The 115,343-nt window shown below is 56.0% G+C and carries 111 protein-coding genes and 1 pseudogene (2 of these 112 running past the window's edge); 66 read left to right on the top strand and 46 right to left on the bottom strand.

Going from position 1 to position 115,343, the window contains the following annotated elements; all coding sequences use genetic code 11:
• A protein-coding gene (locus tag KSF73_05830; GenBank protein ID MBV1775230.1) for a DNA translocase FtsK 4TM domain-containing protein crosses the window boundary here: on the bottom strand, nucleotides 1-1,711 show its 5' portion. 833 nt of this gene lie to the left of the window's left edge; only the first 1,711 of its 2,544 coding nucleotides appear in the window; its start codon is at nucleotides 1,709-1,711; the stop codon falls past the left edge of the window.
• Nucleotides 1,712-1,891: 180 nt separating this feature from the next.
• On the opposite strand from KSF73_05830, the gene dacB reads away from it, so the two are divergent.
• Genes dacB through KSF73_05815 form a run of 3 tightly spaced genes read left to right on the top strand, consistent with a single transcriptional unit; the run spans nucleotide 1,892 to nucleotide 4,474 of the window.
• Nucleotides 1,892-3,346, top strand: a complete 1,455-nt coding sequence (gene dacB / locus KSF73_05825; protein ID MBV1775229.1) for a D-alanyl-D-alanine carboxypeptidase/D-alanyl-D-alanine-endopeptidase — start codon at nucleotides 1,892-1,894, stop codon at nucleotides 3,344-3,346.
• Entirely contained in the window at nucleotides 3,318-3,869 is a 552-nt protein-coding gene (gene msrA, locus KSF73_05820) for a peptide-methionine (S)-S-oxide reductase MsrA (GenBank protein ID MBV1775228.1), read from the top strand. Before dacB ends, msrA begins: the two co-directional genes overlap by 29 nt.
• Entirely contained in the window at nucleotides 3,866-4,474 is a 609-nt protein-coding gene (locus KSF73_05815; protein ID MBV1775227.1) for a GNAT family N-acetyltransferase, read from the top strand. Before msrA ends, KSF73_05815 begins: the two co-directional genes overlap by 4 nt.
• Nucleotides 4,475-4,545: 71 nt before the next feature.
• Here KSF73_05815 and KSF73_05810 read toward each other — a convergent pair.
• Nucleotides 4,546-5,028 (bottom strand): annotated as a pseudogene (locus KSF73_05810) (winged helix-turn-helix transcriptional regulator).
• Nucleotides 5,029-5,156: 128 nt separating this feature from the next.
• Between KSF73_05810 and KSF73_05805 the strand changes: the two are divergent.
• The 3 genes from KSF73_05805 (at nucleotide 5,157) to KSF73_05795 (ending at nucleotide 8,603) form a co-directional block, all read left to right on the top strand.
• Entirely contained in the window at nucleotides 5,157-6,449 is a 1,293-nt protein-coding gene (locus KSF73_05805; GenBank protein ID MBV1775226.1) for a D-amino acid dehydrogenase, read from the top strand.
• A 129-nt stretch (nucleotides 6,450-6,578) separates the two neighbouring features.
• On the top strand, nucleotides 6,579-7,646 hold the full coding sequence (alr, locus tag KSF73_05800; protein MBV1775225.1) for an alanine racemase: 1,068 nt from the start codon (nucleotides 6,579-6,581) through the stop codon (nucleotides 7,644-7,646).
• A gap of 153 nt (nucleotides 7,647-7,799) precedes the next feature.
• Complete coding sequence (locus tag KSF73_05795; GenBank protein MBV1775224.1) at nucleotides 7,800-8,603, top strand: transporter substrate-binding domain-containing protein; 804 nt, start codon at nucleotides 7,800-7,802, stop codon at nucleotides 8,601-8,603.
• 4 nt (nucleotides 8,604-8,607) lie between these two features.
• Here the strand turns inward: KSF73_05795 and KSF73_05790 are convergent, their stop codons facing one another.
• The gene (locus KSF73_05790) at nucleotides 8,608-9,117 is read right to left on the bottom strand and encodes a C40 family peptidase (GenBank protein MBV1775223.1); all 510 of its coding nucleotides are present in this window, start codon (nucleotides 9,115-9,117) and stop codon (nucleotides 8,608-8,610) included.
• A gap of 162 nt (nucleotides 9,118-9,279) precedes the next feature.
• On the opposite strand from KSF73_05790, the gene KSF73_05785 reads away from it, so the two are divergent.
• Nucleotides 9,280-10,914 carry a bifunctional metallophosphatase/5'-nucleotidase gene (locus KSF73_05785; GenBank protein MBV1775222.1) on the top strand — a complete coding sequence of 545 codons (1,635 nt, stop codon included), beginning with the start codon at nucleotides 9,280-9,282 and terminating at the stop codon, nucleotides 10,912-10,914.
• A gap of 153 nt (nucleotides 10,915-11,067) precedes the next feature.
• A complete protein-coding gene (locus tag KSF73_05780) occupies nucleotides 11,068-11,694 on the top strand; it encodes a hypothetical protein (protein ID MBV1775221.1) in 627 nt (208 codons plus the stop codon).
• A 62-nt stretch (nucleotides 11,695-11,756) separates the two neighbouring features.
• Here KSF73_05780 and fahA read toward each other — a convergent pair whose 3' ends face one another.
• Genes fahA through hppD form a run of 3 tightly spaced genes read right to left on the bottom strand, consistent with a single transcriptional unit; the run spans nucleotide 11,757 to nucleotide 14,700 of the window.
• On the bottom strand, nucleotides 11,757-13,076 hold the full coding sequence (gene fahA / locus KSF73_05775) for a fumarylacetoacetase (GenBank protein MBV1775220.1): 1,320 nt from the start codon (nucleotides 13,074-13,076) through the stop codon (nucleotides 11,757-11,759).
• Nucleotides 13,073-13,615, bottom strand: coding sequence for a VOC family protein (locus KSF73_05770; protein ID MBV1775219.1), 543 nt, complete (start codon nucleotides 13,613-13,615; stop codon nucleotides 13,073-13,075). Before KSF73_05770 ends, fahA begins: the two co-directional genes overlap by 4 nt.
• Nucleotides 13,612-14,700 (bottom strand): 4-hydroxyphenylpyruvate dioxygenase, encoded by a 1,089-nt coding sequence (hppD, locus tag KSF73_05765; GenBank protein ID MBV1775218.1) that lies wholly within the window; start codon nucleotides 14,698-14,700, stop codon nucleotides 13,612-13,614. Before hppD ends, KSF73_05770 begins: the two co-directional genes overlap by 4 nt.
• A gap of 155 nt (nucleotides 14,701-14,855) precedes the next feature.
• Here hppD and KSF73_05760 point away from each other — a divergent pair, with 155 nt between their 5' ends.
• Together KSF73_05760 and KSF73_05755 are read left to right on the top strand one after the other, a co-directional pair.
• The gene (locus tag KSF73_05760; protein ID MBV1775217.1) at nucleotides 14,856-15,749 is read left to right on the top strand and encodes a LysR family transcriptional regulator; all 894 of its coding nucleotides are present in this window, start codon (nucleotides 14,856-14,858) and stop codon (nucleotides 15,747-15,749) included.
• Between the two features lie 55 nt (nucleotides 15,750-15,804).
• On the top strand, nucleotides 15,805-17,424 hold the full coding sequence (locus KSF73_05755) for a methyl-accepting chemotaxis protein (protein ID MBV1775216.1): 1,620 nt from the start codon (nucleotides 15,805-15,807) through the stop codon (nucleotides 17,422-17,424).
• A gap of 113 nt (nucleotides 17,425-17,537) precedes the next feature.
• Here the strand turns inward: KSF73_05755 and KSF73_05750 are convergent, their stop codons facing one another.
• On the bottom strand, nucleotides 17,538-19,274 hold the full coding sequence (locus KSF73_05750; GenBank protein MBV1775215.1) for a methyl-accepting chemotaxis protein: 1,737 nt from the start codon (nucleotides 19,272-19,274) through the stop codon (nucleotides 17,538-17,540).
• A gap of 147 nt (nucleotides 19,275-19,421) precedes the next feature.
• Between KSF73_05750 and KSF73_05745 the strand changes: the two genes are divergently transcribed.
• Both KSF73_05745 and KSF73_05740 read left to right on the top strand, forming a co-directional pair.
• Entirely contained in the window at nucleotides 19,422-21,608 is a 2,187-nt protein-coding gene (locus KSF73_05745) for a bifunctional (p)ppGpp synthetase/guanosine-3',5'-bis(diphosphate) 3'-pyrophosphohydrolase (GenBank protein ID MBV1775214.1), read from the top strand.
• 72 nt (nucleotides 21,609-21,680) lie between these two features.
• A complete protein-coding gene (locus KSF73_05740) occupies nucleotides 21,681-22,748 on the top strand; it encodes a tetratricopeptide repeat protein (protein ID MBV1775213.1) in 1,068 nt (355 codons plus the stop codon).
• Here the strand turns inward: KSF73_05740 and nadC are convergent.
• The 4 genes from nadC to KSF73_05720 all read right to left on the bottom strand — a co-directional run bounded on the left by nadC (nucleotide 22,745) and on the right by KSF73_05720 (nucleotide 26,370).
• Nucleotides 22,745-23,593, bottom strand: coding sequence for a carboxylating nicotinate-nucleotide diphosphorylase (nadC, locus tag KSF73_05735; GenBank protein MBV1775212.1), 849 nt, complete (start codon nucleotides 23,591-23,593; stop codon nucleotides 22,745-22,747). The genes KSF73_05740 and nadC overlap by 4 nt on opposite strands.
• A gap of 63 nt (nucleotides 23,594-23,656) precedes the next feature.
• Complete coding sequence (gene pstS, locus KSF73_05730; protein ID MBV1775211.1) at nucleotides 23,657-24,685, bottom strand: phosphate ABC transporter substrate-binding protein PstS; 1,029 nt, start codon at nucleotides 24,683-24,685, stop codon at nucleotides 23,657-23,659.
• A gap of 195 nt (nucleotides 24,686-24,880) precedes the next feature.
• A complete protein-coding gene (gene pstS / locus KSF73_05725) occupies nucleotides 24,881-25,915 on the bottom strand; it encodes a phosphate ABC transporter substrate-binding protein PstS (protein ID MBV1775210.1) in 1,035 nt (344 codons plus the stop codon).
• Between the two features lie 86 nt (nucleotides 25,916-26,001).
• Nucleotides 26,002-26,370 carry an Mth938-like domain-containing protein gene (locus tag KSF73_05720; GenBank protein ID MBV1775209.1) on the bottom strand — a complete coding sequence of 123 codons (369 nt, stop codon included), beginning with the start codon at nucleotides 26,368-26,370 and terminating at the stop codon, nucleotides 26,002-26,004.
• A gap of 174 nt (nucleotides 26,371-26,544) precedes the next feature.
• On the opposite strand from KSF73_05720, the gene KSF73_05715 reads away from it, so the two are divergent.
• From KSF73_05715 to thrC, 3 genes are all read left to right on the top strand, one after another.
• Entirely contained in the window at nucleotides 26,545-27,771 is a 1,227-nt protein-coding gene (locus tag KSF73_05715) for a pyridoxal phosphate-dependent aminotransferase (protein MBV1775208.1), read from the top strand.
• 216 nt (nucleotides 27,772-27,987) lie between these two features.
• Nucleotides 27,988-29,301: a homoserine dehydrogenase gene (locus KSF73_05710; protein ID MBV1775207.1), complete on the top strand. Its 1,314-nt coding sequence runs from the start codon at nucleotides 27,988-27,990 to the stop codon at nucleotides 29,299-29,301.
• 9 nt (nucleotides 29,302-29,310) lie between these two features.
• Entirely contained in the window at nucleotides 29,311-30,729 is a 1,419-nt protein-coding gene (thrC, locus tag KSF73_05705) for a threonine synthase (protein ID MBV1775206.1), read from the top strand.
• Nucleotides 30,730-30,763: 34 nt separating this feature from the next.
• Here thrC and KSF73_05700 read toward each other — a convergent pair whose 3' ends face one another.
• The 4 genes from KSF73_05700 to ald all read right to left on the bottom strand — a co-directional run bounded on the left by KSF73_05700 (nucleotide 30,764) and on the right by ald (nucleotide 36,554).
• Nucleotides 30,764-32,632 (bottom strand): diguanylate cyclase, encoded by a 1,869-nt coding sequence (locus KSF73_05700; protein MBV1775205.1) that lies wholly within the window; start codon nucleotides 32,630-32,632, stop codon nucleotides 30,764-30,766.
• Nucleotides 32,633-33,079: 447 nt separating this feature from the next.
• The gene (locus tag KSF73_05695) at nucleotides 33,080-34,498 is read right to left on the bottom strand and encodes an aspartate aminotransferase family protein (protein MBV1775204.1); all 1,419 of its coding nucleotides are present in this window, start codon (nucleotides 34,496-34,498) and stop codon (nucleotides 33,080-33,082) included.
• Between the two features lie 54 nt (nucleotides 34,499-34,552).
• On the bottom strand, nucleotides 34,553-35,302 hold the full coding sequence (locus KSF73_05690) for a gamma-glutamyl-gamma-aminobutyrate hydrolase family protein (GenBank protein ID MBV1775203.1): 750 nt from the start codon (nucleotides 35,300-35,302) through the stop codon (nucleotides 34,553-34,555).
• Between the two features lie 139 nt (nucleotides 35,303-35,441).
• On the bottom strand, nucleotides 35,442-36,554 hold the full coding sequence (gene ald / locus KSF73_05685) for an alanine dehydrogenase (GenBank protein MBV1775202.1): 1,113 nt from the start codon (nucleotides 36,552-36,554) through the stop codon (nucleotides 35,442-35,444).
• Between the two features lie 351 nt (nucleotides 36,555-36,905).
• Between ald and KSF73_05680 the strand changes: the two genes are divergently transcribed.
• The 3 genes from KSF73_05680 (at nucleotide 36,906) to KSF73_05670 (ending at nucleotide 39,080) form a co-directional block, all read left to right on the top strand.
• Nucleotides 36,906-37,460 carry a cupin domain-containing protein gene (locus KSF73_05680; GenBank protein MBV1775201.1) on the top strand — a complete coding sequence of 185 codons (555 nt, stop codon included), beginning with the start codon at nucleotides 36,906-36,908 and terminating at the stop codon, nucleotides 37,458-37,460.
• Nucleotides 37,461-37,706: 246 nt separating this feature from the next.
• A complete protein-coding gene (locus KSF73_05675) occupies nucleotides 37,707-37,910 on the top strand; it encodes a cold-shock protein (protein ID MBV1775200.1) in 204 nt (67 codons plus the stop codon).
• Nucleotides 37,911-38,027: 117 nt separating this feature from the next.
• On the top strand, nucleotides 38,028-39,080 hold the full coding sequence (locus tag KSF73_05670) for a hypothetical protein (protein ID MBV1775199.1): 1,053 nt from the start codon (nucleotides 38,028-38,030) through the stop codon (nucleotides 39,078-39,080).
• Nucleotides 39,081-39,097: 17 nt separating this feature from the next.
• Here KSF73_05670 and KSF73_05665 read toward each other — a convergent pair whose 3' ends face one another.
• Nucleotides 39,098-39,502, bottom strand: coding sequence for a DUF2721 domain-containing protein (locus tag KSF73_05665; protein MBV1775198.1), 405 nt, complete (start codon nucleotides 39,500-39,502; stop codon nucleotides 39,098-39,100).
• Between the two features lie 254 nt (nucleotides 39,503-39,756).
• On the opposite strand from KSF73_05665, the gene KSF73_05660 reads away from it, so the two are divergent.
• The 8 genes from KSF73_05660 (at nucleotide 39,757) to KSF73_05625 (ending at nucleotide 45,511) form a co-directional block, all read left to right on the top strand.
• Nucleotides 39,757-41,019 carry a porin gene (locus KSF73_05660; protein ID MBV1775197.1) on the top strand — a complete coding sequence of 421 codons (1,263 nt, stop codon included), beginning with the start codon at nucleotides 39,757-39,759 and terminating at the stop codon, nucleotides 41,017-41,019.
• 13 nt (nucleotides 41,020-41,032) lie between these two features.
• The gene (locus KSF73_05655; protein MBV1775196.1) at nucleotides 41,033-41,446 is read left to right on the top strand and encodes a hypothetical protein; all 414 of its coding nucleotides are present in this window, start codon (nucleotides 41,033-41,035) and stop codon (nucleotides 41,444-41,446) included.
• A gap of 128 nt (nucleotides 41,447-41,574) precedes the next feature.
• Complete coding sequence (locus tag KSF73_05650) at nucleotides 41,575-42,669, top strand: hypothetical protein (protein MBV1775195.1); 1,095 nt, start codon at nucleotides 41,575-41,577, stop codon at nucleotides 42,667-42,669.
• 8 nt (nucleotides 42,670-42,677) lie between these two features.
• A complete protein-coding gene (locus KSF73_05645; GenBank protein MBV1775194.1) occupies nucleotides 42,678-42,998 on the top strand; it encodes a (2Fe-2S) ferredoxin domain-containing protein in 321 nt (106 codons plus the stop codon).
• A gap of 29 nt (nucleotides 42,999-43,027) precedes the next feature.
• Complete coding sequence (locus tag KSF73_05640) at nucleotides 43,028-43,636, top strand: alpha/beta fold hydrolase (protein MBV1775193.1); 609 nt, start codon at nucleotides 43,028-43,030, stop codon at nucleotides 43,634-43,636.
• An 83-nt stretch (nucleotides 43,637-43,719) separates the two neighbouring features.
• Nucleotides 43,720-44,385 carry an energy-coupling factor ABC transporter permease gene (locus KSF73_05635; protein ID MBV1775192.1) on the top strand — a complete coding sequence of 222 codons (666 nt, stop codon included), beginning with the start codon at nucleotides 43,720-43,722 and terminating at the stop codon, nucleotides 44,383-44,385.
• Entirely contained in the window at nucleotides 44,366-45,118 is a 753-nt protein-coding gene (locus KSF73_05630; GenBank protein ID MBV1775191.1) for a hypothetical protein, read from the top strand. Before KSF73_05635 ends, KSF73_05630 begins: the two co-directional genes overlap by 20 nt.
• Nucleotides 45,119-45,142: 24 nt before the next feature.
• Nucleotides 45,143-45,511 (top strand): hypothetical protein, encoded by a 369-nt coding sequence (locus KSF73_05625; protein MBV1775190.1) that lies wholly within the window; start codon nucleotides 45,143-45,145, stop codon nucleotides 45,509-45,511.
• Between the two features lie 3 nt (nucleotides 45,512-45,514).
• Here KSF73_05625 and KSF73_05620 read toward each other — a convergent pair whose 3' ends face one another.
• The 7 genes from KSF73_05620 to phaR form a co-directional block, all read right to left on the bottom strand.
• Complete coding sequence (locus tag KSF73_05620) at nucleotides 45,515-46,207, bottom strand: response regulator (GenBank protein MBV1775189.1); 693 nt, start codon at nucleotides 46,205-46,207, stop codon at nucleotides 45,515-45,517.
• On the bottom strand, nucleotides 46,198-48,870 hold the full coding sequence (locus KSF73_05615) for a DUF4118 domain-containing protein (GenBank protein ID MBV1775188.1): 2,673 nt from the start codon (nucleotides 48,868-48,870) through the stop codon (nucleotides 46,198-46,200). Before KSF73_05615 ends, KSF73_05620 begins: the two co-directional genes overlap by 10 nt.
• Before the next feature lie 116 nt (nucleotides 48,871-48,986).
• Entirely contained in the window at nucleotides 48,987-49,583 is a 597-nt protein-coding gene (gene kdpC / locus KSF73_05610; GenBank protein MBV1775187.1) for a potassium-transporting ATPase subunit KdpC, read from the bottom strand.
• A 24-nt stretch (nucleotides 49,584-49,607) separates the two neighbouring features.
• Nucleotides 49,608-51,653, bottom strand: coding sequence for a potassium-transporting ATPase subunit KdpB (gene kdpB, locus KSF73_05605; GenBank protein MBV1775186.1), 2,046 nt, complete (start codon nucleotides 51,651-51,653; stop codon nucleotides 49,608-49,610).
• A 36-nt stretch (nucleotides 51,654-51,689) separates the two neighbouring features.
• On the bottom strand, nucleotides 51,690-53,495 hold the full coding sequence (kdpA, locus tag KSF73_05600) for a potassium-transporting ATPase subunit KdpA (GenBank protein ID MBV1775185.1): 1,806 nt from the start codon (nucleotides 53,493-53,495) through the stop codon (nucleotides 51,690-51,692).
• 1 nt (nucleotide 53,496) lies between these two features.
• Nucleotides 53,497-53,589, bottom strand: coding sequence for a K(+)-transporting ATPase subunit F (gene kdpF / locus KSF73_05595; GenBank protein MBV1775184.1), 93 nt, complete (start codon nucleotides 53,587-53,589; stop codon nucleotides 53,497-53,499).
• Between the two features lie 230 nt (nucleotides 53,590-53,819).
• The gene (phaR, locus tag KSF73_05590) at nucleotides 53,820-54,386 is read right to left on the bottom strand and encodes a polyhydroxyalkanoate synthesis repressor PhaR (GenBank protein ID MBV1775183.1); all 567 of its coding nucleotides are present in this window, start codon (nucleotides 54,384-54,386) and stop codon (nucleotides 53,820-53,822) included.
• Between the two features lie 214 nt (nucleotides 54,387-54,600).
• On the opposite strand from phaR, the gene KSF73_05585 reads away from it, so the two are divergent.
• Both KSF73_05585 and KSF73_05580 read left to right on the top strand, forming a co-directional pair.
• Nucleotides 54,601-55,146, top strand: a complete 546-nt coding sequence (locus KSF73_05585) for a phasin family protein (GenBank protein MBV1775182.1) — start codon at nucleotides 54,601-54,603, stop codon at nucleotides 55,144-55,146.
• 95 nt (nucleotides 55,147-55,241) lie between these two features.
• Nucleotides 55,242-56,681, top strand: a complete 1,440-nt coding sequence (locus tag KSF73_05580; protein ID MBV1775181.1) for a DEAD/DEAH box helicase — start codon at nucleotides 55,242-55,244, stop codon at nucleotides 56,679-56,681.
• A gap of 5 nt (nucleotides 56,682-56,686) precedes the next feature.
• Here the strand turns inward: KSF73_05580 and KSF73_05575 are convergent, their stop codons facing one another.
• From KSF73_05575 to KSF73_05560, 4 genes are read right to left on the bottom strand one after another with little or no spacing between them, the layout of a single operon-like run.
• Entirely contained in the window at nucleotides 56,687-56,884 is a 198-nt protein-coding gene (locus tag KSF73_05575) for a hypothetical protein (GenBank protein MBV1775180.1), read from the bottom strand.
• Nucleotides 56,881-57,693, bottom strand: coding sequence for a formate dehydrogenase accessory sulfurtransferase FdhD (gene fdhD, locus KSF73_05570; protein MBV1775179.1), 813 nt, complete (start codon nucleotides 57,691-57,693; stop codon nucleotides 56,881-56,883). Before fdhD ends, KSF73_05575 begins: the two co-directional genes overlap by 4 nt.
• Nucleotides 57,686-57,883: a helix-turn-helix domain-containing protein gene (locus KSF73_05565; protein ID MBV1775178.1), complete on the bottom strand. Its 198-nt coding sequence runs from the start codon at nucleotides 57,881-57,883 to the stop codon at nucleotides 57,686-57,688. The genes fdhD and KSF73_05565 overlap by 8 nt, the downstream gene beginning before the upstream one ends.
• A gap of 4 nt (nucleotides 57,884-57,887) precedes the next feature.
• Nucleotides 57,888-60,206 (bottom strand): FdhF/YdeP family oxidoreductase, encoded by a 2,319-nt coding sequence (locus KSF73_05560; protein ID MBV1775177.1) that lies wholly within the window; start codon nucleotides 60,204-60,206, stop codon nucleotides 57,888-57,890.
• A 148-nt stretch (nucleotides 60,207-60,354) separates the two neighbouring features.
• On the opposite strand from KSF73_05560, the gene KSF73_05555 reads away from it, so the two are divergent.
• A complete protein-coding gene (locus tag KSF73_05555) occupies nucleotides 60,355-60,846 on the top strand; it encodes a GAF domain-containing protein (protein ID MBV1775176.1) in 492 nt (163 codons plus the stop codon).
• Between the two features lie 64 nt (nucleotides 60,847-60,910).
• On the opposite strand, the gene KSF73_05550 is transcribed toward KSF73_05555, so the two are convergent.
• From KSF73_05550 to gloB, 5 genes are all read right to left on the bottom strand, one after another.
• Nucleotides 60,911-61,213: a DUF1311 domain-containing protein gene (locus KSF73_05550; GenBank protein ID MBV1775175.1), complete on the bottom strand. Its 303-nt coding sequence runs from the start codon at nucleotides 61,211-61,213 to the stop codon at nucleotides 60,911-60,913.
• Nucleotides 61,214-61,381: 168 nt separating this feature from the next.
• Nucleotides 61,382-61,795, bottom strand: a complete 414-nt coding sequence (locus tag KSF73_05545; GenBank protein ID MBV1775174.1) for a hypothetical protein — start codon at nucleotides 61,793-61,795, stop codon at nucleotides 61,382-61,384.
• 93 nt (nucleotides 61,796-61,888) lie between these two features.
• Complete coding sequence (locus KSF73_05540) at nucleotides 61,889-63,370, bottom strand: transglycosylase SLT domain-containing protein (GenBank protein ID MBV1775173.1); 1,482 nt, start codon at nucleotides 63,368-63,370, stop codon at nucleotides 61,889-61,891.
• A gap of 54 nt (nucleotides 63,371-63,424) precedes the next feature.
• Nucleotides 63,425-63,826, bottom strand: coding sequence for a hypothetical protein (locus KSF73_05535; GenBank protein ID MBV1775172.1), 402 nt, complete (start codon nucleotides 63,824-63,826; stop codon nucleotides 63,425-63,427).
• A gap of 84 nt (nucleotides 63,827-63,910) precedes the next feature.
• On the bottom strand, nucleotides 63,911-64,666 hold the full coding sequence (gene gloB / locus KSF73_05530; GenBank protein ID MBV1775171.1) for a hydroxyacylglutathione hydrolase: 756 nt from the start codon (nucleotides 64,664-64,666) through the stop codon (nucleotides 63,911-63,913).
• Nucleotides 64,667-64,715: 49 nt separating this feature from the next.
• Here gloB and KSF73_05525 point away from each other — a divergent pair, with 49 nt between their 5' ends.
• The 5 genes from KSF73_05525 (at nucleotide 64,716) to KSF73_05505 (ending at nucleotide 68,372) form a co-directional block, all read left to right on the top strand.
• On the top strand, nucleotides 64,716-65,456 hold the full coding sequence (locus KSF73_05525; GenBank protein ID MBV1775170.1) for a class I SAM-dependent methyltransferase: 741 nt from the start codon (nucleotides 64,716-64,718) through the stop codon (nucleotides 65,454-65,456).
• A gap of 135 nt (nucleotides 65,457-65,591) precedes the next feature.
• Entirely contained in the window at nucleotides 65,592-65,924 is a 333-nt protein-coding gene (locus tag KSF73_05520; GenBank protein ID MBV1775169.1) for a cytochrome c, read from the top strand.
• A 10-nt stretch (nucleotides 65,925-65,934) separates the two neighbouring features.
• Complete coding sequence (locus tag KSF73_05515) at nucleotides 65,935-66,258, top strand: cytochrome c (protein MBV1775168.1); 324 nt, start codon at nucleotides 65,935-65,937, stop codon at nucleotides 66,256-66,258.
• Nucleotides 66,259-66,505: 247 nt separating this feature from the next.
• Nucleotides 66,506-67,099: a GNAT family N-acetyltransferase gene (locus KSF73_05510; protein MBV1775167.1), complete on the top strand. Its 594-nt coding sequence runs from the start codon at nucleotides 66,506-66,508 to the stop codon at nucleotides 67,097-67,099.
• Nucleotides 67,100-67,163: 64 nt separating this feature from the next.
• Complete coding sequence (locus KSF73_05505) at nucleotides 67,164-68,372, top strand: MFS transporter (protein ID MBV1775166.1); 1,209 nt, start codon at nucleotides 67,164-67,166, stop codon at nucleotides 68,370-68,372.
• A gap of 38 nt (nucleotides 68,373-68,410) precedes the next feature.
• Here KSF73_05505 and KSF73_05500 read toward each other — a convergent pair whose 3' ends face one another.
• A complete protein-coding gene (locus KSF73_05500) occupies nucleotides 68,411-68,836 on the bottom strand; it encodes an Lrp/AsnC family transcriptional regulator (GenBank protein ID MBV1775165.1) in 426 nt (141 codons plus the stop codon).
• Nucleotides 68,837-68,985: 149 nt separating this feature from the next.
• Between KSF73_05500 and KSF73_05495 the strand changes: the two genes are divergently transcribed.
• The 5 genes from KSF73_05495 to KSF73_05475 all read left to right on the top strand — a co-directional run bounded on the left by KSF73_05495 (nucleotide 68,986) and on the right by KSF73_05475 (nucleotide 71,394).
• Nucleotides 68,986-69,333, top strand: a complete 348-nt coding sequence (locus tag KSF73_05495) for an NIPSNAP family protein (GenBank protein ID MBV1775164.1) — start codon at nucleotides 68,986-68,988, stop codon at nucleotides 69,331-69,333.
• Nucleotides 69,330-69,812: a hypothetical protein gene (locus KSF73_05490; protein ID MBV1775163.1), complete on the top strand. Its 483-nt coding sequence runs from the start codon at nucleotides 69,330-69,332 to the stop codon at nucleotides 69,810-69,812. The genes KSF73_05495 and KSF73_05490 overlap by 4 nt, the downstream gene beginning before the upstream one ends.
• A 129-nt stretch (nucleotides 69,813-69,941) precedes the next feature.
• Entirely contained in the window at nucleotides 69,942-70,427 is a 486-nt protein-coding gene (locus KSF73_05485; protein ID MBV1775162.1) for a YajQ family cyclic di-GMP-binding protein, read from the top strand.
• A gap of 60 nt (nucleotides 70,428-70,487) precedes the next feature.
• Nucleotides 70,488-70,700 carry a PspC domain-containing protein gene (locus tag KSF73_05480; GenBank protein ID MBV1775161.1) on the top strand — a complete coding sequence of 71 codons (213 nt, stop codon included), beginning with the start codon at nucleotides 70,488-70,490 and terminating at the stop codon, nucleotides 70,698-70,700.
• 130 nt (nucleotides 70,701-70,830) lie between these two features.
• Nucleotides 70,831-71,394, top strand: a complete 564-nt coding sequence (locus KSF73_05475) for a 1-acyl-sn-glycerol-3-phosphate acyltransferase (GenBank protein ID MBV1775160.1) — start codon at nucleotides 70,831-70,833, stop codon at nucleotides 71,392-71,394.
• Between the two features lie 3 nt (nucleotides 71,395-71,397).
• On the opposite strand, the gene waaF is transcribed toward KSF73_05475, so the two are convergent.
• Together waaF and KSF73_05465 are read right to left on the bottom strand one after the other, a co-directional pair.
• Nucleotides 71,398-72,408: a lipopolysaccharide heptosyltransferase II gene (gene waaF / locus KSF73_05470; GenBank protein MBV1775159.1), complete on the bottom strand. Its 1,011-nt coding sequence runs from the start codon at nucleotides 72,406-72,408 to the stop codon at nucleotides 71,398-71,400.
• Nucleotides 72,409-72,488: 80 nt separating this feature from the next.
• Entirely contained in the window at nucleotides 72,489-72,692 is a 204-nt protein-coding gene (locus KSF73_05465) for a zinc-finger domain-containing protein (GenBank protein MBV1775158.1), read from the bottom strand.
• 181 nt (nucleotides 72,693-72,873) lie between these two features.
• On the opposite strand from KSF73_05465, the gene KSF73_05460 reads away from it, so the two are divergent.
• The 8 genes from KSF73_05460 to glgB all read left to right on the top strand — a co-directional run bounded on the left by KSF73_05460 (nucleotide 72,874) and on the right by glgB (nucleotide 80,538).
• A complete protein-coding gene (locus KSF73_05460; GenBank protein ID MBV1775157.1) occupies nucleotides 72,874-73,251 on the top strand; it encodes an MAPEG family protein in 378 nt (125 codons plus the stop codon).
• A 46-nt stretch (nucleotides 73,252-73,297) separates the two neighbouring features.
• Nucleotides 73,298-74,194: a hypothetical protein gene (locus KSF73_05455; protein ID MBV1775156.1), complete on the top strand. Its 897-nt coding sequence runs from the start codon at nucleotides 73,298-73,300 to the stop codon at nucleotides 74,192-74,194.
• Nucleotides 74,195-74,196: 2 nt separating this feature from the next.
• Nucleotides 74,197-75,009, top strand: a complete 813-nt coding sequence (locus KSF73_05450; GenBank protein MBV1775155.1) for a LuxR family transcriptional regulator — start codon at nucleotides 74,197-74,199, stop codon at nucleotides 75,007-75,009.
• Nucleotides 75,010-75,142: 133 nt separating this feature from the next.
• Nucleotides 75,143-75,670 (top strand): glycine zipper 2TM domain-containing protein, encoded by a 528-nt coding sequence (locus KSF73_05445; protein MBV1775154.1) that lies wholly within the window; start codon nucleotides 75,143-75,145, stop codon nucleotides 75,668-75,670.
• 50 nt (nucleotides 75,671-75,720) lie between these two features.
• Nucleotides 75,721-76,020, top strand: a complete 300-nt coding sequence (locus tag KSF73_05440; protein ID MBV1775153.1) for a PepSY domain-containing protein — start codon at nucleotides 75,721-75,723, stop codon at nucleotides 76,018-76,020.
• A complete protein-coding gene (locus tag KSF73_05435; protein MBV1775152.1) occupies nucleotides 76,001-76,681 on the top strand; it encodes a response regulator transcription factor in 681 nt (226 codons plus the stop codon). Before KSF73_05440 ends, KSF73_05435 begins: the two co-directional genes overlap by 20 nt.
• Nucleotides 76,682-76,701: 20 nt before the next feature.
• Nucleotides 76,702-78,078, top strand: coding sequence for a histidine kinase (locus tag KSF73_05430; GenBank protein ID MBV1775151.1), 1,377 nt, complete (start codon nucleotides 76,702-76,704; stop codon nucleotides 78,076-78,078).
• A 270-nt stretch (nucleotides 78,079-78,348) separates the two neighbouring features.
• A complete protein-coding gene (glgB, locus tag KSF73_05425; GenBank protein MBV1775150.1) occupies nucleotides 78,349-80,538 on the top strand; it encodes a 1,4-alpha-glucan branching enzyme in 2,190 nt (729 codons plus the stop codon).
• Here glgB and KSF73_05420 read toward each other — a convergent pair.
• The gene (locus KSF73_05420; GenBank protein ID MBV1775149.1) at nucleotides 80,511-80,888 is read right to left on the bottom strand and encodes a dihydroneopterin aldolase; all 378 of its coding nucleotides are present in this window, start codon (nucleotides 80,886-80,888) and stop codon (nucleotides 80,511-80,513) included. The genes glgB and KSF73_05420 overlap by 28 nt on opposite strands.
• Before the next feature lie 154 nt (nucleotides 80,889-81,042).
• Between KSF73_05420 and plsY the strand changes: the two genes are divergently transcribed.
• From plsY to KSF73_05405, 3 genes are all read left to right on the top strand, one after another.
• On the top strand, nucleotides 81,043-81,666 hold the full coding sequence (gene plsY, locus KSF73_05415; protein ID MBV1775148.1) for a glycerol-3-phosphate 1-O-acyltransferase PlsY: 624 nt from the start codon (nucleotides 81,043-81,045) through the stop codon (nucleotides 81,664-81,666).
• 148 nt (nucleotides 81,667-81,814) lie between these two features.
• Entirely contained in the window at nucleotides 81,815-82,000 is a 186-nt protein-coding gene (locus KSF73_05410; protein ID MBV1775147.1) for a hypothetical protein, read from the top strand.
• A gap of 101 nt (nucleotides 82,001-82,101) precedes the next feature.
• A complete protein-coding gene (locus KSF73_05405) occupies nucleotides 82,102-82,944 on the top strand; it encodes a MoxR family ATPase (protein MBV1775146.1) in 843 nt (280 codons plus the stop codon).
• On the opposite strand, the gene KSF73_05400 is transcribed toward KSF73_05405, so the two are convergent.
• Nucleotides 82,919-83,623 carry a hypothetical protein gene (locus KSF73_05400; GenBank protein MBV1775145.1) on the bottom strand — a complete coding sequence of 235 codons (705 nt, stop codon included), beginning with the start codon at nucleotides 83,621-83,623 and terminating at the stop codon, nucleotides 82,919-82,921. The genes KSF73_05405 and KSF73_05400 overlap by 26 nt on opposite strands.
• A 202-nt stretch (nucleotides 83,624-83,825) precedes the next feature.
• Here KSF73_05400 and KSF73_05395 point away from each other — a divergent pair, with 202 nt between their 5' ends.
• The 3 genes from KSF73_05395 to KSF73_05385 all read left to right on the top strand — a co-directional run bounded on the left by KSF73_05395 (nucleotide 83,826) and on the right by KSF73_05385 (nucleotide 85,997).
• Entirely contained in the window at nucleotides 83,826-84,137 is a 312-nt protein-coding gene (locus KSF73_05395; GenBank protein MBV1775144.1) for a high-potential iron-sulfur protein, read from the top strand.
• A 422-nt stretch (nucleotides 84,138-84,559) separates the two neighbouring features.
• Nucleotides 84,560-85,342 (top strand): TorF family putative porin, encoded by a 783-nt coding sequence (locus tag KSF73_05390; protein ID MBV1775143.1) that lies wholly within the window; start codon nucleotides 84,560-84,562, stop codon nucleotides 85,340-85,342.
• Nucleotides 85,343-85,457: 115 nt separating this feature from the next.
• Nucleotides 85,458-85,997, top strand: coding sequence for a hypothetical protein (locus KSF73_05385; GenBank protein ID MBV1775142.1), 540 nt, complete (start codon nucleotides 85,458-85,460; stop codon nucleotides 85,995-85,997).
• On the opposite strand, the gene KSF73_05380 is transcribed toward KSF73_05385, so the two are convergent.
• Nucleotides 85,965-86,807, bottom strand: coding sequence for a cytochrome c (locus KSF73_05380; protein ID MBV1775141.1), 843 nt, complete (start codon nucleotides 86,805-86,807; stop codon nucleotides 85,965-85,967). The two genes, KSF73_05385 and KSF73_05380, sit on opposite strands and share 33 nt — an antisense overlap.
• Nucleotides 86,808-86,903: 96 nt before the next feature.
• Between KSF73_05380 and KSF73_05375 the strand changes: the two genes are divergently transcribed.
• The 8 genes from KSF73_05375 to hemN all read left to right on the top strand — a co-directional run bounded on the left by KSF73_05375 (nucleotide 86,904) and on the right by hemN (nucleotide 98,912).
• The gene (locus tag KSF73_05375) at nucleotides 86,904-87,440 is read left to right on the top strand and encodes a flavodoxin domain-containing protein (GenBank protein MBV1775140.1); all 537 of its coding nucleotides are present in this window, start codon (nucleotides 86,904-86,906) and stop codon (nucleotides 87,438-87,440) included.
• A 202-nt stretch (nucleotides 87,441-87,642) separates the two neighbouring features.
• Nucleotides 87,643-89,604 carry a PKD domain-containing protein gene (locus KSF73_05370; GenBank protein ID MBV1775139.1) on the top strand — a complete coding sequence of 654 codons (1,962 nt, stop codon included), beginning with the start codon at nucleotides 87,643-87,645 and terminating at the stop codon, nucleotides 89,602-89,604.
• A 386-nt stretch (nucleotides 89,605-89,990) separates the two neighbouring features.
• Nucleotides 89,991-90,896 carry a 4-hydroxy-tetrahydrodipicolinate synthase gene (gene dapA / locus KSF73_05365; protein MBV1775138.1) on the top strand — a complete coding sequence of 302 codons (906 nt, stop codon included), beginning with the start codon at nucleotides 89,991-89,993 and terminating at the stop codon, nucleotides 90,894-90,896.
• Nucleotides 90,897-91,026: 130 nt separating this feature from the next.
• Entirely contained in the window at nucleotides 91,027-91,410 is a 384-nt protein-coding gene (locus KSF73_05360) for a BlaI/MecI/CopY family transcriptional regulator (GenBank protein MBV1775137.1), read from the top strand.
• A gap of 3 nt (nucleotides 91,411-91,413) precedes the next feature.
• Nucleotides 91,414-93,180, top strand: coding sequence for a serine hydrolase (locus KSF73_05355; GenBank protein MBV1775136.1), 1,767 nt, complete (start codon nucleotides 91,414-91,416; stop codon nucleotides 93,178-93,180).
• Between the two features lie 266 nt (nucleotides 93,181-93,446).
• Entirely contained in the window at nucleotides 93,447-94,679 is a 1,233-nt protein-coding gene (locus tag KSF73_05350; protein MBV1775135.1) for a hybrid sensor histidine kinase/response regulator, read from the top strand.
• Between the two features lie 3 nt (nucleotides 94,680-94,682).
• The gene (locus KSF73_05345; GenBank protein ID MBV1775134.1) at nucleotides 94,683-97,391 is read left to right on the top strand and encodes a response regulator; all 2,709 of its coding nucleotides are present in this window, start codon (nucleotides 94,683-94,685) and stop codon (nucleotides 97,389-97,391) included.
• Between the two features lie 111 nt (nucleotides 97,392-97,502).
• Complete coding sequence (gene hemN / locus KSF73_05340; GenBank protein ID MBV1775133.1) at nucleotides 97,503-98,912, top strand: oxygen-independent coproporphyrinogen III oxidase; 1,410 nt, start codon at nucleotides 97,503-97,505, stop codon at nucleotides 98,910-98,912.
• Between the two features lie 76 nt (nucleotides 98,913-98,988).
• Here hemN and serC read toward each other — a convergent pair whose 3' ends face one another.
• From serC to gyrA, 4 genes are all read right to left on the bottom strand, one after another.
• Nucleotides 98,989-100,074, bottom strand: coding sequence for a 3-phosphoserine/phosphohydroxythreonine transaminase (gene serC, locus KSF73_05335; protein MBV1775132.1), 1,086 nt, complete (start codon nucleotides 100,072-100,074; stop codon nucleotides 98,989-98,991).
• A 64-nt stretch (nucleotides 100,075-100,138) separates the two neighbouring features.
• Nucleotides 100,139-100,570, bottom strand: coding sequence for a PaaI family thioesterase (locus KSF73_05330; GenBank protein ID MBV1775131.1), 432 nt, complete (start codon nucleotides 100,568-100,570; stop codon nucleotides 100,139-100,141).
• Between the two features lie 2 nt (nucleotides 100,571-100,572).
• Nucleotides 100,573-101,058 (bottom strand): PaaI family thioesterase, encoded by a 486-nt coding sequence (locus KSF73_05325; GenBank protein MBV1775130.1) that lies wholly within the window; start codon nucleotides 101,056-101,058, stop codon nucleotides 100,573-100,575.
• A gap of 151 nt (nucleotides 101,059-101,209) precedes the next feature.
• Complete coding sequence (gyrA, locus tag KSF73_05320; protein ID MBV1775129.1) at nucleotides 101,210-103,819, bottom strand: DNA gyrase subunit A; 2,610 nt, start codon at nucleotides 103,817-103,819, stop codon at nucleotides 101,210-101,212.
• 201 nt (nucleotides 103,820-104,020) lie between these two features.
• Here gyrA and KSF73_05315 point away from each other — a divergent pair, with 201 nt between their 5' ends.
• Complete coding sequence (locus KSF73_05315; GenBank protein MBV1775128.1) at nucleotides 104,021-104,719, top strand: OmpA family protein; 699 nt, start codon at nucleotides 104,021-104,023, stop codon at nucleotides 104,717-104,719.
• Nucleotides 104,720-104,778: 59 nt separating this feature from the next.
• Nucleotides 104,779-105,039: a hypothetical protein gene (locus KSF73_05310; GenBank protein ID MBV1775127.1), complete on the top strand. Its 261-nt coding sequence runs from the start codon at nucleotides 104,779-104,781 to the stop codon at nucleotides 105,037-105,039.
• A gap of 7 nt (nucleotides 105,040-105,046) precedes the next feature.
• On the opposite strand, the gene KSF73_05305 is transcribed toward KSF73_05310, so the two are convergent.
• A complete protein-coding gene (locus KSF73_05305) occupies nucleotides 105,047-106,270 on the bottom strand; it encodes a multidrug effflux MFS transporter (protein ID MBV1775126.1) in 1,224 nt (407 codons plus the stop codon).
• A 160-nt stretch (nucleotides 106,271-106,430) separates the two neighbouring features.
• Nucleotides 106,431-109,544, bottom strand: coding sequence for a bifunctional proline dehydrogenase/L-glutamate gamma-semialdehyde dehydrogenase PutA (gene putA / locus KSF73_05300; GenBank protein ID MBV1775125.1), 3,114 nt, complete (start codon nucleotides 109,542-109,544; stop codon nucleotides 106,431-106,433).
• A gap of 122 nt (nucleotides 109,545-109,666) precedes the next feature.
• Between putA and lrp the strand changes: the two genes are divergently transcribed.
• The 3 genes from lrp to KSF73_05285 all read left to right on the top strand — a co-directional run bounded on the left by lrp (nucleotide 109,667) and on the right by KSF73_05285 (nucleotide 112,711).
• A complete protein-coding gene (lrp, locus tag KSF73_05295) occupies nucleotides 109,667-110,137 on the top strand; it encodes a leucine-responsive transcriptional regulator Lrp (GenBank protein ID MBV1775124.1) in 471 nt (156 codons plus the stop codon).
• A 110-nt stretch (nucleotides 110,138-110,247) separates the two neighbouring features.
• Nucleotides 110,248-111,231, top strand: a complete 984-nt coding sequence (locus tag KSF73_05290; protein MBV1775123.1) for a thymidylate synthase — start codon at nucleotides 110,248-110,250, stop codon at nucleotides 111,229-111,231.
• Nucleotides 111,232-111,454: 223 nt separating this feature from the next.
• Nucleotides 111,455-112,711, top strand: coding sequence for a hypothetical protein (locus KSF73_05285; protein MBV1775122.1), 1,257 nt, complete (start codon nucleotides 111,455-111,457; stop codon nucleotides 112,709-112,711).
• A gap of 371 nt (nucleotides 112,712-113,082) precedes the next feature.
• Here KSF73_05285 and KSF73_05280 read toward each other — a convergent pair whose 3' ends face one another.
• Together KSF73_05280 and KSF73_05275 are read right to left on the bottom strand one after the other, a co-directional pair.
• Nucleotides 113,083-114,438, bottom strand: a complete 1,356-nt coding sequence (locus KSF73_05280) for a peptide MFS transporter (protein ID MBV1775121.1) — start codon at nucleotides 114,436-114,438, stop codon at nucleotides 113,083-113,085.
• A 260-nt stretch (nucleotides 114,439-114,698) separates the two neighbouring features.
• A protein-coding gene (locus tag KSF73_05275; protein ID MBV1775120.1) for a tetratricopeptide repeat protein crosses the window boundary here: on the bottom strand, nucleotides 114,699-115,343 show its 3' end. Its footprint extends 741 nt past the window's final position; 645 of the gene's 1,386 nt are visible here — the last part of the coding sequence; the start codon falls outside the window, past its right edge; its stop codon occupies nucleotides 114,699-114,701.

Below are 115,343 nucleotides of genomic sequence, written 5' to 3'. Positions count from 1 at the left end.
AGTTGAGCGCGTTGGCGGCATGCTTCATATCGGTCACAACCGGCGCCAGAAGATGTGGAATACCCTCGTAGATACTCAGCTCCAGCATCTTCGGATCAATCATGATCAGCCGGACTTCATCCGCGGTTGCCTTGTACAGCATCGACAGAATAATCGCATTCATGGCGACTGATTTGCCGGAACCCGTGGTACCTGCCACCAGCATATGCGGGGCCTTTGCCAGGTCCGACACAACCGGCTTACCGGAAATATCCTTGCCAAAGGCCATGGTCAGCAGCGAGCTGGAATCATGATAAGGCTGTGAGCCTATAATCTCCGAAAGCCGAACGATCTGGCGCTTCGGATTGGGCAGTTCCAGACCCATATAAGTCTTGCCCGGAATGGTCTCGACTACGCGAATGCTAATCAGACTCAGCGCGCGCGCCAGATCCTTCATGAGATTAACGATCTGCGAACCCTTTACCCCTGTTGCAGGCTCGATTTCGTAGCGGGTAATCACCGGGCCCGGATACGCAGCCACCACCTTCACTTCCACTCCAAACTCAGCCAGTTTGCGCTCGATCAGACGTGAGGTGTATTCGATGGTTTCGTGACTCACCAGCTCCTGTGATGGGGGAGGAGGTGCCAGCAAGGTAATGTCCGGCAACTCAGGACGACCATGCTTGATGAGCGGCGGCGTCTTTTTGACCACGGTCTTATGCGGAATAGCCGGAGCGGCCACGGGTGCAACGGGTACTGCCGGTACGGGTTCTCGGATCGGCGCGACATCGGATTCGAATGTGTCGATCTCGGGCAGGTCCAGTGCTGCCGGTGCTGCGGGAAGATCAGGCTCGCCGGGTTCTTCCCATGGCGGTAATGCCGCCTCCTCAAACAAGCTCGCCTGCGCAGCTTGCGCGGCCGCCTTTTCACGTGCCCGGATTTCTCTGGGAGACTCCTCCGGCGGCTGCTCCGGCAATGGATCCTGAATAACGATTGCAGGTGCATCCTCGAAACGCTGGCGTTCGACTTTCACCTTATCGGCGCGTGCAGTCGCTGCACGCTCGCCAGCCCGGCGATCCTGAAAGGCCTCGACGCGTTCGAATACGCTCAATACGCGCGTTTCGACCCACGTCCCCAACTTTTCCATCATGCCCAGCCAGGACACGCCCACAAACAGGGACATACCAATGGAAAACGAGGCCAGCAGGGCTAATGTTGCGCCGATAAAGCCTAAGGCGTGGAACAATAATCCACCCAGCGCAAGCCCGATAATCCCCCCGGGCGCATCGGGTAAAGGCCAGGTGAGCGAATGGAGACGCAATGCCTCAAGGCTGCTGCTACTCAGCAAAATCATCATGAAACCGACCACGGCTACGATGACCAGACGCTGATCTTCATTGACCTTTTCGAGTCGCCGGTATCCCCACCAGATGGCCGACATGCAGAATGCCACCAGCCACCAGGCAGAATAGCCGAATACAGACAGCAGTACGTCGGCGCACCATGCGCCAAACGCGCCACCCTTGTTGCGGATGAGCGTCTGTGGGGACACGTGTGACCAGCCGGGATCGCCCGGACTATACGATGCCAGGATGATCACCAGATAGATAGCGGCAACCACCGCAGCCAGCCACCATGATTCACGCAATATGGCGGCTACTGGTGCGGGCAAGGGATTGGAGTCGGCTCTCGAAACTCGAGCCTGATTACCTTTGCGGCGAAAAAACTGCATGCGTCTGACATCTCCTGGATAGGATGGGCATTATACCGGCGCATGCCCCTGTACTTATAGCGCGACTTATGACGGTTGCAAATCAGCTACGCCTATCCGATATCACAGTGTCCAGTACAAAGGGACAGACGGCAGCAAGCAAGATACACTGCACACCAAAACAAAACCATGGATTGATCCGTGTTACGACTCTTGCCAATGATGTTTTTCCTGCTGTCTGCACACTGCATGGCGGCATTACCGACCAGTCTGGCAACCCCTTTGCGCGCAGCAGGCATTCGCGACGCAGAAGTATCTGTCCTGATTGCGCGACAAGGCGACGCCACGCCACTCATTAGCCATCGTCCCGGTGCTGCCATGAATCCGGCGTCAACGATGAAGGTGATGACGACAGCCGCGGCACTGGATCTACTCGGCCCGGCCTGGCATTGGCAGACCACCATTCTGACCGATGGCGCAATCGAACAGGGCTCGCTGAAAGGAAATCTGATTATCAGGGGTCAAGGTGATCCGCACCTGACGCTTGAACAGGTGTGGCTCATGCTGCGCGCCATCCGGGCAAAAGGCATTCGTCAGATAGAAGGCGACCTGATTCTGGACAACAGCTATTTTCGCGGCATGCGCAGTGACGACCCTGCGGCCTTCGACAATAGCCCCGAAAGTGCATACAACGTCGTGCCAGACGCACTGTTGATGAACTTCAAGGTGATTCACCTCAATCTGCAATCGGACGACGACCGACTCACTGCCGAAGCTGATCCTGCCCTCCCCGGACTAAGGTTCAGCAGCCAGATGAAATTAACTACCGATCACTGCGAGCGCTGGCGTGCCGGCTGGCAGACACCTGACATGCAAATGGAGGGAGGCGGACTGAATGTTGTCCTGAAAGGTCAGTTTCCCCGGCAATGCACCGCTAATCGATTTCTGAGCGTCTTCGACCCCGTCACATTTGCGGGAAAATTGATCTCCAGCTTATGGGGAACAATGGGTGGTTCGATCAGTGGCAGCTATCGGCAAGGCATCACACCCGTATCGGCCAGACTCCTGCTCGCCTGGCCTTCTGACGATCTCGCAACACTCATCCGCCAGACGAACAAGTTCTCCAACAATGCGATGGCGCGCATGATTTACCTGACGCTGGGGAGTGAGCTGGGTGATCACGCGCTAGACAGCCAGACCGCATCAGCCGCAGTTATCCGCCACTGGCTAGACATCAATCAGTTCAGTGCGGAGGCCGTCGTGACCGAAAACGGAGCAGGATTATCCCGCACCGAGCGATTATCTGCGCAGACACTGGTCGACATCGTCCAGTATATGCTGAATGGCAAATATGCCGCAGAATTCATCTCTAGCCTGCCCCTCAATGGAATGGATGGCACCATGCAGCACCGACAGGGGACGCTGGCCGGATTTGCGCATTTCAAAACCGGTACGCTGGATGATGTTCGCGCGCTGACAGGAACCATGCTGACACGTCAGGGTGATAAACTGGTCGTGGCGATCATGGTGAATTCTCCACAAGCCGGGCGAGCCAATAAAATTATCGACACATGGCTGGCAGGTGTATGGGAAAACGGCCTGAGTCCAACCGAAATGGAGCCGCATAATGCCTCACCTCAATTCGCCAAGCCATGATGTCATTACCCTCGGCGGAGGATGCTTCTGGTGCCTGGAGGCGGTTTTTAGTCATCTTCGCGGCGTAGAAAGTTGCGTATCCGGCTATATGGGCGGGACGGTAGATGGCCCTGACTATGAGGCGGTGTGTGCAGGCACAACGGGGCATGCCGAGGTCGTTCAGCTCAAATTCAACCCGACCTTGGTCGATCTACGCACACTGCTGGATATATTTTTTACGATTCACGACCCAACCACGCTGAACCGCCAGGGCAATGATGTCGGGACACAATACCGTAGCGCCATTTTCTGGCATCACGATGCGCAACACAACATCATTCAGCATTACTTATCAGAACTGATCGAGCGTCGTGATTTTGCCGACCCAATTGTCACTGAAATCACGCCCGCCGTGACATTCTGGCCTGCGGAGCGGTACCATCAGCACTATTTTGCACAACATCCGGAACAGCCGTACTGCCAATATGTCGTAGCCAGCAAGGTACGCAAGGCGGTGCAACACTTCCCGGATCTTTTCTCATGAGCGACGACATACATATACGCCCCGCCACGCCCGACGATGCGCCAAGCCTCTCGGCCATTTGCCTGTCCACCGCTGACGCAGGTCAACCGCTGGACATTCTGACAACCGCAAGCGAATTACCCGGCTTGCTCTACGCACTCCCTTATCTGCACTGTCCCGGCGCTGCCGCGTTGGTCGCACACGATTCAGAGGGGATCGTGGGCTACGCCGTTGGGTCACCCGCCAGTCCGCAGTTTTACGACTGGATGAATACACACTGGTTACCCGAGCAACGTTCTCGCTTTCCTCAGGCCATGGCGGGTGAACCTGCCGACCATGCCTGGTTGAATCGCCTGTATCAGGACTGGCATGCGCCGGAAGTGCTGGATGAATTCCCTGCTCATCTGCATATCAATCTACTGCCGCGCGCACGCGGCAAAGGCGCAGGTCGAAAACTGGTCGAAACCTTACTGGATCACCTGCATGCGCTGGGCGCAGAAGGCGTGCACTGGGGCGTAGACCCCCGCAATGGCAATGCCCTGTCTTTTTATCGCAAACTGGGCTTTGAAATGCGTCAGGCAGAACCCGGTTGTTTCTGGTTTGCCAGCAGGTTGCCGCACGCCTGATGATGATCTGACGGTATATCTGGATAAGGGGTGGGCGACCGCAGGTCGCCCCTACCATTCCCGCTATCCGTTCAGATTGGCAAGGACAGTGTTTCCTTGACCTCTTCCATCACCACATAGCTGCGCGATTCCACTGCCCCCGGCAGATTCAGCAGAATGTCGCCCAGCAGTTTACGATACTGCGACATATCGGAAATGCGGGCCTTCACCAGATAGTCAAAGTCTCCGGACACCAGATGGCACTCCACCACATTGGGTAGTTTCAATACTTCGCGCTTGAAGGCGTCGAACATCTCGCCGGATTTGGCAGACAGCCGCAGTTCTACAAACACCAACTGCGCGCATCCCACCGCTCGCGGATTGACCCGCGCGGCATAGCCCTCAATCACGCCGTCACGTTCCAGCCGTTTTACCCGTTCCGTACACGGCGTAGTCGATAAACCGACTTTTTCAGCCAGATCGGTCATGGTGATCCGACCATCGGCTTGCAGAATAGTCAGTATCTTGCGATCCACTCTATCTAGCGCTTTCACTGGCTCTCACTCACTTTTCATGAACTTTTCACTTATTCTATAAATTTATCATCATTTTTCTACTGAGATACAGGTCAATTTCAGTCACAAAACCTACAGATTCCTTCATACAATGCGCGCTCGTTTGATTTGCTTCAGTGGAGTTCGCAATGCACGTCGTCGTTCTGGGAAGTGGTGTCATCGGTGTAACCACAGCGTGGTATCTGGCCAAGGCTGGTGCAAAGGTCACCGTGATTGATCGTCAGGACGGCGCGGCGCTGGAAACCAGCTTTGCCAATGCAGGCCAGATTTCCCCCGGCTACTCCGCACCGTGGGCGGCGCCCGGTATTCCGCTGAAGGCCATGAAGTGGCTGTTTGAAAAGCATGCCCCACTGGCGATTCGTCCGGATGGTTCGATGTTCCAGCTGAGCTGGATGCGCCAGATGCTGGCAAACTGCAATGAAACCGCTTACGCAGTGAACAAGGAACGCATGATGCGTCTGGCTGAATACAGCCGCGACTGCCTGCGCGAACTGCGTGATGAAATCGGCCTGAACTACGAACATCGCACACTCGGCACCCTGCAAGTGTTCCGCACCGAGAAACAACTGGCTGCGGCCCGCAAGGATATCGCGGTGCTGGAAACCTGTGGCGTCCCTTACGAACTGCTTGATCCGGCTGGCTGTGCCAAGGTCGAACCGGCATTGGCTCGCGTTTCCGAGAAGCTGACCGGCGGCCTGCGCCTGCCCAATGATGAAACAGGCGATTGCCAGCTGTTTACCAGCCGCCTGGCTGAAGAATGCAAGCGCATCGGCGTCGAATTCAAGTTTGGCGTAAACATCAAGAGCCTGCTGGTGCAACAGGGTCGCATCCGCGGTGTCGTCACCGATGGCGCACCGATCACGGGCGATCATTATGTCGTGGCGCTGGGTAGCTACAGCCGCGAACTGCTGTTGAATCTGGGCATGGATGTTCCAGTGTACCCGGTCAAGGGATACTCGCTGACCGTGCCGATTACCAATGCGGCGGGCGCACCGGTATCGACTGTGATGGATGAAACTTACAAGATTGCCATCACCCGATTTGACAACCGCATCCGTCTGGGTGGCATGGCCGAGCTGGCAGGCTTCGATCTGTCGCTGAATCCGAAGCGCCGCGCCACACTGGAAATGGTCGCAACCGATCTGTTCGGTACCGGTGGCGATGCACGTCAGGGCACCTTCTGGACCGGCCTGCGCCCGATGATGCCGGATGGCACACCGCTGGTCTCCGCCACTCCGTTTGGCAATCTCTCGCTGAATCTGGGCCATGGCACGCTGGGCTGGACCATGGCATGTGGCTCGGCTGCTGTACTGGCCGATATGCTGGCCGGCGTGCCTGCAGCCGTCGATACGAAGGGCCTGAGCCTTTGCCGTTATGGTACGAACGTCACCCCGATCGTGCCAACGCTGAAGCCGGCCTGATCCCGCGCTTCTCCTGCGATTTGGGCGGCCCGCCAACCGGGCCCGCCCTTTCCGATTTTTACCGCGCAATGGCCGTGCCTGCTAAACTGATTCGGCTATTGCTACGCGTCGTTATTTTGAGTTTTGCCCATGAGCCGCCCACTCGTTGCCACCATCCGCCTTGATCATCTGCGCCATAACTATCTGGAAGCCAAACGGCTGACTGGCAGTCGAGCGCTCGCCGCCATCAAGGCGAACGCCTACGGGCATGGTGCCGTTCGCTGTGCACAGGCACTGCACGATATTGCCGATGGATTTGGCGTGGCGGCAATTGAAGAGGCACTGGAATTGCGCGATGCGGGCATCAGCAACCCTGTCATGTTGCTGGAAGGCTGGTTTGAAGCCAGTGAACTCGCCCAGATCGCCGAACACCAGTTATGGAGCAGCATCCACTGTTTCGAGCAACTGGAGCAACTGGAAAAAACCGCTGTCGCCGCACCGCTTACCCTCTGGGTCAAAGTTGATTCCGGCATGCACCGCCTGGGTTTTGCACCGGAATGCATTGCTGAAGTCATGGCACGACTGAAGGCCACAGGCAAGATCGCCAATCTGAATCTGATGACCCATTTTGCCCGGGCAGACGAAACGGACTGTGACGCAACAGCCAAGCAGATCGCCACCTTCTCGGCGATTGCAGCACAGTATGATGGCGAAATCAGTCTCGCTAACTCCGGTGGTATTCAGGCATGGCGCGATGCGCGCGGCGACTGGTGCCGTCCCGGCATCATGCTCTACGGTGGTCGCGCAACCGACAAACCTGGGCTGGCCACTACCCGCCCGGTCATGCAACTGGATAGCGCCATCATTGCAGTGCGTGAACTGGACGCCGGTGAGCCGGTTGGGTACGGCGCACGCTTTATCTCCGAGCAACCTACACGCGTAGGCGTCGTGGCCTGTGGTTATGCCGATGGCTATCCGCGCGTGGCGCCAACCGGTACACCGGTTCTGGTGAATGGTGTGCTGACCCGTGTGATTGGCCGTGTGTCGATGGATATGCTGACGGTCGATCTGACGAACCTGCCTGATGCAGGCGTAGGTAGTCATGTTCGACTGTGGGGTGAAGGTTTACCCGCCCATGAAGTCGCAGAGTCGGCGGGCACGCTGGATTATGAAATTTTCTGCAACGTCAAACGCGCGCGTTTCAATTACGTCGCTTAAGCGCTTTCCTACACTGCTCCGTTGCATCCGTCGCAGCGGAGCACACCTTGCACGTCACAGACACCCACAAGTCACCTAACTCGGCCTACACTACGTGAGCGGGAACTTCGCCGCTGTATCCGCTTACGCCGAGAGGTCAGACAACATCGTGCCATGAAGGTGATCGCCAGCATCGCCCTGCTCATGCTTGTTAGTGGTTCACCAGTGTATGCCCTCTGCTCGAAAACCTTGCAGGCTGCATTCATGGTGCGATCTGTTGCGCGCCAACAAGCCGATGTGCGCAAGGAGCCCGATCTGGATACCCTGCTGATGCGACGCATCATTAGCGAGGCCGGATGCTCACTGCACTTCCACAATGATATTCCCCCCCGGCGGCAGGTGCTGTATATCGAAAGTGGTCAGCTGGATATTGTGCCGGACGCATCTGAAACTCCGGAACGGTTGCGATTTGCTCGCTTCACCAAGCCCTATCGACGGGAGTCCATTGTGCTGTTTGCCCGCAAGGGTGAGCCGAGTATTCGCCGCCTCAAATCCATCAGCGATCTGATAGATGAGAAGGTGACCGTGATCGTGCCCGCGCATGGCTGGTATGGTGCTGAATTCGATCAGATCCGTCCGATGCTCAAGCAACAGAATCGTCTGACCGAATACGTCAACATCGACCAGGCGCTGGCTATGCTGGAACAGCGGCGCGGGGATATTCTGCTAGCAGATACGGTACTGGTTCGCGAAGCGGCGCGCAGAGAGAGTGTCCCCTTGCCGGTGGAGTTGCCCGTGGTCGTGAACGAGGATCAGGTCAGATTGATGCTCAGTAAGCAAACCACTACCCAGCAGGACATCGAGATCCTGAATCAGGCAATTGACCGGCTCGACAGGCGTGGTGAATTGAAGCGTATTTTCCGCGATTATTTTGCCCGCCCCAGCCAAGTACCCACACTCAAATCAACGACACATTAGCGTGTCAGGCAGGAAAAAGCGTTCGGGCTTCCTGATAACGCTTGGCGAAGTACTCGCTTCCCAGTTCGTCGATTCGCACTTTGCCTTTGGATGCAGGCGCATGGATAAACCGCCCCTGCCCGATATAAATGCCAACATGCGAATAGGGCTTACCTGATGTATTAAAAAACAGCAGATCGCCCTCCCGCAGATTTTTGCGAATCACAGGCCGTCCGCGATTGGCGATGTCGGCAGCGCTTCCCTTCACCTCTACGCCAATCGCTTCACGAAAGACATAGGCCACCATGCCACTGCAATCCAGTCCTGCCTCGGGGTTCTTGCCCCCGAAGCGATAATCCGTATCGATGAGGCTCATGGCAAACAGCACCACTTCCTGCCGGCGAGCACTTACCTCTTTGGGGATATCCTTTCGCGGTGGCGGGGTGGGTGCCATATCTCTGGCAGGTGAAACCGACGGAGAATGACTGGCACATCCACCGAGTAGCAACACCATGCACACACTTGCTCGCCCCATCCATTTCACACAATCACCCACACCTTCATCCCATTCAGCATCACAGGTCTGCACATAGTGCATGATTCCCGGATCAACGGACACTCCCCCGGCACGATCAACTAGTGGAAATGTCATGTACTCGTGCGACAATACGCACTTTCGTCCAAGTTTTGACTCCTCATGCACGCTCTCTTCCGCTCCGCCCTGCTGGCCAGTCTGATTGCTCCGCTGTTTGCCGGTACTGTTGATATTCGTTTGGTGTCTTTCAACGATTTTCACGGCAATCTGCGGCCGCCCATGATGGGCTTGACCCTGCCCGATACAGAAGGCAAGCCTCAGCGAATCAAGGCAGGCGGCGCGGAATACTTGTCCGCATGGATCAAACATCTAAAGGCAGGCCATGCACATACTGCCGTGGTAGCCGCTGGCGACCTGATCGGTGCCAGCCCCCTGCTCTCCTCCATGTTCCACGATGAAGCATCTATCGAGGCACTGAGCATCATGGGGCTGGAATACGCCAGCGTCGGCAATCATGAGTTCGATGCAGGTACAGATGAACTACGCCGCATGCAAAATGGCGGATGCCATCCGGGCGATGACTGCAGCACCCGCCCGTTTAACGGTGCCAGCTTCAAATATCTGGCCGCAAACGTCATCGAACGTAAAACCGGGCAGACGTTTTTCCCCGGCTATGCCATCAAGACCTTCGACAAAACCCCCGTCGCCTTTATCGGCATGACGCTGAAAGGCACCGCGGAAATCATCACGCCACTGAGCAGCCAGTACGTGGAATTCAAGGATGAGGTGAACACCGTCAATGCGCTGGTGCCGGAGCTGAAAAAGCAGGGCGTAGGCACCATTGTCGTGCTGGTGCACGAAGGTGGTCGTCAGGGCAAGGACGCCGGGATTAATGGCTGCGGCCAGTTTACCGGCCCCATCGTGAAGATTGCCGAGCAACTCGATCCGGCCGTCTCGGTGATCGTATCCGGCCACACCCACGAGTATTACAACTGCAAGCTGTCCGGCAAGCTGGTCACCAGTGCGTATTCCTATAGCCGGATGGTGACCGCCATCGACATGCAGCTGGATAGCGACACCGGCAAGACCTTATCCGCCGAAGCGAAGAACCATATTGTCACCACGGACATTGCTGCCGATCCGGCTGAAACCGCGCTAATCGAACGCTATGAAGCCATTGTCAAGCCACTGGAAGAAAAAGTGATCGGCAAGTTGAAGGGCCGACTGAACAACCAGAACGACGAACATGGCAGCACCCCGATGGGCAATGTGGTGGCAGAGGCCTATCTCGATTCCGTGCGCAACGATACGTTTGGCAATCCGGTGATCGGCTTGGTAAACCACGGTTCCGTACGCACCGACATGACGCCTGCGGAGAATGGCAACGTGACGTATGGACAGGCCTATTCGGTTCAGCCCTTCCGCAATAACATCATGGTGATGGATCTGAGCGGTGAGGAACTGGTGGCGCTGCTAGAACAGCAATTCGAGGGTCGTGCCGGCATGCTACAGGTATCACGCGGTCTGACCTACACCTACAACCGCAAGGCGGAGAAGGGTCAGCACGTTGATCGCGCCAGCATCCGCATTGCGGGCAAGGCATTTGATCCTAAAGCCACTTACCGCATTGTGGTGAACAACTTTATGGCACAAGGCGGCGATGGCTTCACCGTACTGCGTCAGGGCCGCAATGTTCAAACGAGCGGGCTGGATGTGGATGCGCTGGTGTCTTACCTTGGCAAGCATGAGGTTGATCCGGCTGACTTTGATGCGCAGGTTACACGAGCCGACCGTTAGTTCTGCGCTAGGCAGCCCAGCTTAAGACCAGTCCTGATGGGGCTGGTTTTTCTTTGTTAACGCAATGATTAAGCTTAATAGCATGAAATGCTTTTTCAAACTGAACTTGACTCGGTTATTATTTTCTATCAACTAACAGCTTGAGATACGTAAATGAATTTAAAGCAATATTTTTTCATTCCATTCGTATTACTTGCATCCATTGCTACTTGGGGAGAAACAACCAATGAGTTCTCTGACAAGGATCGCATCTCAATCTACTTCCAGATCATTCAACGATTAATTGGTCCAGACGATACATACGACGGGAGGCTCCATCCAAAGACGCTCTACATAAACCGAAATTTATCGGATATTTCAGACGATGACCGCGCATACATAAAAGAATCTCAAAAAATGGCTAATTGGTTACCTGATCAGCCTATCCCAACTCCGTCAGAGACTCCACCTCCCCCCCCATCATTTCTATTCAGTCGGAACCCAATCGACAAAATTAGCCCCGATATCGAAGCGCAGCTAAGTACATTGCTAAAAGCAGCAAATATTCACTTCAGGTTCATATCCTCCTTTAGTGATGCCCCATTCAAGAAAAAAACCCATGCTGTTGCAGGTAGAGGAGCCGTCATCTCATTTAGCACGCTAGAAAGTAAGAATGATGAAGTCATCACCTGTGGGGAAATCTACATTGCTCGACTTGCAGCAGGTACTTTCTATTACATTTTCAGATTTGAAAATGGTCAGTGGCTACTCAAACAATCCATTTCCGGCCCAGTTGCATAAAAAAAACCGCACCGTTTTCACGGTGCGGCAAAGCTCTTTGCCAACAGCACATAGGCAAAGGATCAAACAGACTGTGCGGGCAATACTGTTCCAGCAACTTCGCCAAAGCCCACGCGCGCAGCGCCGGCCTTTTCGCAGTAGCCCTTGAAAATAATGGTGTCGCCATCCAAGAGGAAGGTGCGCTCTTCGCCATTAGCCAGCGCGATCGGCTGCTTGCCGCCCACGGTCAGCTCCAGCAATGAACCCTCTTCACCCTTGTTCGGGCCGGATTGCGTACCGCTGCCGAGCAAATCGCCCGGTTGCAGATTGCAGCCGCCAAAGGCGTGGTGTGTCACCATTTGCGACCAGGTCCAGTAGGCATCGCGGAAATTCGATCCGGACAGTTTGACTGCACCCGAACCGGCATCACGCATACCCGGTGTTTCTAGCCAGACTTCCAGCTGAATGTCGAACGCGCCTTGCGAGCGGACGTTCGCCGAATCGAGGTAAGCCAGCGGCTGCGGATCGCTTGCCGGACGCTCGAAAGCAGCACGGTAAGGCGCCAGTGCTTCCAGCGTGACAATCCACGGCGAAATGGTAGTCGCGAAGTTCTTGGCGAGGAATGGGCCCAGCGGCTGGTATTCCCAGGCCTGCACATCACGCGCCGACCAGTCGTTCAGCAGGCACAGCCCGAAAATATGCGACTCGGCTGCATCGATGCCGATGCGATCACCCAGCGCATTACCGGTACCGATGAAGGCACCCATTTCCAGCTCGTAGTCGAGACGCTTGCACGATGCCACGATCGGCTGCTCGGCACCCGGCGGCATCAGCTGACCAACCGGACGACGGAAGGTCTGGCCGGACACATCGATCGACGACGCACGGCCGTGATAGCCGATCGGAATCCACTTGTAGTTAGGCAACAAAGGATTATCCGGGCGGAACAGCTTGCCGACGTTGGTTGCGTGATGCACCGAGGTATAGAAATCGGTGTAATCGCCAATGCGGGCAGCGACTGCATACTCGGCATCGCTTTGCGCCACCAGTGCAGTCTTCAGCGTGCCTTCCAGCGGTGAGCCTTCGCGCAGCGCACGGGATACCGCCAGACGCACAGCAGACCACACAGACTGACCCATCCCCATGAAACGGTTGAGGGTCGATTCTGCGGCAGCGCTGATACCGGCAGCAGCATCGCCTTCGAATACGCCAGCAGCGGCCACGGCGGCAAGATCAAGAATCTCGTCACCGATGGCAATGCCGCCACGATAGGCTTCGCTACTGCCCTTGCGGCGGAACACCGCAAAGGGCAGATTCTGAATGGTGAAGTCCTGACCTGCACGCTGGGCGGAAGCCACCCAGCTACGCAGGCTGACATCATGGGTTTCGTTCAACAGGCTCATGCTTTATGAAACTCTTTTTCGTGAAGGAAGGCAGCGTGCTTGGGCGCGCGCTTGGTCTTCGACCACTCTTCCAGCATGTCCCATTTCACGGCGTCCAGCTTTTTGTAAGTCTCGGCTTCGTGCTCGTCCGGGCAGGCCAGCTCAATGCGATGGCCGCTTGGATCGAAGAAGTAAATGGAATGGAAGGCACCGTGATCGGTCACGCCCAGCACTTCCACGCCATTGGACTCCAGATGCGCCTTGAATTCAAGCAGCGTGGCACGATCCTTCACCTTGAAGGCGATATGCTGCACCCAGGCCGGGGTGTTTTCGTCTCGGCCTTGTTCCGGATAGGTGGGCAGCTCGAAAAATGCCAGCACATTGTTATTTCCGGCATCCAGGAAGATGTGCATGTAAGGATCCGGTGCCTTGGTTGACGGCACGTGGTCTTCGGCGATGGCCAGCACGAAATCCATCTTCAGCATCTTCTGATACCAGAGAACCGTTTCCTTGGCATCCTTGCAGCGGTAGGCTACGTGGTGGATCTGTTCGATTTTCATGCATCGGCCCCTTCGACGGCCAGCGCGCCACGGCGGATCTGGTCGCGTTCCAGCGATTCGAACAGCGCCTTGAAGTTACCTTCGCCAAAGCCATCATCGCCCTGACGTTGGATGAATTCGAAGAAGACCGGGCCCAGCAGGGTTTGCGAGAAGATTTGCAGCAACAGACGCGGCTTGCCACCTTCGGTGGTGCCATCCAGCAGAATGCCGCGCAGCTTCAGCTCATCAACCGGCTGGCCGTGACCCGGCAGACGGGTTTCCAGCGCGTCGTAGTAGAAATCGTTCGGTGCGGTCATCAGCGGGATGCCGGCCATTTGCAGCTGGTCGATGGTGCTGGCCAGATCAGGTGTCAGCAGCGCAATGTGCTGGATGCCTTCGCCGTTGAACTGCATCAGGAATTCTTCGATCTGACCGTTGCCCTTCGACGATTCTTCGTTCAGCGGAATACGGATCTTGCCATCCGGCGCAGTCATGGCGCGGGAAGTCAGACCGGTGTATTCGCCCTTGATGTCGAAGTAGCGGATTTCGCGGAAGTTGAACAGCTTCTCGTAGAAGCTACCCCAGAAGGCCATGCGACCACGGTATACATTGTGTGTCAGGTGATCGATCAGCTTGAGGCCGTAACCTGCCGGATGACGATCGACGCCTTCGATAAACTCGAAATCGATGTCATAGATAGACTTGCCATCTTCGTAACGGTCGATCAGGTAAATCGGTGCGCCGCCGATACCCTTGATGGCCGGCAGACGCAGTTCCATCGGGCCGGTCGGGATGTCGATCGGTTGTGCGCCATTTTCCAGCACCAGCTTGTATGCCTTGTGCGCATCACGCACGCGGAAGGCCATACCGCAGGCGCTCGGGCCATGCTCGGCAGCGAAGTAGGCTGCGTGGCTATTCGGTTCGCGGTTGACGATGAAGTTGATATCGCCTTGACGATACAGGACGACGTCCTTGGAGCGATGGTGGGCAACCAGTGTGAAACCCATCTTTTCGAACAGCGGCTCGAGTACATTGGGGGTCGGGGATGCAAACTCGACAAACTCGAAGCCCATCAGTCCTACCGGGTTCTCAAACAGATCAGCCATCTTCTACTCCTTAGTATTGTCTCACTCGGGTGTCTGGGTGCGGGGCAGCGTTCTGGTCTGCATGCCCCTGTCGTTGATGTGCACAATTTAATCTAACGCGACCTCGCAAAAAAAGCGCAAAATATCGCTCATCACCATCTAAAATTTAGATCATCATGCATCTCGAACTGGACGCACTGCGCGCACTCGACATGGTAATCCGCGAAGGCAGTGTCGCCCGCGCCGCCGAACGGCTACACAAAGCCCAGTCAGCTGTGAGTTATCAACTACGCCGGCTAGAGGAACAGCTCGGCGTTGCCTTGCTCGACCGTTCCGCTTACCGCATCCGACTGACGCCCGCAGGGGAAACATTGCTGGGAGAAGGTCGCAAGTTACTGGCTCAGGCCGGGCAAATTGAATCTCTGGCGCGACAGTTCTCCGAAGGCTGGGAAGCACGCCTGACGGTGGTCATCGACGGGATCATGCCGCTTAACACCACATTGAAGGCGCTGAAGGCACTGGCTGACAAGCACGTTCCGACACGCGTGCAGTTGAAGATCGAATTTCTGTGGGGCGTACAGCATCGATTTGAAGGCGAAGGCGCAGATTTGATGCTGGTGAAGGATTATGAACCACAGGCATTGTGGGAAGCTGAATCGCTTGAGCCCATCGAGTGCGTGCTGTGCGTCGCCCCCGACCATCCGCTGGCCCACATGGATCGCGTCACGCTGGATGATCTGCACGATCACGTAGAACTCTCTGTGCAGGATTCGAGCGGTCGTGGCGACGATCGGCACAGCTTTGGCGGTGAACGCATCTTTCACCTGTCAGGCTTCGTGGCCAAAAAGCAGGCACTCCTGATGGGGCTAGGCTTTGGCTGGATGCCGACTTATCTGATCGAGGATGAGCTGCAGAGCGGGGAATTGCGGGAATTGGCGTTTGAAGCCGGCTCGCGCTACTCGTTTACGCCCTTTCTGGTGCACCGCCGTGATAGGCCGCCCGGCCCCGCCTGTAAGCTATTGATGTCACTACTGCGCAGCGGGATAGAAGGCGTGCAGTTTGGCGGGTAAGGCGAGGTGCATGGTCTAACATGAGAGAGACCCATTCCATTTTGCGGGCACCACCATGCAAAACCTGACCATTCAGACTCGGCTTCGACTCCTCGCACTGGCCTCCATCATTATTCTGGTGTTGATTGGCCTCATGAACCATTTCAGCACCGGCGCTTTGATCGAGAGTAATGAGCATACCACTGAAGCCTTGGCGATCCTGCACAGTCAGGGTGACGCCGACATGATGCATGATGCAATACGCGGTGATGTGCTCAATATGGCGCGTCTCATGCACACCAATGGTACGGCAGAACAAATCGCCTCGGTTCGCAAAGATCTGGATGAACATATTGGCAACTTCCAAAGTAGTATTCAGGCCAATGATCAGCGCACCCTACCACCGCCATTGAGAAGTGCGCTCAATGCCCTCAAGCCTGATCTGACTGAATACGTTCAGGCCGCCAGACAGACTATCGCCAAGTTCGAGCAGCGTGCAGCCGATGAAAACGCCTTCTACGAGTCGTTCCAGAGCAAATTTGACGTGCTTGAAGCCAGCATGGACAAGTTTTCCGGCATGATTGAAGAACACGCAAATTCTGTGCAGGCCTCGCAGACACGGCAAAGTGCATCTATTCGTACATGGTCTGCGCTACTGATTATTGCGGCAGCAGTGGTGCTCGTGGCGATTCAGGGTCGAATCTCCAGCAGCATCATTCGCCCATTAGCCACATTTCGCACATTTTTAAATGAGCTCGGAGGGGATCTCACCAAGCGCGTCCCCATCAAAGGTAAAAGCGAACTCACCGAAGTGGCGCGCGCAGTCAATACACTGATTGAAGGCCAGCAGCGCACCGTTGCCCTCATTCGGGAAGCCACGCTCTCCGTGGATAACATTACCGCCGCACTACAACGTCAGGCGACTTCCACGACTCAACAAACCGAAGACGCCAATCGACGGACTCAGTCCCTGGCTGAAGAGGCCGGCATTCTGCTGAGCATCATCGAGTCAGTAAATAGCAAGGTCGGCGAATGCGCCAATCAGGCGAGCGAAGCTGCCGACAAGGCGAAGCAGGCACAGGCCAGCATGTCCAAGAGTCAGCAAACCAGCCATCAGCTGAGTCATGCCACGCAAGAGTCCGTCCAGATGATCGATCAACTGGGCGACGCCGCCACCCGCATCCAGCAGCTCACCTCAGTCATTCGCGAGATTGCCGATCAAACCAATTTGCTGGCCCTCAATGCAGCCATCGAAGCCGCCCGCGCAGGTGAGCAAGGGCGAGGCTTTGCGGTTGTAGCTGACGAAGTGCGCAAACTGGCCGAGCGCACCGCACATTCCACGGGCGACATTGCCCGCATGACAACCGAAATTACCGATGCTACGCGCGGGGTTGCCCATGCCATGCGAGAGGTCAGTGACGGCGTGACGCATGGCGCCGAAGAGCTGAATGGCACCATTGCCGGACAGGAAGCCATTTTGCACAGTACACATGAAATGCACACACTGGCCGCAGACATGGCTGCAGCCACACGGCAACAAACCGCCAGTGCGCAAGATACTGTGGCGGCCATGGGTTCGCTCAGTCACACGATTCAAGACACCACGCATGCCATGCGCGAGATTGATCAGGCAGCCAACCGGCTGCACGATCTGGTGCAGGATCTGGCTCGCAACGTCAATCACTTTACGATCTGATTGATACCGATGCATGCATGTCTCGAGCGGGCTGTCTCACAGGACCTGCTCACCGACAGCAAAAAGGGCGACCGATGTCGCCCTTGTCTTTGCCTGCTCAAATCTCGCCTTTATCAAAGCGAGAATTTTGATACGCCACTGCGCAAGGTTGTAGCCAGCGCAGCCAGACTGCGGGATGTATCCGCCAGACTATCCATATCCGTCCGTGTTTTTCCGACATGATTTGCCAGCTCATCAATATGCCGCATTAAGGTCGTACTGGTACGTTGCTGCTCATCTAGCCGATGACTGAGGCTTTCAACCTGACGCACCGTTTCGCCCGCTGCTATCTCTGCATCTCCAACCGAGCCAGCAGCCCCCGACATACCCGACACAACGCCGGATATCTCCTCAAGGCTGGACGCGACACTCGATTTGGCGCTACCGACCTCATTGCGCATTTCGCCAAGCGTCTTATCAATCTCGCGTGTCGAATTTGCGGTGCGTTCGGCCAACTTGCGCACTTCGTCTGCTACCACTGCAAATCCGCGCCCGCTTTCACCGGCACGAGCAGCTTCAATGGCCGCATTGAGCGCGAGCAAGTTAGTCTGATCAGCCACTTCCTTGATCACGCCAACCACGGCAGATACCTTTTGCGATGCTAATTCCAAGGCCTCCATCCGCGTACGGGTTTCATGCATCTGGCTGGCAAGCTGATCCACGCGCGATGCTGCATGCTCGATCGCCGTCCGGTTTTCAGCCGATAGCCCCCCCGCGCGCCGGCTTTCCTGCGCTGCCTGATTGGCCTCTTCGGCAATTTGTTCGATGCTGGCAAGGAATTGCTGCACTGCCGTACTCATTTCTTCAGCCAGATGCTGCTGATGCTGGGCACCATTGAGTGTCTCATCAGCCAGGCGCGCCAGATCGCTGGCGTTTTCACCCACGCTGCTAGATTCATGCTGTACACCGCCAATCATCTCGCGCAGGCCTGCCTTCATCTCCTGCAAGTGGTAGAACAGGCTGCCACGCGGGGCATGTATCGCTTGATGACGCAACTGCCCCGAAGCGACCTCCCGAACAGCTTGATTGGCATCTGCAGGTTCGCCCCCAAGCACTGCGATGATCTGCCGATAGCTAAAGATCAGCCCTCCGCCAAATCCAATCAGATTAATCATAATGACGACCCACACCAGCATGTGTGCATGCGATTTGGCTGAAGCTGCAGCGTCAATGGCCGCTTCGGTTCGCTTTTGCATCAACTGGTAGAACTCATCTACCGGACGCATGATTTTGGCTTTCTCCGCATGATAGGCTTCATCGTGCATCAAGCGCCGAGCCAGCTCCAGGTCTGGCGCGCCCTGCTTGGTAAATCCGCCCTGTCCGTCTTCGAACTTACCCTTCACCGCATTCATGGCAATGGTTTCGGTTTTTACCAGTCCATCGGAATTTCGCTTGGCTTCATCCAGTTTGGAGAACTCCGCATCGGTGAATCCGGCCTCCTTCATTAATGTGAGTAACGGTACCTGCTTTCCATCTGGCCGAGGTTTGGCCTCCCCTGCAGCCACAAAATCCCAGTAAATCCGCTCGTACGATTCAGGCATCGGTTTCTCGCCGTTGCGGATAGCCAGAATATCGAAATACTGGGTTTCATAACGGGCATCACCGGTCAGCACATAAGTACGCGCCAAACGGGTCAGATCGTCCGAACTCTGGCGCAGCATATCAGCCAACAAATAGGCCTGGTAGCGCTCTGCATGCGCCGCGTCCAGGCGATCTGCAGCCCACCCCAGCCTGAGGAGCACGATTGCCATCAGCATGATCAAACCGGCAGATCCTGCCGCTAACCAGAGAAATACGGATTTGACTCGCATCGCCGCACCAGAAAAGGGATTGACCGACTATTGCTATAGCAAACTCTACCGGCACGTGCTGATACATCATGATTGCCTGATATCGACCAGGCGAATCGATCAACTGTACTGGTCAACCACAGCCAGTGTTCGTGTCATAATAAGGTCATGGTTGCGCCTACTCGTCCCCTTGCCCTGTCTGTTGCCGAAGCCCACGACCCGAGCGGTTGGCTGGGCCGTTTGTCCGACTACTTTTCACCGGACGACATCCGGCGCGTGGCCGATGCACTTGAATGGGTGAAAGCGGCCTACGCAGGCAAGACACTGGATCACACCGACGAGCCTGCTTTTCCGCATGCGGTGGCATCAGCCGCCATCGTCGCCGATCTGCGTCTGAATGCCGATACCGTCATTGCTACCCTGCTCTTTTGCATTCCCGATTTTGCCGATGATGGCGTCGAGCAGATTCGCACTCGCTTTGGTGAATCCGTGGCGCACCTGGTCGAGGGTGTGAGCAGGGTTCGCAAGATTCAGGCGCTCACCCGTGTGACGCAGGCAGCGAACAATGCCGAAGGTCAGGTCGAAGTCCTGCGCAAGATGCTGCTGGCAATGGTCGAAGACATTCGCGTGGTGCTAATCAAGCTGGCGTGGCGCACCCAGACCATGCACTACCTGCCGCATTGCGACGAGCCTGTGCGCCGCATGATTGCGCATGAAACATTGGAAGTATTCGCGCCGCTGGCCAATCGTCTGGGTGTGTGGCAGATCAAGTGGGAACTGGAAGACCTTGGTTTCCGCAGCCTTGAGCCTGCCACCTACAAGCGCATCGCCAAATTGCTCGACGAGCGCCGTACAGATCGCGAATCCTTCATTACCGACGCCATCGAGAAGCTGCGTGCGTCGCTGGATGCTGCCGGTGTGAAGGCCGACCTCATGGGTCGCCCCAAGCATATCTACAGCATCTGGAAAAAGATGCAGAAGAAAAAGCTCGACTTCACCGAGCTGTATGACATCCGCGCTGTGCGGATTCTGGTGAATACCATGCCCGAGTGCTACACCGCGCTGGGCGTGGTGCACCACATCTGGCAGCCGGTGCCGGGCGAGTTTGATGACTATATCAGCCATCCCAAAGGCAACTTCTATCGATCGCTGCATACCGTGGTGGTCGGCCCGGAAGACAAGGCACTGGAAGTGCAGATCCGCACCTTCGAGATGCACGAGCATGCCGAGTATGGTGTGGCGGCGCACTGGCGCTACAAGGAAGGCGGCGAAGGCGATTCGCGCTACGAAGAAAAAATCGCATGGCTACGGCAATTACTGGACTGGCGCGAGGAAGTCTCGACTCAGGCCACCGTCGCCGAAGCCTTCAAATCCGAACTGTTTGATGATTCGATCTATGTGCTGACGCCGCAAGGTCGGGTCATTTCGCTGCCGCGCGGGTCGACCCCTGTTGATTTCGCCTACCATGTACACTCCGATCTGGGACATCGCTGCCGGGGGGCCAAGGTAAATGGCCATATCGTGCCGCTGTCCACGCCGCTGGAAAATGGTCAGCGCGTAGAAATCATGGCCGCCAAGGAAGGCGGGCCCAGTATCGACTGGCTGCATCAGGGCTATATCAAGAGCCATCGTGCGGCCACCAAGGTTCGCCACTGGATTCGTCAACAGAATCTCGATGTTGCCATTGAAACCGGCAAGACCATTTTCGAGCGCGAAGTCAGTCGCTCCGGCCTGCATCCCAATCAGGAAGACGTTGCCTCGCGACTAGGCTACAAACGAGTCGAAGACCTCTACGCCGCCATCGGCCAGAACGAAATCACCAGTCGCGACATCCAGCTTGCGCTGCAGCCACCCGAGCCGGAAGTGCCTCTGGTGCCGGATGAAATCATCCGCGACTCCAAAGCCGATCATCATGGCGAAGGGATTCTGATTGAGGGTGTGGACAAGCTGCTGACACTGCTGGCCAAATGCTGCAAGCCGGTGCCGCCTGATCCTGTGGTCGGGTTCGTGACCAAAGGGCGCGGGATCAGCATTCACCGCGACGATTGTCCGACCTTGATGCGGCTGTCGGCTGCCTCGCCCGAACGCCTGATTACCGCGCAATGGGGCAAGCAGCTTGGTCACATCTTTGCCGCCGATATCGAAGTCATGGCCAATGATCGTCCGAGTTTGCTGCGCGATATTTCCGATATTCTGGCGCGCAACAAAATCAATGTAACCGGCGTAAACACCGCCAGCCGCGACCAGACCGCCCGCATGCGCTTTACGCTGGAAATCCGCGACGCCAATGCTTTGCGCCACGTATGCGCACAGATTTCGGCTGTGCATGGCGTGACCTCTGTCGCTCGTCGGTAAGCCCTCCGGTAGTCCGGCGGAACGCCATTCAGCTGCTAATCTGAAAGCTGTCTGTCACCGCCGGAGCCGACGATGCTCTCACCCGACCGCATCGCCCTGTCCCACCGCATTTTGATGTTCGAGCGCCAGTTGTGCGGCCCCTATGTTGAACCGGAAACGATTGCACGACCACTGAAAGAGCTTCTCCGCCAGAGCGAGCAAGCCAACTGGCACGCGGAAATCGTCCGTATCCGGGGCTTGCTCGGACGTGCCTACAATAGCGCCACTCGCTATCAGGAAGCACTGACCTGGACCTTTCCTGCACTGGAGTTGCTGGCCAAGGGGCATGGCCTGGACTACGCCGCCTCGCTCCAATGCGAACACCTGATGGCCGAGTTTCTGGCCGGGTCCCGTGCGGCCGCCATGCAGCGCCTGAACGAAGTGCTCATTCTTGACTATCCCATCCAGCAGCAGGCCATCGAAGCGCAGTGTCATCTACATCTGGGCATGATTGAAGCGCAACAGCGCGCATTTGATGAGGCCATTGCCTACTACCGTGAAGCACTCAAGCGGTTTGAGATACTGCACGATGCCATTGGCTGCAGCCGCACGCTGATTGCCATGGGGGAAACATGGCAGGATCGCAAGGATCAGAGTGAAGCTGCGGAACGCTGTTTCAGGCAGGCTATCCAGCTATCCCGTGCCAGCTCGCACTGGCCCTTGCTGCTGCATGCACTCGGGAGATTGTCCGACCTGCAATTGCAGGCGCTGGATACTGATTCTGCGCTGGAAACACTAGCGGAAGCCGACCGCCTGTATCAGGGAAAGCAGATGCAACCGTGTTGGGCATCGCCCATCATCATCAACTGTCATGCGCGTATTGCCATCGAACGGCTCGATGCGACCGAGGCCATCAGCCTGATGGAGCTGGCCATCGAAGTGGCGCTGGAAGTGCACAATATGAAAGCGGCCGTGGCCGGCATGCAGGATCTGGCCGCTTTATATCGCGATATGAATGATGCGGCTGCCACATGGGACTGGCTCATGCGGGCGCACGAGCTGCATGTGCAGGACATCCAGAATTGCGCCGGGACAGCTTATCGTTCACTTCAGGCAGCACTGGATGTCAGCAGGAAGCTTGAGTCTGTGGCGACGGCCTAATCCGCAAACATAAACCGCATCGACAGATCGAGCGCGGTCACGTCCTTGGTCAGCTTGCCAATGGAAATGCGATCCACGCCGGTTTCGGCGATGGCACGCACCGTACTCAGATCCACGCCGCCGGAAGCCTCCAGCAAGGCGCGACCGGCAGTGATCGCCACCGCTTCGCGCATCTGATCAAGTGACATATTGTCGAGCAATACAGAGACAGCACCCGCCTCCAGCGCCTGCTTCAATTCTTCCAGCGATTCCACTTCGATCTGGATGGTGACATCCTGCGGTGCCAGCGCCTGCGCAGCTTTCAGGGTGGTTGCAATGCCACCGCCTGCGATCAGATGGTTTTCCTTGATAAGGATGCCATCGTACAAGCCGATACGCTGGTTGTCGCCGCCGCCTACGCGCACAGCGTACTTCTGTGCCAGACGGAAGCCCGGAATGGTTTTGCGGGTATCGAGAATCCGTGCATGGGTGCCGGTAATGGCATCGACATAACGTGCCGTTTCGGTGGCCGTTGCCGACAGCAACTGCAGGAAATTCAGTGCGCTGCGTTCTGCGGTCAACAGGGCATGAGCCGGACCGGACAATTCGCACAGCAGCTGATCTGCCGCCACTCGCGCCCCATCCTGCACCTGCCAGCTCACCACGATGGCCGGATCCACCTGTCGGCAGCACTCATTAAACCATGCAGTCCCGCACACCACCGCCGCTTCACGCGAGATCACGCGAGCCCTGCCCTGGCGTTCTGGCGCAATCAGACGCGCGGTCCAGTCGGCACGACCGATATCTTCGGCGAGTGCATCGGCGACATGACGGGCAATCAGATGATGAGGTGGCAAGGCGTGCATGGGTCTATTCCTCTGAGTGACAGCGCCGTATTTTACCGCTTACGCGGTTGTGCTGCCCAACATTCAGCTAGCCATCTTAAATCCATAGGTGTGGCTCCATGCTCTGCGCACGCCCACCTTCAGCAAGTCAGGCAAAGGCACATATCCCAACTCGTTCGCAGCGCCATCACCATGTTTAAACGACCAACTTAGGAATTCCAGCGTGCGCATGACGCTGTCTGATCGCTTGGCAGGCAATACAACAAATGTAGCCATCGCCATTGGCCAGCCATCGTATGTTCCGCTATTGGTCAGGATCATATAAAAATCCTGATTTCTGCCAAATACACTTTTCTCGGCTACAAACCGTGCTGCCGCGCGGATACTATCCGGACTCGGGCTCATGTAATAGCCAAAATGTCCCGGTAGCTGCGCCATGGACAAGGACGCTTGTTGAGCGCGCAAAAAATCAATATATGCAATTGCGCCTGCTTTCGACTTGAGTAGCCCGACAACCCCTTTCGGGCCATCCGCCGCCACCCCTGCAACACCCCGGAGCTGCTTCCCCGCACCCGGCCCTGCCCGCCACTCCGGGCTCAACGCATTGAGATAATATGAAAAGACAAAGGTCGACCCTGAAGACTCATTTCGTCTAACGGGTGTGATGGGCAGATCGGGCATGATAGCGGCCAACTCTGGATTAATAGACAGGATCGCAGGATCACGCCATCTTTGAATGTGCCCCAAGTAGATTTTTCCCAGCACATCTGCATTCAGCTTAAGTTTGCCACTCCCTATTCCGGGTAAATTCACGACGGGCACAATCCCGCCCATCGCAACCGGATATTGCCGCAGGCCTTTTTCCTCCAGCTCAGCGGGTGTCAGCGGTTCGTCTGAAGCACCAAAATCCACGCTGCCTGCCTCCATTCGCCGGACACCCTCTCCTGACCCGACAGCGCCAAATTCGATCGAATTGTTCGTTTCAGCCCGAAATCCGTCTGACCACTTTGCATACAATGGCCCCGCAAATGTCGATCCCGCTCCGCGCAATATACTTGCAGACTCTACACATAGACAAATCAGGCTTAATACACTCAATGCCAGTCGTTTCATGAGGCGCACTCTCATTTTTTTCATATTTAATACCCATGAAATATATTCTTGATATGAGCATTGCATCCTACAGGACTCGGCCTCAACAGGACGTTACGTTTATATGTAATCTCCCGATTGGCCACATGAGGAAAAGAAAAAGGGTGCATCCCATGCAGGAAGCACCCTCGAGGCCCGCGCTACTTAGCTTGCAAATCAGCGTAGCATCTTGTATCCGTATGTCTGGCTCCATGCCTTGCGAACGCCAACCTTCAGCAAATCCGGCAATGGCACATAACCCAGATCCTTTGCCGCCCCGTCGCCATTTTTGAACGACCAGTTCAGGAATTCCAGCGCATGCACCACATTCTCCGTACGCTTGGCAGGCAGCAGCACAAAGGTTGCGGTTGCCATCGGCCAGCCATCATAGGTGTCGCTATTGGTCAGAATCATGTAAAAATCCTGAGTGCGCCCATATACGCTTTTTTCGGCGGCAAATTTGGCTGCAGCACGTATCGACTCGTCCGATGCCTTCATGAAATCACCGAAACGATTGGGCAACTGCGCCACACTCAAGCCTGCCTGACGCGCACGTCCAAAATCGACATAGGCAATGGCGCCCGGCGTACGCTTGGTGGCTTCAACGACTCCCTTGCTGCCCTCGATTGCCGCACCTGGCAGGCTTGACAGCTGCTTGGCCGTTCCCGGCCCCGCTTTCCAGGCTTCGCTATTCGCAGTCAGATAATAAGTAAACACGAAGGTCGAACCTGATGATTCGCTACGGCGAATGGGCATAATGGGCAGATCAGGCATACGGTTTGCCAGATCACCATTGAGCGCCAGAATGGCAGGATCGCGCCAGCGCTTGATCTGTCCCAGATAAATCTTGGCCAAAATCGTCGCATTGAGCTTCAATTGTCCGTCACCAATCCCTTGCAGATTGACTGCGGGCACAATGGCACCCATGGCAATCGGAAACTGGCGCATGCCCTTGGCGTCCAGTTGTGTTTGCGACAATGGCTCGTCGGATGCACCAAACTCCACTGTATGCGCTTCGGCACGACGGATCCCCTCGCCCGAGCCCACGCCACTGTATTCAATCCCGACGCTACCACCATCCCCCTGAAAGCTGCTTCCCCAGCGATGATACAAGGGCTCGGCAAAGGTCGAACCTGCGCCACGCAAAACCGGCGCAGCATGTGCCGCACTCATCAGAAAACACAGCGCAATACGTAATCCTGCTCTCACCATTTGATTCACTTCAGACAATTTAGAAAAAACAAAGCCCCGCACGCCCGACCCACACCGGGAATGAGAGACTGAAAAAATAGGGGTAATTAGTCGAACAGTACGGCTGCCAGTACCCGGCGATCTTCGCCCACCAACACATTGAATGTGCGGCACATGGCCGAAATATCCATTGCATCCACACCGATTCCTGCTTCCAGCAATGGAGCGGTCAGGCGTGGATGGGGAAACTGCAGGCGGCTCCCCGTACCTAGCAATACCATCTCAGGCTGATACGCCAGCAGCGCTGCGAAATCATCTGCCTGCAAATCGGCAAAAGTAGCCGGGCGCCATGTTTCGATGCTCTGCGGCATCACAATCAGACTACCCGAGTGCTTCACAAGATTGATCGTCACAGAATCTGTGGCATATCCGGTAAACACATTCAGGGCGGAGACTTGATTGGCGTGGAGCTTCATTGAGACTAAGGTACTGATTAGAAAGGATTTGCATTTTATCAGGACTTGCTTGTGCTGTCTGCAACATTTTTGACATCTGCATATACCCGAGCAATCGTTCCACTCATATTGCAGTGCAGCGAAAGATGCATGACAATCAAACGCTCCCCCAACCGACTCATGAAGATTGTTCGCATGCGCCCCATCCTCAAATCCAGAAAGCTCGACCACGTTTGTTACGAAATTCGCGGACCGGCGCTGGCGCGAGCGAAGCAGATGGAGGATGAAGGTCAGCGCATCGTCAAACTCAATATCGGCAATCTGGCTGTATTCGGCTTTGATGCGCCGGAAGAGATCGTGCAGGACGTGATCCATAACCTGCCCAATGCAGCGGGCTATGTCGACTCCAAGGGCCTGTTCTCTGCACGCAAGGCGGTGATGCACGAAGCACAGCGCAAGGGCATCAATGGCGTGACGCTGGAAGACATCTTTATCGGGAATGGTGTATCCGAGCTGATTCTGATGACCATGAACGCGCTGCTGAACAATGGCGACGAAGTCCTGGTGCCTGCGCCGGACTATCCGCTGTGGACCGCCGCCGTATCACTCTCCGGCGGCACGCCGCGTCACTATATGTGCGACGAAAGCAATGGCTGGTTGCCGGATCTGGACGATATCCGCAGCAAGATCACCGAAAACACCCGCGCACTGGTGATCATCAATCCGAATAATCCTACTGGTGCGCTCTATCCGGACGACATGCTGAAAGCGCTGCTGGAGATTGCCCGCCAGCATCAGCTGATCGTGTTCGCCGATGAAATCTACGACAAGACGCTGTACGACGGCGTCACGCACACCTCCATCGCCTCGCTGGCTGATGATGTGTTCTGCGTGACCTTTGGCGGCTTGTCCAAAAACTACCGTGCTTGCGGCTATCGCGCTGGCTGGATGATTCTGTCCGGCGACAAGGCCCACGCCCGTGACTATATCGACGGCCTGAATATCGTGGCGTCGATGCGCCTGTGTGCCAACGTGCCTGCGCAGAATGCGATTCAGACCGCGCTAGGCGGCTATCAGAGCATTAATGAATTGATTGCGCCGAATGGCCGACTCACCCGCCAGCGCGATCTGGCCTGGGAACGCCTGAATGCGATTCCCGGCGTCAGCTGCGTGAAACCGCAAGGGGCGCTGTATACCTTCCCGCGCCTTGATCCCAAGGTCTACCCGATTGCCGACGACCAGCAGTTTATTCTGGAGATGCTGGAAGCGGAAAAGGTACTGGTGGTGCAAGGCACAGGCTTTAACTGGCCCACGCCAGATCATTTGCGCGTCGTATTCCTGCCGCATTTGGAAGAACTGAACGACGCACTTGACCGCATGGAACGTTTCCTGAACAGTTACAGAAAGCGCCATAGCGTTTAATTGCAAACTGACTTTTACGCCCTGATGGGTGAAAGCGCAGTTCCGGCATAAGCACATACCTACATCCATCGTGCGTGAGCGGGTACACTACCCTTTTCCCCTCGCGCACCTTCGCCATCGACGCGATCCGGTCCGGGCGAACAGAATGAACCGAACATTGCCACCCGATGGGACGGCCATTCTGCACGTATTCAAAAATTTGAGAGGCAGACATACATGAAATCCGCTGTCCAGATCGGACTCCTGGGCTTTGGAACCGTTGGTTCCGGCGTCGCCAAAGTGCTGGCACGCAATGCTGAAGAAATCTCCCGCCGCGCCGGCCGCGATATTGAAGTCAAACGCGCCGCTGTACGCAATGTCGAGCGTGCCCGCTCTGTTGCGCCCGAAGGTTTGCATATCGACTCCGACACGCTGGCCGTGGTGGATGATCCGGCCATTGACGTGGTGGTTGAACTGATTGGTGGCACCACCGATGCCCGAACACTGGTGCTGCGCGCCATTGAAAACGGCAAGCATGTGGTCACCGCCAATAAGGCACTGCTGGCAGTACACGGTAACGAGATTTTTGCCCGCGCCCAGGAAAAGGGTGTGATGGTGGCGTTTGAAGCCGCCGTGGCCGGTGGGATTCCGATTATCAAGGCAGTGCGCGAAGGCCTGACCGCCAATCGCATCGAGTGGATTGCCGGCATCATCAATGGCACATCGAACTTTATCCTTACCGAGATGCGTGAAAAGGGTAAGGCTTTCGATGAAGTGCTGAAGGAAGCGCAGGCGCTGGGCTATGCCGAAGCAGACCCGACCTTCGACATCGAAGGCCATGACGCCGCCCACAAGCTGACCATTTTGGCCGCGATTGCCTTCGGGATTCCGATGCAGTTCGACAAGGCCTATCTGGAAGGTATTTCCCGCCTGACCCGCGAGGACATCGCCTACGCCGAGCAGCTGGGCTACCGCATCAAGCTGCTGGGTATCACCAAGCGTCGTCCGGAAGGTATCGAGCTGCGCGTACACCCGACACTGGTGCCGGCCAAGAAGATCATCGCCAATGTAGAAGGCGTAATGAATGCCGTGCTGGTGAACGGCGATGCTGTCGGCCAGACACTGTACTCCGGTCGAGGCGCGGGTTCCGAGCCGACTGCCTCGTCCGTGGTGGCCGACCTGATCGATATCGCCCGCATGATGACCGCCGCACCGGAAGAGCGCGTGCCTTACCTCGCCTTCCAGGCTGATCGTCTGGTGAATACCCCGATCCTGCCGATCGAAGAAGTGGAAACCAGCTACTACCTGCGTCTGCGTGCGCATGATCGTCCGGGCGTGATGGCCGACATCACCCGCATTCTGGCCGATCTGAGCATCTCCATCGACGCGATGATGCAGAAGGAACCGGCACCCGGCGAACAGACCGTCGACATCATCATGCTCACGCACGAAGCCTGCGAGCGCAATGTCGATACCGCCATCCAGCTGATCGAAACACTGTCCACGATTTCGGGCTCGGTGACGAAGCTGCGACTGGAAAATCTCGATTAAGGCAGAGCCATGAAATACATCAGCACCCGTGGCGGCATGGCCCCACTCGACTTTAGCGACATCCTGCTGGGTGGTCTCGCACCGGACGGCGGTCTGGTGATGGCCGATCATTATCCGAAGATTGACGCGGCAACACTGGCCGCGTGGCAATCACTGAGCTATCCGGAACTGGCCTTCAACATCATTTCGCTGTTCGCCACCGATATTCCGGCAGCCGACCTGAAGCGCCTGATTGATACAGCCTACACCGCCGAGCGCTTTGGCGATGCCGCGATCACGCCAGTGACCGAGCTGGAGCCCGGCTTTTTCCTGCAGCATTTGTCCAATGGCCCGACACTGGCCTTCAAGGACATGGCGATGCAGCTGCTGGGCGAACTGTTCGAGTACGTACTCGAACAGCGCAACGAATCGATCAACATCGTAGGTGCGACATCCGGCGACACTGGCTCGGCGGCTGAGTACGCCATGCGCGGCAAGCATCGCGTGAATGTGTTCATGATGAGCCCGCACGGCCGCATGAGCCCCTTCCAGCGTGCACAGATGTTCAGCCTCAATGAGCCGAATATCCACAATTTCGCGATTGAAGGCACGTTTGACGATTGCCAGGACATCGTCAAGGCTATCAATAACGATGCCGACTTCAAAGCACGCCACAAGATCGGCGCCGTCAACTCCATTAACTGGGGTCGCGTGGTGGCGCAGATCGTTTACTACTTCCGGGGTTATCTGTCGGTTGCCAAAACGATTGGCGAGGAAGTGGACTTTGTGGTGCCGTCGGGCAACTTTGGCAATATCTGCGCAGGCCATATCGCCCGCCAGATGGGTCTGCCGATTGGTCGTCTGGTGGTCGCTACCAATGAAAACGACGTACTGGACGAATTCTTCCGCACCGGCGTCTATCGTGTGCGCAAGAGCAGCCAGACGCATGTGACTTCCAGCCCGTCGATGGATATTTCCAAGGCCTCGAATCTGGAGCGCTTTGTGTTCGATCTGGTCGGGCGCGACGCGGACAAGCTGGCGGCCCTATGGAAACAGGTGGATCAGGACGGCGGATTTGATCTCTCGGGTACCTCGCTATTCACGCAGATGCGCGACGAGTATGGCTTCCGCTCAGGCCACAGCAGCCATGCCGATCGACTGAACACCATTCGTGCCGCCAAATCAAGCTGGAACGTGGTGCTCGATCCGCATACCGCAGATGGTATCAAGGTCGCACTGGAGCAACGTCGTGAAGGCGTACCGGTGGTGACGCTGGAAACCGCCCTGCCCGCCAAGTTTGAATCGACAATTATTGAAGCATTAGGCGAAGCGCCTGCTCGTCCGGCAGCGCTGGCACAGCTAGAAAGCCTGCCGCAGCATGCAGACGTTCTGGGAAATGATGCGAACTTGGTAAAAGCGCGCGTAGCAGCTTTGCTGCAAGCGGTCTGATCGATGTAGATGCAATAAGTCGGGCTGAGTGCGCTCAGTCCGGCTGCAACACCTCTCCCGGCTCAACAGGATCATTGACTTCAACACGATCCCGGCCGCCGTCTTTGGCCTGATACAGCGCATCATCTGCCCGGCGCAATACCATATCTACCTGTCTGTCCTCATTCGAAACAGGTGTAACACCCATACTGAAACTGATTTTCACCTTATCGGCGGGTGCAGGCAGGCGAATGGCGCTAACGTGCTCTCTCATGCGGGTAAAGAGCGCACGACATTGCAGCGGATCGGTTTTGGCCAGCACCAGTAGCCATTCCTCACCGCCAATCCGGCCGATGGCATCACTGGCGCGCAGGCACCCTGAAACCGTTTCATAGAAACGGACGAGCGCCAGATCGCCCATTTCATGCCCGAAGGTATCGTTGATGGCCTTGAAGTGATCGAGATCCAGAATGGCAAGGCACAGAGGCTCCCCGCTCTGCTGTGACTCCAGCAACTGCTTGCGGGCGCGCGCCATGATAGACCGTCGATTCGGCGCCCCTGTCAGCTCATCCCGCAAAGCCAGATCGGCATAATTACGGCGAGCCCTCACCTGCAATACCAGAATGACCATCAGAGAACCGATCACCGCAGCTGACAGCAACAGGCCGAGGATCATAATGGTGCGCTTACTATGTTCCTGCTCCTTGAATGCCTGGCGCAGTGCGTCCTGCTGCTGGCGGACCCGCACGTTGGCCTCACGCAATTGCACCCCAATTTTGTCCGATTGCGCCACCTGCTTGTCGACCGTTTCCATGAAGGTAATCAGTGACCTGTAAGCATCCTCCCAGCGTCCCATTGACTCGTATAACTTGGACGCCTGCTGATTAATCTGAGCGGCCTGCGAAGGCTGGGGATTTTTTAAACCGACTTCACGTACAGTCTCCAGCAGGCGTGCTGCTTCGTCATTTCGCTTCAAATTAACCAGTGCTCGCGCTTGCAATAACATCGAGCTATGCGCATTAAATTCATGATCGCCGGTTTGCTGGAACAGCTGTGCAGAGGCCTGAGCAAGCTGCTCAGCTTCCGCAAATTGTTTAAGCTCAAGTTGACTAGCCGCCCATAATTGCGTGGTATAGGCTGAGGCTAGCAGGTCGTTCAATGCTTTAAATCCATGAAGTGCTTTATCAAATAGCGGGGAGGCCTCCTGAAACTTCCCTCGACTCATCATGTTTTTTGCAAGCTGCATGGTTGCCAGCGCCATGCCGAAATGATCTTTTTCTGGATCAAGCGTGCTTTGCACCTGCTTCCAGAGTACCTGATGTGCATCGAAATTGTTTTGCTGAAGCCGATAATAAGCAAGCAAGCGCAGGGCATCGACCCGCCCCTTCTTGCCATGGATTTGCGGCAATAATCGCTCTAAATCCTCAATATCTTCAATTGACTGCTCGGGTTGCGCACCTTCTGACATATGCCAGACAGCCAGCTCCCCTCTGCTGATGGCAATAAGCGTTGGATCCCCTGATGTCACCGCGAGGCTATGCGCCTGGCGTAATAGTGCTTCCACTCGGTCAAGCTTGCCCGCTTCTTCAAGTTGTTGACCTTCGACCATATACATGACCGCGCCAAGTGCAGGCACCTGCGTTTTGGCATACAACGCCTCTGCAACTGGCAGTCTGGATTTGAGTTTGGACTTCAACTCGTAATTTTGTTCCGCCAGCAGCAAGTGGCGCATGGCACGTACCGTGTTGGCAGTGTCTCCCGCACGCTCGAACTCAACGAGCAAGGCTTCCACCTGACGATGATTCGCGGATCGATCCTGAAGCTCCCCAGCTTCAATTGCCAGCCAATCGGGCGTGGCGGCATTGGTGACCCCTGTCAGCAGCACAACACAACTCAGGCTCACACTCAACAACAGTTTGTGCACGGCCAACGCTCCGAACCAGACGGAAAGATGCCTGTACTATAGTCCCGTTCAGTGTGAGGTGACTAGAAAATCCCCGCTGGACGAGCCATCCGTTGCACTATTGGACAAACGGATTGTGAAAAATGAGCATGTTCATTCGACCTCCAGCTTCGCACTTTCAACACGTGCAGACTCAATTATCCAATTCATTTCTATTGAAAGAACACTCAGCACCAAGTCACACCCTAACTCATATGCATCAATATAAAACTAATTCAGAGCGAGAATATTTGAGAGTCAAATGGCTCCTTGCCGCAATTTTCACGCCAAATCTAAAGCTCGACGGATATAGAAGCTTGCGCCTATTTATGCATTGGTAACACCTTCGAAAATCAACATGCAAAAAAAAGCACACAACCGCCTCGTCGGGATGGTTGTGTGCCTCAGGCTGCCTGAATCGTCAGTTGACTAGACTGTTCCCAGCTTCTGGGCTGTCAAGCCAATACAATGCGCAGCCTTTTCCACCAGCTCGTCAATTTCGTTGCGCTTGATCACCAGCGGCGGGCTCAGCAGCATGCGGTCTGCAGTGGCACGCATGATGAGGTTGTGCTTGAAACAGAAATCGCGACAGATATTGCCCGTTCCCCATGGATCATCGAATCGTGCACGGGTACTTTTGTCGCTGGTGAGCTGAATGCCCGCCACCAGACCTGCACCTTGAATCTCGCCCACAATCGCCATGCTTCCCAGCGCTTCGCGTAGCGATTTCTGGAAGTACACACCAGTGTCGGTTTTCACCTGTTCGATAATGCCATCGCGCAGCATGCGGATATTGGCAATGGCCACCGCTGCGGCAACCGGATGACCGGAGTAAGTGAGGCCGTGATTAAAATCACCACCCGCGATCAGCACATCGGCCACGCGCTTGTGCAGACCCACAGCGCCCATCGGCACATAGCCCGAAGTCAGACCCTTGGCCATGGTCAGCAGATCTGGCTCGAAACCGAAGTGCTGGTGCGCAAACCACTCGCCCGTGCGGCCAAAGCCGCCGATCACTTCGTCGGCGCACAGCAGGATGTCGTACTTGCGGCAGATGCGCTGGATTTCCGGCCAGTAGTTTTCCGGCGGGAAAATCACACCGCCCGCGCCCTGGAACGGCTCGCCAATAAAGGCGGCAACATTTTCAGCGCCCAGTTCCAGAATCTTGGCTTCCAGCTCCTGCGCGCGCGCCAGACCGAATTGTTCCGGCGTCAGATCGCCCCCTTCGGCATACCAGTAAGGCTGATTGATATGCACGATATGTTCGACGCGCGACGGCATCTGCTCGTGCATATAGCCCATGCCGCCCAGCGACGCACCGGCAATGGTCGAACCGTGGTAGCCGTTCTTGCGGGAGATCACGAACTTCTTGGCGGGCTGGCCCTTGGCCTCCCAGAACTTGGCGACGATACGCAGCACGGTATCGTTACCTTCGGAGCCGGAGTTGCAGTAGAAGAAATGCTCAAACCCGGCCGGCGTCACTTCTGACAGCAGCTGCGACAGCTCGATAATCGGCGGATGCGTGGTCTTGAAGAAGGTGTTGTAGTACGGCAGCTCCAGCATCTGGCGATGTGCGACTTCTGCCAGCGTTTTGTTGGCGTAACCCACATTCACACACCACAGACCAGCCATGCCATCGATGATCTTGTTGCCTTCTGAGTCATGCAGATGCACGCCTTCGGCATGGGTAATCACACGTGCGCCAATCTCTGCCAGCTGCTTCTGGTCAGAAAACGGGTGCAGGTGGTGGGCAGCGTCCAGCGCTTGCCATTCGCGGGTGGTTCGCGCGGTTTGCGTCACGCCAGCTTCGGCCACGACGGCCGGGCGCTTATCAAAAATGGACGACATGTCTTTCTCCCAAGTGTTCGGTACTGCAATGCGTTGTGTTGATGTTCGATGTTTTTATCGTAACTGGTAGGCGCGGCAGGCCTCACCAAAGGCTCGGAATAGCGCGGTCGACAGCGGATTGCTGCCGTGTTGCCATTCGGGGTGCCATTGCGTGGCCAGCGTGAATCCGGCGGCATCACGCACGCTAAAGGCTTCTACCAGACCATCCGGTGCGGTCGCTTCAATCTTCAAGCCGTCGCCCAGACGATTCACGCCCTGATTGTGTACGGTATTGACCATGGCGCTTGCCTGCCCGGTCAGCCTCCGGATCAGGCCATCTTCCGGAAAATTCACGGCGTGCGCGGGACCGTACTGCACCTCCAGCGGCTGATCTGCCGGCTCGCGATGATCCAGCATGCCCGGCAGTTCATGCACCTTCATGTGCAGGCTGCCACCGTAGACGACATTCATTTCCTGAAAGCCGCGGCAGATGCCAAAGAGCGGAATCCCGCGCTTCACGGCCTCGCGAATCAGCGGCATGGTAGTGGCATCGCGATGCTGATCGAGATACTGGCCTTCCGGCAGCGCTGGACCTTGATACAAGGCGGGGTCGACCATGGACGGGCTACCGGTCAGTAGAAAGCCGTCCACGCTCTCCAGCGTATCCTCCATATCCTGCCGATCGCCAAAGGCAGGCAGCAGAATCGCGTGACAACCTGCTCCGGCTACCACGGCATCAATGTATTTTTCCCCAACCAGATGGTAGGGATGCAATCCAATCTGCTTGCGGTCGGCGACAAGCGCCACCACGGGTTTGCGTTTCATGCTTCACCTGAACACATGCGCACAAAGGCGCGGTCTGTTTGATCCTGAGGGCCACCCTCATTGCCTTATATGGCGGATTGATTTATGGCGGATGGCCCACTCCATTTACATGGATTGTATATGTGCTGCTGTGTGTGTCTTACAGGACGGCTTCTGCGGGTGTGTAGGTGTAGCCAAGGTCACGGGCGACTGCTTCATAGGTCACCTTGCCTTCGCACACATTCAGACCATTGCGCAGATGCACGTCGTCCTTCAGTGCCTGCTTCCAGCCCTTATTGGCAATCGCCAGCGCATGGACCAGCGTGGCATTGGTCAGGGCAATGGTGGAAGTACGTGCCACGCCGCCCGGCATATTGGCCACGCAGTAGTGGGTAATGCCATCCACTACATAGGTCGGTTCCTGATGGGTCGTTGCCTTGGAGGTTTCGAAGCAGCCACCCTGATCAATCGCCACGTCCACCAGCACCGAGCCCGGCTTCATCAGCTTGAGCATGTCACGGGTCACCAGCTTGGGCGCTGCAGCCCCCGGAATCAGTACGGCACCGATCACTGCATCCGCCTGACGCAGTTCGGTTTCGATGGCATCGCGGGTGGAGTACAGCGTCTTGATGCGGCCACCAAAGGTTTCGTCAATTTCTTTCAGGCGCGGCAGCGAGCGATCAAGAATCGTCACATCCGCCCCCAGACCGGCGGCCATGCGCGCAGCATGTGTACCCACTACTCCGCCACCAATCACGGTCACCTTGCCCGGAGCAACACCCGGCACGCCACCCAGCAATACGCCTGAGCCGCCCTGTGACTTTTCCAGTGCGCGCGCAGCGGCCTGAATGGACATCCGGCCAGCCACTTCCGACATCGGCGCCAGCAAAGGCAGGCCGCCACGCGGATCGGTCACGGTTTCGTAGGCAATCGCCACCGAGCCGGATTTCACCAGCGCAGCGGTTTGCTCTGGATCGGGTGCGAGGTGCAGATAGGTGTAGAGAATCTGACCGGGACGCAGCATCGCGCATTCAACCGGCTGCGGCTCTTTCACCTTGATGATCATGTCGGCAGCCGCAAAAATTTCTGCGGCAGTCGCGGCGATACGGGCGCCAGCAGCGACATATTGATCATCCGGAAAGCCGATGGCGGTACCTGCATTGGCTTGCACCACCACATCGTGGCCATGCGACTTCAGTTCTTTGACACCTGCGGGGGTCAGACCCACGCGGTATTCGTGATTTTTGATTTCCTTGGGTACACCGATCAGCATGTTCTTGTCTCCAGAAGTAAAGGCGCAGTTGTGCCACGCCAAAAACCATCCTCGGGTTTACCGGTGGATAGCCCCGAGAGGGTGAGCGCAAACTTCGCAGTTGTGCTTGAGCGTTGTCAAACATTTCAAACACATTTGATGTGTCACTGCGATTAAGCGCACAATTCCTCATTTGGAGCCGGTGTTTTCTTGTACATTTTTCCGGTAATCCGCCAAAGATTCTAGTCGCCACCCGTCCGACTACGCAACCTATGTGTTCAGAATTTTATACACTCCGACCGAAAGACTTGACAGACGGTGTGATTTCGCCGCCAATTCCCCTTTCAGAAGCATGTTTTCAGGAACCCCATCATGACGCTTGAAGTGAGCACCCGGCTCAAGCTCATCCGCGAAAAAGCCGGTTTGTCCCAGCGTGAACTGGCTAAACGCGCCGGTGTCACCAACAGTACCATCTCACTGATCGAGCAGAATCGCGTCAGCCCCTCAGTCTCTTCATTAAAGAAGGTACTGGACGGAATTCCCATGACACTGGCCGACTTTTTCACCTTCGATGCTGAAAATGCGCACGCACCGTCGCCATTCTTCACGGCGGAGGACATGCCAGACATCGGTGGCGAGGGCATTGCCTTCATGCTGCTTGGACATGGATTAAACGGGCGGCACATCACCATGTTGCGTGAGGTGTACGAGCCCCATGCGGATACCGGCGCAGACATGCTGAAGCATGACGGTCAGGAATGCGGCATCGTGGTCAGAGGCGAGATCGAACTGACGGTCGGGGCACAGAAGCGCGTCCTGAAACCCGGAGATGGCTACTATTTTGACTCGACCAGTCCGCATCGCTTCAAAAATATGGGCGATGACGAGGCTGAAATTATTAGCGCCAACTCTTTATCGAGCTTTTAATTTATCGATTACCTGAGAAAAATATCGACTTCAAAAATGATCAATGTGAAATGCATATGACAAGCATCTGACTGTTGCAGCGAGCGCCACAGTCAGGAAACCTGTCAAAAATTCACTTGCGCCCAGCATCGCTTCCACGTAAAAAGCGCTTGCGGATTGTCTGAGGCTTTGCCGACGACCCGCGCATCCCATGTGCATGTTGCATGCGGGAGCATTAATTAATTTTTTATTCAGGAATAGCAAAAAATGGCAACTGGTACCGTCAAGTGGTTCAACGACGCCAAGGGCTTTGGTTTCATCACTCCCGATGAAGGTGGCGAAGACCTGTTCGCACACTTCTCCCAAATCCAGTCTAACGGCTTCAAGAGCCTCCAGGAGCGCCAAAAGGTCAGCTTCGACGTGACACAAGGCCCGAAGGGCAAGCAGGCTTCCAACATCAAGCCGCTGTAATGTGCTGACGTCGCACTGACTTCGCAGAACCCGGCCATTTGGTCGGGTTTTTTATTGCCTGCACCATCCATCCCTTTTACAACATCAGCATCTGCTTCTGCACTATAACTAGTGCGTATGAGCGATCACGAAGCCTTTTATGCCCAGCTGAGCGACCGCATTTTGCGCTTGTGGAATACAGCCCACGAGCACGAAGCCGAGCAGTCGCTTGCGCGCGCCTGGCAAACCGCCAATGGCGAAGGGCGAGAACAACGACAGCGCTTGTTCAAGGCGTTGATGGATAAGCGCGTCCATCGTAGCAGCACGGAAGTGATTGCCTGGCTGGACATGGTGCTCAAGCAGTTTGGCTTGCCTGAAGAGCTGCTACCCGAGACCTACCAAAACGCACTATCGTATTTTGTATCGCTGCATCTCGATCATTTCACTGCATTCGAGGCTCGCGGCACGATTGCGCGAATCAAACAGAAAATTAATTTCAGCGCCTATTCACCCGAATGGGGGGCACTCGACTGGCGACGTCTGGATGATGAAACCATCCGCGCGGGCATGGCCGTGCTGAATGTCTTCAACGAAGATGGTCTGAAGCAGATCATTGAGCATCTGGACGCCATCGATAGCGAACGCACTCGAACAGATCTGGAAAACGGACTGGCGACACCGGCAAACTGGGATCGCATCGATCCCGCACAGTTGCCGCAGGACAAAACCATAGAGGGCATTACGGAAGCAGCACTGAATCGCATGATTGCAGCTTCGGCTACGCTCAATACCTCACCCGCCAATATGGCTCCCCAAGCCGCCGAGTCACCGGAACGCTTCTCACTCTTTACACGATTGGCCGCCCTGACCTGGATGATGGACCTGGATGCATTCAAAAAAGCGCGGGACACCCTTGACCCGCAAATCTTCTGGCCTGCCATGGCCGCTGCATTGCGTCTGAGGCGTGATAGCCCCATCCTCAATGAAATCATGCTGGAAATCGGTAGATCGGGTGCCGGGCCGCTGATGCTCAAAAATTGCGATCCGCGCACCGCTTACAACTACAGCAAAGAAGTGCGGATTGTTGCCCCGCCCGGTGACAGGCCTGCGCCATCCAGTACCGCCCCCAGCAAAGACAAGTCCCCCCATCTCCCTAGCAAACCACTGGCGGGTGAAATCAAACGCCGCTAGCGGGAGAGGCCCCGGGGTTAGTCTTCGTGCTGCCGCAATGCATCCTCGACATCCGCCAGCAGAATATTCAGCGCATCGCTGGACAGGTGAATTTCCCGCAATGAAATCGCCAGCGATCCCATCATAAACGCCAGGCTGACGCCAAATGCCCCATGTGCCAGGTATTGCCAGCCCATAAAGACAAAAAACATGCTGACCACGCACATGAACATGCTACCCGCGCCAGCTGCCTGCATGGCTCGAATGAGCAGGACTCGCCTACGCAAATTAGCAATCTGCCTCGCGATTTTGGGATCCTGAGTAGCGAGATAGTCGTCATGAAGCGTGCGGATGATTGACGACAAGGCCAAAAACCGATTGGTGAACGCCAGCAAAAGCAGCGAAATGGCCGGAAATAGCAACGCCGGCACGCCTATATTCATTTCCAATATTGCATCCTTTTTTCACTGGCGGCGATGGACATCGTGGCAGGTGCAAGGGGCTGTCATACCAGCAAACCCGTCTTCCATAAGGATACATTAATCGACGAGCGGTTACGGCATATCAGCGAGTCCGTTCCTATAGTGAACGGGTGACAGCTGTGCACTGAAACAGTCGTGCAATTTTTCAGGCGCGCATCCAGTCAGTCGATAACCGTAACAAAGAGGAACGCTCCATGCTGAAACTGCGACTTGCCGTGCTTGCCGCCCTCAGCCTTACCGGGCTTGGCCAGGTCTGGGCTGACGAGGCAGCCGGAGAACCATCCAAACTCAGTATTTCCGGCTTTGGCACTTTTGCTTTCACCAAAACCAATGCCGAAGATACGTCTTTCATGCGCATGAACAATCAGGCCAATCGCGCGGACTCTTCATGGGACATTCGCAACGACTCCTTACTAGGGGTTCAGGCCAACTACACGTTTAATCCGCAATGGAAAGCCGTTGTTCAATTGCTTTCCCATGAAAATTCGCACAATAACTTCCAGCCCGCACTGGACTGGGCCTACCTGGCCTGGCAACCCATGCCCGCACTGACTGTCCGCGCAGGCCGCTTTATTGTGCCAGCCTTCATGGTATCTGACTTCCGCAATGTAGACTTTGCCAATCCATGGGTACGTCCACCGACCAATGTCTACAATATGGCCACCATCAATAATATTGACGGCATCGATGCAGTCTATCGCGGTTCATTCGGCCCAACGACCTTTGCGGTGCAGCCATACTACGGCCGCTATGACTTGGCGTTTCCGGGGGGCACTCTAATTCGCTTCAACCGCATGGCCGGTGTGAACATGACCTTCGAATATGAGTCCCTGTCCGTTCGCTTAGGATACATGAACGGCGTGCACACGATTATCAATCCGAATGGCACCATCATGACGGATTTCCGTGATCTAATAAATACGCCTGTCGCTCCGGACGGCGCAACCTTCAATCAGGTTTATCCAGGATATGCCGATATAGCGAATCAACTTGATCGTGATCACAAGCCGTTTGACCTAACCGGACTAGGCTTCATCTATGACAACGGAGACTTGCTGGCGGAGGGTGAATATATCTGGCGCCGCACTTCCTCACAGTTGGCAAATGCAACTGGTTGGTATTTGACAGGCGGATGGCATATTGGATCATGGATGCCCTATGTCACCCTATCCGCAACCAAGAGTTCTGAGCTAGATTTCAACCTAAACCCGCTCTCACAATACAGTGCACTTGGCCCGCTCAATGCGAATAACTTGGTCGGACCTGGTTCAAAGCAGAAGGCCATCGCCGTAGGTGTTAGGTACGACTTGACCAAGTCAGTTTCGCTCAAGGCGCAATACGATCGTTTCACGCCTCAGGATGATGCAAATGGCCCAACAAGTGGGCAGGCGCTGCGGACAAAAGGTCTTGCACAGCCGCTGTCTTATTACGGCCGCAGCATTGGCGTGACGACACTTGCCGTAAACTTTGTATTCTGAGAGGGAGAGGCCGATGAAACAATATGTTGCAATGATGGCTGCTGCAGCACTCTCCGCATCTGCATTGGCAGGTGACTGGGTACTGGTGACCGGGGCAAAAAGTCCGCTAGGCAAGCTGTCCGAGGATCAGGCCAGCAACGTGTATCTGGGCAAGATTCCGGAACTGCCGGGCGTGGGTGCGGTGACTTTGTATGATCTGAGCGACGGCAACAATCTTCGCGACGATTTCTACAAAGGGCTGACCAACAAGAGTGCTGCGCAGATGAAGGCGTACTGGTCGAAAATGGTGTTCACCGGCAAGGGCACGCCCCCCAAGGAATTACCTGCTTCATCAGACGTGAAGAAAGCCGTTTCCGGCAGTCCTAATGCACTGGGCTATATCGAAAAGTCCGCCGTGGATAGTTCAGTCAAGGTTGTGTATCCCTGATCTGGCCTGAACGCTACCAACCGATGCCCGCCCACCGGCGGGCATTTTTGCGTCTGCGGATTTAATCAATGTCAGCCGACCTTGCCGTATAATGTCCGCCTCATTTCCATTTGCCTTTGGCACGCCTCATGACCACCGAGATGCATTTGCCCGATCCGCGCGTGTTTTCAGCTGAAACCACGGCCATTCATCAACTTGCCATCGATCTGCTGACCGACAACGCCCCCGGCGCCATGGTGCGCCACGAAGCTGCGCTGGATGCCGCGCTGAGCGACTCGCTCAAGGCGGGCGCGCAGACGGTTGGCGAGGTACTGGCCGCTGCGCCTTCGCTGGCGGTGTCGCGCTGCCTGCAGGAGCGCATTGCACGTGTATGCAGCACTACTGCTGGTGCGCATGCGGTGATCTTTGCCATTCCGCTGGTGATGGTGGTGGGCGTACGTCAGGGCCATGTCATTCCGGGCCAGCTACCCGATATCGATGCCATCAAGCACAGTCTGACCGAACAGGGCATCTTCGCGAAAGATGCGGATATCTGGTTGTCCGCCAAGCTGGTGGATCAGGCGCAGCTGGAAAGCATCACTCCTGCGCAGCTGCTGAACTGGCGCGATGCCCTGCAATACGCGTCCGGCGGTCTACCGCACGATTTTGCCGGTGCGCCAGTGAAGTTTGATGTGGATGGCGTGGCGCTGCGCTATCTGGTGGGCGTGGCCTTGCAGCCTGCCGAGCAGACACCCGTGGTGCAGCTCAATGCGCCAATGGGCGCCTGGGCGATGGCCATCAGCAAGCTGATTGGCGAACAACTGGCCCATCCGGCGCTGACCTTGTTCCCGCTGCCACGCGCACCGCAAGCGTGGATCAGCGCGCTGTTTGATGGCATCGATGCTCAGAAGCGCATCCGCTTTGAAGTATTTGCCAGCAGCATTCTGCGCAAGCTGCGTACCGATGGCGAAACGCCAGTGGCCGTGCTGTCTGCGCACGAAGGCAATGAAATCCGCGTGACCATTGGCGCCGAGAAAAACGGCGAGCAGTGGGAAGGCTTTGTCTGGCCGCTGCAACCCACCGACCGCATCGATACCATTCAGCATGCGCTGCTGGACGTGCTGCAGGAATGCCGCATCGAACAAGTGCGCGTGCTGGCGGATGTGCTGCCATCCGTGAAGCAATCCCTGCCCTATTTCCCGCTGCCGGTTGAACTCGACCAGACCAGCGAAACCCGTCACTGAGAGACAACATGAGCCAGAGCGAAGCCTACTTCAAGCATCACGTGTTCATCTGCACCAACCAGCGTCTGGAAGGCGAATCCTGCTGCAATGCCATGGGCGCGTCCGCTGTGCACGCCTACGCCAAAAAGCGCCTGCGCGAGCTGGGTCTGGATGGCAAGGGCAAAATCCGCAGCAACAAGGCAGGCTGCCTCGACCGCTGCGATCAGGGCCCGGTGATGGTGGTCTATCCGGAAGGCATCTGGTATCAGTACGTGGACGAACAGGACGTGGAAGAAATCATTCAGGAACACCTGATCAACGGCCGTATCGTCGACCGCCTGAAGATCTGATCATGCGTGCACCTCAATTCATTCCGCTGATGATTCAGGGGCCGGTTGGTCAGCTCGATACCTTGATGCTGGAACACGCCGAAGGCGATACGCCTATCGGCATCGCGCTGGTGGCACACCCCAATCCCACGCAGGGCGGCACCAACACCAACAAGATCGTGCACACGCTGGCCAAGACCTTTTCGCGGCGCGGCTTTGTGGTCTATTGCCCCAATCTGCGCGGCGTAGGCAAGAGCGACGGCACCCACGATCACGGCCATGCCGAAGTGGACGATATGGCCGCTGTGCTGGCGCATGCACGTGCCCAGCATGGCGACCTGCCGGTACTGCTGTCGGGCTTCTCCTTCGGCACCTTTGTGCAATCGCAACTACGCGAACGCACGGGCGATGCCAATATGCTGCCCATGGTGCTGATCGGCCCGGCATGCAGCCGCTTTAACCTGCCTGCTGTGCCTGCGGATACGATTGTGGTGCATGGCGAAGAAGATGAAGTCGTCGATCTGTCCTCGGTGTTCGACTGGGCCCGCCCGCAGTCGCTGCCGATTACGGTTGTCCCCGGCGTCGGCCACTTCTTCCATGGCAAGCTCAATCTGCTGGCCGATATTGTGAACCGGCAGATGGTGACCATACTCAGCTAACCCCCGTCAGACAATCCGCTGCGCCATAGTGCAGTTCCCCCGCAGCGGCGGGGGCGGAGGGGGTGGTTTATTGAAAGACACCGATGAACATCCGCGCCGACCAGCTCGATTCCTCGCTCCTGATTGCCGGTTTTGCCGGGATGGCAGTGATATTGGCTTGGGCGTCCAAGCACGCGGCATGGCGTGATGAACGTCATTTGGGTTCGAGCTTTGGCGCCGCTGCACTCATCAGCGTGATCTGGCAGCTGTCTACCGGCATCAAGCCGGGGCTGAGTTTTCATCTGCTGGGGATGTCGGCGCTCGTACTCATTGCCGGCCTGCCCCGCGCGGTGATTGGTCTGGCGCTGATTCTATGTGCTAATGCGGCGAACCAGCATGGCGATTTTGCGGCGATTGGCATCAACTTCTGCGCGATGCTGCCCGCGCTCGGCTGGGCATGGGCCTGTCTGAGGCTCAGCCAGCGCTATCTCCCCACGCATTATTTCAGCTATTTCTTTGCCAATGGCTTTTTTGGTGCTGCAGCCGGATTCTGGCTAGCGGCGCTTGGCCATATGTTGACCTTATGGGCAGCGGGCGTGTATTCCGCCACCTATCTATCCGAAGAAGCCCTGCCCTATTACCTGCTGTTTGGCTGGTCTGAGGCCTTTACCACCGGGATTGTGATGGCGGTACTGGTGATTTATTTTCCGCAGTGGGTCAGGACGTTTGATGATGGAGTGTATTTGCAGCATGGATCGCAAGAGCATTAATTTCGTATTTGGATTATTCGCGTGGATGATCTGTGCTTGCACTTTTGGGGAGAACACGCCAGCTATCCCGATTAAACCGGATGCATCTTTTGATGTAGCGATAACAGATGTATCTGTTGATCAGGCCATTCAACGATTTGAAGCCATCCCGGATTTAAAAGTACTGCGCATCAACTCTAGTGGTGGCGATATTACTGCGGCCGTCCGGCTGGCGCGCTGGATTCAGTCCCGGCATCTGGATGTGATGGTTTCTGGGTTCTGTATGTCCGCCTGTGCCAATTACCTCTTCCCGGCGGGCCATACCAAGTACATTCAGCCCAAGGCGCTACTGGTCTGGCATGGCAATTTGAATGATCCTGAAGTGGATGAGTGGGTAGCCACGAAAAACAGTCAGCTTAAGGACGCACAGGCGTCTGGAAATGATCAGGAAGTAGCTCGTCTGACTCAGTTTATTGATAAAATCAAGCAGCAGCGCGAAACAGAAAGTCGCTTTTTTGCCGAGTTCAAGGTAGATGAAAAGCTTTCCAGACTTGGCTATCTCAAGCCCGGACTCTCCGATGCGTGGATCGTACCCGTGGAGGTCATGTCGCACTTTGGCGTAACAAATGTGGTTGCACCAGATGGCTATGGTACAGCGGGTTATCTTGCCACCTCTCCTTTTAAAATGTTTGTGAAGGAGAAGCTGGCATCGATTTGTCTGAATGAGGTAGGTGAGCCGATCTTGTGCAAATAAATATGATAAAGAATGGCACATGACATGAATCTAAAATGGATAATCACTGCATTAGCTGCAAATCGTGCGATACAACACTCGCTTTACCCACAGAATATTCCCGTCGCAGAAGAACTTGCGCTTGATTTTGAATCAGCAATGACCGCTATTTCACATGAATCCAAATCGAGCTGGTCAACCGATCAACAAGCAGCCATCATCGCACTCGATCAGAAAATGGCAATGCTAAGCGGGACTGGACATGATGACATTTGGTTGGATGAACATGCGCTTACCCACCCAGAATGGGATGTGATTCGCTCGCTCGCCCGAAATGCGCTGATTGCGTTTGAATGGCAATACACTGTGCTCATGCCCGTAGACAGTCTGTACGTCAATCTTCCTGACGAGTGAAGCTCACTCCCCCACCACAAACCGATACCCCGCCCCCACCTCCGTGAGAATATGCACCGGCTGTGCAGGATCGTTCTCCAGCTTCTGGCGCAAATGCCCCATGTAAATGCGCAGGTAATGGCCGCGATCCACATGTCCCGGCCCCCATACTTCGGAGAGTAGCTGGCGGTGGGTCATGACTTTGCCGGCTTGGCGGATCAGGGAGGTGAGCAGGCGGAATTCGATGGGAGTGAGGCTAACCGGCTCGCCCTTGCGGGTGACGGTTTTGGCATCGAGATCGACTTCAACTTCGCCAAAGCGGACGTGCATCTCGGGCTGGGCAGGCGTGACCATAAAGCGGCGCATATGGGCACGCACGCGGGCAAGTAGTTCGGCCATGCTGAAGGGTTTAGTGAGATAGTCGTCGGCGCCGGCATCCAGCGCCTGAATCTTGCTTGACTCCTGCGTGCGTGCGGACAGCACGATGATGGGCACAGGCGACCAGCTGCGCAGTTTACTCATGACCGCCACGCCATCCATATCCGGCAGACCGAGGTCCAGCAGGATCAGGTCGGGCTTGCGGTTGCTGCATTCGATCAGGCCGCGTGCACCGTTTTCGGCAACGAATACCTGAAATCCGGCGCTTTCGAGCGAATGCTGAACAAAGGCTGCAATTTGCGCTTCATCTTCAATCACCACCACATTGCTCACGCAAATTCTCCTTCCAGTTGTGCCAGATCGGGCGGATTGCCCAGCGGCAGCGCCATACAGAATTGCGCCCCGCCTTCTGCGCGATTGTCTGCCCAGATTCGGCCTTTATGTGCCGTCATGATGGCTTCGCAAATGGCGAGACCCAGGCCCACGCCCGAGGTGGCGGATTCCTTTTCACCGCGCAGGAATTTCTCAAAAATCCGCCGTTCCATGCCAGCCGGAATGCCGGGGCCATTATCGGAAATCGTCAGCACGCAGTCTGATTCGATCACGCGGGCGCGAATATCGATGATCGCATCTTTTCCCGCGTATTTGGCGGCGTTTTCCAGCAGATTACACAGTACACGCTCGATCAGGATGGCATCGAACTCCACCAGTGGCAGATCGGATGGCAGCGTCACGCTGATACGACAGGTCGCCAGCGTCTGACCGCATGCACGCAGTGCGCTGCCGACAATCTCTTCCAGTACCTGCCATTCACGATGCAGATTCACTGCGCCTGCCTGCAAGCGCGCCATTTCCAGCAGATTGGAGATCAAGCCTTCCATGCGCATGGCTTCGACATGAATCGCGTCCACGGTTCCCAACTGGGCGGCACTCAACTGTAAGGTTTCACGCAGGGTACTGGCCAGCCCGACGATGACGGTCAGCGGCGTGCGCAGATCGTGTGACACCGCTTGCAAGAGCGTATTGCGCAGGCGTTCCGATTCCATCGACACCAGTGCATCCTGCGCGACTTCGACATAATGGACACGTTCGATGGCCAGCGCGATTTGCGAGGCGGCGGTTTGCAGCATCTGCTGCTGTTCGGGGCGCACGAGAAAGCGCGGATGCTGCGGCTCCAGCACCAGCACCCCGCGTGTGCGCATCGGGGCTTTCAAGGGCAGATAGCGGGATACCGCCGAGGTAAGAGTATGCGTCCCCAGTCCGGCTTCCTGCTGATGATCGTACACCCACTGGCCGATGCCTTCGTCCGTCACCGGCCAACTGTCGCGATGCGCATCCCTCACCGGCTGGCGCACTTTCTCGTGGCTATCGGGCAGCAGGATGGCGGCCTTGCAGGCAAATTCGGTTTCGACATGGCGCACGCCAATTTCGAGAATCTGGTCGTAGGTGAGTGCACCGGCCAGTTCGCGCGATAGGTTGTAGAGTGACTGCGCACGCTGCTCGCGATGCATGGCAATGCGTGCCTGAAAGCGGATATTGGCGGTGAGGCTGGAAATGGTGAGCGCCACCACCAGCATCACCACAAAAGTGAACACAAACTGGGTATCACTGACCGCAAAGGAAAAGCGTGGCGGCACAAAAAAGAAGTCGAACGACGCCACCGACAGCACCGAGGTGAGCACCCCCGGCCAGCGCCCGAAACGCGCCGAGGCATATACTACCGCCAGCAGATACACCATCGCCACATTGGTCAGATCAAAATGCTGCCATACCGGCCATGCAAGACCCGTTGCCAGCACGGACGACATCGCACCGAATAGCAGCCCTTTGCGACGCTCGACGCCAGCCGCTTCCACACTCTCATCATCCGTCTGAGTAGATGCATTGGCTGTATCCGTGCCATCCCGCTCCATTCCTGTCCCGATTACATACACATCCAGCCCGGCCGGACTGGAGGCGATCTTTTCCGAGATGGGCGCACGCAGCAGCTGCGAGACTCGGGAGCGCGAAGACGGAGCCAGCACCACTTTGGACACATTACGGCTGCGCGCATAGGAGATCAGCGACGAGGCCGCATCTGCGCCCGCCAGTGATTGGGTTTCCGCGCCCAGCTCACGTCCCAGATTCAGTGAATCGAGAATCTGCTGGCGGTGCGAGGGGGGCAGCTTTTGTAGCTTGGGTGTTTCGACATAGACCACAATCCAGTCGGCGCGCAGATTGGCGGCCAGGCGCGCCCCTGCGCGCACCAGCCGCTCGGAATTGCCCGGCCCTACACACACCAGCAGGCGTTCCTTGGCCTGCCAGACGCGATGGATGGACTGATCGGCACGGTACTCGCGCATTTGCGCATCTACCCGATCTGCAGTCCGCCTAAGCGCCAGCTCGCGCAAGGCAATCAGATTGCCCTTACGGAAAAAATGTTTGGCGGCGCGCTCGGCCTGCTCGGACAGGTAGACTTTGCCTTCCTTCAGACGCTGCAGCAGTTCTTCGGCTGGCAGATCAACCAGCGTCACTTCATCGGCGCGGTCGAACACAAAATCCGGCAGCGTTTCATGGACACGAATCTGGGTAATCTGCCCGACCACATCGTTCAGACTTTCCAGATGCTGGACATTGAGCGAGGTATAGACATCAATGCCGCTGGACAGCAGCTCTTCCACATCCTGCCAGCGTTTGGGATGACGCGAGCCTTCGACATTGGTGTGTGCCAGCTCATCCACCAGAATCAGCTGTGGATGGCGGGCAATGGCTGCATCGAGATCAAATTCGGTCAGCGTGCGCCCACGATAGTCTACCGCCTTGCGGGGCAGCAGTTCCAGCCCTTCCACCATGCGGGCGGTTTCGCTGCGGCCGTGGGTTTCGACAATGCCGACCACCACATCCAGCCCCTGCGCTTTCATGGCGTGGGCTGCGGATAGCATGGCAAAGGTTTTGCCCACGCCCGCCGAGCTGCCAAAAAAGATTTTCAGCTTGCCGCGTGCGGCCTGTGCCTCAAGCTGCATCACGCGATCGAGCAGCGCATCGGGATCGGGTCGTTGATCTGTCAACTGTTTACTCCAGCAAACGGGAAAGCCCGCCGGGCTGGCCGGCAGGCATCATGTATTAGCACTGAGCAGGTTTACGACTTCGCAGGTGCCGTGAACGGCGCCGCTGCGTCCAGGGCCAGATTCAGTTTCAGCACATTTACACGCGGCTCGCCAAGGATACCGAACTGGCGACCCTGTGTATTGGCAGCAATCAACGAAACCACTTGCGCGCGCGGCAGCTTGCGCACGCGTGCAACACGATCCGCCTGATACAAAGCCGCCGCCGGGCTGATGTCCGGGTCCAGCCCGCTACCGGATGCAGTGACCAGATCAACCGGAATCGGCGCATGATTATCCGGGTCAGTCGCCTTGAGTGCATCCATGCGGCCCTTGATGGCATCAATCAAGGCCGGATTGGTCGGCCCCTGATTGGAACCTGCCGAATTGGCTGCATCATAGGGACGCGGGCTGGTCGCAGACGGCCTGCCCCAGACGTATTGTGGTTCGGTGAATGACTGGGCGATCAGGCTTGAGCCAATCACCTTGCCCTCCTTGTGAATCAGGCTGCCGGCAGCCTTATCACTAAAAGCTGTCTGTCCGATCAGCGTAGTTAGTGCGGGATAGGCCACGCCTGTCACCACGGTCAGCATGGCAAACGTAGCCAGCAATGGACGAATCAATTTACTCATGATCTTCATTTCCTTTCGCTTGGCTTAAACCAGATGCAAGCCGGTCAGCAGCATGTCGATGGCTTTGATGCCGACAAAGGGCACCGCGATGCCACCCAGACCATAAATCAGCAGATTGCGACGCAGCAGCGCCGCCGCGCCAATGGCACGATATGCAACGCCTTTGAGCGCCAGCGGAATCAGCGCCACGATGATGAGCGCATTGAAAATCACCGCCGACAAAATCGCCGACGACGGGCTACCCAGATGCATCACATCCAATACCTTCAGTGCAGGGTAGGTAGCGGCAAACATGGCCGGGATAATGGCGAAATACTTGGCGATATCGTTGGCGATGCTGAAGGTGGTCAGCGAACCGCGCGTAATCAGCATTTGCTTGCCGATTTCCACGATCTCGATCAATTTGGTGGGATTGGAATCCAGATCCACCATATTGCCCGCTTCCTTGGCCGCCTGCGTACCGGTATTCATGGCCACGGCGACATCCGCTTGTGCCAGCGCCGGTGCATCATTGGTGCCGTCACCGGTCATAGCGACCAGACGTCCACCTGCCTGATATTCGCGGATCAGTTTGAGCTTGGCCTCCGGCGTGGCTTCTGCCAGAAAATCATCCACACCCGCTTCAGCCGCAATGGCCGCAGCCGTCAGCTTGTTATCGCCGGTAATCATCACTGTTTTGATGCCCATGCGGCGTAACTCGGCAAAGCGCTCCTTGATGCCGCCCTTGACGATGTCTTTCAGCTCGACCACACCCAGCACACGGCTCGAATCTGCCACCACCAGTGGTGTAGAACCACGGCGTGCCACTTCGTTGACATCCTCTTCCACGGCCTTGGGAAAGCTCAGACCTACATCGGCTGCATACTTGCGAATGGCATCCACCGCCCCCTTGCGGATCGCACGATCCGGCAGGTCGACGCCGCTCATGCGGGTCTGTGCAGTAAAGGGTACAAAGCTTGCGCCCAGCGCATGCAGATCATGCTCGCGAATGCCATGCTGTTGCTTGGCCAGCACCACAATGCTGCGGCCTTCCGGGGTCTCATCTGCCAGCGAGGACAATTGTGCGGCTTGCGCCAGATCCTTCACGGTCACACCCGGTGCCGGGAAAAAGCCCGAGGCCTGACGATTGCCGAGCGTGATGGTGCCGGTCTTGTCCAGCAACAGAACATCCACGTCACCCGCGGCTTCCACTGCACGACCCGAGGTGGCAATCACGTTCGACTGCATCATCCGACTCATCCCCGCCACGCCAATCGCCGACAGCAAACCACCGATTGTGGTCGGAATCAGGCACACCAGCAGCGCCACCAGCACAGTAATGGTGACCGGCGAACCTGCCTTCATCACATCCACGCTGAATTGCGAGAACGGCAGCAATGTGACGGTGGCAAACAGAAACACCAGGGTCAGCGCCACCAGCAGGATCGTCAGGGCGATTTCGTTAGGGGTTTTCTGGCGCTTGGCACCTTCTACCATCGAGATCATCCGATCGAGAAAACTCTCGCCCGGATTAGTCGTGACGCGCATGACAATCCAGTCAGACAGTACGCGGGTACCACCGGTCACAGCAGAGAAATCCCCGCCCGACTCACGAATCACCGGCGCGGATTCGCCGGTAATAGCGCTTTCATCCACCGATGCAACGCCTTCGATGACCTCACCATCGGCAGGAATCACATCGCCCATTTCCACCAGCACAATGTCCCCCTTGCGCAGGCTGGGTGAATCCACCACGCTGACCTTGGACTTGTCGGTGGCATTGGCCATTTTCTTGGCTACGACATTTTTCTTGCTGGCACGCAGGCTGGCGGCCTGGGCTTTGCTGCGCCCTTCTGCCAGCGCCTCGGCAAAATTGGCAAACAGCACGGTAAACCACAGCCAGATGGTGACCGTCAGGATAAATCCTGCAGGCGCTTCGCCCTGCCCGGTCAGCGCCTGTAGATACAGCAGCGTCGCCAAGATACTGCCGATAAACACCACAAACATCACCGGATTCTTCATCTGGGTGCGTGGCGACAATTTCTTGAACGAATCCACAATGGCCGGTTTGACCAGTGCCGGATCGAACATGGAGGTATTGCGCGTATTCATGCTAAGTCTCCCGCCTTATTTCACACTGATCATCTGCAATTGTTCAACCACCGGCCCCAGCGCCAGCGCAGGCACATACGTCAGCGCACCCACCAGCACCACCGAACCAATCAGCAGGCACACAAACAAGGGACCATGGGTCGGCAAAGTACCGGCGCCCGCTTCGATGCGTTTTTTAGCGGCCAGATTGCCCGCAATCGCCAGCACCGCCACCGCAGGCCAGAATCGGCCAAAAAACATCGCAATGGCCAGCATCACGTTGTAAAACGGGGTATTGGCAGACAGACCGGCAAAGGCGCTGCCGTTGTTGTTGGCAGCAGACGAGAAGGCATACAGAATTTCACTGAAACCATGTGCACCCGGATTGGCAATCCCCGCCCGGCCCGCATCGGTCATCACCGCGATGGCCGCGCCCGCCAGAACCAGCAGAGGCGTCACCAGAATCACCACGGACGACATCTTGATATCGAACGCTTCGATCTTCTTGCCCACATATTCAGGTGTGCGACCAATCATCAAGCCCGCGATAAACACCGCAATCACGGCATAAATCAGCATTACATACAGGCCGGAACCCACCCCGCCAAAAATCACTTCACCCAGCTGCATCAGCCACATCGGCACCAGCCCGCCAATCGGCGTAAAGGAATCATGCATGGCGTTCACCGCACCGCAGGAAGCAGAGGTGGTGATGGTGGCAAAAAGCGTCGTCGCCACAATACCAAAGCGCGTTTCCTTGCCTTCCATATTGCCGCCCGCCTGGAATGCGCCAGCCGTCTGATCAATATGCAAGGATGCAAAGGCCGGATTCCCCGCTTGTTCAGCCCAGCCACATACGCCCAGGAAAAACAGGAAGATGATGCCCATCGCCGCAAAGACCGCCCAACCCTGACGACGATCCCCCACCATCTCGCCAAAGGCATAGACGAGCCCGGCAGGGATTATGAATATCGCCAGCATCTGCAGGAAATTGCTCAATGGGGTGGGATTTTCATAGGGGTGCGATGAATTGGCATTAAAGAATCCGCCACCATTGGTGCCTAGCATCTTGATCGCCTCTTGCGAAGCCACCGGGCCCATGGCGATACTTTGCGTGGGTGACGAAGCATCTTCCAGTACCGGATTGCCTTGCGCATCCTTGACCGGATTCCCGGCAGCATCATGCTTCGGTTGTTGCCAGGTGCTGATTTCCAGTGTGGTAGCGTCCTGATAGGGCGCGAAATTCTGGATGACGCCCTGCCCCATCAGCAAGGTTGCCAGAATCAGCGAACCCGGCAGCAGGATGTACACCGTGGCACGGGTTACATCGACCCAGAAGTGACCAATGGTCGCAGACGACTTGCGTGCAAACCCGCGAATCAGAGCAATGGCGACGACGATGCCACTGGCGGCAGAGAGGAAGTTCTGCACGGTCAGCCCCAGCATCTGGGTCAGATAGCTCATCGTGCTTTCGCCGCCGTAGGCCTGCCAGTTGGTATTGGTGATAAAGGAAATAGCGGTATTGAACGACAGATCAGGCGCCAGTCCCGGCAATTGCTGCAGGTTGAGGGGCAAGGACCCTTGCAGGCGCTGCAGGCCATACAGCACCAGCGCCCCCAGCAGGTTAAACGCGAGAAACGCAATAGCGTAAGGCTTCCAGCCCGTTTCTTCCTGCTCATCAATGCCACCTAAGCCATAGATGAGTTTCTCCAGCGGTCGCAGCGGCCGGGTATACCAGCGTTGCTCGCCGCGCATGACTGCGGCAATAAACAGACCCATGGGCTTGGTGAGCAAGAGCAGCACCAGCACATACAGGCCGTATTGAATCAAGGCGTTGTGCATGTCAGAACCACTCCGGCTTTAAAAGGGCAACAACGAGGTAAATCAGTAGCAGGACGGTCACTGCGCCTGCCAGCAAGGTCAGCCAGGTCATGATGGCTCCCTTAAGCGTTCGCACAGCACCACCAGCGCCCAGGCCAGGGCACCAAAGAGCGCGGTCAGACCGAGAAACAAGGTATCCAAAGTGCATCTCCAGTTAAGATGTTTACTGGCGCGACTATAGGGATCGGGGTGTAAAAACAGGGTAAAAAACGGGGGGAGGATCGGGCACTGCGGATATAAAAAACGGCAGCCCGTGGGCTGCCGTTTATTTGGTACTGATTCGCCTTACTTCTTGTCGGGTTCGCCCGGTTGCGGGAATCCCTGGAAGCCAAAGCCACTCCACAGATTCTTCGCGCGATCCTGCAACTGCTGCTGCATGTCGACAAACATATTGGTGCTCTGTTCCAGATAGCTGGTCATCATGTTCTGCATGGCCGGTGCCTGGAACTTCATGAACTCGCCCCACAGGTTGGCATTGCCGGACATGGGGTTTTCCTGGCCATAGACATTGGAGGCCTGCTCCTGCAGCCGTTGTTGCATCTGCGCAAACAACTGCATGTTCTTTTCCAGATAATTCCCCATCAGCCCCTGCATGGTGTGGCCGTAGAAACGGATCAACTGGGTCAGCACGTCATAGCTCAGCATGGGCTGGCCACCCGATTCTTCATCGAGAATGATCTGCAACAGCACGCTGCGCGTGATGTCCTCATGCGTCTTGGCATCCTCGACTACGATCTCCACGTTCTCGAGCACCAGCTGCTTTACATCCTCAAGCGTGATGTAACAGCTGGTAGCAGTGTCGTACAGGCGTCGGTTCGGGTACTTTTTGATGACGCGCTTTTCTTCTGCCAATTTCGTCCCCTTCTTGTTGTCTGGCTTAGCAGGTTCATTCACTCAGGGGAGAATGTATCCCACTGACAAAGCGAAGCATTCTATTATGTTGCGAAGCACAAATGTCATTTGACGTATGCATGACCCCTTCCTAGAATAGACCATGGTTTGTGCTTAGCAGCATGAATATACCTCAGCTGGCATGAATCGGCATCCCGTTCACAAGGAGACGTTCGTGGTAAAGCAACAGTTTTCCCCAATGGCTGATCTTGCTGGCCACCAATATGATGCATTTCTGCGCCTGGCCAAGGTGTCACTCGATAGCACCGAGCGACTGGTGCAACTGCATATGGACACCGTTCGCCAGGCAATCGACGAAGCCACCGGCGATGCGCTCAAACTGACGCAGGTTCAGGATTTGAACTCGGCGACAGCAGTGCGCAATGCCGTTGCCAGCAAGCTGGCTGATTCGTTCATGGCCTACTCGCGCAACATTCACGAAATCGCAGGTCAGATTCAGCAGGAAGTGCTGCGCGTTGCCGAAGAAAACATGGGCGCGTTTGGTAAATCCATCGAATCCGGCCTCGACTCGGCACGCGTATCCGGTCCAGCTGGTTCCGAGCAATTTCTGGCAGCACTGAAATCTTCGTTTGCGGTGAACAGCGCCGCCATCGACAGCCTGACCAAAGCAGCCAAGCAAGTCAGCGAATTTGCCAATGCCAGCGTGGAAGCAGCGACCACTGCAACCGCCAATGCAGTCAAAGGCGCAAGCAAGAAATAAGGCTTAATTCAGTTTTATTTCAGGGCCCTGCGGGGCCTTTCGTCATTTTTGGCCTACAATCTGGGTTGTTTGCTGATCTGAATTGTTGATACCTCATGACGTTTGCTTCTCTGGGTTTGATTGAGCCCTTGCTGAAATCCCTTGCCGAGCAAGGCTACACTCAACCCACGCCTGTGCAGGCACAGGCTATTCCAGCCATTCTCGAAGGCCGCGACATCATGGCCGCCGCCCAGACCGGCACCGGTAAAACCGCCGGTTTCGGCCTGCCACTGCTGCAGCGCCTGAGCCAGGTCGACATGGCCTTGCAGCCCAATTGCGTGCGTGGCCTGATTCTGGTGCCCACCCGCGAACTGGCCGAACAGGTCAGCCACAGCATCCGCACCTACGGCCAGCATCTGCGCGTCAGCAGCTTTGCGGTGTACGGTGGCGTCAGTATCAACCCGCAGATGATGCGCCTGCGCCGCGGCGTCGATATTCTGGTCGCCACCCCGGGCCGCCTGATCGACCTGATGAGCCAGAATGCCGTCAAACTCAAGCATGTGCATACGCTGGTGCTCGATGAGGCCGACCGCATGCTGGACATGGGCTTTGTGCGCGAACTGAACACGATTTTTGCCGCCCTGCCGCAAAAACGTCAGACCCTGCTGTTCTCGGCCACCTTCTCCGACACCATCCGCTCGATGGCCGTGAAGCTGCTGAATGATCCGATCGGCATTGAAGTCACCCCGCGCAACGAAGCCGCGAAAACGGTGCAGCAATCTGTCATCACCTGCGACAAGCAGCAAAAGCCCGCCTTGTTCTGCCATCTCTACGAATCAGAACGCTGGGAACAGGTGCTGGTGTTTGTGAAAACCCGGCGCGGCGTGGACAAACTGGTCAAGACTTTAGCCGCACAAGGCGTGGAGGCAGATTCAATCCACGGCGACAAGTCGCAGCCCGCCCGCCTGAAAGCGCTGGCACGCTTCAAATCCGGCGAAGCGCGCATTCTGGTGGCAACCGACGTGGCTGCACGCGGACTGGATATTGAAGAACTGCCGCTGGTAATCAATTTTGATATGCCGGTGGTGGCCGAAGACTATGTGCACCGTATTGGCCGGACAGGTCGTGCCGGAGCCAGCGGTCATGCCATTTCGCTGGTCTGCGCCGATGAAGTCGACCTGCTGAAAGCCGTCGAAACCCTCATCAAGCAGAACATTCCGCGCGAAGAAATCCGTGGCTTCGAAGCCGAACATCGCGTGCCGCTGACCAATGGTGCAGCGTTTGCACCCAAGCGCCCGAAGAAGCCCAAAGCCCCGAAGATCCTCGGCGAAGGCGGCCAGACCATTCCGCTGACGCCGGGCTCGCGCAAACCTAAGGGCGCAGCGCCTAAGCCCGCAGCCAAGCCAGCGGTGCAAGGCACCGGCAATCAAAAACCAGCAGGCGCCAAACCCGCCACGCCTAAGGCCGGCGCACCCAAACCAGCTGGCGCAGCAAGCGGCACCCGACGTCAGCCGAATATTCCGGGGCGCGGGAAGGGGAAGAAGGTCGGGAAGTAAGGGGCTCAGTCTTTGTTGGTGTGTTTGAAGTGCAGATACACACCGATCAGTTCAATCCCTGCGAAAAGCGCGATCCAAATGGCATGTAGCAGGGAATTGAATGCAGGGCTTACATCCAGTAAGGGACTTATCAGCGGGTAGGCCGCCAAACCGACCATACCCGTCATGACACATACTGCGACAGTACGCTTACTGTTCTTCATCTGTATTCCTCATCAATCGGGTAGCCTCCTAAACCAGCTGCCCCCGCCACACAATTCAACCCACTCCCCCGCACAAACGTACACAGCGTCATTCCAGCTGCTTCCGCCGCCAGCTGCGCCATCGAGGTCGCCGCGCTGATCGCTGCGACGGTATGAAATCCTGCAGTTGCCGCCTTCTGGATCATTTCAAAGCTGGCGCGGGAGGTGAGCAGCAGCACTCCCTCCGCCGGATTCAGGCGGGCGTTTGCCATCGCGCCGATCACCTTATCGAGCGCGTTGTGGCGACCGGCATCTTCGCGCAGCAGCACGATCTCGCCTGTTGCCGTGGCAAAGGCCGCCGCGTGCGCCGCACCCGTAGCCTGACCCAACACCTGCAGCGGGGCCAGTTGCTGCATGGCGGCACAGATCACCTCGGGCCTTAACGCTGCATCCGAAGGTCTATGCACGCGCGGCATGCGTTTGATCGACTCCAGATCCGCCGCGCCACATAATCCACAGCTACTGCCGCCCGGCGCGGCCTGTCCGCGTGCAATCAAAGCAGCCAGTCGCGCATCGGGTATCTGCATCAGCGCCGCCCAGTGGCCGCTGGCAGGCACAATTTCAAGGGAGAGCAGTTCATCCGGATGGTCGATCACCGCCTCAGACAGACAATACCCCAGCGCGAAGTCTTCCAGATCGCCCGGCGTCACCATCATCACCCGATGATGTGTGCCATTCCATTCCAGCGACAGCGCAGCCTCATCCAGCAAGCAGTCCTGCACTTGCTCGCCCACACCATTGCGTACGCGCCAGACAGTGACTTCAGCCATGCGCCACCTGCTTCAAGCGTACATGCGGTGCGGGGCTGCCTTCGCGCGGCAATAGTTCTACCATTCCTTGCGCAGCCATCATGCTCAGTGTGCGCAGCATCGTAGACAGGGGCAGCTCGAAGGACTTCGCCAGCCGCATCGCCGAGACTTCGCCATGCACAGCCAGAAATTCAAGTACATCCGCTTCCATGTGCTTAGCCCTGCCCTGCAGCGACGATGCGCACCGGGATTTCCTTCGACGCCGGGGTATTGGCACCCTTGGCTTTCAGGCTGGTTTCGGCCAGCGGCGTCACTTCGGGGAAATAGCCAGCAATGCACCCCTGCGGAATATCGTATTGCACCAGCCTAAAGCCCTGCACGCTCCGTGGCACACCATCTTCGGTGACGGCGTGCAGATCGACCATTTGCCCATCCACAAAACCGAGTCGCGCTAGATCAGCCGCCGAAATAAAAATCACCTCGCGACCGCCAAACACACCGCGATAGCGATCATCCATGCCGTAGATGGTGGTGTTGTACTGATCATGCGAACGTATGCTCATCAGCGCCAGCACCTGATCACCGGCACGGGCACGCGCACGGTGAATCGGGGTATCCAGCGGAATCGGATGCACGCGAAATTCAGCCTTGCCCGATGCAGTCTGCCACTTGCGCAGCGCCGCCATATTGGGAAGCCAGAAGCCGCGTGGCACCCGGATACGTTCATTGAACTGCTCGAAGCCCGGAAACACGCCTTGCTGGCAGGACTCAATGCGCGTGCGGATCGCATCATAATCATCGGCCAGCGCCAGCCACGGCACATGCGCGTCCCCGACGGCAGCATGCGCCAGATGGGCGATGATGGCCGGTTCGGACATCAGCTGCGGGCTGGCGGGCAGATTGATGCCCGCCGACTGGTGCACCATGCTCATCGAATCCTCGACGCTGACAAACTGCGCCTGTCCCTTACGCATATCGATTTCAGTGCGCCCGAGACAAGGCAGAATCAGCCCCACCGAACCCGGATACAGATGCGAACGATTGAGCTTGGTGGCAATGTGCACGGTCAGATGCGCACGGCTCATGCCCTCGCAGATGCGCGGACTATCCGGCGCGGCTGCCGCAAAATTCCCGCCCAGCGACAGAAAGCCCTGCAGCTCGCCGCGAATCAGCGCCTCGGCAGTCGCCACCGCATCCAGCCCTGGCTCGGCAGGCGGGGTGAATCCGAATTCACGCTGCAAATTGGCCAGCCACGCAGGCGACGGTTTCACCGTGATGCCCTGCGTTCTGTCGCCCTGTACATTGGAATGTCCGCGCACCGGCACGGCACCCGCGCCCGGCTTGCCGATATTGCCCTTGAGCAGCAGCAGATTGACGATGGTCTGGATGGTGGCGACGGCGTATTCGTGGTGGGTAATGCCCATGCACCAAGTGATCAGCGTTGCATTGGAATGCATGTAAATCTGCGCAGCCCGTTCGATATGCGCCCGGCTCAGGCCGCTTTCAGCCTCGATACGATCCCAGGATTCGGCCAGAATGTCTTCACGTAGCGCAGCGAATCCGCTGGTGTGCTCGGCGATAAAAGCATGATCCAGCACCCGATCGCGTCCGCCCGCACGGGCTGCATCGTCCGCTTCGATCAGCACCCGCATCATGCCCTTCAAAAAAGCCAGATCGCCGCCGATTTTGACTTGAAAATAATGATCGGAAATCGTTTCCGCGCCGCCCGTCAGCATCTCGCTCGGGCGCTTGGGATCGGTAAAACGCTCCAGCCCGCGTTCCTTCAGCGGGTTCACCGACACAATGGTCGCACCGCGCTGATGCGCACGGTGTAGCTCGCCCAGCATGCGCGGATGATTGGTGCCCGGATTCTGGCCGATCACAAAAATGGCCTCCGCCAGCGCAAAATCCTCCAGCCGCGCCGTGCCCTTGCCCACGCCGATCACTTCGCGCAGACCCACGCCCGATGGCTCATGACACAGATTCGAGGAATCCGGCAGATTATTGCTGCCGTAACGCCGCACCATCAGCTGCCACAGAAACGCGGCTTCGTTGCTGCTGCGGCCCGAGGTATAAAACGACACTTTGTGCGGATCGAGCGCCCGCAATGTCTCGCCCGCCAGCGAAAAGGCCTCGTCCCAGCTGATCGGCAGATAGCGATTGGTGGCCGCATCGTAGCGCAGCGGTTCGGTCAGGCGGCCGTGATCTTCCAGCTCGAAATCGCTCTGGGTACGGAGCTCATTCAGCGTGTAGCGTGAGAATACCGATTGATCGGCCCGCTTCCAGGTCGCCTCCGAGGTCACGGCCTTCACGCCGTTTTCGCAGAACTCAAAGCTGGAACCATGCAAAGGGTCCGGCCAAGCGCAGCCCGGACAATCAAAGCCATCTGCCTGATTCGCCTTTTTCAGCGTAATCACGCCTTTCTTCAGGCCATGTTTGAGCAGGAATTTGCCGCTGCTCGCCAGCGCTCCCCATCCCCCTGCAGCGCCCTGATATGGGCGAATGCTCGCTTCTTGTTTTTTTGATGTGGACATCGTGTAGCCCTGACCGCGAAATAAGTGCGATATATTATCGCGCCGCCCCACCACGAAATCCAATTGTGCGCTGTGCATTTGCACAATCGGTGCTTCCTGATACACACATTCGGCGTTATTCTCGCGGCTTGCCTGTCAGGAGAGTTTTATGTTTACCACCGCCGACGCCAGTCTCACCCCCGATTACACCACCCTGCTCAACCAGCTGGACAGCCTGCTGGCCGGTGAGCGCGATTTCATCGCCAATGCCGCGCAATTTTCCGCCTTTGTGTATCAAACCTTCGACGGCCTGAATTGGGCTGGTTTCTACTTCGCACGCGGTGAAGAACTAGTACTCGGCCCCTTCCAGGGCAAAGTCGCCTGCGTGCGCATCCCCTTCGGACGCGGCGTATGCGGCACCACCGCCGTCAAGCGCGAAACCATCGTGGTCAAAGACGTCCACGCCTTCCCCGGCCACATCGCCTGCGACAGCGCCTCCAACTCGGAAATCGTGATTCCGGTGATCAAGGACGGCGTGCTGATTGGCGTATTTGATATCGATAGCCCGTTAATTGATCGCTTCAGCGATGCGGATAAGGTGGCGCTGGAAGCGATGGTGGAGAAGTTTGTGGCGGGGACGGATGTGAGAGTGATTGACTAATCCGACTTGGACAAAAGGCAGCCATCATGATTTACGATTGGCTGCCTTGGCTTGATGGGTCGAGTTATTTTAGCCGAAGCGCAACAGAGTTCAATTCATCAGTCCGCCTAGAATTCAGCTCAGTTTCACAAGCCAACCGAAATTCCTCAGCATACATTCCGAATGAAATTTCTTCTTGAAATTTACATTGAGCAGCACGATATTTTTTAAATGTTCGGCTACTGACATCAAATCCAGATCTGATTTGCTTGCGATTAACAAGATCATTGGGCAATGCTAGTAAAGCTGCGCGTAGGTCGCCTTCAACCCGCAAGAGCTCTTTCTCAGAATTCTTTTTATTTTCTAGAACACATTTGCTGACTTGCATGTGATTGCCAGTACTCGAACATTTATCTATCAGTGCATGCGCCAATGTCGCACACACAACATGCTCAGATGAAATTAATAGCATTATTGCAATTGCTATCCTCACAACCGCTCCCAAAAAATTTATGCGCGCAATACCATTTACATTTTACCCCTACTCAATCTACAACTATCTCATAGCCACTTTGCAATTCTGATCTACATATCGCACAAATCGAGAACCCAGCCTTTGTTTGAGAAATAATTGCAGGTTCAACGCCACCCTTCTTGCACCACCATCATCCGCCTCACCTAAATAAAAAGCGGCACCGCTATAACATTTTTCACTCAATACATTTTCGACTTCAAAACCATATATTTCTTTTTCAGAATACACAGCTAGGACTCGTACAGCACTTGCTTCTGGAAGCAATCCTTCGCCTCCGTCTTGCTTTTTTATAAACCCATTTTCCCTTGCAAAGGAATCAAGCAAGCTTATAAGCTCCGCTTTATTTGAATTTTCAAATGAAAACCAAAACTTCCCAGCAGGACTGTAAGTCTTGTATGAACATGACGAAATCATGAGGACCAGAAATACTAGCACGGACATTCGCACGAATTTAATTTACCTCTAATAAGAATGCGTAGATCTCGCCCAATAAATTAATTTACCATCACTAACCCAACCTAACTCAATCTACCGATGCCTCCCATGCTTCCGGGTAGAGGCCGCCGCCTTAGCCGGCTTACTCTTCCCATCCCCCTTAGCCACCTCACCCGCCGGCACCTTCAACACCGCACCTTTGGCCACGGCATTCGATTTAAGCCCATTAGCTGCCTTCAATTCCGCCACCGGCACACCATACTTCTTGGCGATAGACAGCAGGGTGTCGCCCTTCACCACCGTATGCGTACGAACAGGCGCGGGCTTGCTGGCCGGCGCAGTTTCCTTTGCTGGCGCGGCATTACTGGTATTCAACAATCCAGAGCGCAATACATCGGCCAGACTCTTTCGTTCACCTGCGTCAGCCGCACCTTGCAGGCGCACCAGAATGTGCTGACCCGAAGCCGCGCGATCCTTGCCGATGCGGTTGATGGTTTTCAGCTCGTCCACGCTCATGTTGTAGCGCTTGGCGATATCCGCCCAGCTTTCGCCCGGCTTGGTATCGTAGGCCTGCCAGGTGAGCAGCGGCTTGTCGTAACCGGCCAGCTTATCCAGAAACGCCTGCGCCTTTTCGGCGGGCAGAAGCAGCTTGCGGTCGAAGGTTTCGTTATACGGAAACACCGGCCGCACCAGCCCCGGATTCAGCTTCACGATTTCCGCGACGGTGGTGCCTGCCAGTTCGGCAATCCGATCCACGTCGATATGCTTCTTGATCGTCACCGATTCGAAATACGGCTTATTGGGCATATCCGGCAGGTTGATGCCGAATTGTTCCGGATGCAGCACGATATTGCGGATCGCCAGCAAACGCGGCACGTAATCGGCTGTCTGGTTCGGCTTGTTCATGGCATCGTAGGAGTCATCCTTGCCTGCGATACGGGCACGCTCTACGTTTTTCTGAACATGCCCTTCACCCCAGTTGTAGGCGGCCAGCGATTTCGGCCAGTCGCCAAACTGATTGTAGAGATCCTGCAGGTAATCCAGCGCGGCATAGGTTGCGGCCAGCACATCGCGGCGGCCGTCATACCAGAAGGTGCGCTCCAGACCATAGCGCGAGCCTGTCTCCGGCATAAACTGCCACATGCCCGATGCCGATGCATACGACACCGCATTGGCGTTGAACGCACTTTCAATAAACGGCAGTAGCGCCAGATCGGACGGCATGCCGCGTCGCTCGACTTCATCAACGAGGAAATACAGGAAGGGGCGCGAGCGCTCGATCACACCAATCAGAAATTTGGGATGCCGTGCATAGAATCGCTCCGCCTCACGCACTTTGGATGCACTGGCTTCGGGAATGCTGAACCCCATGCGCATGCGCATCCACAGATCAGGCGCAGCTTTGCGGGCAGCGAGTTCGGCTTCATGCTGGGCCACGGAAAACTGACCCGACGGGGTCTGCAGCGGTTGGGCAATGGCGGGTGCATTTAACGCAGGTGCAGCATCCGCTGCGTGCGCATAGGAAGCGGCAGCAAGCGCCAGCCAGCAGGTCAGGCCGAGAGCAGTACGGGACATAGGCAGCGTGGGGTTTCCGTGTTTCAGCTTACGCACAATTCAAGACTTTCATGACTACAGGCCTAACTCGTTTGCGAATGCCACATTTGAGCAATCACCCAGAGCAGCATACTGCTTGTTTTCTTTCGCCCACATCTTGCCAAGTCGCATGACTTGCGGACCGCAACTTGAGCTGGCAGAGGTCAATAAGCCCCCGAGGACCATCGTGATACTAATGACAACCCCAGCAAAGACTCTCAAGGGCAAGAGCCGATTTGGCTTGCGCAAGTATTTGATGGATAGGATCAGCGCGGAGATAAAGGTTAGCAGTATGAAAAGCTTGAACAGCCCGTAATCAATCTCTTCAACGATCCAGCCACCAAAATTCAAAACCAATGCGATTAACCATAAGGGCAGTAGCGCGGATAGCAAAAACCCGATCCACCATCGCAAACGGATGTGGTTAGCCAGAATCATGTTTGCCCAAGGGTAAAGTTGGTAGAAATCAACGCCCGATGGTAACCACCAGCCCCATCAACGTCAATCTTGCACAATCCGCGCCTATCCTCGAAAGGTATCCTTGGCACGGCGCAGAGCCGCAAAGCAAGCAACCGTACTGTCCACGCTGGCATCCATTTTGACAGCAGCCTGTCGCACAGCCGGCACATCCACCCGCAAAAAGGGATTGGTGTCCCGCTCAAGCGCGATGGTGGACGGCAGCGTCGGCTCGTTCCGCTCACGGGCAGCGGCATCACGCTGCATGCGCGCAATCAGGGCTTGGTTATCCGGCTCGATGGTCAGGGCAAAGCGCAGATTGCCCAGCGTATATTCATGGGTACAACATACCAGCGTATCTGCCGGCAGGCTGGCGAGTCGCTGGAGGGACGCATGCATCTCCTCGGGCGTACCTTCAAACAGACGGCCGCACCCGCCGCCGAACAGCGTATCCCCGCACAGCACCAGCCCTTCGCCCACATAAGCCAGATGATCGAGCGTGTGCCCCGGCACGCACCAGACATCCAGCTCGATGCAGCCAATCTTGATCCGGTCACCCTCGCCCACGGGGTGCGTCACCTGAGTAATACGGGCAGAGCCGTATACCGGCACCGGCCACCGCGCCACGATCTCATCTACCCCGCCAATATGATCTGCATGATGGTGCGTCAGCACAATGGCATCGGGTGCCAGACCCTGACTATCCATCCAGGCAAAGACAGGCGTAGACTCACCCGGATCAACGATGATCAGGGATGAATCTTTGCGAATCGTCCAGATATAATTATCTGAGAGAATCGGGATCGGGAAAATCTGCACCATGACACACCTGAGTGACAACGCGCTCGCAGATACCAGCAAACCGTGCGGCATGGATACGCGCCGCGCCGATGAATTTGCCGACTGGCTGACAACGCAGCCGGGACGATATCTGATGCGCCGGGAAAGCGACTGGATCGACCATACTGTGGCCGACCTGTTCGGATTCTACGCGATCCAGCTCGAATTGCCCGAACACGATTTACTGCGTAACAACCGGATTCCTGTACGTATCCGCGCAGGTCACCAGCATGCAAACGATATTCTGTGCGATCCCATGGCCCTCCCCTTTGCCAGCCAGTCGGTCGATTTGCTGGTAATGGCGCACACGCTCGATTTTCATGCTGATCCGCATCAGGTGTTACGCGAGGCCGAACGCGTGCTAATGCCGGAAGGCCGATTACTGATTACCGGCTTTAATCCCTGGAGTCTGTGGGGTGCCAGCCGCTTTGTGCTGCGAAAGCGTGGTGCCCCCTGGCACGCCAATTTTCTGAACGTGCCGCGTGTAAAAGACTGGCTTGCCCTGATGGGCTTCCAGATCGCCTCTACCCGTCTGATGTGCTTCGCACCGCCTTTCCAGCGCGAAAGCTGGCTGACACGCTTCGAATGCCTCGAATTTTCCGGCCATCGTTTCAATCCGGTCGGAGGGGCATTTTATGGCATCGAAGCGGTGAAACGCGTGCAGGGCATGCGGCTGGTCGCGCCAAAATGGAAAAAAGTGCGCGTGCGTGCCGCCCCTGTCCCGGCGCTTGATACGCAATCAACCCTCCCCGATCCACTGCGTAAATCCTGACACAGGTTGTTGTTTTTACGGCATTCAAAGCAGACTATTGAGATTCCTCAAGTGATTTTGCGGCACACTGCTACGCATGCTGCACCCCTGTCGTCTGGGTGGGCGGCGTGCCATAGAAAACATCAGGAGAAGACAATGCATCAAAGAGCCTTGCGCCTGCTCGCGCTGGCAGCACTTGTGCTGCCTGTGACCGCGCATGCTGCCGACGCGCCTAAAGGGAATGCTGCCGATGGCGCGAAAAAGAACACCATGTGTGTTGGCTGCCATCAAATCCCCGATTACAAGACTGCTTTCCCTGCGGTGTATTCCGTCCCCAAGATCAGTGGTCAGCATGCCGACTATCTGGTTGAAGCACTCAAAGCCTACAAATCCGGTGCCCGCAAGCACCCTACGATGCGAGCCATTGCAGCCCAGCTGTCCGAACAGGACATGCTGGATCTGGCCGCCTTCTACACTGCCAAACAATAAGGAGCGCCCCATGAAGTCTCGCCTCATCGCCTGCGTGGGTCTCCTTGCAGCGGCAGGACTGCTACATGCAGCAGATCTCAAAGCTGGACAGGAAAAGGCGACGCAACTATGCGCTGCCTGCCATAACGCCGACGGAAAAAGCACCAATCCGCAATATCCCGTACTCGCAGGTCAGCATGCTGATTATCTCCGTCAGGCATTGAAAGCTTACCAGAGTGGCGATCGCAACAATGCCATCATGGCGGGCATGGCCAAGCCACTGAGCAAGGCGGATATTGATAATCTGGCTGCCTGGTTTGCTTCGCAATCCAGCAAATTGAATCAGACACGCTAATCTCACACCCAGCAACTGTGTTACGCAAACAACAAGAGGAAGAAAGCCAATTCTTCCTCTTTTGCTTACGCTCTATATCCGTCACGAACTTAGCCTGCAATTTTTCTTGTTCATGCGTACCACTTTCTTTTTCACTCATTAGCTATTGACGTCCTGGTAGCGGTGCGTCTCAAATAGGTGCAAATAAATATATTCACCCCTAAAAAGTGACACCCCCATGGATGCCCGCCCGAGAAATCACCCCCCGATGCTCGAGCATGCGGATTTCATCATCCGTCTTGCCGACCATCGTGATTGTCCGGCCATCGTCGATTTTTTCCGGCGCAACCGCGACACCCACGCCCCGTTCACCCCCAAGCGTCCGGAGAGCTTCTACTCCGATCCCTTCTGGGAGATGCGGGTCGAAACCAATCGAAAACTGTTCGACCAGCAGCAATCCTGCAATCTGTTTATCTTTACGCACGACAGTTCGCGCGTGCTGGGTGACATCAACTTCTCAAGCCTCAATAGTTATCCCGCGCACAGTGCGAATCTGGGCTACGCGCTTGATCACACCCTATGGGGAAAAGGCACCATGCACGATGCCTTGAAGCTGGCAATCCAGTTTGCATTCCAGCATTTCAATCTGCATCGCATTTCTGCCAACCATATTCCGGACAACGCGCGCAGCGAACGCCTACTCGCCAAGCTGGGATTTGTGCGCGAAGGTTATGCAAAGGACTATCTGCTGATCAATGGCCTGTGGCACGACCACGTGCTCAACAGCCTTACACGCAGCAACTGGGAAGCACGCGATCACACCCGGCCATTGGTTGTGAACGGCACAGGCAAACCTGAATAAGGCACCAGTCGGACGCAGCGAAGTAAATCGACTAAAATGCGGGCTTGCTTCAGAAAGCCCGCCCATGTCCGACGCTTCGTTGTTCCGTAATCGCCTGTTTTCCCGCTTCTGGCTGTCGCGCATGTGTTCGGTCAGTGCCAACCAGATGCTCGGCGTTGCCATTGGCTGGCAAATGTACGATCTGACCCACAGTGTCATCGACTTGGGCTATGTAGGGCTCTTACAGTTCCTGCCACGCTTGCTGCTGGTTCTGCATGCGGGTGAATGGGTCGACCGCCATGATCGCCGCAGGTTGATGGCACTATCGCAGTGTGTACAAGCTGCCGGTGCCGGTTTGCTGGTATTTGCCATGCTTAACCACTGGATCAGTCGCGAGCTGATTTTTATTGCTTCACTGGCAGTGGGGGCTGGCCGAACAGTCGAGATGCCCGCATCGCAGGCGGTTTTGCCGCATCTAGTCGACCAGGCCATCTTGCCGCGTGCGGTTGCCGCCAATGCAGCCTCATCACAAGCAGCCATTATTGCAGGTCCGGCCATCGGCGGATTTCTGTATGCTTTCAGTGAAACCGGCGTATTCGGACTCACTACCATCCTGATGACGCTGGCCATTATCTTTTCACTGAGCCTGCCAACCGTACCAAATGGACAGGTCACCCAGGGCTCGCGTCTCGACTCCTTGCTGGCGGGCATCCGCTTCATTCAGTCACATCCATTTCTACTCGGTGCCATTTCGCTCGACTTATTTGCTGTACTTCTCGGCGGCGCGACTGCACTTCTACCCGTGTTCGCGCACGATATCCTGCACGTCGGCCCCTGGGGGTTGGGCTTACTGCGAGCAGCCCCCGCCATGGGCGCGCTCTTGATGTCTTTCTATCTCACGGCTCATCCGCCATCGCAGCAGGTTGGCCTGAAGATGTTTGTCGCCGTGGCTATTTTCGGCCTGATGACCATTCTATTTGGTCTGTCAGAATCCTTCTGGTTATCGCTTGCCGTGCTGATCGTCATGGGTGCGGCAGATATGGTCAGCGTAGTGATTCGCTCGGCGCTGATGCAATTGCATACGCCAGATGAGATGCGCGGCCGCGTGGGTTCGGTCAATTCGTTATTCATCGGGGCATCGAATCAGCTGGGAGAATTCGAGTCCGGGGTCACTGCGGCGTGGTTTGGCACGGTTGGCAGTGTAGCGGTCGGCGGCGTAGGCACACTGCTGGTGGTTGCGCTATGGATGCGCGGCTTTCCGGCGCTACGCAAGGCGGATAAGCTGGGGCCATAAAGACACCGGCAAAGCAGGAAGACACAGTGCCGACCTGTTTACTCGATGGGTATCAGGTCCGCACAGACTCGCGGCCGGTGCTCAAACTGAGTGGAAAGAATGACCGCCGTAGAGGTCGTACCAAGCTGGCCGAGCGACTTCAGCACTGCCTGTAAATGTTCAGGGGAAGTCAGTGCCACTCTTAATTGCGCGCAATGATTGCCCGTCGTGGCATGCGCGGCCAGCACTTCAGGATGCCGGCTTGCCCATGCATCCAGTTCATCATGCGATTGCACGGTGACATTGATCAGCGCCTCAAAACTATATCCCAAGGCGCGTAAGTTGATATGCGCGCCATACCCCTTGATCACACCCGCTTCCTCAAGGCGACGCACGCGCTCCCCCACAGCAGGCGAAGTCAGATGAATCCGGCGCCCGATTTCAGACAGGCTGATGCGCGCATCCTCCTGCAGCAATGCGATCATTTTTCGATCGTAACTGTCTAATTCAAAAGTCAAAGCAAACCTCGGCAAACACTTTCAATTGTAGGCCTTGTACCCCGAAATAACCTTAGAAGTGCCATGTGACGCAGACAGTCCAGACTCTATCATGTTCCATCTTTTGGGGAGGGAACATGTATCACGACGGCATGATCGAAATTCGGACCTACCAGCTGAAACCCGGCTGTGGTGCGCGCTTTCATTACTTGGTCACAACACAGTCAGTCCCCCTGCTGCGCGCCGCAGGCGAAGTCGTGCTTGCAGCGAACCCATCCCTGCATAGTGACGATCGATACATCCTGATACGTGCCTATCGCGACCTCGCCCATCGGGAACAAAGCCAGAATAACTTTTATGCCAGTACAGCCTGGCGCCGGGGCCCCCGCGAAGCAATTATCGCCTGTATCGAAAACAGTATCGATGTCGTGCTAGCGGGTAGCCAATTGCTCGATCAATATTCTTCATTAATGGACAACTCATGAAACACGCATTCGACTTCCTGCTAGGCACCTGGATCATTGAAAACCAGCGTCTGCGCACACGGCTGCAGGGCTGCACTGAATGGGAAACGTTTACAGCGCATCAATGCAATCGGCCACTACCAGGCGGAATCGGAAATTACGATGACTTCATTGCAGAATCCTGGCGTCCCGGATTCGTTGGTATGTCACTGCGAATTTTTGATCCACGCGTTGAATGCTGGTCAATTTACTGGCTGGACAATGTCAGTGGCGGTCTGGATACCTCGGGCGTCTTGCTGCCACCGGTAGTGGGTAGATTCGAACAGGGCGTTGGCACTTTCGAATGCGATGACACACTGGATAGGCGTCCGATTCGAGTTCGCTATTCCTGGCTTGATACCGATTCGCCCACACCTCGCTGGGAACAGGCCATGTCTGATGACGGCGGCAAAAGCTGGGAAACCAACTGGATCATGATCATGCGACGTGCTGATGCGTAACGGATAGCGGATGAGGGCAGCCCTCTTTGAGGTTCAAGATAGGGGTGCCCCTTCACACCACACCCGACCAGTCCCAATCGGTTACAATACAGGGTTTGCTGAATCTGGCGTTTTTTACAGGATTGAATCATGCCCTCTTTTGATATTGTTTCCGAAGTCAATGAAGTAGAAGTCAAGAACGCGGTTGAACAAGCCAACAAGGAAGTGGGTAACCGATTCGACTTCAAAGGCTCCGACGCCCGCATCGAACAGGCCGCCAAGGTGCTGACCGTGTTCGCCGACAACGATTTCCAGCTCGAACAGGTCAAGGAAGTTCTGATGGGTAAGCTGACCAAGCGAGGCGTTGATGTACGCTGCCTGGATGAAGACAAGCTGGAAAAAATCAGTGGCAACAAGGTGAAGCAGGTTGTCACCGTCAAGGTTGGCGTAGAAACCGAGCTGGCCAAGAAAATCGTGCGCATCATCAAGGATTCCAAACTGAAGGTGCAGGCCTCGATTCAGGGTGATACCGTGCGCGTGACCGGACCCAAGCGCGACAATCTGCAGGACTGCATTGCACTGATGCGCAAGGAAATCACTGAATTTCCGCTGCAGTACCAGAATTTCCGCGATTAACCGCGTGTGCTGGCTAGCCTTTGTGCGCTTGGCCAGCAGCGGCTTCAAGAGGGAGGAACCATGTCTGACAACGATTTCAAAGCCGGCCTGAAGAAACTAGCCCGCTCGCGATCCGACCGCGCTATCGGCGGTGTATGCGGTGGAATTGCAAAGGTGTCCGACATACCGTCATGGATCATCCGTGCGGCATTTGTGGTTGGTGCCTTTGCAGGTGGCGCAGCTGCGTTCATCTACCTTGTATTGTGGATTTTGATGCCGGAAGAGCAGGACTAACGTAACTTTACGCAACGCATTGCAGATAAACTTCATCTGCCTGCCGGACAAGGGTATTCCTGTCTTCATACCGTATAATGAGGACGGTTGTTCTGTTTTTTGTGCAGACCCTTGCCCATCAGGAAAAAGAATGAAGTTCACACAGCGGGCCGCTCGGTTTGCATTGCGTTTATCAGGCTGGCAGCTCATCGACTTGCCGGAAGTGCCTAAAAAGGCCGTTGTCATCGGCTATCCCCATACCTCCAACTGGGATTTGCTGGCTGTCCTTTCCGGGTTGCTGGCTGTCGGGATTCGTCCGCGCTGGGTCGGTAAAGATACGTTGTTCAAAGGCCCGATGGGTCCGATCATGCGCTGGCTGGGCGGCGTCTCGGTCAATCGCCGCGAACGCACCGGCTTTGTCGATCGCATGCGCGAAGTCTTCGATCAACATGATGTCTTCCACATGGTCATCGCCCCTGAAGGCACACGTTCACGTACGGAAGGCTGGAAGTCCGGCTTCTACCGGATCGCACTAGCTGCGCAGGTGCCGTTGATTGCCGGGGTGACCGATTATCAGAACAAAAAATTGGGATTCGCAGCCGTGATTCATCTCACCGGCGACGAAGACTATGACATGGCGCAGATCGCCAAGGCCTATGAAGGCCAGAAAGGACGCTATCCGCAGCATGCATCCCCGATCAAGCTACTGAAGTAAACGCTACCCCACCACCCGCTTCACCGCCGCCCGCACCCGCTCCGCATCCATCTTCTCCATGCAGTCGAAATGCTTGAGCGGGCACTGGCGCTCGAAACACGGGCTGCAGGGTACGCCGAGCGAGACAATCTCGGCCTTATCGGTCAGCGGTGGTGTAAATCCGGGGCTGGATGAACCGTACAATGCCACCATCGGCTTATCCAGCGCCGCTGCGACATGCATCAGGCCGGAATCATTGCTCACCACCACCTTCACCAGCGACAGCAGATCAATAGCTTGATCCAGACTGGTTTTACCGGCCAGATCGACCAGTTCGACCTGCGCAGCAGACGCTATTGCCTGTGTATGCTCGACATCCTTGCCCGAGCCAAACATCCATACAGCATAGCCTTCAGCATGCAGCTGATCCGCCAGCGCCGCGAAGTGACGGGCAGGCCAGCGTTTCGCCGGGCCATATTCAGCACCCGGACAAAACGCCACCACAGGGCGATCCAGCGACAGCCCCTGTGCCACACGCGCGGCATCGGCACGCGCAGGATCAATGGCGAAACGCGGTGAGCCGACTGGCTTATGCACAGGCCCACCCTTCGCTTCCGCCAGAATTGCAAAGCGTTCCACCATCATCGGCAGTGCGGCTTTATCCAGCGGCCGTGCGTCATTGAGCAGACCGTAACGCGCCTCGCCGACAAAGCCCGTCCGCCGGGCAATACCGGCAAACCATGGCAACAGCGCAGATTTAAGCGAGTTCGGCAGTACGATGACCTGATCAAACTGTCCACGCATCGATCGCCCCAGCTTCCAGCGGTCTTTCAGACGCAGCTGGCCGTGCGCAAAGGGATTATCCAGCGTGGCATCCACTTCCGGCATACGGTCGCCGAGTGCACGTGTCCAGGCAGGTGCCATCACCGTAATGTGGCAGCCCGGACGGGTGTCTTTCAGGCGACGGTACAGCGGCTGCGCCATCACGGCGTCGCCCACCCAGCTCGGGGCGATGATCAGGATTCGGTCGGTCATGGATGGGTCTGGCAGAAGGGCAAAAGAACATAACAAAGGCGCTACGATGCACTCGCAGCGCCTTGCAGGAATGGCGCAAATTAGTGGCCGTGCGCGACTGCGCCGCCCTTCAGTACGTAGTGCGTACCGCAGTATGGGCACAGCGCCTTACCGGTTTTGCCGATATCCAGATAGACACGCGGGTGAGCATTCCACTTCACCATGTCCGGCATCGGGCAGTGCAAAGGCAGATCCTTGGCGTCGACTTCGATGTGGGTCTGGGTATTTTCTTTCAACTGGGTCATGGTGCGATCCTGTTCCAAGATGCGGAAATGGGAGCCAGAATGGCTCAAAGCGTTTCATTTTAGAACAAACTGGCTGCCAAGTCGCGGGAATAGCAGCAAACGCCACAGATTTTCACGCGACGGGTATTGGTTGGATGGATGTCTCGTGTCAAACTCGCCGCATCAAACAAGGAGATGCCCCGTGACCATTGCCTATACCTGCATGTTGATCGCTGTCGTGATGCCCTACATCTGGATTGCACTGGCCAAAGCCACCATCCGCTACAACAATCACGCGCCACGCGTTCAGGAAGACAAACTGGAAGGGTGGCGCGCACGCGCCCACTGGGCGCATCTCAACAGTTTCGAGGCCATGCCGGGCTTTCTGGCTGGCGTTTTACTCGCCGCCCATGTCGGCGTACCCGCAGATACCGTGAATACGCTGGCCATCGTATTTACCGTGGCACGTGTCGCCTATGGCCTGTGTTACCTGAAAGATCTGGCCGCATTGCGCTCGATCGTATGGTTTGTCGGTCTGGGTAGCGTCATTGCGCTGTTCGTCAAAGCCATCCAGCACTGATCAATATTCCGCCACATTGCATCCACCCATTTAAAGCCGTATCGCCATGACGTTTGACGTAGCTATCCTCACTGATGCCGCCCACCTCGCCCCTGATCTGGACGCCCCTTACAACTGCCAGATCCTACTGGAAGAAGCGTGGCTGATTCATCATCTGGCCTCGCATGGGCTGACGGCCAAGCGCGTCGCGTGGGATGACCGCAGCATCGACTGGACGCAGATCAAGGGTGCCGTCCTGCGCAGCACCTGGGATTATTTCGAGCGTCAGGCCGAATTCATCCCCTGGCTGGAAGGGGTGGGCAGACTGACCCGTCTCGTGAATCGCTACGATCTGCTGCAATGGAATCTCGACAAACATTATCTGGGTGACATGGCCGAGCAGGGCGTGGCTATTGTGCCGACCCTGTACATCGAAAAGGGCGAATCCGTTGATCTGGCTGCACGCATGCAGCAGTTCGGATGGACAAATGCGATCATCAAGCCGGTGATTTCCGGTGCTGCCCGCCTCACCTTCCGCGTCGATGCAGAGAATATCGCCGACATGCAGGTTCAGATCGACAGTATTCTGAAAGACGAAGGCATGATGCTGCAGCCTTTCATGCCATCGGTGATGAGCGAAGGCGAACTGAGCCTGATGGTCATTGACGGCAAGCATACGCACGCCATCCGCAAAACGCCTAAGGCCGGTGACTTCCGCGTACAGGATGATCACGGCGGTACGGTTCACCCGTACTTTGCCAGTACCGAAGAAATCGCCTTCGCCGAGCAGGCTGTGGCTGCATGCCCAGTGGTGCCGGCCTATGCCCGCATCGATCTGGTGCGCGACAGTAAAGGCCAGTTGCGGATCATGGAAATGGAACTGCTGGAGCCGGAACTCTTCTTCCGCTTCTGCCCGGATGCCGCCCGCCAGCTGGCAGCGGCTATTGCTGCACGTCTGGCCTGAGTATGCGCGCACGATATCGCGCCAAGGCAGCGCTGGCCGCATTCGGGGGTGACTTTTCCGCCCTGTACGATACCCGCACGCCGGAGGAAATCCGCGAGGCGTTAATGCGCTATGTGACAGCACTGGGCTTTCACTATTTCCATTATTCGGTACGATGCAATTTACGCAACGAACCCACGCAGTTCACCATGAGCAACTATCCGCAGCGCTGGCAAAATCGCTATGCCAAGCGCGGCTTCGAAAATTTCGATCCGCCGGTTCTGCACTGCAAAACACGGGTGACACCCATCATCTGGACCAACGAGCTCTACCACGACGAAACAGCGCGCAAGATTCTCGCGGGTGGCCGCCAGTACGGTTTGAATGTCGGCGTCAGTTATCCGGTGCATGCGGTCAGTGGCGAACTGGCTATTTTCAGTCTGGTCACCCGCGAGGAAGAAGATATCGCCCAGCAGTGGATTCGTCCGATGCTGGCCACCGGACACCAACTGGCACTGCACCTGCACGAGGCCGTCATGCAGATGATGGAAACTGCACCAGAAATGGGCGAACGCCGCAACAGCTGCCTGACGCCACGCGAAACCCAGTGTGTGGAACTGGCTGCGCGCGGCATGACCGCCCGCGAAATCGCCAGACAGCTTGAGATTGCCGAAACCACCGTCATCTATCACTTCAAGCGGGCAGGCGAAAAGCTGGGCACCACGGATCGCACCCGGATTGTGGCTAAGGCAATGGGACTCGGCATCATCGCCTGGGAAGAAGGGAATAAAGCCCCGCCTCCCCGACCGCAGATCAACCGCTCAACCGCACGCTGATCGGTCCGGGAACCCCGGCACGGTATCGCGGTCTACATTCATATCCGGTTCAGCCCCACGCAGGCAGACTTCGGCCAAGCACTCGATTCACACAAGACATCTCGTCTCAAGCAACACAAAAGGCAGGCTTATCATGATCACTCGTTTCAAACTCGCCACACTCTCCGTTGCAACACTGACTGGCGTTTGCATGCCGATCGCCGTGCATGCAGACTCTTACACGGATTACGGCAAGGTGACGCGCGTATCGCCCCAATATGACCGGGTCAGTGTGCCGCGCAAGCACTGCACATCTGAAACCATCACCGAAACCCGTCGCGGAGGGGATGAGCGTTCTTATGGCGGTGCAGTGGTGGGCGCAATTGCCGGGGGTTTACTGGGTAGCCAAGTAGGTGGCGGCAATGGCAAAACGGCTGCAGCGGCGGTTGGCGCGGCTGTTGGCGCACTTGCAGGCGATCACATTGATAATCGTGATCGCCGTGAAACCGTAGAGGAAGTGCCGCGGGAAGTTCAGCGCTGCCGCCGCGTAGACGCCTATGAAGAGCGCGTTGTGGGCTATCAGGTCACCTACGATTACCGTGGTCAGCAATACACCACCTTCATGCGCAATGATCCGGGTCGTGAAGTGCGTCTGCGCGTGTCGGTTGAGCTGGATCAGTAAGGTCACACAAACAGGTACATCGCTTCTGGTTGATATACAGGTAAAATGACGTGCGAATCTTTTCCGACAAGCTGAGTGCCATCCGCGTGCGACACGCATCGATGATCGCGCTGCTTGCCTGCGCCCTGTGTACCTTGCCCGCAATGGCTAAAGCCACTGCTGACGATGCTGCACAAACCGCCAAGAAAATCACCGGCGGACGGGTCATGACCATAGAGCGCGTCACCGAAAAGGATCATGATTGGTGGCGCGTCAAGGTGATGACCAGCAAGGGACAGGTTCGCATCATTTTGATTGACGTAGAAACCGGCAAGCCGGTTCAGGAACCACATGCGCCTGCTGATCATTGAAGACGAAGCCCAACTGCGGCAATCCCTGAAATCCAGCCTGGAAAAAGAAGGCTATCGGGTCGATGAAGCCGCAGATGGCGAAGATGGCCTGTTTCAAGCCACTGAATATCCGCTGGATCTTGCAATTGTCGATCTCGGCCTGCCCAAAATGAGTGGCAAGACCGTGATTGAGAAATTACGCGCCAGCGGCAGTACCCTCCCCATTCTGGTACTCACCGCACGAGGCAGCTGGCAAGACAAGGTCGCCGGCCTCGAGGCGGGTGCAGATGATTATCTGGTCAAGCCCTTCGAATTTCCGGAGCTGCTGGCGCGCGTCAAGGCACTGCTGCGACGCAGCCTCAAGAGTGCCTCCGACAAACTCGACTTCGGCCCGATCAGCATCGACTTTTCCGGCCAGCAAGCCTATCTCAAGGGTGCGGAACTGGAGCTGACCACCTTTGAATACCGCATGCTGGAAATGCTGGTACGCGAACGCGATCGTGTCGTCAGCAAACAGCAACTGGCTGACTACCTCTATCCCCACGATGAAGACCGTGACAGCAATGTCATTGAAGTACTCATTGGCCGGCTGCGCCGCAAACTCGATCCAGACGGACTGCTCACCCCCATCGAAACACTGCGTGGTCGTGGCTATCGTTTTATGCTGAAGACCGCATCTTGAGCACTAAGCAGCACCGCGGCATTTCCATCCGATTCCGGCTGATTGCGGGTGCCTCCTTGGTACTCGCCTTCTTCCTGATCGGCGCCGCGTTCTCGCTCGAACGAGCCTTTACCGAAAGCAGTCGCAGCAATCGCTTCGCCAAGTTGCAAAGCGATGTCTTTTTGTTGATTGCCGCCACAGAAATCGACCAGCAAGGTTTACTGGTCATGCCGTCGCATCTGCAAGATGAGCGTTTCATGCTGCCCGGTTCCGGACTGTATGCCAGTGTATCCAATCCCAAAATGAATGAGGAATGGCAATCTGCATCATCCATTGGCAAGCGCGTACCGTATATCCGGAAGCTTGATCCCGGTCAGTGGCGTTTCAAGGAACTTACCGATGGCAAACAGCGTTATCTGAATGCCAGCTGCGGCGTACATTGGAGCGAAGGCAAGGCCAGCGTCGATCTGACGTTTTCTGTCAGCGAGGATGTGTCCGACTTTCAGGCCGAGTTGCGCGGCTTCCGCGAAACCCTGTGGGCCTGGCTGGGCGGCACCGCACTGATGTTGTTGATTGCACAGGCCGCACTGCTGGGCTGGGGTCTGGCGCCACTTGCTCGCGTTGCACGCGAGTTACGGGATATCGAAGAAGGTAGGCAATCTGCTATTGAAGGGAAATACCCACAAGAGCTGGCTGGTCTTACCTCGGGCTTGAACGATCTGATCGAACAGGAGCGCGCGCGCCAGAAACGCTACAAAGACACGCTGGCCGATCTGGCGCATAGCCTGAAAACACCGCTTGCGGTGCTGCGCGGCGCGTTGCAAACGCCAACCGACCTCGAACAAACGGTCGATGAGCAGGTGCAGCGCATGGACAAGATTGTGCAGCACCAGCTTGGTCGTGCTGCCGCCAGCGGCACGGCGACCTTTGCGCCCAAGATTCTGTTGCGCCCGATTCTGGTACGCATTACCGACTCACTGGCTAAAGTGTATCGTGAGCGGCAGCTCAGCTTTACCATTGCCTGCGATCCTGAACTCATGGTTCGGATTGACGAGGGTGACGCCTTCGAGACGCTGGGCAATCTGCTTGATAATGCCGGCAAGTGGGCAAAGGGTCAGATTCAGGTAACCGCAGCGTTCGACTCCGGCCATCTGCGTATTGAAATTGAAGATGATGGCCCCGGCATTGCCGATCCGGAACTCGTCCTGCAACGCGGTGGTCGCGCCGACGAACATGTGCCAGGTCATGGCATTGGCCTCACCGTAGTGGCAGATATCGTAGCGGCCAACGGTGGCACCCTGACCATTTTGCATAGTCAGACGCTAGGCGGGGCGCTGATCCGGCTAGACTTCCCCACCATCCGCCCTCCTTCGCAAAAGCTCGCTGGTCAGCTGACCCGCTTTGACCGCCCTCACTGACATCTGTTTGTCACGTAACTGAGGCACGATGCGGCCACTTGAGACCTTCGCCAGGAATCGGTGGCTCCAGCCCGGTCGAGCCTGAAGCATCGGGCACCAGTTTCCTGCACAGCGCCCATCCACAGATGGGCGTTTGTCATTTCCGGCACCAGCACTTTCAATTGCGTTTTTACCCTGACCTTAACCGATTTTATGTCTACGATAAAAAGTCAGACGTGCATAAAGTCGGACAGCTGCGCCGCGAGCGCATCCGGCAACAGGGAGATTCTCATGGGACATATGGAGGCAATTGCCGAAGGGCTCGACGCGTGGTCGATCGAATCCATCTGCCGGGGTGAGCACCCCGATCCATTCAGCGTCCTCGGACCGCATCACGATGGCAAACGCCTGTGGATTCGTGTCTGGCAACCCGGCGCCCTTCAGGTCAATGCCATTGATTCAGTGGGACACGTACTGTCGGAATTATCACAGCTCGATCCTAGAGGGTTATTCGCAGGTGTGCTATCCACGGACGACACCCGCCCCGCCTATCGCCTGAGTGTGTTGCGTGAGCAGGGAACACAGGAACTGGAAGACCCTTACCGCTTTGCACCATTGCTGCAACAGGATGATCTGGCTGCATGGTCAGCCGGTCAGCATGCAAAGCCATGGGAAATATTTGGCGCACAACTATGCGATGTTGCAGGCACGTCCGGTTGCCTTTTTTCGGTGTGGGCACCGAATGCGCGCCGCGTAGCCGTTACGGGTGACTTCAATCGCTGGGATACCAGCCTGCATGCCATGTACCTGCATCGGGATGCCGGTATCTGGGAGATTTTTGTGCCTGGCGTACAGGCAGGTATGCATTACCGATTCGATATCATGAACTGGCAGGGACGCCACGAACAGCATAATGATCCCTTTGCACTGGAAGTCTCCGATTCACCTCAATTTCTGTCCGTCGTCACACGGCACGTTCCGCGCACCGCCGCGCGCGCGCTCATGCCAGCCGGCGCAGAATCAGCCGTCAGCATCTACGAACTTGATCTGGCAGCATGGCAAACCGCATTTGGCCCCACACAAGGCAATTGGACGACGCTGGCCGCCAATGTCCTGCCCTGCGTACAGTCGCTTGGCTTCACGCACATTTGCCTGCTGCCCCTGTCCAGCCATGTACTGGAAGGGATACAGGGGCTGCGCAGCGTAGATCGCTTCGCGCCTGCGCCGCGCTTTGGCACGCCCGAAGGCCTGCATCACTTCGTAGCCGAAGCGCATCGTGCAGGCATTGGCGTGATCATGGACTGGAGCGCCACGCTGTTCCCTAGCGATCAACACGGGCTGGGGCATTTCGACGGCACCCATCTATTCGAACATCCCTGTCCGCATGAAGATTTCGTGCATGCCGCACCACGATTCAACTATGGACGGCCAGAGGTATCCAACTACCTGATGGCCAGCGCACTCTACTGGCTGGAACATTACGATCTGGATGGCCTGCGCCTGCATGGACTTTCCGCCATTCTGTACAACGATGATGCACGTCCGGCTGGGGAATGGATTCCGCATGGGCACAGCGGCCTGGAAAATCTGGATGCAATACATTTCCTGCAAAGCCTGAATCGGCGGATTGCAGCCTGTAAACCTACTGCAATTGTGATTGCCGAAGAGGATACAGCCTTTGCGGGTATTACCCGTTCAGCAGAATTTGGAGGATTAGGATTTCACTACAAGGCCAACGACGTCTGGCTGAATGACACGCTCACTTACTTGCGACGCCAGCCATCACATCGCCGATTCCATCATCACGAAATTACATTCGGCCCCTCGGCTGCGCACGCCGAGCGGCATCTACTGTCGCTTTCTTACCGACAGCTTGGAAAAGAACTCGGAGCGCTCTACAGCAAAATGCCGGGCGATGGCGAGATACGCTTTGCCAATCTGCGTACATTTCTGGCCTTTATGTGGTGTCACCCAGGCAAAAAGTCGCTGTTTATGGGCAGCGAATTTGCGACGCCTGCTCCCTGGTTGCCGGAAAAGCCCTTTGATCGATCTCACGAACAGGCGCCGGGGCATCGCGGTATTCGGGCGCTGGTTGCCTGCCTGAATCGATGCTACCGGGATCACGCTGCGCTGCACGAACTGGATTGCAGCGCGGGCGGATTCGAGTGGATTTCACAAGATGACGCAGACCATGCCACGCTGGCCTTTGTGCGCCATAGCCATACCGGAGAGAGCGTGCTGGTGATCTGCAATTTCTCGCAGGATCGCCACCCAGAATATCGGGTTGGCCTCCCGAGGCCGGGCACCTGGCAACGCATCTTGCATACAGAGGATGCTGCCTTTGAAGGCAGCGGCCAAGTCGGCCCCGACGCGCTTCAGTCTGAAGACATGGCGATGCATGGCAAGCCGGTCAGTGCCTGCTTGCCCATGGCACCACTCTCGGTATGTGCGTTTCAGTTCTGTGCGTCGGATGCGGGATAACGATTCCCGCGTTCGATCATCACACCCACGCGACCTACCTCGTGCAGGATGCCGAGCTTGGTGACGCACACCTTGACCCATGGCGAGCCAAAATGCTGCATGGTATCGGCCGCAATATGCTCGGCCAGACGTTCCAGCAACAGAAAATGCTGCTCGGCCAGCTGCGCACGCAGACGATCCACGACTTGGGCGTAGTCGATCGTATCGTTGAGTTCGTCGGAAAAACAGGCCTTGGGTGAAGGCATGCCAATTTCCAGATCAATCTCGACCACCTGAGGCGCGATACGCTCCCAGTCATACACCCCGATCAGGGTCTTGGCTTTCACGCCATGCAGATAAATGATGTCCATACTTTGACTCGCTACAACACAGCGTGTGGACCAGATGCGGTCGGCGCCGGATAATCACAGGCGTGCATTCAGCGCCACGCCCGAACGGTAAAGACGTGCAGTGACGGCAAACAGGCCCTACAATGCTCAACCCGCCATTGTAAAGGAAATCCTGATGTCGCCCTATGTCTTCGTGTTGATCGCCTACCTGATCGGCTCGCTTTCTTTCGCCGTGATTGTCAGCCGGGCCATGGGCATGGATGACCCCCGCAGTTATGGTTCGGGTAATCCCGGTGCCACCAACGTACTGCGCAGCGGCCGCAAAGTCGCGGCGCTACTGACTTTACTGGGCGACACACTCAAGGGTGTGATCGCCATGCTGATCGTTATTGCCCAGCATGCCGACGACTCACTTCTGGCCATGACCGCGCTCGCCGTCACCATTGGTCATATGTGGCCCATCTTTTTCAGATTTCAAGGTGGTAAAGGTGTCGCCACGGCAGCAGGCGTATTGTTCTGCATAGACTGGCGTCTTGGCATGATCGTCCTGACCGTCTGGCTGCTGCTGGCGTTTGTGCTGAAAATTTCCTCGCTGGCAGCCATTATCGCCGCCCTTGTCGCCCCCATTGCCTGCTGGTTCCTGCTTCCGGGACATCAGGCAATCTTTGGTGCCGTACTCGCGATTTCTGCCTTGTTAATTCAGCGCCACAAACAGAACCTGCTCAATCTCATCTCAGGAAAGGAAGGGAAAATTGGCGAAAAATCAAACACTTCCGAATCTGAAAACCAATCATCCTGACAGGCCTGTGTGACTCTTTGACGACGAATGTTGTGTTCTGAAAGCGCACCGCAACCAGAACACAACACTCCCGATTTTTCCTTGAATCGTCGTTTTGCTCGTCTATTCTCCAAGCTCCCTCTGCGAAAAGCATGACAAGGAGCATACGATGCACGACCCGATTGGATTCTTTCAAATACAGGCGTTGCGACTGTGTCACCTACTTGGCCAACGCCGTGATATCACCATCATGCCCGAGCTGGATCGCGATATACCGCCATTTCTGCGTAAGGCGGGTCAGCCGGGATCGCGCCTGCACGATATCCGCTGGCAGGTTGAAACCCGCGCGCATTGATCACTCATCGTCAATAAGCAACAGCGAGTGTCGTTCAGGCACTCGCATTTTCACCAAGCAGTCACTAGAATTCCTCATCCCGTGATTGTTTGAGTTAGACCATGTCCACCACCCGTTTTGCCGGCAGCGATCGGTATATCGCCACTCAGGATCTGATGCTGGCCGTCAATGCAGCCATCACGCTCTCTCGCCCTTTATTGATCAAAGGTGAACCGGGCACAGGCAAAACCATGCTGGCCGAAGAACTTGCTGCCTCGCTGGGTAAACGCCTAATCCAGTGGCATATCAAATCGACCACCAAAGCGCAGCAAGGCTTGTATGAATACGATGCCGTCAGTCGCCTGCGCGATGGTCAGCTGGGTGATGCAAAGGTGCACGATATCGGTAACTACATCGTGCCGGGCAAACTGTGGGAAGCCTTCACGGCGGACGAGCAGTGCGTACTGCTGATCGACGAAATCGACAAGGCAGACATCGAGTTTCCCAACGATTTGCTGCGTGAACTCGATCAGATGAGCTTTTTTGTCTACGAAACCGGACAAACCATCACCGCCAGACATCGCCCCATCATTATCATTACCTCCAACAACGAGAAGGAGCTGCCGGATGCATTCCTGCGTCGCTGCTTCTTCCATTACATCCGCTTCCCGGACCCGGAAACGATGCGAACTATCGTAGATGCACATTTTCCAGATCTACGTAGCGAGTTACTGAACGAAGCATTGCAGCAGTTCTACGCGGTTCGCAATCTGCCCGGCCTGAAGAAAAAGCCCTCCACATCCGAACTGATCGACTGGATTCGACTGCTGCTCGCCGATGACACCGATCCGGCCACACTCAGACAAGCCGATCAGCCCCCACCCATGACAGGCGCCTTACTGAAAAACGAACAGGATCTGCAGCTACTGGATCGATTGATCAAAGTGGTTCAGGGGCGTCGATAGCACTAGGTTCATGATTCACAGTCGCGGCAAATGCCTCCCCACGCGGAGATATCAGGGCATTTGTCGTGATCACCCCCTGAGAAAGCGCATCCACCTCCGGGACAGGCTCACATTCATCCTTTTTCATCTTCTGGCCATCCTGGCAGAAATACACGGAAACGGGGCGCCGGGAGGGATGCAGGAAGCGCAGCATATCGTTCGCATGCTCCACATACATGGCTCGTGCGAGTAAAGGCGGTGAGAAATGCTGATCACTACGTGTCATCAGCCAGTTGTATAGCTTGGGTCTACCTTTTACGCTCGCCGCTTTTGTAACTTTGTCATGCGAGCCATGAAACCCAAGCGATGCGGTACGTAAATCCGCATTTGCAGAAAATGCACGTACCTTCCCCCCCATGAACATGATCGCACAGGACGACGCACAGCGACCTTCAAGCAGTGTGGCCACTCCGCTGGATTCAATTTGGGCGGCAATACTATACCCTGCCTTGAGGTCTCCACCCCGACTGTCTCTGAACAACACACGCTCGACTTGCCCGGCGGTCATCATGTCAGCAAACAGCGAAGCGTCCTCCGGCACGACAGAACCAGAGACAATCAGCGTTGTACCTTCCATCCGCATCGACATTGCCTGCACAGATAGGCTGTGTACACTCGCCAGCCAAATGATTGGAATCAAGGTGTGCTTCAAATGTATTTTCCGGAAAAATGTTGGTGATCTGCCGCATGAGCAGCGGCAAGTCTGCACGAATTGAGCCTGATCAACTACACTTGTCACGCAATCCCGTATTGTTTGCCATGAAATGCAAGATGTTTGCACGATGCGTCACTATCGCATGGTGCGGCCTGCCCCCATCATTTGCCCCCGAAATGGAGTTTTCATGAACGCACGTCGTCAATTCATGTTGAAGCTGATCCCGGCTGCCGGTCTCGCAGCAGTTGCCCCGCGCCTGCTGGCTGCAGGTCCGGACAAAGTGTCCGAAGCAGATCAGCAAGCGCAAAGCCTGGGTTACAAGTTGGATGCCGGTAAAGTCGACAAGTCCAAATTCCCCAAGTTTGCAGCTGGTCAAGCCTGTTCGGGTTGCCAATTGTTCCAAGGCAAGCCGGCTGACGCCTTTGCACCTTGCCCGATCTTTGCCGGCAAGCTGGTTGCAGGCAAGGGCTGGTGCAGCGCCTGGGTGAAGAAGGCCTAAGCGCCATCCTGCTCATCGAAAAGGCAGCCACATGGCTGCCTTTTGTTTTTTCACCATCTACATTTCAGATCCAAACTGAATTTACAGGTTTTTTATTCGTGCCTTGCTAAAGTCAATGTCAGGCCATTGCACGGGATGACGCACCAATAACACGCGGCACAAGCACCAATACGGTGCAGGCGAGCATAGCACACCAAATCAATAATAGCTTTAAAATCAGCTGGTTATGCAATTTATCATTGCTGGCACAGCATTTGCTGACAGATGAGTCAACAACACGATGCTATCGCCCTGCACCACTGGACATCACCCCGTCCAGTACATGACAACCCGCGGCTCAACAAGTGCAAGGATCGATACCAGCGATCACCCCGGGCACCGATTTTCATTTTTGCACTTCCCATTATTCAAAGGACCCTGACATGCAAATCAAGACTCGCCTGACCTCCAAATCGCTTGCCCTGCTGATGACATCGGCGCTCACCATGGGTATCGCCCACGCTGAAGATGCAGCCCCAGCCCCTGATTACACCTTCACGGGCAACGCCAGCCTGACGTCTGAGTACATTTATCGTGGCATTGCGCAAACCAACAACAAGGCCGCCATTCAGGGTGGATTTGATTTTGCGCACAAGAGTGGCTTCTATCTGGGCACCTGGGGCTCAAGCATCAGCTGGCTGTCCGATGCAGGCGCTGGTAGCTTCCCTACCGAGTTGGATGTATACGGTGGTTACAAAGGCGCGGTGACAGATGACATTGGTTTTGATGTAGGCGGCCTGCAGTACTACTACCCAGGCAAGCTGAATGATGGCTTTTTCAATCCGAATACGTTTGAAGTCTACGGCGCACTCACCTGGAAGTTCGCCACACTGAAGTATTCGCGTACGACAGGCAACCTATTTGGTACGGCAACCGCCACCACCAACAGTCACGGCAGTGGCTATGTTGATCTGACGCTGGCACCCGATCTGGGTGATGGCTGGATTGCAACGGCTCATATCGGTCGCCAGACTGTGACACATTTTGGTGATGCATCCTACAACGACTGGAAACTTGGAATCGCCAAGGATGTAGGCGTTGGTACCGTATCTGCCGCTGTCAGCGGCACCAATGCCAAGGGTGATCAGGGCGAATTCTATCGCAATGCCTATGGCACCAATCTGGGCAAGACCCGCTTTGTACTGAGCTTTACCAAGACAATGTAAATCACACCTTACGGGGTCGCCCCAACAGGCGACCCTGTTATATCCCACGTCCTCTTGCAGGCATACGCCGCTTCGCGCATCATCCCGTCCGTTCTGCAATAAAGACGGGAAAACCATGTCCGGCCAGCACGGTCTGCGCATTCGCGAACGGATCACCCACACCTTGCGCACCTCGAGCCAGCATTGGACGTATCCATGGCTCACGGGTTGTCTGGCGTTTTTGTCTACCATTACCGTTATGATGCCGGTATCAACCATTTTGTCGGTTGCCGTCCTCATCAATCCACGTCGATGGCTGACGCTCTATATCTTCACCACACTGGGTGCATCACAGGGCGGAGCACTGCTCGTTTGGGCGACTCAACTTTATGGCCTGGATCTACTGGACACACTGTTCCCTGGCATCATGGCTGGCGACACGTGGCAGCATGCTCAGACGCAGGTGGGACGCTATGGTGCCGCCGCAATTGCAGTGATCTCTGCCACGCCATTCCCGCAAACACCCGCCCTGATTGTCAGTGCCCTTGCGGGCATGTCTCCGCTTACCGCCATGCTGGCTCTGATGATAGGCAAAGCGGCCAAATACGGGGTGGTTGCGATCACCTGCTCACGCTTCCCGCATTTACTGACCCGCTGGTGGCCGCACAATCGGTGAGGTCACTTTGTGATTCGCCATATGGCCTAGATAGGCGATCAGGTCAGCCAACTCGCCATCATTCAGAATGGCGCGATCAAAGGTCGGCATTTTGGCCGTTGGCCAGGTTCGAATAGACTGCGGATTACGGATATATTTGGCCAATATATCATCACGGAAATATTCAACCGGATTCATCGGCACATTTAAGTCCGGACCAAGCCGCGCATCCCCCGCGAGATTCAGCGTGTGGCAGGCAAAGCAATGCGTGGTAAACATCTTGAATCCATGCTGCACCCGCTCTCCGGCATCCTTCGGCACAATCATTGGCCAGCGTTTGACCAATGGTGCCTGTACGGAGATTTTCACAATCTGGTAAGGCCATTGCTCAGGTACGATTTTGCCTGCCTCCGGCTGGGTCCACACCAGATAAAACGGGCCAGCACTTTCTGTTTGATTGGGCAGCTTGGGCCAATGCTGCTTACCTTCAATCGCCAGCCACGCACGCGCGCCCTTCTCATCCTGAGCCAGCAATGGTGCGGCAGACAGGGTGGCTGCAAAACCATCGGCAGCAATAAACTGAACCTCATCATCCGGCTGAATACCTGCTTGCCGCAAAAGATGGGCCACAGGAATCGCCTGGTATCGCATAGGCTGGTGATAGGCCACATCGTCTGGTATCACGATGCTGGCAACACGCTCTCCCGCCACCAGTCGCGCCCCTTTAAGCTGTTCGACTCCCTTGGTGCCCCGGATTTCCAACGTCGCGGCATTCGCCACCAGCGCTGCGCCAAGCAAACTGGACGTAAACAAAGTAGTCAGCTTATTCATAGTGGATGTCTCACTCCCTCGAGTCTACCGCCCAGATGAATCAACACGCAGTCGATGTTCAGGCTATATATTTGAATTACATCGCAGGACAATATCATGCCTGATTTACCCTTTGCGCTGATTGCTGTCTTGGTAGCTGCAATCATCGCCGCCCTGTCTCTCGCACGTCATGCAGTGCTGAAGCAGTGCCGCCAAACCGTATTAGTGACCTACGCCAGTCAGTCAGGGACGGCTTATACCATTGCAAAACACACTGTTGCTCATTTGCAGCATATCGGCCTGAGCACACGTCTTCGTCCCATACATGCGCTCAAACCCACTCAATTCGGACGTTATGCAGCAACACTTATCATCGCCAGTTCATTTGGCCAAGGCGAGCCGCCTGATCATGCCCGCCCTTTTCATGCGCATTTGGCGCACTCGATAGACCTGTCAGACGTATGTTTTGCGGTGCTTGCACTTGGCGATCATCGCTATCAGCACTTCTGTCAATTTGGACGATCCATTGCAGCATGGATGCAGGCAAACGGTGCAAAGCTGATCTGTCCGGTCATCGAGGTGGATAACGAGTGCAAAGATGCGGTAGAGGCTTGGTACAAAAGGATTCAGAAAATAACAATCGACAGACACTGAAAGTCAAGCAATGCAAAATTTTCCGCAACAAATTGCACAATAAACTCATCTTTTTTGCAACACATCCATTCCAACCTCCCTCCATTCAGACCTATCCCTATACAATTCGGCGCGCCTTGCTCTGCGTTTTGGCAAGCAAGGGCAAGTCGACACAAAAAATAAACAGTGTTGTTCAGCAGTACGATTTGAGGAGAAGGTGCTCATGCAGCCCATGAAGAAACTCGCCCTGGCTCTGGCTTTAGGGCTTCCGGCATTGCTGGCCGGTTGTGGTGTCGGAAGCAACGACACATCCACTCCAGCTCCGACGCTCGAAATGAGCGCATCTGATAACACAGTGCTGGTTAACCAGATTATCAATTTCTCGGCCATCCAGCCTAGCAATGACCCGAACACAGCCAAGTACAGCTGGGATTTCGGCGATGGTACCAGTGCCTCCGGCGCAGCCGTCAGCAAATATTTCAGCAAGACCGGCGACATCACCGTCACCGTCACCGCCAGCAATGCAGGCGGCACGACTAAGGCCACAAAAGTGGTGCACGTGATTACGGCCCCGGTGGTTGCGCGCGCCAACAATACGCTGCTGCCTGACTGCGCGGGCGTCAATTGCGCCATCGATGCCAAGGGCAAGTATTCGGGCTCGGGCGTCGGCGTCTGGCGTTATCACAATGCAAGCGCCGGTACTGCCAATGTAGATGTCGCGATTCCGGGCGTACCCGCCGGGAAAAACGTGACTTTGGTCTTTACCAATGGCACAGCCTATAGCTCAAGCACCCTGCCAGACACCGGCCTGCGTGCTGATATCACCGACGCGGGCAACGATGCGGGTGCAGGACAATTGCCGTCTACGCTTGAAGAGCGTGATGATGCATTCCACTCGCAGATCTTGCGTAAGAGTCAGGACGTGGCTGCCAAGCTGCCTGCGCTCAATACCCTGCCTCGCGCTGCATCCACGGTGCATGCGAACTTCCGCGCCCGCGCAGTCACTCAAGTCAAAAAGGGTGATACCCACACCTGGTACGACACCTTTGTTGACACAGGTGCTGTTGGTCACAAATCCACCGTTTACGATACATGCGAAGGCGCCAACGGCCGTCGTATCGTCTTCTGGCTGGATAGCGCAGCTCAAGCTGCAGTGGGCGTCAACAACCCGTCCATGAGCACCCTGATGTCGACGTTCTGTGGCTCGCAAGGCGGCTTCGCTCGCACAACCGCCATCATGGGCGATGTGTGGGGTCTGAAAGAGACTGAAGGTTACGAAGACTATGTGATCCAGGATCAGGCAAATGCACCGGCCGATGTCAATGTTGCCATCGTAACAGTACCCTCAACCGTCGGTTGGGCTGGCTACTTCTGGGGTGTCAACACACTGACAACCGGTTATGCACAGTATGCCTTGCAAGATCCAACGGTCATCTCCAATGAGGCCAATGTCTTCTTCGTCAATGCAGGTACATTGCTGGAGAGTCCGTCATTCGTGGTATCCACTTTGAATCATGAGCTGACCCACATGATCAACTGGTACCAGCGCAATATCGTGAACGGATTGCGTCACGCATCGTGGCTGGAAGAAACCTCCGCCATGATGATTGAAGACATCGTGGTGCCGAAGCTGCAAAAGAACAACTTCAAGATCCTGAACGGCCGTATGCCCAGCTACTTCTACTCTGGCGCTGGCACCGACTACATCAACTGGCCTTCCTTGAGCGGTCCTAACTATGCGATGGGCGGTTCCTTCGGTGCATTCCTTAACCGCCGCTACGGCGTGAAGCTGTTCAAGCAAATCCTGACAGATTGTATGGACACAGGCACACCGATCAGCAGCTACAAGTGTCTGGATGGCCTCATCAAGCAAAATGGTGGCGCAGGCATTTCCGATGAGCTCGTCCGCATGGGTACCACGGTTTATGGCGGCATGCCTGATACCCAGGCTCCATTCGGATACGGCTACCCGACCATGCAGTCCGATGACTACACCCTGTATTCACGCAATACTGCAGCCTTTGACGGTATTCGTCCTGCCACGTCGCCCAAGCTGAAGAAATTCAGCTCGACCTCGCATGCGTACATTACCGACACCGACAGCACGCACTTCACTGCTGCTGGCTACGTCCGTAACAAGGTTGCCGTACCTGCAGGTACAACGCTGACGATCGTGGTTCGCTAAACTCGAGTCATCATTAAATGCGAAGCCGGTTCACCGTGAGGTGCACCGGCTTTTTTATGGGTGCGATATCGGTGTGCAGCTTGACATTTCAGACGTATCCCTGTGCAATACGCACTTCGGAAACAAGAGAGGCGCCTTGCCCAGGCTAGGCCAGTGAGGGATTCGAGTCCCGCAGAACTGGTTGAATGGGGTGCAAGGCCGAAGCGTCGGGTTGCTTGAACAACCTGCCGCTGGTCACAGAGGCTGAATCCTCTGGACTGTCATCGCATCTGGCGATGGAGTGCTCTTGGCAAGTCTTTCGCATGCGCTCGCGCATGGTCTCGTCTTTGCCGCACTACACCCTCTCTCCGTCCCGAGTAATTTACTTTACGGAATGGAGAATCCCCTTGAAGCGCATTGCCCATACCAGTCTGTGGACTGCCCTGATTACCCCGATGCATGCCGACGGATCACTCGATCTGGCCAGCCTGACTGCCCTCCTGCACGAACAAGCAGCCGCCGGAAATGGCGTGATTCTGCTCGGATCGACCGGCGAAGGTGCCAACCTGTCGACCGAAGAGCGTAAAACCATCCTAACACACGCTACCGGCCTGAATCTGCCGATTCCTGTCATGACCGGCGTGGGCGGATTAGAACTGCACACCCAGCTGGAGTGGCTGGCCTTCTGCGAAACCTTGCCGCTCGCGGGCTATCTGATGGTGACACCAATCTATGCCAAGCCGGGCGCCAAGGGACAGGCAAAGTGGTTCCGCACCTTGATGGACGCGGTCAGCAAGCCTTGCATGCTGTACAACATCCCTTCGCGTGCGGGCGTTGCCATGCCGGATGAAACCATCGAATCGCTGCTGGATCATCCGAATTTCGCGGCAGTGAAAGAATCAGGCGGCGATCCTGCGCGCTTTGCCAGCCTGCAACAACGCTTCCCGCAGATTGCGTGGTACTCCGGAGATGATGTGTTGTTTGGCGAACACGCTCGCCTGGGCGCATCCGGATTGGTCTCGGTGGCCAGCAATGTCTGGCCACAGGAAACTGCGTACGTGGTCAAGCGTGCCCTGAGTGGTCTGGGTGGTGATGTGGGGCCGCTGCTGCGCGAAGTATCCGAATCCCTGTTTGCCGCACCAAACCCGATTCCAGCCAAAGCCATCATGCACGAGCAGGGTCGCATCAGCAGCCGAGAACTGCGCCTGCCTTTGTGTGCTGAAGAGCTGGCCTCGACCGAATTACAGCGCTTTGCTGACAGCCTGATCAAGGGTGCGGTACTGCGTCTGGCCGAACCATCTGTCGTTGCCTAAGCCTTCCATGGGGCGGCTCAGCCGCCCCTGATGTGTCAATCAAGCCACATCACACGCGCATTAAATAGACAATTCATTCTAGACAAACTATTCTACGATTCAGCCGCATTCAACTCCGACTGGATCGCCCGTGAACTTCTCCGCCAGCCCCAAACCCACCAGTGCCGAGCTAGAGCTGCTCCGCACCCTGTGGCATACCGGCCCTGCCACAGCCAAGCAGGTTCACGAACACCTCTTGCCCGAGCGTCCGGATCTGTCCTACGCCAATGTGCTGCGCCTACTGCAAATCATGCATGGGAAAGGATTGCTGCTGCGCGATGAAAGCCAGCGATCACATGTGTATGCACCGGCACAGGAGCAGGGCTCCATGCAAACCAGTCTGGTACGCGATTTGATCAATAAGGTCTTTGCAGGCTCAGGCAAGGCACTCGTTCTCACTGCATTGCGCAGCGGCCAGCTTAGCGCCTCGGAGCGGGCAGAAATCGAATCCCTTCTCAAAGACAAGCCGGAGTAAGCCGTGCCCTTGCACTTGATGATTCATGCTCTTGGCTGGACACTGATTCACTCACTCTGGCAAATCGCACTGATTTGCTGCCTATGCGGCGTGATCCAGGTCTGCTTCAGAAACAGCCATCCGCGCCGTCGCTATGTTGTCTGCCTCATTGCGTTGCTGGCTTGCGTATTATTTCCTGTCGCCGAATTCACCACCCGCCTGATGGCAATCCGGGAGGCAGGCGGGCTTGCAACGATGCACATGACATCGCAAGCAGCAGATACGCTCAGCCGCTGGATAGCCTTCACCGAGGCTAATTTGAATGCATGCGTCAGCCTCTGGGCCATCGGCGTAATTTTCATGGGTGCACGCATGACCTCGGGTCTGGTCTGGCTCCATGCCATGCGACGCGCGGGTCACCGTATGCCCGACCTGGAACGTCGCATCGCCCCCTTTATGGCCCGACTCAATATCCGTCGCGACATTATGGTTCGTGCGGTAGATCACCTCACCACCCCGATGACGTTCGCCACCTTTCGACCAGTCATTCTGGTGCCTGTTGCGCTGCTCGGACAGATCTCGCCTCATTATCTGGATGCATTACTGGCGCATGAACTCGCCCACATCAAACGATTTGATTACTGCATCAACATTTTACAGGGAATGGTAGAAACCCTTTTATTCTTCCATCCCGGCATCTGGTGGCTATCGCGCTCGGTTCGTCATTTACGCGAAGAAATCGCCGACGATCTGGCAGCAAGTGCACTCGATGACGCCTGCGTATTAGCACACGCACTCAATGAGCTCGAACAGTTTCAATCTTCCCCCCATCCACTCGCACAATCCGCCCATGGAGGAGCACTCGTGTCCCGTATCAAACGACTGGTTCGCCCCGAACGCCGGGCGATCAGCTGGAAAATGACCTTTCCAGTGATCGGCCTAGCAGCCACCTGCCTGATTGCTCAGGCAAAGCCGACCCATCCTCATCCAGTCCCTGCCAAGGCAGAAAGTGTGGTCGCCGCCGCAACGACGTCAGAGGCGACGCCCATCCGGGCAGCTGCACTGCGTTCTGCCAATGTACTGGTTGTCGATGAAGATTCCGGCAAAGTACTCGTGGAGAAGAACGCGGATCATATCGTCCCCATTGCCTCCCTAACCAAGTTAATGACCGCCATGGTGATTCTGGATGCTCGTCAAAATATGAGCGAGGCCATTCAGATCGATAAGGCTGATGTCGACACCCTAAAGCATTCAACCTCGCGCGTTCCCGTCGGCGCAAAACTCCCTCGCCGCGAAGTGTTGCAACTGGCACTGATGTCCTCCGACAATCGTGCAGCGAAAGCATTGGCTCGAAACTATCCGGGTGGTTTGCCAGCTTTCCAGCGTGCCGTTCAATCCAAAACGCGAACCTTGGGCATGCAGCACACCACAATTCTTGAACCTACCGGTTTATCACCTGCGAATACGTCTACTGCCAGCGACCTGATCAAAATGGCGGAGGCGGCCGCAAAATACCCGGAGATCAGTGATGTCACCACAGACTCGCGTGAAATCATCAAGGTAAAGGGGCGTCAGGTGGAGTACCACAATACCAACCATTTTGTGGGTAAAAAGGGGTGGGAAATCCTGCTTTCCAAAACCGGCTATACCGTCGAGGCGGGGCGCTGCATGATCATGCGACTCAAATCTGCAGGCAAGCGATTCACCATGGTCTTGCTCAATGCGGATGGCTCAGCGACACGTGCCCGCGACATTATGAATATTAGAAAAATGCTGGAAAAACAGGGCTAAAGCTAACAGCACAAGCATCGTCAAAGTGCAACAGGTGCAGCGTAATACCGCTGCACTTGAACCATTCATTTCTCTCAGCACGACACGCCAAGGCGAATTTGCAACACCGTTCAAAGAATCATTTGTCTTATTTGATTTTGGTTTACCCATCGATGGGTAATTGACGCTAATCTCAATCCCAGTCGCGACCACGCGGTCAAAAACCTGACGGGGAACGGATGATTGATGCGAGGAAGGATTTAGTTCTGGTTGTCGAGGATTGCCCCGTGCAGTCCCGGCAAACAATGGACGTACTGGATGCAGCTGGATTTTCGGTAAGCCATGCGCCAAATGGTGCACAGGCCTTAAAGCTGCTTCAATCGTCCGAGCCCGATTTAATCTTGAGCGATGCCGTCATGCCTGTGATGGATGGCTTTGATCTTGCACGGGCTGTTAAACAGAACAAGCGCTGGCAACATATTCCCTTCGTCCTGCTTACGATTCTGGACGACACCGACGATCTTATTCGCAGTCTAAAATCCGGTGCGGATCATTTTGTCCGCAAACCTTGCGCCCATGCGGACCTCGTGGCCAGATTGCGCCATATTTTGCACCCGGAGCGAGTCGGACCCAACGATACCGAATCCTGGATGACGCATCCACCGGACATTGGCAAGCTGGATGTTCCCCCGCAGCGTCTATTCAACTTGTTGATTTCAACCTATCAGCAGGCTGTTCATATCAATCAGGAGCTCAAAGCACGTGAAGCCAGCGTCCGTGATTTAAATAGGCGACTCATGCAACGCTCTGCCATGCTGGAGGCAGCCAACCTCGAACTCGAAGGCTTTGCCCATTCGCTCACACACGATCTGAAGCAGCCACTCGAAGTCATGAGCGGGCACCTGACCCAGCTCGAAAAGTACTGGCAGCATGCGCCGGTCGAGGCCAGACAAGCGTTAGAGGCGCTGGGCATCCAGTCAGAGCGCATGGAAGTGCTGGTCAATAATTTGCTAGAGCTTTCGCGTGCCGCACATGCTCGACTCAATATCGAGCGTATAGACCTAAGTGGCATGATTCGGCAGATCATTTCCCGCTTACTCCCCGACAGCATGGCCGCACACGCCATGATCCGCATCGATCCGGATATTATAGTTACCGCAGATCAGCGCGCATGTACCGTCATGCTGGAAAATCTCGTTCGCAACGCCATTCAGTTCGCCTCTCCGGGCACGCCACTGGAACTTGATGTCCACTGCCGCATGAGTGGCAATGAGGTGGAGTTCTGGATTGAAGACAACGGGGTGGGGTTTGACGCCCGCATGGCAGATCGATTATTCGAGCCATTCCAGAATTTACGCACCCATGGTAACACTCATCTCGGACCGGGCATTGGTCTCGCAACGGTCAAACGGCTGGTAGACAGACATGAGGGACGGATCTGGGCAGTATCGCATCCGGGTGAAGGCAGTAGCTTCCACATTGCGTTACCTGTTCGACCCCTTACGCCATCCATGCGTTGAACCATGCGAGTCAAACCCAACATCCCCTCGCATCGAGCCCGCATCTATCGCTATCTCGGCTTTTTCGCGCTTGTCTCGCTTGCGATCTGGATTTCCCTTGGTTATTACCTCTACCATCGCCATCAGGTGGTCCAGCAGATTCTGACCCAGACCGATCTCAACCATACAGGCATTCGCGCCTTACACCAGGGACTCAGCGCCCCCGCGTTCGAACGGATGATCCATATGCGATGGCAGCATGAGCTGACACGTTCGGTGACTATCGCGGCTGCATTCGAATGTGTCTTTGGTCTGCTATTGCAATTACTGTTCAACTTGAACCGCCGTGCTGACCGCGTGATGCGTGTGCAATATGAGACCGCACATGGCTATCGCTCGCTTTTTGACAATATGCGAAATGGTTTAGCCTATTGCCGCTTACTCACCAGCCAGGGGGCACCTTCCGATTTCCTGCTGCTGCGGGTCAATGACGCGTTCGAGCGTATGACTCGCACGACCCGCAGTGAAGGACAGCGCATCAGCGAACTCTTTCCGGATGTGTTTTCGCTCAATCCCGAGCTGCTGACCATTATGGATCGCGTCGTGCAGAGCGGTGTGGCCGAAAAGTTTGATATCTATTTCGATGCCGCCAATGTATGGTTTGCGATTTCGGCCTATAGCCCACACCCAGGTCACTTCATTGCCGTCCTCGAAAATATATCCGAGCGCAAACAACGTGAATATGACTTGATGCGCCATGGTACTGCCATGGAAGCCAAGGTCAGTGAACGCACCGCCGAGCTCAGCGCACTCAACGAAAAGCTGCACCTCGCACTCGAAGCTGCACGGGCGGGCAGCTGGGAATTCCATGTCCGTAACGGCATCTTTACTGGCACCTCGCGGGCGCAGGCTCTATTTGGTATTTGCGGCTTAAACCCAGTCCGAACACGTCATTTGTTTATGCATGTGCATCCGGATGATCATGCCCGGATGGCGGAAGCGTTTCTGAACACGCTCGAACACGGTTTACCGCTTAATGTCGAACTGCGGATCAGTGCTGCGGACAGTGCCGTACGCTGGATCAGTCTCGAAGCCAATCGAAGTATCGGCCCCGATGGCACCCGCCTGACGGGACTGGTTCGCGACATCAGCGAGCGCAAAACAATCGACCTGCAACTCGAGATGGCATCCAGCCAGGCAAGACAAGCCAATGAGGCCAAATCCGCTTTTATTGCCAATATCAGCCATGAAATCCGAACACCCATCAGTGCGCTGCTGGGGATGACACAGCTGATCGAACATCGCGCCGGTACCGAGGAGATCAGACAGCTCGTATACAAGATGCGTTCTGCCGGTACCACCCTGCAGGGCTTGGTGAACGATATTCTCGATTATTCCAAAATCGAGGCGCATCGCCTGACACTTGAGCATCAGCCTTATGCATTCAGGGAAGTACTGGACAATCTGGATGCCATGATGCGTCCGGTTGCAGAAAACAAAGGCATCCGCCTCGACATTCCCTATCCGGCTGACCAAACAATCACTCTGATTGGCGATGCACTTCGCCTTGAGCAGATCTTGATCAATTTGGTGGGCAATGCCATCAAGTTTACACATACAGGACAGGTCAGCCTCCAGACTTCGATTCTGATCCTAAATTCGGATACCGTCCGATTGCGCTTCACGGTATCCGATACCGGTATCGGCATACCGCAAGACAAGCAGGCGATGATCTTCGATATGTTTTCGCAGGCCGATAACTCCACAACACGCCGGTTTGGCGGCACCGGTCTCGGGCTTGCCATCAGCCGCAACCTCGCCAGAATGATGAACGGCGACATTCTGCTCGACAGCACGCCGGGAAAAGGCAGTGTGTTCTCGGTTAGCGTTGAACAGCGGATGTCACAGCACACGATTCATACGCATGAACCGCACCCAGTGTATGTACAGGGCAGCCTGAATCAACTGCGTATGCTGGTTGTAGATGATAACGAAATCAGCCGGGAAGTGACCGCTGCCCTCCTGCTAGACGAAGGTGCGCAGGTCGAAACTGCATCGGATGGATTGAGGGCACTGGATATCCTGCAACAGCTACGTGGGGGCATCGATGTCATTCTCATGGATATACAAATGCCCGGACTGGATGGGTATACAACCAGCCGCGAGATCCGCCAACGCTATGGCAACCGGATGCGCATTATTGCGCTGAGTGCGGGGGTGTTCAAAGAATACGAGGCAGATGCCCGCACAGCCGGGATGAATGGCTATTTATCCAAGCCGCTCTCGCCCACCCACCTCAAGCAGATTCTGCAAATGGGGATTGATCACCTACCATTGCCGGAGCCGCGCAGTCACCTTAGATCCGCACCGCACGATACGATTGATATCGAAAAAGGTTTAGCCTCATGGAAGACAGAAAGTCGCTTTCATGAATACCTCCGGCTGTTTGCCGAGAGCTACAAGGATGCTGCAAGCGACATCCAGCGACTTCTGGATCTCCAGCATCTTCAGGACGCGATGCGACTTGCGCATTCACTTGCGGGATCTGCAGCGTCTGTTGCCTTACCAGAGGTGGAATGCATCGCCCGCGACCTGGAAAGCGCGCTCAGACGCGGCCAACCCACAATCGAAGATCTCGCGAAACTGAAACGCGCACTGGAAGAGACACTGCACGCCATCCATGCACTGACCAGCTCGGGCCCGACTCCTGCAACATCACACGCCTTCTACTAAGCGCATACCATTCCAAGCACACAACATTGATTCGTACACAATCCTTGATCCTGATCATGTCTGTTTTTGCCTGACTCGATTAAGCTGCATGCATTCAATGGAGTCCAGTACATGAACGCGCCTGCCGGTTTGTCACAACATATCCAGTTTGACCGATCCCTGATCGAACGCATGTCCGCATCCGGGCCTCGCTATACATCCTACCCGACTGCGGATCGCTTTCATGGCGGTTTTGCTGAAGCAGATTATCGGCGACTGGCCAGCATGGCATTCAGCGAGAGCGAGCACCTTCCACTCTCGCTCTATGTCCATATCCCGTTTTGCAATACCGTGTGTTATTACTGCGGATGCAACAAGATCATCACCAATAACAAGGCGCGGGCAGATCAGTATCTGGATTACCTGCAAAAGGAAATCGAACTGCAGGCCCCGCTATTCAAAGGTCGCAGCAGAGTCGAGCAATTGCACTTTGGCGGGGGTACGCCCACCTTTCTTTCCGATGAACAACTCACTCGCTTGATGAATCTGCTGCACCAGCAGTTCGCATTTGCCGACGACGAGACAGGCGAATACTCAATCGAAATTGATCCTCGCAAGGTCAGTGCGGATACGGTGCGACTTTTGCGCTCGCTCGGATTCAATCGCATGAGCGTAGGGGTACAGGACTTTGATCCCAAGGTACAGGCTGCCGTCAATCGCATTCAAAGCGAGGCCGAGACGCGACTGGTCATTGATACCGCACGCGAAGCAGGCTTCAAATCGGTTTCGATCGATCTGATTTATGGCTTGCCCGAACAGAGCGAAGCCAGCTTCAATGCAACGCTCGACAAGATCATCGAGATTCGCCCCGATCGCTTGTCGGTCTATCACTACGCGCACCTGCCCCAGATGTTCAAGGTTCAGCGTCAGATTGATGAATCCACCCTGCCCGCCTCAGATACCAAACTGAGCATTCTCGCCAATACCATCAGCAAGCTCACCGAGGCCGGCTATGTGTATATCGGCATGGATCACTTTGCCCTGCCTGAAGACGAACTGGCCAAGGCACAGCGTGCGGGTACTCTGCATCGAAACTTCCAGGGCTACTCCACCCACGACGATATTGATCTAGTCGCGCTCGGCGTGTCGGCCATTGGCAAGATCGGCCCGAGCTATAGCCAGAATGAAAAGGAAATCGAGGCATACTACGCCGCGCTTGATGCAGGACGCCTGCCGATTTTCCGAGGCATGGAACTGGACACAGATGATCGCATCCGTCGCGATCTGATTCAGCACCTAATGTGCGATTTCCGTCTGGATTTCAATGAGATAGGTACGCGCTGGCACATCGACACGCAGACCTATTTTGCAACGGAACAAGCAAAACTGGCCGAATTCGAAGGGCTGGGCCTGATTCAGCAACAGGATGGTGTACTGGTAGTGAGCGAAAAGGGTCGCCTCTTGGTCCGCAATATCGCCACAGCATTTGACCGCCATCTACGCGAACGTGAAAAGGCCGGTACCTTCTCCAAATTGGTGTAATCAGCCACGCATGAAAAAGCCAGTCAGCATTCACTGACTGGCTTTTTTGCCAAACGGATACTTACGGCAAGTCGACTTAGCCGTTGGCCTTGGCAAAATCATGCATAAAAGCGCTGAGCGCCTTCACACCTTCAAGCGGCATCGCGTTATAAATAGAAGCGCGCATCCCACCCAGTGCTCGGTGCCCCTTGAGTTGCAGCAAGCCGCGCTCGGCAGCACTCTTCAGGAACACATCGTTCAACTGCTCATCAGCCAGACGGAAGGGCACATTCATGCGCGAACGGTATGGTTTCTCGACCGGCGCATGATAGAAACCACCTGACGTATCGATGGTTTCGTACAGCAAGGCTGCCTTCTCGATATTGCGCTGCTCGATGGCCTGAATGCCGCCTTCTTTCAGTGCCCACTTGAACACCAGACCCGACACATACATGGCCCATGTCGGCGGTGTGTTATACATCGATTCGCCATCCACCTGTACGCGATAGTCGAACATCGTAGGCGTACCTGGCAGCGGTTTACCCGGCAGATCATCGCGGACAATCACAATTGTCAGACCAGCAGGTCCAATATTTTTCTGAGCCCCCGCATAGATCAGGCCAAACTTGCTTACATCGATCGGGCGCGACAAAAAGTTGGACGACATATCGCTTACTAGTGGTACATCACCCGTTTCGGGTACGAACGGGAATTCCAGACCACCGATGGTTTCGTTCGAGGTGTAGTGAAGATAAGCGGCGTCGGGGTTGCAGTGCCATTCGCTTTGCTTTGGCACATAGCTGTATGCGCGGTCATCGCTGGATGCAACGACATTCACTTCAGCATAACGGCGTGCTTCCTTGATCGCGAGTTTGGACCAGTGACCGGTATCGACAATATCAATGGATCGCTTATCTCGGATCAGATTCATCGGCACCATGGAAAACTGCATGGATGCCCCGCCTTGCAGGAAGAGCACCTTATAGTTTTTCGGAATGCCCATCAGTGCACGCAGATCTTCTTCAGCTTCCGCCACGATCTGCATGAACTCCTTGCCGCGATGGCTCATTTCCATCACCGACATGCCGGAGCCATGCCAGTCCAGCAACTCGTTCTGCACTTCAAGCAACACTTCCCGCGGCAGCACCGCTGGCCCTGCACTGAAATTGAATACCTTGCTCATGCTTCCCTCGCTTGCCCTTTGCGGGCTTTTACCGCTGGCACTGGTGTGCCTTGTCAATCAACCATTACGACAACAAAAAGTGCGCGCGTGCTACCGCAACCGGTTTAGATTCGTCCTCTTGCCAGGCCGTCATGCGCACATTGGCCACGCGCTTTCCCTGCTTGGTGATGTCACAGCGAGCATACAGCGTTTGAGCCTTACCCGAGCGCAAAAAATCGAGTGAAAAATCGATGGTGCGCGGCACATCCGCCGACTCGCGTGCCCAGACCAGATGCAGCAATGCCGAATTTTCCAGAAACCCGCCGATCACCCCACCATGCAGTGCTGGCAGATGCACATTGCCAACATTTTTCTGATCAAAGGGCAGAATAAACAGCGGCATGCCATTCTCTTCCGTCATCTGCACGCCCAGTAACTGAGCATACGGGATTTGTTCGATGATGGCGTCGTAATTGCCGGATTCCTTTGCCGCATGCAATTTTTCGAGCTGAACCATACTTAGCTCCCCTTCACATCTGCATTGCCGCCTACTGCAGCATGGCTGGAATCACGCATAAAGGTGGCAACACCATGCGCAATCGGCTGATCATTGCCTTCCTGATACGCAGTGGCGCGTGTAAAGGCAATCTGTTTTCCCAGACGATAGCATTCTGCCGTGCAATAGACAGCCAATCCCGGAGAAGCGCCGCGCAGATAATCAATGCGCAGGTCCAGGGTCGCGATTGCTTCATTTCTATCCAGCATGGACATCACGGACAAGGCGCTGGTGGTATCAATCAGCGAGGTAATCACCCCGCCATGCAGCACACCGGTGCGAGGATTCCCCACCAGTTTGGTATCGTATGGAATGCGCATGGTGGCGCGTTCGCGCTCACCCAGCACAAACTCCAGACCGATTGTTGCGGAATGCGGAATGGCACAAAACCAGCGCGCAACCTCGTCGAACATGACCGGATTGGCGACCGGTAATGACATCGGATGCATATACATCTCCCGAGTACAGGCGGATACCGTCCTGCCTCAAGTTTGGCACGAAAAAACAGGTCTGATGGATAAATCGCGGCGTGATATGGCAATCCATCTTCACGCAAACGTTTACCCAGATCAGACCCGCTGCTAACCGGATCGTGACTTCTTATTCGGCGGCATCGCCCTCAGCGATGTCACCTTGATCCGGGGGCGTCTCCTCGTCGCCTTCTTCTTCGGTTTCAATGACTTTTTCGACACCGGACAAGGTCTCGCCGGCATCCAGATTGATCAGGCGCACACCCTGTGCGGCACGGCCTGTTTCGCGTACTTCGGCCACCTTGGTGCGGATCAGCACACCGCCAGTGGTAATGAGCATCAGCCCATCGGTTTCCTGCACCAGCGTCGCCGACACCAGCTTCAGACCGGTCTTATCAGTCAGGTCCATGGCGATCACGCCCTGAGTACCACGGCTGGTATGACGGAATTCGCTGATATGCGTGCGCTTGCCATAACCGCCATCGCTAGCGGTCAGGACGTGCCAGTCTTCCGACTCGGCTACCAGCAGGGAAATCAGCTCGTTGCCATCCTGCAGCATCATACCGCGCACACCGCGCGCTGCACGGCCCATGGCGCGCACATCGCTTTCATCAAAGCGCACGGCCTTGCCTGCGCTGGAGAACAGCATCACCTGATGCGAACCATTGGTAATGGCCACGCCAATCAGACGATCGCCCTCGTCTAGATCCACTGCGATAATGCCCTTCTTGAGCGGACGCGAGAAATCGGACAGCGGGGTTTTCTTCACGGTACCGCGTGCGGTGGCCATAAAGATGAAGTGATCGTCAGTGAATGCCTTCACCGGCAGAATCGCATTGATTTTTTCGCCGTCCTGCAGCGGCAGCAGATTCACGATCGGCTTGCCACGCGATGCACGGCCACCTTGCGGTACTTCGTACACCTTCATCCAGTACACACGTCCCAGGCTCGAGAAGCATAGGATGAAGTCGTGCGTATTAGCGACGAACAGGTTGTCGATGAAATCGTCGTCCTTGGTGGCAGTTGCCTGCTTGCCACGACCTCCGCGCTTCTGGGCGCGATATTCGTCGAGCGGCTGAGACTTCATATACCCAGAATGGGAGAGCGTCACCACCATATCCTGCGGCGTGATCAGATCTTCCATATTGATATCGCCGCCATGCGCCACGATTTCGGAACGACGCGGATCACCAAACTGAGTCTTGATCTCCGTCAGATCGGTACTGATGATTTCGGTCACACGCTCAGGACGCGCCAGAATATCCAGCAGATCCGCAATGGTTTCGAGAATTTCACGGTAATCGCCGAAAATCTTGTCCTGTTCCAGGCCGGTCAGACGCTGCAGACGCAGATCCAGAATCGCTTGCGCCTGCACCTCAGAGAGGCGATAGCCTTCTGGCGTCAAACCAAGGCCTGCCGGTGCATCGGCAGGACGACAGACATCCCCGCCTGCACGCTCCAGCATTTCCACAACCAATTGCGACTTCCAGACGCGTGCCACCAAGGCAGCCTTGGCTTCCGGCGGCGTGGCCGATGCTTTGATCAGGGCGATGATTTCGTCGACATTCGCGAGCGCAACAGCCTGACCTTCGAGGATGTGTCCGCGTTCGCGTGCCTTGCGCAGTTCGTATACGGTACGACGCGTCACGACTTCGCGGCGATGACGCAGGAAGCATTCCAGCACCTGCTTGAGGTTCAACAGGCGCGGCTGGTTATCAACCAGCGCCACCATATTGATCCCGAAGCTATCCTGCAGCTGGGTTTGCTTGTAGAGATTATTCAGTACGACATCCGGCACTTCGCCGCGCTTGAGTTCGATGACCACGCGCATGCCGGAGCGGTCGGATTCGTCACGGATTTCGCCAATGCCTTCGATCAGCTTTTCACGCACCAGCTCGGCAATGCGCTCCAGCAACTTGGCCTTGTTCACCTGATACGGCAGCTCATCCACGATGATGGCTTCACGATCGGCCTTACCGATGGGTTCGACGTGCGTGCGCGCACGGATCACCACGCGGCCACGGCCAGTGCGATAGCCTTCCTTGACACCCGCCGTACCATAAATGATACCTGCGGTTGGGAAGTCAGGTGCCGGAATGTATTCGATGAGGTCGTCCACACTCAGATCGGGGTTACCCATGAGCGCCAGACAGGCATCCACCACTTCGCCGAGATTATGCGGCGGAATATTGGTAGCCATCCCCACAGCAATACCGGTGCCGCCATTGATCAGCAGATTCGGGACGCGGGTCGGCAACACCAGCGGTTCGGACTCGGAGCCATCGTAGTTCGGACCAAAATCGACGGTTTCCTTGTCGATATCTTCGAGCAGGGTATGCGCAATCTTGGCCATGCGGATTTCGGTGTAACGCATGGCGGCAGCATTATCACCGTCCACGGAACCGAAGTTACCCTGACCATCCACCAGCGGATAACGCAGGGAAAAATCCTGCGCCATGCGGACGATTGTGTCATAAACCGCAGTATCACCGTGCGGGTGATATTTACCGATCACATCGCCAACAATACGTGCCGACTTCTTGTAAGCACGATTCCAGTCGTTGTTCTGTTCGTGCATCGCAAACAACACGCGGCGATGCACAGGCTTCAAGCCATCCCTGACATCCGGCAAGGCACGCCCCACAATCACGCTCATGGCGTAATCGAGGTAGGAGCGGCGCATTTCTTCTTCGAGGCTTACCGGAATGGTTTCTTTAGCGAACTGTTGCGAGTCGGTCATGTGAGGACGGATAGCCGGATCTTGGTTATAGACGAAAATTTTACCACGACCGGCTTCTACTCACCAATTTGCCTGAAAATGTCATGCGTTTGCGATTGATATGTAACATTACCCTCATATAAACTTCGCTCCATTCATCGACGCTATTGACACTGCCTCATAGTTCGTCGCTGCTGGTCACCCCAATCAAGGAGAATAACGATGAAATTTGCAACACGTAAGCTGGCACGTCTCGCTATTGGCGCAGCACTCGGCACCGCCGCCGTATCCGCTTTTGCGATCGAAGGTTACACCACTGATTCGCAAGGCAAGATCGTGCGCAATGCATTCGGCGAATGCTGGCAAACCAGCTCGTGGACAAAGGACAAGGCTGTTGAAGGCTGCCAAGGTTATGTCGCACCGGCGCCTGCTCCTGTTGTTGAAGCACCGAAGCCTGCTCCTGCGCCGGCACCTGTTGTGGAAGCGCCGAAGCCAGTTGCTCCGGCACCTGCCAAGATGGAAACCATCACCCTGAACGCATCCGGTTTGTTTGATCTGGACAAGGCCACCCTGAAGGACGAAGGCAAGCAATCCCTCGAGTCCGTGGCTGCCGTGCTGAACGAACGCAAGTACGATGCTGCCAAGACCAAGATCACCGTTGTGGGCCACACGGACCGTCTGGGCAAGGCCGACCACAACCAGAAGTTGTCCGAAGCACGCGCCGCTGCAGCACGTGACTTCCTGGTGAGCAAGGGCGTTGCTGGCAACATGATCAGCTCCGCAGGCAAGGGTTTCTCCGAGCCGGTCACCAAGCCTGAAGACTGCAAGAAGGTCATGAAGAACAAGTCCAAGCTGATTCAGTGCTACGCACCGGATCGCCGCGTTGTGATCGAAATCTCCGCAGTGCGCGAAGCTCAATAAGGCTGCACAATCAAAAGCCCCGCGACGCGGGGCTTTTTACTTTCAGGCGGGAATAGCAGATGAGTGACGACAACAAGCAGCAAGACCCATTCGCCATGTTCCGGCAATTCTGGAAACCCATGGAGCAGCATATGGGCGGGTTTATGCCCCCACTCTCCGAAGAAGAACTTTCCAGAAAAATCAATGAACTAAAAACAGTCGAGGGCTGGCTCAGTCTGCAACTTTCCATGCTGCAAATGACCATCAAAACCATGGAAATGCAGCAAACAGCCCTCTCGACCCTCAAGCGCAGCACTGATCAGGGCGATCACAAACCGTGACACACGCTCAGGACGCGGCTTGTTCACCGGGTGCAACATTGCCGGACACGTGACGATATAGTAGCCAGGCCGCCAGTCCCAGCAGCGTAGAGCAGAGTGCGCCAATCGCCAGATGTGCTGCCGAATGCGCGAGAAACGGCGAGATGACGCCCGCAATGACCGCATTCAGCATGAGGGAAGTGAATGACTGCAAGGACGATGCCGTTCCGCGCTCATGCGGATACAAGTCCAGCAGCATCAGGGTCAGCGTCGGAAAGGCGAGCGCCACACCCACGCCATTCCCAAACACCGAGAGCACAGCCCATGGCCATTCCATCCTAGGGGCATAAAGGCAATACACCAGATTTGCCACCCCTGCCGCGATCATGATGATATACGCAAGGCGGATTGTAGCTGCCGGAAAGCTTCGGCCGGCGCGCTTGCCGGACATCCACGCCCCCGTCATCATCCCCAGAATCATGGGAATGAAAAACCGCCAGAAATCATGCGGCCCATAGCCCAGAATATTCATGATAAATACCGGCGCTGATGCGATGTAAATAAACTGCGCGCCAAAGTTAAAACAGCCTGAAATCGTCAGGAGCATGAACTGGCGATTGTTCAGCATGCGCCAGTAAGCGCCAAATAAAGGCGCGAATTGCAAAGGCATGCGATGCGATTGCTCGTGCGATTCCTCCAGCCATTTCACACATGCCACGTATACCAGTACTGCGAAAATCGCCAGCAGCCAGAAGATGGCTTGCCACCCCAGGCGGGTACCCACAATCCCGCCAATGATCGGGGCGATGGCCGGGGCAATTCCGAAGATCATGGTAATGCGCGACATGACTTTTTGCGCATCGCTACCATGAAAGCGATCGCGAATAATCGCCCTCCCCACAATCAGGCCTGATCCTGCCGAAACGCCCTGTACGGCTCGCCAGAACAATAATTGCCAGATCGATGTGGACAGCGCACATCCAACCGATGCCCCGGCAAAAATCAGCGTCCCCCACAGGATCACCGGTTTACGCCCCAGCGCATCCGACAAGGGACCATGCAGCAATGCCATCAATCCATAAGCAAACAGATACACGCTAATGGTTTGCTGCATTTCGACATTGCCAACATGCAAATCGCGCGAGATCTCCGGAAACATCGGAAAGACCGTATCAATGGAAAACGGCCCCAGCATGGCGAGCGCAGCCAAGAGCAAGATGAGGATGGATTGCGGCGAGGCAAAGCGAGGCATAAACGAACCAGACCGGAGCAGATCCGGGCATGTAAGGGGAAACCTGTATTGTTGCCTGAATTCGTACTTAGCTCCAGATACAGCCGGATAAAAAAAGGCCCGCACAAGGCGGGCCGAACATCAACGACAAACGAAATCGTTATTGCATCAATCGCTTGGCTTAGTGACTGCCTTCGCTGCCAGCCATCAGTTTCACGTTACCGCCGACGGCAGCCGTATTGATGGTGACGACGCGCTCCGATGCAAACTTGAGCAGATAGTGCGGGCCACCGGCCTTGAAGCCAGTACCGGACAGACCTTCACCGCCGAATGGCTGCGAACCCACAACCGCGCCAATCTGGTTGCGATTGACGTAGAGGTTACCCACACGAGCGTGGCGGCGAACGGCGTCCACGGTGGAATCCAGACGGGTATGCACGCCCATGGTCAGACCGAAGCCCAGCGCATTCACGGCCTTGACGGCAGCTTCAACGCCACCAGTCGGGAAACGTGCCACGTGCAGGACCGGGCCGAAGGTTTCTTCGGTCGGCAAGGTGCTCAGTGTCACTTCAAAAGCGCGTGGCGCCACGAATGCACCATGTGCACATTCGTCGGTGACAGCGCTGGCGCCGATCTGCCGAGCAGTCTTGGCCAGATTGTCGCAGTAAGCGTTCAGGTCACGCTGTGCCTGACGATCGATTGCCGGGCCCACATCTGTGGACAGCTGCAGCGGATCGCCCAAGCGCAGTTCGTTCATGGCCTGACCCAGACGTTCCATCACCGTGTCGGCGATGTCGTCCTGCACCAGCAGGATACGCAGAGCGGAGCAACGCTGGCCGGCCGAGTTAAACGCGCTTTGCAGCACATCGATAATCAGCTGTTCAACGTGAGCCGAGCTATCGGCCACCATTGCATTCAGACCGCCGGTTTCGGCAATCAGACTGGCAATGGAGGAGTTGCGCGAAGCCAGCGTGCGGTTGATCTTCCATGCAGCGCCAGTCGAGCCTGTAAAGGCCACGCCAGCAACACGACCATCGCCCAGCAGCTTGTCAGACAGGCCACCGGACTCACCCGGCAGATAGTGCAGCACATCAGCCGGAATGCCTGCATCCAGCAGTGCTTCGATGGCGCGCATGCCAATCAGCGGGGTACGACGGGATGGCTTGGCGACGACGGTATTACCCGCAGCCAGCGCAGCACTGATCTGGCCGAGGAAAATCGCCAGCGGGAAGTTCCACGGGGCGATACACACGAATACGCCACGACCATACATGCGCAGCTCGTTCGACTCACCCGTCACACCCGGCAGGCTGATGGGCTGACCGAACAGACGCACAGCCTCGGCGGCGTAGAAGCGCAGGTAGTCCACCGCTTCACGCAGCTCACCCAGCGCATCGGGCAGGCACTTGCCGGATTCGCGCGACAGCAGGAACAGGAATTCGTCCTGACGGGCTTCGAGCAGGTCAGCCGCCTTGTTCAGGATGGCAGCGCGTGCTTCAGGCGTGGTGGCATGCCAGTCATCAAATGCAGCATCGGCCTTGTTCAGCGCACCCTCGACTGCGGCAGCATCAGCAGCCACTTGCGTGCCGATTTCGATGCGCTCATCTACCGGAGACACGCGCCTCTGAACCGTGCCACTCAGACGCTGACCACCGACGATCGGCTGAGCGGAGAAGGTTTGATTCGACAACGCAGCCAGACGGGTGCGCAACTGATCGAGGGTAATGGTATCGGCCATGCTGAATCCTTGACTGTTCAGACGGGGGGCGAACACCGCGCTTGGCGGGATCACACCGGCAGTAATCGGTTTGCTTTGTACATCGTCCACCGGACTGGTCGCGATGGTTTCCACCGGCACATCCGGATTGGCGAGCTGATGCACAAACGAAGAGTTGGCGCCATTTTCCAGCAGGCGACGAACCAGATATGGCAGCAGCGCATGGAAACGACCGACCGGCGCATACACGCGGCTGGCAATGCCTTCTGCTTCGAATATCTGGGTATGCAGCGCTTCGCCCATACCGTGTAGGCGCTGGATTTCAAAGGCGCGCTCGGTGCCGCGTGTGCGTTCGAGCAGCCAGGACAGTGTTTGCGCATTGTGGCTGGCAAACTGCGGGTAGAAGAGCTTGCCGTAGTCGAGCAGCTTGGCTGCGCAGGCCATATAGGCCACATCGGTATGCGCCTTGCGGGTGTAGACCGGGTAGCTTGGCAGGCCGTTTTGCTGGGCGCGCTTGATTTCGCTATCCCAGTAAGCGCCCTTCACCAGACGGATGGGCAGCTGGCGACCGGTATCGCGGGCCAGCTCGGCCAGCCAGTCGATCACAAACGGTGCGCGGCGCTGATAGGCTTGCACCACCAGACCCAGACCACTCCAGTTTTTCAGGGCCGGTTCGCGGATGAGCTTTTCGTACATCCACAGCGAGATTTCCAGACGCTCGGACTCTTCCGCATCGATACTGAACACCAGATCTGCACGCGACGCTGCCAGCGCCAGATCGTACAGACGCGGATACAGCTCGTTCATCACGCGATCGCGCTGACCGAATTCATAACGCGGATGAATCGCGGACAGCTTGACCGAGATCGACTGACGCGCAAAACCGGTTTCTTTGTCAGGATTGGCAGCGAGTGCGGCAATCGCCTGATGGTAGGCCTTGAAATAGCCTTCCGCATCGGCATTGGTCAGCGCCGCTTCACCCAGCATGTCGTAGGAATAGCGCCAGCGTGCATCGGAGTTGGCCAGTGCTTTTTCGATGGTTTCGCCAACCACGAAATGCTCGGCCATCACCTTCATACCGATCTTCATGGCGGAGCGCAGCACAGGCTCTCCCACACGGCGGGCAACAGCGCCCAGCCAGTTGGCACGATCCGACATTTCCAGCCAGAAGCCAGTGAATGACAGACCGTGGCTGGCCATATCAACCAGCCAGGTGGCGGTCTCGGACCGGCGCCAGTCTTTTTCGTCGAGCAGATCGCGGATCAGCTGATCCTGCGTATTGCTGTCTGGCACGCGCAGCAGCGCTTCGGCTAGTGCCATCAGCGCAAGACCTTCGTCGGTGCCGAGGCCATAGCTTTGCAGGAATGCTTCAAAGTGATTATCACTTGCCGCCTTGCGTACGCCTTCGGCCAGCACCATGGTGCGGCGACGAACTGCGTCTTCCTGTGCTTGCGACAGACGTGCAAGCGGCAGGAGACGGGTAACCGCTTCCACCTCGTCGGTGAAAAGGTTACCGCGTATCGCTTCAAAGCCGGGTAGGCTTGTCGGCAAATCAGGGTAAAGAGGTGTCTGGTTCATGACTTGGGTGTCTCTCCAAAGATGGCGCATGGTATCGTTGTCGCTACCGAATGTGCTGCTGATTTACGCATCCTTTTCGGGATAAAATCTGGTCAATCTTAAAAATTTAGCGAGAAATTTCGATGCATAGCACCATAGACCGCATTGATCGCAAGATTCTGCGGGAATTGCAGAATGATGGCCGCATCTCCAATCTCGATCTCAGCCGGCGAATCGGGCTATCCGCCACAGCCTGCCTCGAACGGGTCAAACGTCTGACGCGTGATGGATACATATTAGGATATGGTGCACGCCTGAACCCGGAACTACTCGACGCAGGGTTGCTGGTGTTCGTGGAAGTGGTGCTGGATCGCACCAGCCCCGAGGTATTCGACCGGTTCAAGCAGGCAGTGCAGGATCATCCCGAAGTACAGGAATGCCATATGGTGGCAGGCGGCTTCGACTATCTGATCAAGGCACGTGTGAAAGACATGAAGGCCTATCGGGACTTGCTGGGCAGCGCGCTGCTCAGCTTGCCGGGTGTGCGCGAGACTCACACCTACGCCGTGATGGAGGAAGTGAAAGACTCACCCGCCATTCACATCGCCCCATAATGGGCAATTCGATGCACCCAAGTGCAGTGAATCCGTGCAGCAAAAAGCGGCACACGGTAAAGTGTCGGCATCAGCTGCTGTGCAGCGCAACACATTGAAAGACCGACGACGTGAAACAGTATCTGCAACTCGTTGAAGACGTCCTGACCAACGGAAGCTGGCAGGACAACCGCACCGGTATCCGCACCTGCAGTGTGCCGGGCGCCATGATGAAATTCGATCTGCAGGCAGGGTTTCCTGCAGTCACCACCAAAAAGCTGGCATTTAAATCGGCCATCGGCGAAATGGTCGGATTTTTGCGCGGCTATCGCAGCGCTGCGGACTTTCGTGCGCTGGGTTGCAAAGTGTGGGATCAGAATGCCAATGAGAATGCACAATGGCTGGCCAATCCCTACCGTCTGCAAGAGGACGATCTGGGTCCGGTATATGGCGTGCAATGGCGTAACTGGCCTGCTTACAAGATGATCAGCCTCAACGAGCCAAATGGCCAGGCGCAAATCACCGACGCCATCAAACGTGGCTACAGCCAGGTCGGTACATGGGACGATGCCGAAAAGGGGCCGAGCGTGGTGTTGTACAAGGCCATCGACCAGCTGCGTCAATGTGTGGATACCATCATGAATGATCCGGGCAATCGCCGCATTCTGTTCCATGGCTGGAACTGGGCACAACTGGAAGAAATGGCGCTGCCGCCCTGCCACCTGCTCTATCAATTCCTGATCAACCAGAGCAAGCGGGAAATTTCGCTGTGCCTGTATATTCGCTCGAACGATATCGGATTAGGTACGCCATTCAATCTTACCGAAGGCGCCGCGCTGACCCATCTGATCGGCCGCCTGACGGGATACACGCCGCGCTGGTTCACCTACTTCATCGGCGATGCGCATATCTATGAGAACCATCTGGATATGCTGAATGAGCAATTGAAGCGTGAGCCCTTACCTGCTCCGAAGCTGGTACTGTCTGACCGCATTCCTGATTACGCCATCACTGGCAAGTACGAACCAGAGTGGCTGGAAAAAGTGGAACCGACCGATTTCTGGCTGGAAGGCTATCAGCATCATCCGCCACTGACTGCGCCGATGGCTGTATAAACGCAAATCGTCTCCAAATTCCATCACTCAAACCGGCTGCGACGCCATTAAAATGGCGTTTTCCAGACAGACGGTGGCATAACATTGTCACAAGAAGGGATTTTAAATAAACATTCGTATGTATTTGCACGGATGTTTAGGTAAAATCCCGCCCTTTCACCTTTTTCCGGACCACACGACCATGTCCAGTGTGCTTCAATCACTATTAGGCATGAGCTGCCTAATGCTGCTCGCATTCGTTTTTTCCACAGACCGCCGTTCGATCAACTGGCGTCTGGTGTCCTTCGGGATTCTTTTGCAGGTGCTCCTCTGCCTGGTGATTGCGCACGTGCCAGCTGCAAGCGAGGCATTCAAAGCAATCAGTATGAGCTTTGTGAAGCTGCTCTCATTTGCCCGTGAAGGTGCCAAGTTTGTCTTTGGTAACGATCTGGCTTCACCCGATGGCAAGCTTGGCTTTGTCTTCGTATTCAACGTGATGCCGATTGTGATCTTCTTTTCGGCCTTTACGGCCTTGCTTTACCACTTCGGCATTCTGCAGAAGATTGTGGTGGTATTTGCCTGGATCATGAAGCGCACCATGGGTCTCAGTGGCCCGGAAAGCCTGGCCGTTGCAGGCAACATCTTTCTGGGTCAGACCGAAGCGCCCTTGCTGGTTAAACCATTTATCAAGGGCATGAGCCGTTCCGAGCTGATGACCATGATGACGGGTGGTCTGGCTCATTTAAGCGGTTCAGTATTGGCTGCCTACGTGACCTTCCTGGGGGGCGCCGACACCGAAGCTCAGGCACGCTTTGCCTCCTACCTGCTGCTGTCATCCGTGATGAACGCGCCGGCTGCCATCATGTTTGCCAAGATGCTGCTGCCGGAAGTGGAGCGCGATCCGACTGCCCAGCAGAAATTCGAATACGACCACGGCCACCACGGCAATGCCATCAATGCCATCGTGCAAGGCACTGCCGATGGCGTGAAGCTGGCAGTGATCATTGCGGCGATTCTGGTAGCCTTCGTCTCACTGATTGCGCTGGGTAACCACTTACTGCATAACGTGGTTGGCACCTGGTTCGGCATCAATGAATGGATCAAGGCCAGCACAAATGGTGCATTTGATGGCCTGTCGCTGCAATACCTGTTTGGCGAAGCCTTCCGCCTGATCGCCTACGCAATTGGCGTCAGCTGGAACGAGAGCTTGCATGTCGGTTCGCTGCTCGGCCAGAAGGTGGTCATCAACGAGTTTGTGGCCTATCTCGATCTGGCACGCATGAAGGGCGAGCACCTGCTGTCTGACCGCTCCATTGTGATCTCGACCTTTGCGCTGGCATCCTTCGCCAACTTCAGCTCAGTGGGGATCTGCGTGGCCGGTATCGGCTCAATGGCGCCCAATCAGACCAAGCACCTCGCATCAATCGGCATGCGTGCGTTGTTTGCAGCGGTGCTGGCAGGTCTGTGTACCAGCTGCGTTGCCAATATCTTCCTGTTCTAAGTTGAATCGGGCGGCACACGCCGCCCATTTCAATCTGCACATGCCACTGGCCACCTCTAGTCAGTGGCATTTTTCTTGCCAGTGTATTCCCTACGCTATTGCTCTACACCTTCCGCAGCCCGCCCCAGCCAGTCCCGCACAGCGGTTGTGCAAGCGGCGCAGACCCATCGCTTCACCGTCTACATATAACATCCATGGACTCCCCTTACAGCCAAGCGGGAAGCAATCAAGTCTATATTTATCCCCCGCATATAAACGCTGAACATGAAAAAAGGGACCCAGCGGGTCCCTTTTCTTACTTGCGAGCATCATGCGAACGATGTCACGTTCGCATTTGCAATCGGGGTTTTCCCCGATACGCTACTTACTAATTATTGCTTGGCTGATTCAGCACCGTGCATCCAGGTTACCAGCTTGCCGGAAATCGTCCACAAGCCCAGACCGAATACCACCAGGAACACTGCCAGACCACCGAAAATGGTCAATTCGCCCGCTTGCTCTGCATAGCCGCCGATCATGCCAGCCAGCTTGTTGGCGATTGCATTGATCAGGAACCACACACCCATCATCAGGCTGGCCAGACGCATCGGTGCCAGCTTGGTCACCATCGACAGACCAACCGGCGAAATGCACAGCTCACCCATGGTATGGAACAGGTATGCCAGCACCAGCCAGATCATGGCAGCCTTGCCATGCGCAGCCTGATCGTAAGTCGCACCCACCATAAACAGAAAGCCGATCGCGGTCAGAATCAGACCCAGAATCATCTTGACGGGTGTACTCGGATTTTTGCCTGCACGACCCAGCGCACCCCAGATCATGGCAAAGACAGGTCCCAGCAGAATAATAAAGACTGGATTCACCGACTGGAACCAGCCAGCGGGCACTTCAAAGGAACCGACAAAGCGATCAGTCTTTTCCGATGCATAGATGTTCAGCAAACCGCCAGCCTGTTCGAACGCAGCCCAGAACAGCACCACGAAAGTAAACAGCACGAACACGACGCGCATGCGATCCCACTCGACCTTGGTCAGTGGCTCTTTCTTGCCACCACTTGCTTCAAGCGCCAGTTTCGCGCCCGGCTTGGTACCGATCTCACCCAGCAACGACTTGGCCAGTGCAAGCTGTACAACCACCGACAGCAGCATGCCCGTACCAGCAGCCATATAGCCGTACTTCCAGCCATAGGCAGGATTTTCACCCAGCGTGGAGCAAATAAACGGGGCGATGAACGCGCCCGTGTTGATCCCCATGTAGAAAATGGTGAATGCCGAGTCACGACGGGAATCACCAGACGGGTACAGATCACCCACCATGGTGGAAATGTTCGGCTTGAAGAAACCGTTGCCGACAATCAGCAGACCTAGGCCCACGTAAAACAGGTTAATGTCATGGGGAACAGAGGCAGACAACAGGAACTGACCCGCTGCCATGATCAAGCCGCCGATAATGATGGATTTACGCTGACCCAGGAAGTTATCAGCCAGCCAGCCGCCAAACAGCGGTGTGAGGTAACACAAACCTGTGTAGGTGCCGTAGATACTCAAGGCTTCTGCCTTGTTCCAGCCAAAGCCAGGGTTGATGGCTTCAGTACCTGCAACCAGTGTCAGCACCAACAGGGCGCGCATGCCGTAGTAGCTAAAGCGTTCCCACATTTCTGTGGCGAACAACAGGAACAGCCCTTTCGGGTGGCCAAGGAAGGTACCGGCCGGAACGTTTGAACTCATATAAACCTCAGAGGGGTGTCTTGCAATCGCAACAACGGCAGCCTCATGAGCTGCCGCTAAAATGAATCAAGGCGGCTAAATAGCATATATCGCAACGCAACAACAAGCCAAAACCCCTCACCTTCTTGCTTACATCAATAAATTAGCGAACCACCCATTCAATTTCGTTATTTTTACAACAGTAACGCAGGATATTGGCATATTTTCGCACCACCACAGCTTGGAAGTGATGCTAGTAGAGCGCTAGAAATCGCCATGCTTTAGCTCAGGCGAGATAAGATCGACGACAGTACATCCCGCCATTCGCCCCGATGGGTTTGTCGCCAAATCAACATATGCCGGGGATACCAGGGAGTCGTATCCCCCTGTCTTGGCCAGCGCCAATCAGTTTTCCAGGCGGGAAGCAGCACCCAACAGGGGATGCCGAGCGCGCCGGCAACATGTACAGCCGCCGTATCAACGCTAATCAGCAAATCCAGATTGGCGATTGCGGCCGCCAGATCACCGAAATCCTGTATGTCTGCCCCAATATCCGTGACCATCGCCGTGTCACGAAGCACACTGCGCTCGCCGGGCTGCATGGCAATCCAGTGCACATGATTGAGTGGCGACTCATACAGCATCGACAGAGTCGTAAAACTCGGCATCGAGCGATCGGCATTATTTTCGTGACCGGGATTGCCGTGCCACACGAGGCCTATTTTCCGTGACGGCATGGTCAATTTTGCCTGCCACATCGTTTGCTTATGCGGGGGAACATGCAAATAGGGAATGCTGGCAGGAATGGTGTCAGGCATGGTGCCAAACAGGCACGGCAGACTCATCATCCAGCACCAGAGGTCATGCTCGATAATCTGAGACTCGGTAATTTCCGGGCCGATCAGCTGATCTACGCCATCCAGCGT

Source organism: Burkholderiaceae bacterium DAT-1, from assembly GCA_019084025.1.
GTDB lineage: Bacteria > Pseudomonadota > Gammaproteobacteria > Burkholderiales > Chitinimonadaceae > DAT-1.
This window is presented reverse-complemented; position numbering and strand designations above follow the sequence as displayed.

Coding starts and splice junctions, on each gene's coding strand:
- KSF73_05640 (MBV1775193.1), top strand. CDS start 43,028: ATGATTCAGGGGCCGGTTGGTCAGCTCGATACCTTGATGCTGGAACAC.
- KSF73_05750 (MBV1775215.1), bottom strand. CDS start 19,274: ATGCGAGTCAAATCCGTATTTCTCTGGTTAGCGGCAGGATCTGCCGGT.
- ald (MBV1775202.1), bottom strand. CDS start 36,554: ATGCTGATCGGTGTACCCAAGGAAATCAAAAATCACGAATACCGCGTG.
- gyrA (MBV1775129.1), bottom strand. CDS start 103,819: ATGACCGACTCGCAACAGTTCGCTAAAGAAACCATTCCGGTAAGCCTC.
- KSF73_05395 (MBV1775144.1), top strand. CDS start 83,826: ATGAACGCACGTCGTCAATTCATGTTGAAGCTGATCCCGGCTGCCGGT.
- KSF73_05715 (MBV1775208.1), top strand. CDS start 26,545: ATGCGCCCCATCCTCAAATCCAGAAAGCTCGACCACGTTTGTTACGAA.
- msrA (MBV1775228.1), top strand. CDS start 3,318: ATGCCTCACCTCAATTCGCCAAGCCATGATGTCATTACCCTCGGCGGA.
- KSF73_05480 (MBV1775161.1), top strand. CDS start 70,488: ATGTCTGACAACGATTTCAAAGCCGGCCTGAAGAAACTAGCCCGCTCG.
- KSF73_05345 (MBV1775134.1), top strand. CDS start 94,683: ATGCGAGTCAAACCCAACATCCCCTCGCATCGAGCCCGCATCTATCGC.
- KSF73_05410 (MBV1775147.1), top strand. CDS start 81,815: ATGCACGACCCGATTGGATTCTTTCAAATACAGGCGTTGCGACTGTGT.
- KSF73_05520 (MBV1775169.1), top strand. CDS start 65,592: ATGCATCAAAGAGCCTTGCGCCTGCTCGCGCTGGCAGCACTTGTGCTG.
- KSF73_05680 (MBV1775201.1), top strand. CDS start 36,906: ATGACGCTTGAAGTGAGCACCCGGCTCAAGCTCATCCGCGAAAAAGCC.
- KSF73_05710 (MBV1775207.1), top strand. CDS start 27,988: ATGAAATCCGCTGTCCAGATCGGACTCCTGGGCTTTGGAACCGTTGGT.
- KSF73_05580 (MBV1775181.1), top strand. CDS start 55,242: ATGACGTTTGCTTCTCTGGGTTTGATTGAGCCCTTGCTGAAATCCCTT.
- kdpB (MBV1775186.1), bottom strand. CDS start 51,653: ATGTTCGATCCGGCACTGGTCAAACCGGCCATTGTGGATTCGTTCAAG.
- KSF73_05795 (MBV1775224.1), top strand. CDS start 7,800: ATGAAGGTGATCGCCAGCATCGCCCTGCTCATGCTTGTTAGTGGTTCA.
- KSF73_05535 (MBV1775172.1), bottom strand. CDS start 63,826: ATGATTCTGGCTAACCACATCCGTTTGCGATGGTGGATCGGGTTTTTG.
- thrC (MBV1775206.1), top strand. CDS start 29,311: ATGAAATACATCAGCACCCGTGGCGGCATGGCCCCACTCGACTTTAGC.
- kdpC (MBV1775187.1), bottom strand. CDS start 49,583: ATGAGTAAATTGATTCGTCCATTGCTGGCTACGTTTGCCATGCTGACC.
- fahA (MBV1775220.1), bottom strand. CDS start 13,076: ATGAGCCTGTTGAACGAAACCCATGATGTCAGCCTGCGTAGCTGGGTG.
- KSF73_05305 (MBV1775126.1), bottom strand. CDS start 106,270: ATGCCTCGCTTTGCCTCGCCGCAATCCATCCTCATCTTGCTCTTGGCT.
- KSF73_05555 (MBV1775176.1), top strand. CDS start 60,355: ATGTTTACCACCGCCGACGCCAGTCTCACCCCCGATTACACCACCCTG.
- KSF73_05815 (MBV1775227.1), top strand. CDS start 3,866: ATGAGCGACGACATACATATACGCCCCGCCACGCCCGACGATGCGCCA.
- waaF (MBV1775159.1), bottom strand. CDS start 72,408: ATGACCGACCGAATCCTGATCATCGCCCCGAGCTGGGTGGGCGACGCC.
- KSF73_05515 (MBV1775168.1), top strand. CDS start 65,935: ATGAAGTCTCGCCTCATCGCCTGCGTGGGTCTCCTTGCAGCGGCAGGA.
- KSF73_05690 (MBV1775203.1), bottom strand. CDS start 35,302: ATGAAACGCAAACCCGTGGTGGCGCTTGTCGCCGACCGCAAGCAGATT.
- KSF73_05655 (MBV1775196.1), top strand. CDS start 41,033: ATGAAACAATATGTTGCAATGATGGCTGCTGCAGCACTCTCCGCATCT.
- hemN (MBV1775133.1), top strand. CDS start 97,503: ATGAACGCGCCTGCCGGTTTGTCACAACATATCCAGTTTGACCGATCC.
- KSF73_05370 (MBV1775139.1), top strand. CDS start 87,643: ATGCAGCCCATGAAGAAACTCGCCCTGGCTCTGGCTTTAGGGCTTCCG.
- KSF73_05450 (MBV1775155.1), top strand. CDS start 74,197: ATGCGCGCACGATATCGCGCCAAGGCAGCGCTGGCCGCATTCGGGGGT.
- KSF73_05280 (MBV1775121.1), bottom strand. CDS start 114,438: ATGAGTTCAAACGTTCCGGCCGGTACCTTCCTTGGCCACCCGAAAGGG.
- lrp (MBV1775124.1), top strand. CDS start 109,667: ATGCATAGCACCATAGACCGCATTGATCGCAAGATTCTGCGGGAATTG.
- putA (MBV1775125.1), bottom strand. CDS start 109,544: ATGAACCAGACACCTCTTTACCCTGATTTGCCGACAAGCCTACCCGGC.
- KSF73_05475 (MBV1775160.1), top strand. CDS start 70,831: ATGAAGTTCACACAGCGGGCCGCTCGGTTTGCATTGCGTTTATCAGGC.
- KSF73_05330 (MBV1775131.1), bottom strand. CDS start 100,570: ATGGTTCAGCTCGAAAAATTGCATGCGGCAAAGGAATCCGGCAATTAC.
- KSF73_05650 (MBV1775195.1), top strand. CDS start 41,575: ATGACCACCGAGATGCATTTGCCCGATCCGCGCGTGTTTTCAGCTGAA.
- KSF73_05740 (MBV1775213.1), top strand. CDS start 21,681: ATGCTCTCACCCGACCGCATCGCCCTGTCCCACCGCATTTTGATGTTC.
- KSF73_05375 (MBV1775140.1), top strand. CDS start 86,904: ATGCCTGATTTACCCTTTGCGCTGATTGCTGTCTTGGTAGCTGCAATC.
- KSF73_05310 (MBV1775127.1), top strand. CDS start 104,779: ATGAGTGACGACAACAAGCAGCAAGACCCATTCGCCATGTTCCGGCAA.
- KSF73_05785 (MBV1775222.1), top strand. CDS start 9,280: ATGCACGCTCTCTTCCGCTCCGCCCTGCTGGCCAGTCTGATTGCTCCG.
- KSF73_05675 (MBV1775200.1), top strand. CDS start 37,707: ATGGCAACTGGTACCGTCAAGTGGTTCAACGACGCCAAGGGCTTTGGT.
- KSF73_05445 (MBV1775154.1), top strand. CDS start 75,143: ATGATCACTCGTTTCAAACTCGCCACACTCTCCGTTGCAACACTGACT.
- KSF73_05780 (MBV1775221.1), top strand. CDS start 11,068: ATGAATTTAAAGCAATATTTTTTCATTCCATTCGTATTACTTGCATCC.
- KSF73_05670 (MBV1775199.1), top strand. CDS start 38,028: ATGAGCGATCACGAAGCCTTTTATGCCCAGCTGAGCGACCGCATTTTG.
- KSF73_05635 (MBV1775192.1), top strand. CDS start 43,720: ATGAACATCCGCGCCGACCAGCTCGATTCCTCGCTCCTGATTGCCGGT.
- nadC (MBV1775212.1), bottom strand. CDS start 23,593: ATGCACGCCTTGCCACCTCATCATCTGATTGCCCGTCATGTCGCCGAT.
- KSF73_05760 (MBV1775217.1), top strand. CDS start 14,856: ATGCATCTCGAACTGGACGCACTGCGCGCACTCGACATGGTAATCCGC.
- KSF73_05770 (MBV1775219.1), bottom strand. CDS start 13,615: ATGAAAATCGAACAGATCCACCACGTAGCCTACCGCTGCAAGGATGCC.
- KSF73_05465 (MBV1775158.1), bottom strand. CDS start 72,692: ATGACCCAGTTGAAAGAAAATACCCAGACCCACATCGAAGTCGACGCC.
- KSF73_05490 (MBV1775163.1), top strand. CDS start 69,330: ATGAAACACGCATTCGACTTCCTGCTAGGCACCTGGATCATTGAAAAC.
- KSF73_05695 (MBV1775204.1), bottom strand. CDS start 34,498: ATGTCGTCCATTTTTGATAAGCGCCCGGCCGTCGTGGCCGAAGCTGGC.
- KSF73_05380 (MBV1775141.1), bottom strand. CDS start 86,807: ATGAATAAGCTGACTACTTTGTTTACGTCCAGTTTGCTTGGCGCAGCG.
- KSF73_05560 (MBV1775177.1), bottom strand. CDS start 60,206: ATGTCCACATCAAAAAAACAAGAAGCGAGCATTCGCCCATATCAGGGC.
- KSF73_05745 (MBV1775214.1), top strand. CDS start 19,422: ATGGTTGCGCCTACTCGTCCCCTTGCCCTGTCTGTTGCCGAAGCCCAC.
- KSF73_05285 (MBV1775122.1), top strand. CDS start 111,455: ATGCTGCTCGCATTCGTTTTTTCCACAGACCGCCGTTCGATCAACTGG.
- KSF73_05505 (MBV1775166.1), top strand. CDS start 67,164: ATGTCCGACGCTTCGTTGTTCCGTAATCGCCTGTTTTCCCGCTTCTGG.
- KSF73_05500 (MBV1775165.1), bottom strand. CDS start 68,836: ATGATCGCATTGCTGCAGGAGGATGCGCGCATCAGCCTGTCTGAAATC.
- KSF73_05645 (MBV1775194.1), top strand. CDS start 42,678: ATGAGCCAGAGCGAAGCCTACTTCAAGCATCACGTGTTCATCTGCACC.
- fdhD (MBV1775179.1), bottom strand. CDS start 57,693: ATGGCTGAAGTCACTGTCTGGCGCGTACGCAATGGTGTGGGCGAGCAA.
- KSF73_05435 (MBV1775152.1), top strand. CDS start 76,001: ATGCGCCTGCTGATCATTGAAGACGAAGCCCAACTGCGGCAATCCCTG.
- KSF73_05720 (MBV1775209.1), bottom strand. CDS start 26,370: ATGAAGCTCCACGCCAATCAAGTCTCCGCCCTGAATGTGTTTACCGGA.
- pstS (MBV1775210.1), bottom strand. CDS start 25,915: ATGGTGAGAGCAGGATTACGTATTGCGCTGTGTTTTCTGATGAGTGCG.
- KSF73_05755 (MBV1775216.1), top strand. CDS start 15,805: ATGCAAAACCTGACCATTCAGACTCGGCTTCGACTCCTCGCACTGGCC.
- kdpA (MBV1775185.1), bottom strand. CDS start 53,495: ATGCACAACGCCTTGATTCAATACGGCCTGTATGTGCTGGTGCTGCTC.
- KSF73_05805 (MBV1775226.1), top strand. CDS start 5,157: ATGCACGTCGTCGTTCTGGGAAGTGGTGTCATCGGTGTAACCACAGCG.
- alr (MBV1775225.1), top strand. CDS start 6,579: ATGAGCCGCCCACTCGTTGCCACCATCCGCCTTGATCATCTGCGCCAT.
- gloB (MBV1775171.1), bottom strand. CDS start 64,666: ATGGTGCAGATTTTCCCGATCCCGATTCTCTCAGATAATTATATCTGG.
- plsY (MBV1775148.1), top strand. CDS start 81,043: ATGTCGCCCTATGTCTTCGTGTTGATCGCCTACCTGATCGGCTCGCTT.
- KSF73_05565 (MBV1775178.1), bottom strand. CDS start 57,883: ATGGAAGCGGATGTACTTGAATTTCTGGCTGTGCATGGCGAAGTCTCG.
- hppD (MBV1775218.1), bottom strand. CDS start 14,700: ATGGCTGATCTGTTTGAGAACCCGGTAGGACTGATGGGCTTCGAGTTT.
- serC (MBV1775132.1), bottom strand. CDS start 100,074: ATGAGCAAGGTATTCAATTTCAGTGCAGGGCCAGCGGTGCTGCCGCGG.
- glgB (MBV1775150.1), top strand. CDS start 78,349: ATGGGACATATGGAGGCAATTGCCGAAGGGCTCGACGCGTGGTCGATC.
- KSF73_05325 (MBV1775130.1), bottom strand. CDS start 101,058: ATGCATCCGATGTCATTACCGGTCGCCAATCCGGTCATGTTCGACGAG.
- pstS (MBV1775211.1), bottom strand. CDS start 24,685: ATGAAACGACTGGCATTGAGTGTATTAAGCCTGATTTGTCTATGTGTA.
- KSF73_05525 (MBV1775170.1), top strand. CDS start 64,716: ATGGATACGCGCCGCGCCGATGAATTTGCCGACTGGCTGACAACGCAG.
- KSF73_05630 (MBV1775191.1), top strand. CDS start 44,366: ATGGATCGCAAGAGCATTAATTTCGTATTTGGATTATTCGCGTGGATG.
- KSF73_05420 (MBV1775149.1), bottom strand. CDS start 80,888: ATGGACATCATTTATCTGCATGGCGTGAAAGCCAAGACCCTGATCGGG.
- KSF73_05540 (MBV1775173.1), bottom strand. CDS start 63,370: ATGTCCCGTACTGCTCTCGGCCTGACCTGCTGGCTGGCGCTTGCTGCC.
- KSF73_05625 (MBV1775190.1), top strand. CDS start 45,143: ATGAATCTAAAATGGATAATCACTGCATTAGCTGCAAATCGTGCGATA.
- KSF73_05575 (MBV1775180.1), bottom strand. CDS start 56,884: ATGAAGAACAGTAAGCGTACTGTCGCAGTATGTGTCATGACGGGTATG.
- KSF73_05615 (MBV1775188.1), bottom strand. CDS start 48,870: ATGCAGCTTGAGGCACAGGCCGCACGCGGCAAGCTGAAAATCTTTTTT.
- KSF73_05405 (MBV1775146.1), top strand. CDS start 82,102: ATGTCCACCACCCGTTTTGCCGGCAGCGATCGGTATATCGCCACTCAG.
- KSF73_05385 (MBV1775142.1), top strand. CDS start 85,458: ATGTCCGGCCAGCACGGTCTGCGCATTCGCGAACGGATCACCCACACC.
- KSF73_05510 (MBV1775167.1), top strand. CDS start 66,506: ATGCTCGAGCATGCGGATTTCATCATCCGTCTTGCCGACCATCGTGAT.
- KSF73_05485 (MBV1775162.1), top strand. CDS start 69,942: ATGCCCTCTTTTGATATTGTTTCCGAAGTCAATGAAGTAGAAGTCAAG.
- KSF73_05665 (MBV1775198.1), bottom strand. CDS start 39,502: ATGAATATAGGCGTGCCGGCGTTGCTATTTCCGGCCATTTCGCTGCTT.
- KSF73_05390 (MBV1775143.1), top strand. CDS start 84,560: ATGCAAATCAAGACTCGCCTGACCTCCAAATCGCTTGCCCTGCTGATG.
- KSF73_05455 (MBV1775156.1), top strand. CDS start 73,298: ATGACGTTTGACGTAGCTATCCTCACTGATGCCGCCCACCTCGCCCCT.
- KSF73_05790 (MBV1775223.1), bottom strand. CDS start 9,117: ATGGGGCGAGCAAGTGTGTGCATGGTGTTGCTACTCGGTGGATGTGCC.
- KSF73_05315 (MBV1775128.1), top strand. CDS start 104,021: ATGAAATTTGCAACACGTAAGCTGGCACGTCTCGCTATTGGCGCAGCA.
- KSF73_05550 (MBV1775175.1), bottom strand. CDS start 61,213: ATGCAAGTCAGCAAATGTGTTCTAGAAAATAAAAAGAATTCTGAGAAA.
- KSF73_05495 (MBV1775164.1), top strand. CDS start 68,986: ATGTATCACGACGGCATGATCGAAATTCGGACCTACCAGCTGAAACCC.